Consider the following 106056-nt stretch of genomic DNA (forward strand, 5'->3'; position numbering starts at 1 on the left):
GCCTCCACCCGCCGCCGCGCCGATGCTGGCGAACAAGGCGGTGAGCGACGGGCGCTATATCCAGGTGCCCTCCGTCATCGTGCCCACCGATCCCGGCCGCGAACGCTATGACGGCAAGGACGTCAGCCCCGTCCATCTCACCCGCGCCGAGCCGGTCTCCACTTTCTCCATCGACGTCGATACCGGCGCCTATGCCAATGCGCGGCGGTTCCTCACGCAGGGCCAGTTGCCGCCGAGGGACGCGGTGCGCACCGAAGAGCTCATCAACTACTTCCGCTACGACTATCCGCTGCCCGAAAGGCGCGAGGCGCCGTTCAGCGTCACGACCGACATGGCGGTGACGCCGTGGAACGCCGAGACCCGCCTGCTGCGCGTCGGCCTGCGCGGCTATGACTTGCCGCGCAGTCAGCGACCACCGGCGAACCTCGTGTTCCTCGTCGACGTTTCGGGCTCGATGCAGGATCCCGACAAGCTACCCCTCGTCAAGACCGCACTGATGGGACTGGCTGAGGAGCTCAAGCCGCAGGACCATGTCTCGATCGTGGTCTATGCCGGCGCGGCGGGGCTGGTCCTTCCGCCGACCAACGACAAGGGCCTGATCCGCGCGGCGCTCGATCAGCTGCAGGCGGGCGGCTCGACCGCAGGCGGGGCCGGGCTCCAGCTGGCCTACGAAGTCGCGCGGCAGAGCTTCATCAAGGACGGGGTGAACCGCATCCTGCTGGCCACCGACGGCGATTTCAACGTGGGCGTCTCGGATACCAAGGCGCTGCTCGAAATGGTCGAAAAGCAGCGCGACACCGGCATCACGCTGACCACGCTGGGCTTCGGCGAAGGCAACTACAACGAAGCGATGATGGAGCAGATCGCCGACCACGGGAACGGCAACTACGCCTACATCGATAGCGCCCTCGAAGCGCGCAAGGTGCTGGCCGAGCAGATGTCGTCCACCCTTTTCACCATCGCGGGCGATGTGAAGATCCAGGTCGAGTTCAACCCCGCCGCCGTCTCGCAGTATCGCCTTGTCGGCTACGAGAACCGGGCGCTGCGCGAGGAGGACTTCAACAACGACAAGGTCGATGCGGGCGAGATCGGCGCGGGCCATCAGGTCACCGCGATCTACGAGATCGTGCCCGCCGGCGCCAGGGGCTGGATCGGCCCGCGCCGCTACGAGGAAGCCCCCGCCACGCCCGGGCCCGCAGGCAGCGAACTCGCTTTCGTGAAACTGCGCTACAAGCTCCCGGGCGAAAAGAGCTCGCGCCTGATCGAGCGACCTGTGCCGAAAAGCCTGATCGCCAGCGCCGCTTCGCCAAGGGGCGACATGGCCTTTGCGGTCGCGGTCGCCGCCTATGGGCAGAAGCTGCGCGGCGATCCGATGCTGGCGAACTACGGCTGGCAGCAGGTCAGCGCGCTGGCCGGAGAACCGCGCGATTTCTCCCGCGCGGAATTCGTGAAGCTGGTTTCGCTGGCGGGATCGCTCGCCCGTCCCTGACAACACCCCTCTTGGCATTCCCCGGCGCGCGTGGGAAAGGCGCGTGTCCGGCGGATGCTGAGGGTTGACGATGATGGAATGGATTCAGGCGAACGCGGTGCTGGTCGGCGCGATTGCACTTGTGCTCGTGCTGGCGCTGGTGTTCCTGCTCCGGCGCGGCAAGGCGCTGCCGCAAAAGCGCGAATACCGCGATGTGCTGTCGGAAGGCGCCGCCCCCGCCGCGCGCAACTCGGCGCTGATCGATGCACCGCCCGCCGCCGCGATTGACCCGCCGCCGGTCTTGGCCGAAGCGCCGCCGCCATCATCTGATGAAGGCGATGACCTGACCCGCATCAAGGGCCTCGGCCCCAAGATCAGCACGGCGCTCCGGGCGCTCGGCGTGACCCGCTATGCGCAAATCGCCGCGTGGACCGAGGAGGATGTCGCCCGCATCGACGCGCAGCTCGGCGCCTTCGCGGGCCGGGCGACGCGCGACAACTGGATCGAACAGGCGGGGCTGCTGGCGGGCGGCGATACGGCGGCCTATGAGGCCAGGTTCGGCAAGCTCTAGCTTTCTGCGCAGCGTTTGATCAGCGCGCCGGGGACGTCGCTGGCAGGCACTTCGATATGCCCGCCGCCGGGCAGTGTTCCGGCAAACTTCGCCTTGAACAGCTTCAGCCGCATATCGTCGGCGGCAATGGCGCCGCGCCAGACGTAGCCGCTCTGGCCGGGCAGCGCGGTCGCATCGACCGGCAGGCGCAGGATATAGCCGCTCCCCTGCAAGGCGAAGAGCGCCGATGCCCCCACCGGCGCGGCGACATTGCGCGTCACCACCAGCGCGCCGTTCCGGCACTCGAGGGCGAGCAACGCGGCCTCCCCCGGATAGCCGAATTTCGCGCTGCCATCAGGCGCCGAGACCCACGCGCCCTTGGCATCCTTGGGCCGTATCGGCATCTGTGCGACGCTGTCCGCCGGCATCGCGACACGCACGGCGTTGAGCGGGCCATCCCCGCCAGTTGGAGTTGCGGCGGATTGCGAGCAAGCGGCAAGGGCAAGAAGCAGGCCTAGGGGCGCGGTGCGCGACTTTGACATTGTTATCCTTCAAGCACCCGAATCTTCGTCCATGTCCCCCGCGCCTTGGTGGCAAAACGCAGATCACAGGTCAAAAGCTCGCAGCTCATTTTCATCGCGAGCGCAAGATAGATGCAATCCTTGAGGGGATGCCCGAGATCGAGCGCGAGCCGGGATGCGGCCATCATGTCTGGCATCCTCGTGGCTTCGATACGTACCACGTCGTGGGCGAGCATTTCTCCGAAACTGGCGAGCCCCGCCTCACTCGCACTGCGATTGGACTTGTCCATGTTCGCCTTGCGGACCAACGCCGCAGCCACTTCGATCACGAAGAGATCGGGCGCGAAGAGGGGCTCCGCGCTGCCGAGCAATCGGTCGGCTTCGTCTGAACTGATTGCGCGGATGAACCATTTGACCGCGACGCTGGCATCGAGAATGATCATTCCTCGTCCCGGATTGCGCGGATCAGCGACACGGCGTCCTCCCCCGGGACAAGCCGGAGAGGATTCCGTTCGCGAATCTCGCGTATCTTGGCCATCAATTCCTCCAGCCGCCGCTTCCGCGCCGCCTCGGCAATCAGCGCGCGCAGCTCCTCGGAAATCGAACGCCCGTTCGCCGCCGCCATCTCGGCCAGCGCGGCATAATCCTTGTCATCGACATTGCGGGCGGTTGCGGTGGCCATCTGCTGATCCTTTTGCGGTCAGAGTGCTAGCAGATTTGGGCGAAATCTGCAAGCAGAGCAGAGGCGCGCTGCTGCCAGTTGCCGTCAACCGGCCGCGTAGATTGCCGAACGATAGCGCGGTTCGGGGATCACGAAATTGCGTTCGCGCGCGGTTTCCAGCCAAAGCGCGATGGCCACCTCTGCCTCGGCAAGTGCCTCTGCAGGTGTCGCGCCATGGGCTGAACAAGGACGCAAATCAGGCACGTCGGCGATCCAGCAATCGTCATCGGGATACCAGAACACGTTGAGGTGATAGCGGTGGTTCCCCATTTACTATCCGCCGCGCGGTCAGGCTGCGCGACGCGCAATCCTGTCAAGCTCATCGCCGTGCTGGCGGCGCTCTTCTTCAAGATCGTAGTCGATTTGCAAACCGAGGAAAAAGCCTTCGGACACCCCGAAGTAGCGGGCCAAACGCAGGTCGACTGCGGCGGTGACTGCTGCGCTTGCGGTCAAGATCGCGGCCAGCTGCTCGGCAGGGATGCCGGTTCCCTGCGCCACATCACTGACCGGAATTTCACTGCCGATCAGGAAGTCCTCGCGCAGGATGTCGCCCGGATGGACATTGTCCAATAGGTCGTCAGCCCCGGTGATAATCTTCGATCCGGACATCGTCCGCGCCTCCGTCGGACCAGGTGAACGTGATCCGCCACCGGTCATTGATCCGTAGACTATATCGCGGAGGGGTAAAGCCTTTCAACTGCTCGAAGCGGTTGCCGGGAGGGATGCGCAGATCGGTGAGGTTTGCGGTTCGATTGATCTGGCGAAGCTTTCGCCGAGCAGTCTGCTGGATATCTGGCGGCAGCTTGCGGCTGCGCTGCCCCTGCCAGATGCGTTCGGTCTCGGGTTCGGCGAATGTGCGGATCATGGCTCACCGTTAGCTTTTTACCGGCGCAAACCGGAAGACTTTCCGAGCTGCACCGCGCTGAACCAGCTTGTCCTACCCGCTCTAGAAAAACCCAAGCAGACGCATCCCTACCGCCCCCACTTGCGCTGCGTCTTCCCGAACCGCGTCTTCCTTGTCCCCGGCTTGCCTTCGTTGCTGCGCCCCACCAGCGGCGCTTTCTTCTCGGCGTCCGGCAGGCCAAGCTCGTCCGCTTCCAGCCGCCGGATCTCGTCGCGCAGGCGGCCGGCTTCCTCGAACTCCAGATCCGCCGCCGCCGCGCGCATCTTCTTTTCGAGCTCTTCGATGTAGGCGCGCAGGTTGTGGCCGACGAGGTTGTTGGCCCCGCCTTCCGCTTCGATCTCCACCAGCACGCCGTCACGGCTCGCCGTGTCGGCCACGATATCGTGGATATCGCGCTTGATCGATTCTGGGGTGATGCCATGGAGTTCGTTGTAGGCGCGCTGCTTCTCGCGCCGCCGGTCCGTCTCGGCAATCGCGCGCTCCATGCTGCCGGTCATGCGGTCGGCATAGAGGATCACCCGGCCATCGACATTGCGCGCGGCGCGGCCGATCGTCTGGATCAGCGAAGTTTCGCTGCGCAGGAAGCCTTCCTTGTCCGCGTCCAGAATGCACACCAGCCCGCACTCGGGGATGTCGAGACCCTCGCGCAGCAGGTTGATGCCGACGAGCACGTCATAGACACCCAGCCTGAGGTCGCGGATCAGCTCGATGCGCTCCAGCGTCTCGACGTCCGAGTGCATGTAGCGCACCTTCAGTCCCGCCTCGTGCATGAACTCGGTGAGGTCTTCGGCCATGCGCTTGGTCAGCGTCGTCACCAGCGTGCGGTAGCCGTTCTGCGCGGTCTTGCGGCATTCGTTGATGCAGTCCTGCACCTGGTCCTCGACCGGGCGGATATCGACCGGCGGGTCGATCAGGCCGGTCGGGCGGATCACCTGCTCGGCAAACACGCCGCCCGATTGCTCCATTTCCCACGTGCCTGGGGTTGCCGAGACAGCAATGGTCTGCGGCCGCATCGCGTCCCACTCGTTGAACCGCAAGGGCCGGTTGTCGATGCAGCTCGGCAGTCGGAAGCCGTATTCGGCCAGCGTGATCTTGCGGCGATGGTCGCCTTTGCTCATCGCGCCGATCTGCGGCACGGTCTGGTGGCTCTCGTCGACGAACAGCAGCGCGTTGTCCGGCAGGTATTCGAACAGCGTCGGCGGCGGCTCGCCCGGCAGGCGCCCCGTCAGGAAGCGCGAGTAGTTCTCGATGCCAGCGCAGCTGCCGGTGGCGTGGATCATCTCGAGATCGAAGTTGGTGCGCTGCTCCAGCCGCTGGGCTTCCAGCAGCTTGCCCTCCGCTTCCAGCTCCTTGAGCCGCTCGGTCAGCTCGAAGCGGATCGCATCCGCCGCCTGTTTCATCGTGGGACCGGGCGTCACGTAGTGCGAATTGGCGTAGACGCGCACCTTGGAGAGCTTTGTCCCCGCCTTGCCGGTCAGCGGATCGAACTCGACGATCTCCTCGATCTCGTCCCCGAAGAACGAGACACGCCAGGCCATGTCCTCGTAGTGCGAGGGGTAGATTTCGAGATTGTCCCCCCGCACGCGGAAATTGCCGCGCTGGAAGGCCGCGTCGTTGCGCTTGTATTGCAGCGCCACCAGCTTGCGGATGATCTCGCGGTTGTCGACGCTCTCGCCCACCTTCAGGTCGAACACCATCGCCGAATAGGTCTCGACCGAGCCGATGCCGTAGAGGCACGAGACCGAGGCGACGATGATGACGTCGTCGCGCTCCAGCAGCGCGCGCGTCGCCGAATGGCGCATCCGGTCGATCGCCTCGTTCACCGAGCTTTCCTTCTCGATGTAGGTGTCCGACCGCGGCACATAGGCCTCGGGCTGGTAGTAGTCGTAGTAGGAGACGAAGTACTCGACCGCGTTTTCCGGGAAGAAGCTCTTCATCTCGCCATAGAGCTGCGCGGCGAGGATCTTGTTCGGCGCGAGGATCAGCGCGGGGCGCTGCAGTTCCTCGATCACCTTGGCCATCGTGAAGGTCTTGCCCGAACCGGTGACGCCCAGCAGCACCTGCGTCGCCTCGCCGTCCCGTGCCGAGGCGACGAGATCGGCGATCGCGGTGGGCTGGTCGCCTGCCGGCTGGTAATCCGAGATCACCTTGAAGGGCTTGCCGCCTTCCGACTTCTCCGGCCGCGCGGGCTTGTGCGGCACGAAATTGGCGGAGGTATCGGGCTCTTCCAGCCCTCTGCGGATCACGAGTTCGGCCATCGCCCAGATATGGGGAACAAACCGCGCACAAGCAAGCCGCAGGCGATGGATAGGCACGAAGGTGCGTTTCCTGTATCGCCGCGCTGCGATAGCGTGAACGTCCACCGCCCGCGCGCGGCTTGCGAAGGATCGGGACCCTGAAAGTCTATCAACGCACCGCCGCGACCGCTGTCCTGCTGGGCCTGTTTTCGGCGGCGCCCACCAGAGCGCAAGATACCGCGCCGCTGCCGCCCGCGATGGTGGAGGTGCTGACCGCCGTCGAAGCCTCGCACGATCCGCGCGCGCTTGATTCGCTCGTCCAGTATCTGCAGCAGACGCATCCCGAAGCGCAGGCGGCCATCGCGGAGTGGGTCGCCCGGCGCAATCGGGCGGTGTGGCTGGCCGAACCGGTCCCGCTCGCGCAAGTCGGGGTCAAGCTGGACCCGCTGGTGCAGGACGCCGCGGCGTTCCAGACCGCCGCGTTCGAAATGCCCGTCAAGTGGAGCGGCGAGGGCGAACTGGGCGCCTTCCTCAGCACCGGCAGCGCGCCGGGCTCGGGCTTTGTCGGCCGGCTGACGGTGATCGCCGAACGCGGGCGCTGGCGCGTGGCGACCTCGGGGCGGATCGACTACCAGAAGACGTTCAACGAAGTCACGCGCAACCAGATCCGCGTGACGGTCGAGCCCAACTACAAGTTCGACGAGCATGGCTATGTCTTCGGCCTCGGCCAGTATGAGCGCGACCGGTTCCAGGGCTTCACCGATCGCTACAGCCTCTCCGCCGGGCTCGGCTACAATCTGCTCGACGCAGATGGCCGCAAGCTGAGCATCAAGGCGGGGCCAGCCATGCGCCTGACGCAGCCGGTCGATGGCCCGCAGGAGCAGACGCTGTCCGCCGCCGCGCTCGCCGACCTCAAGCTGCGGCTCACGCCGACGCTGAGCTACAGCCAGGAAGTCAGCACCTATTTCGATGCGGTGCGCCGGACGTACTACACGCTTGCCGCACTGGATTCACGCCTCAGCAGCAAGCTCAAGGCGCGCCTGTCCTATATGCTCCAGCACGAAGCCGGCTCCGGTGTCGCGCGGACGCTGACGGATACGACCAGCCGCCTGACGCTGATCTACGGTTTCTGAGCTTGTGATGCGCGTCATTGGAATGCGCCGCGCGCAGTGTTAGCCTTCCTCCAATACAAGCGAGAGGAACCTGCCCGATGCGCCTGCCGATCCTGCCCCTGATCGCCCTCTCGACTGCACTGGCGCTGGCCGGATGCGGCAGCGAGAAATCGGTGACTGCCAAGAATGAAAGCGTCTCCGATGTCGCGAATAAGGTTTCCGACGCGGGGCTGAAGTTCAATCCCGGGCGGTGGGATTCGACGATGAAGTTCGTCAAGATGGAGATGGAAGGCCTGCCGCCCGAGGCCAAGGCGATGATGTCCAAGATCCTCGGCAAGGACCGTACCTTCGCCAGCTGCCTGACCAAGGAAGAGGCCGAGAAGCCCGACGGCAAGTTCTTCGGCCAGGCCGACAAGCGCTGCAAGTACGACACCTTCAGCATGGGCGGCGGCAAGATCGACGCGAAGATGACCTGCAACGCCGAGCAGGGCACGCAGACGATGACGATGCAGGGCAGCTACACGCCCGATACCTACCAGATGACAATGTCGATCAACGGCGCCGGGCCGGAAGGCAAGGCGATGTCGATGGAAATGCAGCTCAGCGCCAAGCACAATGGCGAATGCACCGGCAAGGAAGACGGCTGACGTTTATTCCGCCGCTTCCAGCACCGCCTTCGCCACCTGCACCTGCACGCCAGACAGCGCAGCGTTGCCGGAAAGCGGATCGAGCGCACCCGATTCCGTCAGCGCATTGGCACTCACCCCTGCGCGGCTTTTCGCCACTTGCATCGCCATGCCGGGCAGATCATGCCCCCAGCCATGCGGAATCGAGACGGTGCCGGGCATCATGTCGTCCGTCACTTCGGCAGGGATGCTGATCTCCCCGGAGGACGAGCGCACGGTGGCCATCTCGCCGTCCGCAAGGCCTGCCGCCGCCGCATCGTCCGGATGGATCATCAAGGTGCAGCGGTTTGGGCCCTTGGTCAGGCGGTGGCTATTGGCGAGCCACGAATTGTTCGTCCGCAAATGGCGGCGGCCGATCAAGGTCAGCTTGCCACTGCCCGCCTCGGGCATTTCGAGCGCGGCAAGGGCCTCCATCAACGCGGGTACCGCGCAGTTGATCATCTGATCATCGCTGCGCAGCCGCTCCGGCAGCACGCCTGTCATGGGCGGCCCGAAATCGCGGCCCGAGGGCGCCGCTTCCACTTCCGCCAAGGATACCTTGTAGGGGCCGCCCCGCAGCATTCCGTCAAGCGCCTCGCGCGGGGTCGGCTCCTGCACTGGCTGGCCGCTGATTGCGCTCGCCAGCCCGCGCAGGATTTCCCAGTCGTGGAGGGCCTCCGGGTCTTCGCGCTCCAGCGTGGGCTGCGAATAGACCGCCACGTTGCGCACTGCCATCGGCAGCAGGAACAGGCCGTAGTGGTCGCGCTCCAGAGGCCCGGTCGGCGGCAGGATGTAGTGCGCGCGGCGGCTGGTGGCGTTGCGATACATGTCGACCGAGACCATCAGCTCGAGGCTCGCCAGCGCCTTGTCGAGCCGGGGTCCATTGGGCGTCGAAAGCACGGGATTGCCGGCGATCACGAACAGCGCCTTGATCTGGCCCGGCCCCTCGGTTTCGATCTCCTCGGCAAGCGCGGCGGCGGGAAACTCGCCGAGCACGGACTTGTGCTGCGAAACGCGCGAGGTGAACTTGCCGAGCGATCCCCGCGGCAGCATCGAGAGCGTATCGAGCGCGGGTATGGGAAACACCGTCCCGCCCTCGCGGTCGAGCTGCCCCGCCGCAATGTTGATCAGCGCGATCAGCCACGCATTGAGCGTGCCGTGCTGCTGCGTCGCGATACCAAGGCGGCCATAGAGCGCCGCAGGCCCGGATGTCAGCCGGTCTGCCAGCCACGCGACATCTTCGGCGGACACGCCCGAAGCCGCACAGCAGGCCGCATCGTCGAACCGCGCAAGCAGCGCCGCCACATCATCGAGCCCTGTCACAAACTCCTGCACCGGCTGATGCGGCCTGCGCGCCATGACCGCCTTGAGCAGCGCCACCAGCAGGAACACGTCGCTCGCCGGCTTCACGAACAGATGCCTGTCGGCGATCTTGGCCGTTTCCGTCCGGCGCGGATCGATCACCACCAGATGGCCCCCGCGCGCTTTCAAGGCGCGCACCCGGTTGCGGAAATCGGGCACGGTCCACACCGACCCGTTGGAGGCCATCGGATTGCCGCCGATGATGATGAGCGTTTCCGTGCGGTCGATATCCGGAATGCCGAACATGCTGGCATGGCCATAAAGCAGCAGGTTCGCCACCTGATGCGGCATCTGGTCCACCGTGCTCGCGGAAAACTGGTTCTTCGTTCCCAGCGCCTTGGTCAGGTGATGCGCGTTCAGCGCATTGCCGTATGAATGCGCATTGGGATTGCCGACATAAGTCGCGGTGCTCGCCGGATCGCGGGCGAGGATGGCGCGGGTCTTCTCGCCGATCTCGGCAAAGGCCTGCTCCCAGCTGATCTCGTGCCACGCCTCGCCCACCCGCTTGATCGGGCGGCGCAGGCGGTCGGGATCGTTCTGCAGGTCTTCCAGCGCGGTCGCCTTGGGGCAGATGTGCCCGCGCGAAAGCGGGTTGTCGGGATCGCCCTTGATCGAGAGGATTTGCCGCCCCTCCACTTCCACCAACACGCCGCAATTGGCCTCGCAGATGTGGCAGGTGCGGTGATGGATCGTGGCCATCGCGGTCTCTCCGGCTGATTTAGTTGTGCAGTTAAAGGTGTCACCATGCCTCGACCATGGCAAGCGGGAAGAGGCGAAACACTTTGGGCCTGCAATTCGGTTACAATTTTGTCTCGCACTTGCAGCATTGCGCTTGGCAAAGGCTTTGCGCTGTGCAAGCTTCCCTCTCACGGGATGATCGCATGAAAGCCGCCTCGCCCTCATCGTATGATGAGATGTTCACCGCCGATGGTGCGGTGCGCCCCGCCTATCGCGGGTACAGCGAGTGGTATCAGGAACAGCCGGCAGACCTGCTCCGCCGCAAGGGGACGGAGGCGGAAGCCTTCTTCCGCCGCACCGGCATCACCTTCAATGTCTATGGCAACGAGGACGCCGAAGAGCGGCTGATCCCGTTCGACATGGTGCCGCGCATAATCACCGCGCATCAGTGGCGGCGGCTCTCGCGCGGGATCGAGCAGCGGGTGCGCGCGCTCAATGCGTTCCTCCATGATCTTTACCATCGGCAGGAAATCGTCCGCTCGGGCCGCCTCCCTGCGCGCCTGCTGGAAAAGAACCCCGCGTTCCTTCCGCAGATGGTCGGCTTCACGCCGCCGGGCGGGGTCTATACCCATATCGTCGGCATCGATCTCGTCCGCACCGGCGAGGACGAGTTCATGGTGCTGGAAGACAACGCGCGCACGCCCAGCGGCGTCTCCTACATGCTGGAGAACCGCGAGACGATGATGGCGATGTTCCCGGAACTGTTCACGCGGGTCCGCGTGCGCGAGGTTTCGGACTATCCCCGCCGCCTTGCCCGCAGCCTCGCCGCCTGCCTGCCGCCCGCCGCAAAAGGCCACCAGCCGGTCGTCGCGGTGCTCACGCCGGGCATCTACAATTCGGCCTATTTCGAGCATGCCTTCCTCGCAGACCAGATGGGGGCGGAGCTCGTCGAAGGCAGCGATCTGCGCGTCGAAAACGGTCGCATCGCCATGCGCACCACGCGCGGATACCAGCCGATCGACGTGCTCTATCGCCGGGTGGACGACGACTACCTCGATCCCCTGACCTTCAAGCCCGAAAGCCAGCTCGGCGTCTCGGGCATCATGGATGTCTACCGTGCCGGCGGGATCACCATCGCCAATGCGCCGGGCACCGGCATCGCCGATGACAAGGCGATCTATTCGTTCATGCCCGAAATCGTGGAATTCTACACCGGCGAAAAGCCCATCCTGCAGAACGTGCCGACCTGGCGCTGCTCCGAGCCGGACGCGCTGAAATACGTGCTCGAACACCTTTCGGAACTGGTGGTGAAGGAAGTCCACGGCTCGGGCGGCTATGGCATGCTGATCGGGCCGACTTCGTCGAAGAAGGAAATCGCCGCTTTCGCCGCCAAGCTCGCTGCGCGTCCGCACAACTACATCGCGCAGCCGACGCTTTCGCTGTCCACCGTGCCGATCCTCAGCCGCGCCGGGCTAACCCCGCGCCACGTGGACCTCAGGCCCTTCGTGCTCGTCTCGCCCGCCGGGATCGATATCACCCCCGGCGGCCTCACCCGCGTCGCGCTCAAGAAGGGTTCGCTGGTGGTGAACTCGTCGCAGGGCGGGGGCACCAAGGACAGCTGGGTGCTGGATGACTGACACCGCGGCTCCCCTCCACCCCGTTCGCCCCGAGCGAAGTCGAGGGGCCGGTTCGAGCGTAGCCGAGAACGTCCAAGCGCATGGCCTCGGCTTAACTCGGGGCGAACAGGGCGAATTGGCTGGGGCAGGCGCATGCTAGGCCGCAGCGCAAACGGCATCTTCTGGCTGTTCCGCAATCTTGAGCGGGCGGAAAACACCGCGCCTCTGATCGAGGCCGGCTTCCGCATGGCGCTCACCCGCGATGCACGCGATGCCAGCGACGAATGGCGCTCGGTCATCGTCACCCTCGGCCTGCGCGGGCTCTATGAGGCCAAGTTCGGCACCGACTATGCCGGGCCGAACGTGATCAACTTCATCCTGCGCGACAAGGACAACCCCGGCAACGTCCTCACCATGTGCGAGCTCGCGCGCACCAACGCGCGCATGGTCCGCGCCGGGATCACGCGCGAGGTGTGGGAATCAGTCAACGACAGCTGGCTCAAGATGCGCGAGCTGCTCGCCCGCCCGGTCACTGAGACGCGCCTCGGCGATGTGCTCGATACCATCCGCCGCCAGTCGACGCAGGTGCGCGGCGCGATGGAAGGCACCATGCTGCGCAACGAGATATACAATTTCGCGCGCATCGGCAGCTTCATCGAGCGGGCGGACAACACTGCACGCATCCTCGATGTGAAATACTACGTGCTGCTGCCCTCGATTTCCTACGTCGGCTCCAGCCTCGACAATGTGCAGTGGGAAAACGTGCTGCGCAGCCTCGCCGGCGAGCGCGCCTACCGCTGGCTCAACGCGGGCCGCATGGAAGCGCGCGGCATTGCTGAATTCCTCATTCTCGACAGCCGCTTCCCGCGCAGCCTCGCCTTCTGCTACGGCAAGCTGCGTTCGAACCTTGCCCATCTCGCCCGCGAATACGGCGGGGAAAGCGAAGCGCACGCGATCCTGCGGGAGGCAGATTGCGACTTGCACCAGACGACGATCGACGCGATTTTCGAGCAGGGGCTGCACGAATACATCGCGCAGTTCATCAGCCGGAACACGCGGCTCGCCAACCAGATCCAGTACGACTATCGTTTTATCGATTAGGGGAATCGGGCGCTTGCGGCTCTGGGTCGATCATACCACGCACTACACGTTCTCTGCCCCTGCAGCGCGCGGGCTGCAGCGCCTGCGCCTGACGCCCAAGACGAGCGCGGGGCAGTCGATCGTCTCGTGGACCATCGGCCTCGAAGGCGCGCGCAAGGAAGTCGAGTACGATGACGAGAACGCCAACCACGTCACCCTGATCGCCTTCGAGCCGGGCGTCACCGAAGTCACCATCCGCTGCGAGGGCGTGGTCGATACCAACGACAATTCGGGCATCGTCGGCCATCACGCCGGGTACCTCCCGCTCTGGCACTTCCGGCAGCCGACCGAACTCACCACCACCGGCCCGCGCCTGCGCGCGCTGCTCTCCGGCCTCGCGGGCAAGCAGGATACGCTGGAGAAGCTCCACGCTCTCTCCACCCTCATTCGCGGGGCGGTCGAATACGCCTCGGGCCACACCGATACCGCGAGCAATGCCGAAGCCGTGCTCGCGGCCGGGCACGGCGTATGCCAGGATCATGCCCACGTGTTCATCGCCGCTGCCCGCGCGCTCGGCGTTCCGGCGCGCTATGTCAGCGGCTACCTGATGATGAACGACCGCGTCGAGCAGGACGCCGGCCACGCCTGGGCGGAGGCCATGGTCGAAGGGCTCGGCTGGGTCGGGTTCGACGTCTCCAACGGCATTTCCCCCGATCCGCACTATGTCCGCGTTGCCACAGGTCGGGATTATCGTGATGCGGCACCGATCACCGGTATCCGATACGGCTCTCACGACGAAACACTGCATGTGAAGCTTGCGGTTGCGCAGCAGCGTGTGGAACAGTGAGCGGCCAGGCGAAAGCGTACGGAGAGGCTGGAGCGATGACGTATTGCGTGGGGATGGTGCTCGACAAGGGCCTGGTGCTGATGAGCGACACCCGCACGAATTCGGGCGTCGACAACATCTCCACCTTCCGCAAGATGTTCACCTGGTCGGTGCCGGGCGAGCGGATCATCACGATCATGACCGCCGGCAATCTCGCCACCACGCAATCGGTGATCAGCCAGCTCGAGGAGCGCACCAAAGCCCCCGGCGAGCGGCGACCGTCGATCCTCGATGCCCCCACCATGTTCCAGATCGCGACGATCGTCGGCCATCTGCTGCGCGACGTGATCGAGGGGCGGCAGGATTCCGGGCTGCAAGGCGCCGGCGGGCAGGACGGCCCGCGCTTCACCGCCTCGCTGATTGTCGCGGGCCAGATCAAGGACATGGAGCCGCGCCTTTTCCTGATCTACCCCGAAGGCAATTTCATCGAAGCCTCGTTCGATACGCCCTTCTTCCAGATCGGTGAGACCAAGTACGGCCGCCCGATCCTCGTTCGCGGCTACGACAAGGGCATGAGCTTCGAGGATGCGGTCAAGCTCCTCATGGTCTCGTTCGACTCGACACTCGCGGCCAATCTCTCGGTCGGCCTGCCGTTCGACCTGATGGTGATCGAGCGCGACAATTTCGAGCCGCTGCACCAGAAGCGCATCACCGCGGAGGATCCCTTCTTCAAGCTGATCTCCTCAAGCTGGGGCGAGGCGCTGCGCTCGGCGTTCCATTCGCTGCCGCACTACAGCTTCGACGAAACGGTGACGTGAGCTCCGCCCAGTATCGTTAACGCGGCTCCCGCTAAGGGAAATTCCTTAACTCTATCGGTTCCTGCTGCGGGCTTGGCCCAAGGAGCGCTACTTAGCGCCATTGCGGGGCTATCGCGTCCATTCCGGAGGGTAATTCCCTTTGGAATTCGCAGAACTAGCAGCCTGCAGGCACTGTTGTGGGTTCAGAACGAAGCTAACCTCGTTGGCGCGAGGGGCGGGGATCATGGTTTGGTTAACCCATGATCGAACGCGTCACCCTCCATGTCCTCGATAGCGACTCAGCCCGCCGGGCCCAGCTCGCTCGTCTCGCATTTGCCGCCGGGCATCATGCGGAAATCTACGCCCACGCGGATGAGCTTTTGAGTCATGCGCCGGCGGGTGGCCTGGTCCTGGCGCAGGATGAGCCGGTGGGGGAGGGGATATCCAGCCTCGTCGCCGCCATGATGCGCGCCGGGCAGTGGCTGCCGATCATCGCGATTGCGGAGGCACCGACGATCGACGCGGTGGTCTCGGCGATCAAGGCCGGCGCGCTGGACTACCTCACGGTGCCCGAACAGATCGCCTCGCTCAACGCAGCCGTGGCTCGCAGCGCGCGTGAGGCCGATGCCCAGCGCCAGCAGCGCGCCCGCGCCGCGGAAGCGCGCCAGCGCATCAGCCGCCTCTCGATGCGCGAACGCGAAGTGCTTGATCGGCTGGCCGAAGGCTGCAGCAACAAGGCCATCGCCCGCGAACTCGAGATCAGCCCGCGCACGGTCGAAATCCACCGCATGAAGATGATGGGCAAACTCGGCGCGCGCCATGCCGCCGAAGCGGTGCGCCTGCGGATCGAAGCCAGCGGGCTGGGGGACCTGGCGGCCTGAGAACAGGCTTCGGGCCGCTCGGGCGTCATGGCTCCGGGCGCAGAATGCCTGCGAGGTCCGCGAACCGCTCCAGCTCCAGCACTTCGTCATAAACAGCGGCGTCGACGGGTTCGGCGCCGCGCAGGAACAGCGCTTTGCGCGCCTCGGCCAGCGCAGGTTCCGCCATCGCGGCAAGCAGCGCCTCCCGTAGCAGCACGGCAATTGCATCCGGTGTCGCCAGCGCGGTCACGAAGGGCAGGGCGGGGACCTTGCGCGAGACCGCGATAACTTTGAGCGACTCCGGCAGGCCGGGATAGCTGGCGTCAGCCGCCGCAAACGTCAACGCGTCGATGGCCGCGAGGTCTGCCTCCCCTGCAGCAACCGCGCGCATGCTGCCAATGTGGCTGCCGGTGCGGACCATGCCCGTGAAGAAAGGGCCGGGCGCGCATTGCTCGGCAATGGTATGGCGCAGCAGGTTGGTGCCGGTGTTGGAGGCGGACTCGTTGATCGCCGCAACCGCGCCGCGAAAGTCCTCCAGCACCCCACGAGCATCGCCGGCGCGTGCGACGATCACGCTGGAATGGCGCGTCCCTTCGCAATGCGGCGCTCCGTAGCGCGGCACCGCGAGCACGCGCAGGTGGTCCTTGTGAAAACGCGCAAAGGGATAGCCGCAGGCCTGTCCGAACAGCAGCTGCGGATCGGGCCACAGTTCGTGCGGCGCCCGGTCCCGCTCAAGTCCTGACGGAACATCGGGCACCCTCGCCGCCCCAAGCCGCGCCGCGATCCAGTCCCACAACGCATCGTTGGCTTCGCGCTGGGCCGGATGATCGTACATGCCCAGCGAGGCCAGCCAGTTGTTCATCTCCGCTATTTGGCCCGGTATTCGGGATGAATCAACGCATCGTGCGGGCGCAGCGCGAAGCGGCGAAACAGGTCGAAATAGGAAGCATAGACCGGCCCCGCCGGCACTTTGCCGCGCCGCTCCGCATGGAAGCGCGGCAGGCGATACCACGCAAGATCAGGCTTCGCGTGGTGCGCGGCATGGAGGTTGTTGTTGAGATAGAGAAGCGCGAAAATCCCGCCGCGCTCGACCGTCGCGGCGCGGCGCGCCGGATCGGGATCGGAGCGGTGCTCGGCGTGGCTGCGCAGCAGCGAAAGCGACGTGCCCGGATAAACGAAGCACAATAGGTAGCTGAAGAGATCAAGTCCGCACCAGTTCAGCCACAGCACGATCGCCGCGACGCCTGCCAGATGGGGCACCCAATCGCGCAGGAACTGCACCGGTTCCTTGGGCAGCCGCGCCAGCTCCTCCACCAGCGTCCGCGCGACCACGATCACCGGGCCGAGCACGAGCCGCCCGAGCAGCGTCTGCTGCACGCGCTCGCTCCACCACAGCACGGTGCCTTCGCTCGCGACGTACTTCGATTCCGGATCGTCGAAGGGATCGGTCGTCTTGCGCGTCGAATGGTGCGCGACATGGCTGCGGAAGTAGACTTCATAGGGCAGCCAGAGATTGATCGGCGGCCAGCCGACCAGCGTATTGACCAGCGGGCTGCGCGTCGGGTGGCCGTGGATCGTCTCGTGCTGCAGCGAATTGTGCCAGGCGCTGATCCAGCCGCCCGCCAGAAACAGCACCACACCGGGGATGGCGGCATGCCAATAGGTGAGCGCAAACCATCCACCGTAGATCGTGGCGGCGAGCAGCATGGTCGGCCATTCGACCCATCCCTGCGGACGGCGCGGCGAATTGCGCATGCGCATCAGGCCGTGCCTCCACGACCGGTCTCAAACGGCAAACAGACAGCAGCACCCGTTCCCGCGAATGCGAACGCACAACGAATCATGGCAGTCCCACCTAGCCCTGCACGCTACTCAACAAATCCGCTTGAGAAGGGCAAGTGAGGATATGTTAAAAGGGTGTGCAGTGCAGCTTTATGCGGCCCTCCGCGGGCCTGCGCATCATTGGCAGAACGGCCGCCCGCCCCCTACCTCGAGATGGAAATGATCGCGGTGCGCGGCGTTGTACTGAGGGCTCAGCACCGTGCTGAAACGCTTGCAGGCGCTGTCGCGGATCGTCGCCAGAAACGCGCGAATCTGCGGGCTTTCGCTGTCCCAATCGCGCAGCACGGTGATGCGCCGTCCGTCCGCCAGCACGAACCCGCTGACATCGACCGCATTGGCGCTGGCATGCGCGGAAAGGCGGCTGGTGCCCGCCACGTTGCGGCAGGAATAGCTCCCCAAGGTCTCGATCCGCACCAAAGGGCTACCGAGGATGGCCTTGGCTGCGCGGTCCACGCCGAAGCGCGCCCAGCCGGACAGGGTGCTCGCCAGCGGGCAGGTGACGGGTCCGAGGTTAGCGATCTGCAGCGTGCCATTGTCGCTGCGCAGCGAGGTCAACCGCACCGCACCCAAAGCCGTGCATCCGGCCCCGTAATACTGATCCGGCAGCGGCGTGAACGTCGCGTATTTCTGGCTCAGATTGGCAAGGCACAGGCGGTTTTCCGGCGCGACCGGCGGGTTCCACGTGGTCGCCGTGCGGACGGGGCGCGGCGCGGGCTCCGATGTCCCGACGCAGCCGGACAGCAGCACCGGCAGGGTGAGCGCGAGTGTCAGGGCAAGCGAGCGGACCACGCTGCCACTGTGCCGCGCCGATGGTTAATTTGCGATTAGGATCAAGCTTAAGGGAGACCCCGGTGCGATGATCGGTTGACACATCCCCCCCGGCCACTATGCACGGCGCCGGGCCACGCGGTCCCAACGCCGCGCGTGCTCTCTGCAAGGAGAGACTACATGACTGCACCAATGCCGGCGCGCAAACCCGCGCGCCCTCACTTCTCGTCCGGCCCCTGCGCCAAGCCGCCCGGATACGATCCCGCCAAACTCGCCACCGAAGTGCTCGGGCGTTCGCATCGCTCGAAGATCGGCAAGACGCGCCTCCAGCTCTGCATCGATCTGATGCGCGAGGTGCTGCAGCTGCCCGATACGCACCGCATCGGCGTCGTCCCGGGCTCGGACACCGGCGCCTTCGAAATGGCGATGTGGACGATGCTGGGCGCCCGCGGCGTGACCACGCTGGCGTGGGAAAGCTTCGGTGAGGGCTGGGTGACGGACGCCGCCAAGCAGCTCAAACTCGATCCCACCGTGATCCGCGCCGATTACGGCCAGCTGCCCGACCTCTCCGCCATCGACTTTTCGACCGACGTGCTGTTCACCTGGAACGGGACCACCTCGGGCGTGCGCGTGCCGAACGGCGACTGGATCCCCGACGACCGCGAAGGCCTGACCTTCGCCGACGCAACCAGCGCCGTCTTCGCCTACGATATTCCGTGGGACAAGATCGATGTCGCCACCTTCTCCTGGCAGAAGGTGCTGGGCGGTGAAGGCGGCCACGGCGTCCTCATTCTCGGCCCCCGCGCCGTCGAGCGCCTTGAAACCTACACCCCGGCCTGGCCGCTGCCGAAGGTGTTCCGCCTCGTCTCCAAGGGCAAGCTCGCCGAGGGCGTGTTCAAGGGCGAGACGATCAACACCCCCTCGATGCTCGCGGTGGAAGACGCGATCTTCGCGCTCGAATGGGCCAAGTCCGTCGGAGGTCTCGAGGGGCTGAAGGCCCGCTGCGCCGCCAATGCCGCCGCGCTCGACAAGCTGGTGCAGGAGCGCGACTGGCTCGGCCACCTCGCCGCCGACCGGGCCTCGCGCTCGATGACCTCGGTGTGCCTCACCGTCGAAGGCGCGGACGAAGCGCTGATCAAGGCGGTCGCCGGCCTCCTCGAAAAGGCAGGCGCAGCCTACGACATCGCCGGATACCGCGACGCGCCTCCGGGCCTGCGCATCTGGTGCGGCGCCACGGTCGATGCGGCCGATATCGCAGCGCTCGGCCCCTGGCTCGATTGGGCCTGGGCAGAAGTTCACGCGAGCGCCTGAACCCATTCCATTCGTCATCCCCGCGAAGGCGGGGATCCAGCTTCACTGCATTTCATCCGAACGCGACGCCGGGACATGGATTCCCGCCTTCGCGGGAATGACGAGGATTTTATGACCAAGCCACGCGTACTCATTTCCGACAAGATGGACCCCAACGCCGCCCGCATTTTCGAAGAAAAGGGCTGCCAGGTCGATGTCATCACCGGCGAAACCCCCGAACAGCTGATCGCCCGCATCGGCGAGTATGATGGCCTCGCCATCCGCTCCTCGACCAAGGTGACCAAGGCGATCCTCGATGCCGCCCCCCGCCTCAAGGTCATCGGCCGCGCCGGCATCGGTGTCGACAACGTCGATATCCCCTATGCCTCCACCAAGGGCGTGGTGGTGATGAACACCCCGTTCGGCAACTCGATCACCACCGCCGAACACGCCATCGCCCTGATGTTCGCGCTCGCCCGCCAGATCCCCGAAGCCAATGCGCAGACGCAGCAAGGCCTCTGGCCGAAGAACGGCTTCATGGGCGTCGAACTCACCGGCAAGACCTTGGGCCTCATCGGCGCGGGCAACATCGGCTCGATCGTCGCCAGCCGCGCGCTTGGCCTCAAGATGAAGGTCGTCGCCTACGACCCCTTCCTCACCCCTGAGCGCGCGATCGAGATGGGCGTCGAAAAGGCGGATCTCGAAACGCTCCTCGCCAAGGCGGATTTCATCACGCTGCACACGCCCCTCACCAGCGAGACGAAGAACATCCTCAGCCGCGAAAATCTCGGCAAGACCAAGAAGGGCGTGCGCATCATCAACTGCGCGCGCGGCGGCCTGATCGATGAAGCCGCATTGAAGGACCTCATGGACGCCGGCCACATTGCCGGTGCCGCGCTCGACGTGTTCGAAACCGAGCCCGCCAAGGAATCGCCGCTGTTCGGCACGCCCAACTTCATCTGCACCCCGCACCTCGGCGCCAGCACGACCGAAGCGCAGGTCAACGTCGCGCTGCAAGTCGCCGAGCAGATGGGCGAGTTCCTCACCACCGGCGGCGTCACCAACGCGCTCAACATGCCCTCGCTCTCGGCCGAGGAAGCGCCCAAGCTCAAGCCCTACATGGCACTCGCCGAGCGTCTGGGCAGCCTCGTCGGCCAGCTCGCGCACGACAACTTGACCAAGATCGCCATCGAGGTCGAAGGCGCCGCCGCGCAGCTCAACCAGAAGCCGATCACCGGCGCGGTCCTGGCGGGCCTGATGAAGCAATATTCGCAGACCGTGAACATGGTCAACGCGCCGTTCCTCGCCAAGGAGCGCGGGCTCGACGTGCGCGAAGTCCGGCACGACCGCGAAGGCATCTACCACACCCTCGTGCGCGTCACCGTCGGCACCGCGCAGGGCGATCGCTCGGTCGCGGGCACGCTGTTCGGCAACGGTGAGCCGCGCCTCGTCGAGATCTTCGGCATCGGCATCGAGGCCGATCTTGCGGGCGATATGCTCTACATCGTCAACACCGACGCGCCGGGCTTCATCGGCTCGATCGGGACGCTGCTCGGCAAGTCGGGCATCAACATCGGCACCTTCCACCTCGGCCGCCGCGAGGCCGGTGGCGAGGCCGTGCTGCTGCTCTCGGTCGACAGCCCGGTCAGCGAGGAAGTGCTCGCCGAAGCCCGCACCGTTCCCGGCGTACGCACTGTCCGCGCACTGAAGTTCAGCTGATCGGATAGGGCGGGGGCCGTCGCGCTCCCGCCCATTTCCCCTCAATTGCGCGGGATCTGCCAGTTGAGCGTGAAGGTCAGCGATTTGCCGCGAATGTCCTCGCCGCGCTTGTCCTGCGGCGCCAGCTCGAACGTCGAGGCGATCTGGTAGGACGCCAGCCGGAACTCGTTGACGATGCCCGCATCGGAAAAGCCTGCCGTGACGATCTCGCCCGGATCGCGGCAGAGCAGCTTGCGCGTTGGCTGCACCAGACAGGTCAGCTTCACTCTCGCCGTGACGTCCGATCGCAAGGCCCGCGTCGGATAGTTCGCGGTCAGCAGCGCGCCGTTGATCGGAGTCGCAAACGTAAAGTCCGCGCTCGTCAGCGCCGGACCGGGCGCATAAGCGGGCATCGCATCCTGCGGGGACACCACCACACGGAACAGGCGCACTTCGAAATGCGGCTTGCGGTCGGCCGGCGGCTTGAGGCGCAGCACGGAGACGCGGGTCTGCGCGATGTCCAACAGCGCAGAGGGTCCGGCGGTCAGAGCACGGTCCGCGGCCTCGGTCAGCGCGCGCCAATCGACCTGCCGTTTGCGCGGATCGAGCAAGGCGGCATCGACGCAGCGCCCCGGCGCACCGAACGGCTGGAAGACGATGCAGGCCAGCCGGAACTCGACTGGCCCCCTCGGCGGCTCACGCAGCGCATCCCACGTGGCGGCCTTCACCGAATCGCTCAGCGGCACCAGCACGTCCTTGTCCGTCACCGGCTTCGCGATCACCGGCACCGCATCGAACTTCGCCAAGGACGCACCGGCGGCCAGAACAAGCAGAGTGGGCGTAAGCATACAGGTGCGATCCTATCGGCGCGGGCGCTCCAGCGTCTCTGGCGGATCGGCAGCGGCGGGGCAAGCCACGCGCTGCACGGCGTTTGACGCGCGGCGCAAAGCCCCATAGCCTTCACCCCGAGGGACCATTTCTTCGGGGGCTTATCCTATGCGCAAACTGCTTCTGGCTGCGGCCATGTTCGGACTTTCGGCGACGCCCGCGTTCGCCAACGACAACGCGATGATCCAGGCGGCGGACGATGCGCTCGCCGCCGCGTTCAACAAGGGCGATACCGCTGCCGTCGGCGCGATGTACGCCGCCGACGCCACGATGCTCCCCAGCGACAACAAGCTCTATAAAGGCGCGGCCATCACCGCATGGTGGGCCGGAGCCGCGACCGCGATCACCAACCTCAAGCTCACCGTCCTCGAAACCGAGCGGCTTTCCCCCACTTACATCCGCGAAATCTCGCGCGTTGAGTACGACACCAAGGGCGCCAACTCGGTCCACGCCAATGTCACCGCCGTCGTCGTCTACAAGCTGGTCGACGGCAAGTGGATGCTCTGGACCGACATTTTCCATTGAACTGCATAAGCCCCCTCCTCCGCTCATCCTGAGCTTGTCGAAGGGCTGAGGTGGGGGTCGGGAGTGGTGCCCCACAAGCGCGAGACAAGGGACTCAGCAGGTAAATGCCCGAAACCAACACCTACGACGCCGTCATCATCGGCGCCGGCGTCATCGGCTGCGCCATCGCGCTCGATCTCACCCGGCGCGGCTTCAAGACGCTCAACGTCGATCGCGGCCCCGCACCTGGCCACGGCTCCACCTCGTGGTCCGCCGCGATCATCCGGCCCTACTACTCGACCATCGACGGCACCGCGCTCGCCTATGAAGCGCACTTCGCCTGGCAGAACTGGCTGGACTACCTCGGCCACCGCCCCGAATCCGCGCTGCACTACCACGAGATCGGCTGCCTCGTCCTCGAAGCGGCCGACAACCGCCAGCTCAGTGGCACCCGCTCGGTCTTGCGCGAAGTCGGCGTTCCCTTCACCGACGTCGCCCCGAACGAACTTCCCGAATGGCTTCCTGGCGCGGACCTGCGCCAGTTCAGCCCCGCCCGCCGCATCGACGATCCGCAATTCGGCGAAACCGCGGGCGAGGCCATCACCGGCGCAATCTTCTGCCCTACCGGCGGCTATGTCAGCGATCCCCAGCTCGCGACGGCCCAGATCGCCCATGCGGTGGAGCAAGCCGGCGGCCACTTCCGCTTCCATGACACGGTCCTCGCCATCCACCAGTCCGCCGGCAAGATCACCGGCCTGACCACCGACAAGAGCGGCCTGATCCACGCACCCGTGGTCATCAACGCCGCTGGCCCCGCCTCACGCTGGGTCAATGGCCTCGTCCCCGAAGCGCACCAGCCAGAGCACATCAGCACCCGCCCGCTGCGGCAGGAAGTCGCCACCATCCCGATGCCGCAGACCCCGCAAGGCCCTGCGCTGCGTTTCGTGATGACCGACGCGGACGCCGGCATCTACATGCGCCCCGAGCAATCCGGCACCCTGCTGATCGGCTCGCTCGAACCGGCCTGCGACGTCCTCGAGTATCTGGACAGCGAGGACTACGAAACCAGCCTCACCGACCAATGGACCAACCAGGTCTGGCGCGCCGCCCTGCGTTTCCCGCACCTCGGCATCCCCAACACCGCCCAAGGCTTCGCCGCGCTCTACGATGTCAGCGAGGACTGGATCCCCATTTACGACCGGAGCGACGTGGACGGCTACTTCACCGCCATCGGCACCAGCGGCAACCAGTTCAAAAACGCGCCCTTGGTGGGCCAGTTGATGGGCCACCTGATCGAAAGCGTGCTGAACGGCGCGGACCATGACGGGGCGCCGCTGCAGTTCCGCTTGCCGGTGTCGGGGCGTGACGTGGGTTTGGCGGCGTTCTCGCGGCGGCGGCCGATCAACCGGGCGAGCAGCTTTTCTGTGCTGGGGTGATACCCCAATCCTCCCCATTTTTGCGGCACGCACAAATGGGGAGGGGGACCGCCGCCGCAGGCGGTGGTGGTGGGGTCATGGCGATGCGCCCGCAAAGAAATCGCCCCCGTTCAGTCTATCGTCGAAGCCCCATCCACCACCAGGCTGCTGCCTACGGCGAATGACGAGCGATCCGAAAGCAACCACATCACGGCCTCGGCCACTTCGCCGGGCTGGCCCAAGCGACCGATCGGATGATTGGCGACCGCCGCATCGTGCACGCCGGGCGTCTTGAACATCTCCGCCGTCAGGTCGGTGTAGATGAAGGCAGGGCACACGGCATTGATGCGGATGCCCTGACCCGCATACTCGAGCGCGGCGGTCTTCGTCAGGCCGACCACGGCGTGCTTGCTGGCGACATAGGCGCTCTGACCGGCCCATCCGATGATTGCGGCAGCAGACGCAATATTGACGATGGCCCCGCGTCCCTGCGCCTTCATCACCTTGAGCTCGGCCTGCATGCAATGCAGCACGCCCATCACATTCACATCGAGCACGCGGCTGAAGACCTCTGCCGGATAGTCCAGCACCTCGGCAGACGCGCCCACGATCCCGGCATTGTTGACTGCGCCATCAAGGCCTTGATGCACTTGCGCCGCCTGCTCGATCGCGGCATGGACATCGGTTGCAGACGTGACGTCGCCGGTGTGGCAGCTCACGCGCAGTCCGTGTGTCAGCAAAGGCGCGGCCACCGCATCGATTGCCGCTGCGTTGAGATCGAACAAGGCAAGGTTTGCGCCGGCAGCGCCCAGTGCCTCGGCGACCGCGCGGCCGATGCCGGCGCCGGCACCGCTAACAAACACGGTTCGGCCCATCAGGCCGCGATCATTCTCCGGTGCAACATCTGTCATGGCGATCCTCTCCAGTTTGGCCGCCAGTGGCTCGGTGCACCTGGAAGACTGCTGCATTCTGCTCGTTCTGGCGGCCTGTTCTCACAGGATGAGCGGAACCGGGCGGATTATCTATGACACCGTCCGCCAGTTTCTTGCCGTTCAGCGCCACCAAAACCTGCCACGGTTCACGAACTTCCCGGTCTCGAATAAATAACAGACGCGTCTGTTATTTATAAAGCGCTGTCCTACAGCGACCGCCCTGCGGCATAATCCCCCTCATGCCCCGCGAATCCAACGCAGTTCCGCCACTTCCTGCGCCTCGCCAGGGCGCTGAGATGGCGCGCGCAGGGGCTGACAGTTTTCTCCATGGACTGTGTCAACCCTGTCAACTTCCCGCCCTCAGCGCCCTTCCACAGGCCGCCGCCACCCGCCACACCCACCCCGCGCAATTAGGGTTCGATTCTCGCGCGCCATGGTCTAGGGCGCGGCTGTCATGAGCGAACCGAACTCCGATCTGCTGCCCGAGGGCCTCGAAGACCGCCTGCCGCGCGAAGCTGCCGCGACCACGCGGGTGATGCGCGCGATCCAGGATGTCATGCACGGCCACGGCTATGACCGCGTGCTGCCGCCGATGATCGAGTTCGAGCGCAGCCTTGCCGCCCGGATGGACGGGATCAACCAGCGGCGGATGTTCCGCTTCGTCGATCCGGCGAGCCTCAGGATGATGGGCCTGCGCAGCGACCACACACCGCAGATCGGCCGCATTGCCGGCACCCGGCTGGCAGCGGCGGCGCGGCCCCTTCGGCTTTGCTATGCCGGGCAGGTGCTCACCATCAAGGGGGACGCGCTCGATCCGGCGCGGGAGCGGCTGCAGTGCGGCGCGGAGCTGATCGGCGCGGACAATGTAGCAGCTGCCTGCGAAGTGGTGGCGGTGGCCATCGAGGCGTTGCAGGCCGCCGGCGCGCAAGGCGTCAGCGTCGATTTCACGCTGCCCGATCTCGTCGATACGCTTGCCGAGAAGGCTTTCCCGCTGGCGCCTGACCAGATCGAGGCGGTGCGGCGCGAGCTTGATACCAAGGATGCCGGCGGGCTCGTCGATGCGGGCGGCGAGGCCTATGTCCCGCTGCTCTACGCGACGGGCGATTTCGAGACGGCGATCGAGAAGCTGGCGGCGATCGATGCTGGCGGTGTCCTGGCAGGCCGCATCGCCGCGCTGCGCGAGATTGCCGCGGCGCTCGGCGGCGCGGCGCGGCTCACGCTTGATCCTTCGGAGCGTCATGGCTTCGAATATCAGTCATGGCTGGGCTTCACGCTCTATGCCGATGGCGTGCGCGGCACGCTGGGGCGCGGCGGCACCTATCGGATCGCAGGCTCCGGAAAGGGCGAAGTCGCCACCGGCTTCTCGCTCTATCCCGATGGCCTGATCGCCCAGGTTGCCGATGCCGAACGCAGCGCGGACAGCGTGTTCCTCCCCCTCGGCCATGACCGCGACGTGGCCGCACGCCTGCGCAGCATCGGCTGGCGCACGGTGGCTGCGCTGAGCGAGGCTGATAGCGCGGAGGCCCTCGGCTGCACCCACCTGCTGGCGGGCAGCGAGCCGAAGAAGCTCTAGAGCTTGACGACCTCGCCGTCTTCCTTGGTGAAGCTTTCGGGCCGGTTGCCAAGCAGATCGAGTACCAGTTCCGATGGACGGCACAGCTTCGTGCCCATGGGGGTTATCACGATGGGCCGGTTCACCAGGATCGGGTGCTCGACCATCGCGGCGAGGATCGCCTCGTCGCTCGCGGCAGGATCGGTGAGGCCGAGTTCCTCCGCCGGGGTGCCCTTGGTGCGCATGATGTCCCGCACCGAGCCGCCCGTCGCCGCGACGATGGTCTCCAGCTGCTGCCGCGTCCACCCGGCCTTGACGTACTCGACAACTTCGGGCGCGTATCCGGCTGCCTCGATCATCGCGAGCGTGTTGCGCGATGTGCCGCACTTGGGATTGTGGTAGATCGTGATCGGGAAGCTTTCGGTCATGGCGCCAGACATGGCAGATGCGGCCCGTAGCAGGCAAGTACGATAAGCGGTTTCTCCCGCCTCGCGCCTTGCCCTTGCCGCCGCACTCCCCTAGGGCGCCAGCCGACTTTGAACTGCAACAGAAGGTGTGCCTAAGCCGTGGCCAACGTGACCGTGATCGGTGCCCAGTGGGGCGATGAAGGCAAGGGCAAGATCGTCGACTGGCTGGCCAGCCGCGCCGATGCCGTGGTGCGCTTCCAGGGCGGGCACAACGCCGGGCACACACTGGTGGTGGACGGGTCGGTCTACAAGCTCTCGCTGCTCCCCTCGGGCATTGTCACGGGCACACTGTCGATCATCGGCAATGGCGTTGTGCTCGATCCGTGGGCGCTCAAGGCCGAAATCGAGAAGCTGACCGGGCAGGGCGTGACCATCCATGCCGACAACTTCGCGATCGCCGACAATTGCCCGCTGATCCTGCCGCTCCACCGCGATCTCGATGGCCTGCGCGAAGCGGCCGCGGGTTCGGGCAAGATCGGCACGACCGGACGCGGCATCGGCCCTGCCTATGAAGACAAGGTCGGCCGCCGCGCCATCCGCGTCTGCGATCTGGCGCACCTCGATGCGATGGACGCGCAGCTTGACCGGCTCTGCGCCCACCACGATGCGCTGCGGGCCGGGTTCGGCCAGCCGCCGGTGGACCGCGCCGCGCTGCTGGAAGAGCTCAAGGACATCGCGCCCTTCGTGCTGCAATATGCCCAGCCGGTGTGGAAGCGCCTGAAGAAGGTGCGCAAGGCGGGCGCGCGGATCCTGTTCGAAGGCGCCCAGGGCGTGCTGCTTGATGTCGATCACGGCACTTATCCGTTCGTCACCTCGTCGAACACGGTCTCGGGCACGGCAGCCTCCGGCTCGGGCCTTGGCCCCAATTCCACCGGCTTCGTCCTCGGCATCGTCAAGGCTTACACCACCCGCGTCGGCTCGGGTCCGTTCCCGACTGAACTGGAAGACGCCGTCGGCCAGCGGCTGGGCGAACGCGGCCATGAGTTCGGCACCGTCACCGGGCGCAAGCGCCGCTGCGGCTGGTTCGATGCGGTGCTGGTGCGCCAGTCCTGCGCGATTTCGGGCGTCACCGGCATTGCCCTCACCAAGCTCGACGTGCTCGACGGGTTCGACAAGGTGAAGATCTGCACCGGCTACCGCTTGCGCGGGAAAGTACTCGATTATTTCCCCAGCCATGCCGCCGATCAGGCCGCGGTCGAGCCGATCTACGAGGAAATGGACGGCTGGCAGGGCACCACCGCCGGCGCGCGTTCATGGGCAGACCTGCCGGCGCAGGCGATCAAGTATATCCAGCGCGTGCAGGAACTGATCGAAACGCCGGTCGCACTTGTCTCGACGAGCCCGGAACGCGAGGACACGATCCTCGTGCGCGATCCCTTCGACGACTGATCCTGGCTTCGTCGACTCGGAGTTCAAGCGTTTCCGGCTGGTCTGGCCAGAATGGAAATGCGGCCATGCGCTGTCGATGAGCACTCTGCCGCAATGCGGAATGCATCCGCGTGGCGCTGAGCAAACTGTTGGATTCGCGGGGATCGAACCTAGCTTTGCAGCGCCGCGCAACACGCGTTCATCCAGTTTGGAGCAATACGATCTTGACCTGATCCCATTTTGTTCCACTGTTGTTCGCATACGGACATTTACGGAGTGCGGTTTCGATGGGACAGGCTGCCAGGCAGTTCGACTATGGCAATGGCGACGGGCAGGCACCGCGCGTGGTGGAACTGCGCGATCGCGGCTTGGGGCGCGTGCAGGATCGCGGCACCTCGGCGCTTGCTGTCTCCATTTTCGCGGATCGCAGCTATCTGCGGGCGGAGATGGAGGAGGATGCGGTCGCGGCCGGCCTGCGCATCGCGCAAACCGCGGATCTCGGCAATCTGCTCGGGGCCGATCCCGGCCCGGCGCTCGGCGATCTCGTGCTCGTCGATTGCCCGGTGATCGACGGCGCGGAGCTGGCTGCGCTGGCCCGCCTCGATCTGCGCGCGGCGAAAAGCGGCTCGCAGCTTGTCGTCTCCACCAGCATCGGCTCGCTCGACGACGTGTTCGGCTGCCTTGACCAGAGCGAGGCGCAGATCCTCGTGACGCCGAGCCGGGCGGACCGTGTCATTGCGCTGGGCCGCACGCTGGCCCGCGCCGGGAACCGCGTGCGCGAACTGTCCGAGGAAGACCGCCTCGCGCTGCTGCGCCTGACCGAGCAGGTCGGCCAGATCGCCCAGAAGCTGGAGGCGCTTTCGTCCGGCTCGGGTGCTCCGGCGGCAGGGCAGGGTTCCGCATTCCGTTTTGACGCCCCGAACGACGATGTGCGGCTTGACGACGGGACGGACCGGCTGGTGCGTGCTGCCCGCCCACCGCTTCCCGACCCGAGGCTCGTGCGCAAGATCATCCGTCAGCGCCAGCTGCGCGCGCGCTTCTTCGAAGGCGATCTCTTCGCCGATCCCGCGTGGGACATGCTGCTCGATCTGACAGCGGCGCGAGCGGAACATGTCCGCGTCTCGGTCACTTCGCTGTGCATCGCCTCGGGCGTGCCCCCGACGACTGCGCTGCGCTGGATCGGGCAGATGACCGATGCCGGCCTGCTCCAGCGCGTGGACGACGAGACCGACCGCCGCCGCGCCTTCATCACGCTGACCGAAAAGGCCGCGGATGCGATGGCGCGGTACTTCGCGGAACTCGGTACGTCGGCCGCGACGCTGGTCTGATTCCGGGAGCGCTGAGCCGGACTTCGGTCGATGCGAGCGGGCAAGGCTGAACTCGGCGCCTTCCGCCGTGACCCTTACTCCTCTCCTGCCTCGCCCAGCCGCTCGGCCTGGCTGCGCAGCGCGCGCGGGCGGAGTTTGGTTTGCAGCATTGCCAGCTCCGGCCCTCCCGCCCGCGTCTCGAGCGCGTCCTGCAAGGTGCGGTAGGTGGTCAGTACGTCCTTTCCGTCCGCCGTCAGCCGGGCGCCACCGCCGCGCGCGCTGCCGGGAGATGTCTCCACCAGAGGTGCGCTCCAGCAACGGTTCATCAGATCGACCAGCTGCCACGCCCGGCGATAGCTCATGCCGAGCTTGCGCCCCGCGCCCGAGATCGATCCTTCTGCGGCAATCGCTTCGAGCAGGTCGGCCTTGCCCGGCCCCATGGCTATCGCATCACCGCACAGAATCTGCAGTTTGAGCTTCAGAGGGGATGTGGAACCGGTCATATCCCATGCTCTAGCGATGCGGCCAAGCGGGCTCAATCCCGCGAGGGCAGGTCCGCTGCGCGCTGCCATACCATCCGCAGGATCGGTGCCCCGCGCGCGGCGGGCATGTCGTCCGGCGCGCGCCCGGCGACGCATCCGCCAAGGCGCTGATAGAAGCGGACGCCTCCCGCATTGGCCTCGAAGACCCATAGGTGGAACGCCTCGTCTGCACCAAGCGGCGCCACGGCTGCCCGCAGGAGCTGCTCGCCAATCGACCGACCCCGCAGCACCGGCCGCACGTGGAGATTGTCGACGAGGCTGCCCCAGCGCGGGTCGTGATCGCGGAACAGGCAGACGAAGCCCGCCGCATCGCCGCTGACAGTTTCGGCCAGCAGGATGGTCTGTGTGGGAGACGGATTCGAGAAGCGATCAGCCCACACCGCACGGCGGTCCGCCTCGACCGGGCCAGCGAGATAGGCCGGATCGAGCAAGCCCGCATAGGCATCGCGCCAGCTCTCGCAGTGGATCGCGGCAATCGTGGCGGCATCGGCGGCGACCGCGGGACGGATGGTGATCTGATGCGATGGCATGCCGGTCGCGATGCAGGAACGCTGTGGCACGAATGCGGCAGCGGCTCAGAACAGTTCGTCGAGCAGCAAGTGGAAGTCGATCCGCGCACGGTCTCTGCTGCCTTCACCAAGTGCCGCCAGCAGACGGGACTGCAGGTGCGGCCCGAACTCGCCAAGGCAGTTCCACAGGATCGCGATATCCTGATAGCGATCGGCAAGGCCTGCGCGGCCCACATCGATGCAGCCGCTCACTCCGCCATCGGCGATCAGAATGTTGTCGAGCGAGAAATCGCCGTGGGACACGACCGGCGGCGCCGAAGGCAATGGCAGGGCGGCCAGCGCATCCCACACCTGTTCGGCATTCCATCCGGTCCGCTCGGGATCGAAGTCGTCCGCATCGACCAGCCCAGCATCGATCCGGGCACGCGCTGCGGCAAGGCGCTGCGTGGCACTGGCGTCGAACGGACAGTCCTGCGGCGCAAGGGCATGCCATTCGTGCAGGCAAGCCGCGATGGCATCAACCACTGCTCCTGCATCTACGTCGCCCGCGTCCAACACCTCCCAGGCCGTCAGGCCCGGTAGTGCTGCGGTCAACAGCCAGGCGGCATCCGCCTCGTCCGCAAAGGCGATCAATTCCGGCACGGCCACACGGCCAGCCAGCCAGCGCAGGCGTGCAGCCTCCTCGCGCACAGCTTCGGCCACATCGCCGGTCCCATGCTTGAGATAGTGGTCAGGCCCGCCACGCGGATCCCTCACGCGCCAGACGGCGGCGCCGGATTGGCCAACGCTGCTCAGCGTCCATGCAAGTGCATCACGCGCAGCCCGCAGCGCCTCCGCGACGCAAGGCGGAACATGGGGCGGACTGCAGGGACTTTCTCGGGAGCCATCCACCGTAGCACCCCGCGTCATCAAAGCTCAGGCTGCTGCGCGCGCTGCGCCGAGTATGCGCTTGCCGAGCTTCTGTCCTGACATCCACGCGCATTCAACGCGCGGGCCGAGGAGCCAGTCGCCACAGGCGCCGATCAGCAGCTTCTCGTTCCACAAGCAGCCAAGCCCGGTACCCGCAGACAGGGCGTAGCGCCAGCGGTGCACCGAGTGCGCGACCGGCGCATGAACATGCGAGCCGGTCGCATCCTGCAGCGCAGCGAGCAGCAGCGGCGCAATCTCCTCCGGCGCGCGCTCCAGATGTGCGGTCGACCACTGCGGCGTGGTCTGGACGACCCAACTTTCCGGCCCATTGCGCCCGGGCTTTGCGCTGTCACGCGCGGCCCACGCGAGAATGCCGTGGTTGCGCAAGATGTCTGCCCGGTGCGGCAGCGGCGCTTCAAAGGCGAACATGCCGGACCAGCACGGCTGCGAACGGGCAAAGAGCGCCGTGCGGGCCAGCTCGAAATCATGCAGCGTGAGAATCGGGGCGGCCTGTTCCGCGGGCAAGGCGAGCACGGCGGCGTCGAACTGCTCGCCGGGCATGCCTTCGCCCAGCAGTCGCCATTGCGTGCCCTCTCGGGCAAGGCCGCTGACATGGTGCGTGAAGCGGACCTCGTGGCGCGCGGCCATCTCGCGCACGACGGCATTCATGGCCGGAGTGCCGATCCAGGCGTCGGAGCCGGCATCGGGCCAGCGGACCGCGAGACCGGCATCGGCCCAGCGGGAGACTTGCCCGGCAAAGCCATCATCGCGGACCGTGAAGTACTGCGCGCCGAAATCGAAGCTTGCCTCGCCAAGTGCCGTTTCAATCCGGCGTGAGGCCATGCGGCCACCGGCCTTGCGGCCCTTGTCGAAGAGCGTGACTTTCCAGCCTTCAGCGGTAAGGACATCGGCGCAGGAGAGCCCGGCAATCCCGGCTCCGATGATGGCGACGCTCCGTTTCATACAGGGCGCCCTACTTGCGACCCATCAGCGACAGGACTTCCTTGCGGCTGCTGTCATCCTCGAGGAAGCAGCCGAGCATGCGGCTCGTCACCATGCCGACGCCCGGTGTGCGCACACCGCGCCCGGTCATGCAGCCATGCTGCGCTTCGATCACCACCGCGACGCCATGCGGCTGGAGGTTTTCCCAGATGCAGTTGGCAACTTCGCTGGTGAGCCGTTCCTGGATCTGCAGACGGCGGGCAAACCCGTGCAGCACGCGGGCGAGCTTCGAGATGCCGACCACGCGGTTGCGCGGAAGATAGGCGATCGAGGCGGTTCCGGTGATCGGCGCGAGATGGTGTTCGCAGTGCGACTGGAAGGGAATATCGCGCAGCAGAACGACTTCGTCATAGCCTGCGACTTCGCTGAACGTGCGGCGGAGGTGGATGCCCGGATCTTCCTCGTATCCCGCGCAATATTCCTTCCACGCGCGGCCGACGCGGGCCGGCGTATCGGTCAGGCCTTCACGCTCCGGATCATCGCCGGCCCAGCGCAGCAGGGTGCGGATGGCTTCCTGAACGGGTTCAGGAACAATGAGTTTGCCGTCTTCGTCGCGCGCCTCGAACTCGTGATTGACATAATTCATGCGCGCGCTCCATTGGCGAGAGGATCGTTGCGCGCCTGCCCCGGCTACGCATCTGCTGCAGAAAAAGGGCGCAAATCCGGGCGGCGCATATTGCAGCGCCGTCGCAAATGAGGTTACCCATGCAGCTAACTTGTCTCTAAGGATCGGGATCAGGCCGGTTTTTGGGAACATGGACCTAAGGGCAATTGCGCAAGGCGCGCCGGAGCCGAAGGGAAGACATATGGCAATTGGCGCAATGATCGAGAACAGCTTGGTGGCCGCGGTGGTTAGCAACCCCCGTCTGCCCGACAATCCCATCGTGGATTGCAACGCCGCGTTCATGGAGCTGACCGGCTATGGGCGCGACGAAATCATCGGCCGCAATTGCCGTTTCCTGCGCGGCCCGGGAACCGAGCCCGAACTGACGGCGCAACTGCGTGACGGTATTGCTGCGCGTGTGCCCGTGATGGTCGAACTGCTCAATTACAAGCGCGACGGAACGCCGTTCCGCAACGCGGTGATGATCGCGCCGATCTTCGATGCAGCGGGCGAGCTTGAATGGTTCCTCGGCAGCCAGGTGGAGATCGCCGGCGCAGCTGATGCGGTTCCCAGCGCGCGGGCCGCCGAGGCGCGCGAGAAGGTCGCCTCGCTGTCGCGCCGCCAACGCGAAATTCTGGAATGCATCGCGGCTGGGCGGCTCAACAAGCAGATCGCCTATGAGCTCGGACTCAGCGAACGGACGGTGAAGCTTCATCGCGCTGCCGTGCTGCGGGCGCTCGGCGTGCGGACAAGCGCCGATGCCATTCGCATGGCGATCGAAGCGGGGCTCTAGAGAACCCCACCAATCCGGTGGCTATTGCCCTCCGGGACAGGTTGAGGGCGCCGGGGCCGAAGCCCACCTCTTGCTTATCGGGTCGATGGGGCAAAGCTCCTCTTCGCGGTCGCAAATGGGTGCGAGCCTCTTGGTCCCCCCGCTTCACCGGGAGGTTCGCACCTTCTTCCCTTCATCATGGAATTACAACTGGTTCACCCCGGATTGCCGCGGGCGATGGTCGTCCGCGCCCGGTGCATGACGTTCCAGATGGGGCGAATCAATGCTGGAATCCTGCAAGCGCTGCGGCGCGTGAGCCGCAAAAAAAAGTCCCCCCGATCGCACAATCGGGGGGACAGGCTGCGTACCTCGTGAATGCGATCAGAACATCACGCCGAATTCCATCCGCCCGCGCACCTGTTCCTTGTTCAGGCCCGCAGGACCAAACGCCGTGCCCGGGGTGATCCCGCTGGCGCGGACATAGGAGAATTCCGGTCGGACGAAGAACCGGTCCCAGGTATAGGTGGGTGTGGCGGTGAAGGTGAAGGCGTTGGAGCCCGGGCCATAGAGGAAGTTCGCTGCCGTGGCGCTCGGGCGGTTGCTGTTGATGTATTCGAAGCGCACTGGCAGGCTCCAGTGATCGTCGATCTTGTACTTGGTGAGCAGGCCGAAAGCGTAATTCTGCGCCTTGGTGGTGCCCGCCTGCGGCAGATCCGGCACCCAGGCATACTGGAAATAGGGCTGCACCAGCCACTTGCTGCCAGAGTAGCTGTAGATCACGTTGAGGATGGTGCTGTTGTTCTGCACCATTGGCGTGTTGAAGGTGGAGCGATAGTTCTTGCTGAGCGCGCCGCCAAGCACCACCGAAAGGGTGTGTGGCCCGTCAACATAGCTGACAACACCCGACAACCAGTTGAACTTGCCCGAGAAGAAGCCATCGGTGTAGGCAAGGCTGAAGCTCAGCTTGCCGGCCGTCAGATTGGCCTGCACACCTCGGGTCAGCACATTTTCCTGACCCCACAGGATGCCGCGTTCGATATTCATGTTCTGGAAGGAGAAGGGCGCTTCCAGCCCGATCAGCGTGGGCAGGATACCGGCCTGCACGTTGAACGTGGACGAGGGCGCGATCTTCACCCAGGCCTGTGGCACCACGCCATAGCTGTCCCTGGTGTATTCGGTGGACTTCACGAAGGCAGCGCCCAGCGTCTCGTGGTTGTAGAGGCCGGCCTGCACGAGGAACTGGAAAGTGCCTTCCGGCTTCTGCACGATGACCTGCGCGTTCGACAGATCGGCAAAGCTATTGGCCACACCCGCCGTGCTGTTCGACTGCGTGCCGACATAACCGCTGCCGATGGCGGTGACATAGACCTTGGAGCCCGCCACATCGAGGCTGACCGGATCGGGGTTGTAGCTGAGCGGGCCGGCGAGGGCCGGGAGAAGCGCCGGGGGAGGTGCGGCTTCTTCGGCGTGCGCGGCCGTGGCGGCGAACGCGGAACCGGCGGACACAAGTGCCATGGTGGCGAGACGGAACTTCATGTGGAACGACCTCCCTGGGGACCAAGCCCGAGATTACGGATACCGTTCCTGCCTGCGGCCACACGCCGCGTGGCCTCTCACCGTCTGGTGCCACGTCCTGTGCAGTGCTGTAATACTTACCGTAAATACTTTTCTGTTTGATTGCTAAATGGTGTCGAAATGTTGCTACGCGTGCTGCAACGCAAAAAAGTCGGGCTGCGGTACTTTTGCAACAGCGAGAAGTTTGACTATGTCGTCGCCACTTTGTCCGGCACGGGCAGGCGGATCACGGCGGCCAGTCCGGTCCCTTCGCCGTCCAGCTGACGCTTGTTGATCAGCGCAAGCGTGCCGCCCTCAAGCCGGACCGCTGCCTGCACGATCGAGAGACCAAGGCCCATCCCCGGCGTATCGCGGCTGCGGGCGGTGTCGAGCCGGAAGAACGGCTGGAACACGTCCTCCATGCGGTCTTCGGGTATTCCCGGTCCATCGTCCTCGACGCGGATGATGACCGAACCGGGTTCGCAGGCAAGCGAGACGCGCACGTTGCCGGCATAGTGCAGCGCGTTGTCGATCAGGTTGGCGAGTGCCCGCCGGATCGATACCGCGCGCGCCATGATCTCGCAGCTTTCGGGCCCATCGTAGTGCGCGTCGAGACCCTGATCGGCGGCGCTGTCGACCAGGGTGGCCGCCATGATCGCTACATCGATCCGCTGCGGCGGGATCTGCGTTCCGCCAGCCTCGACAAATGCCTGGAGCGATTCGAGCAACTGGCGCATCTCGCCGATATCGTGCTCCAGTCCGGCGCGGGTCTCATCCTCCACTTGCGCGCCGTCGAGCCGCAGCTGGAGCCGAGCGAGCGGCGTGCGCAGGTCGTGCCCGATTGCGAGCATGGAGCGGGTGCGCTCGGCCTGCTGGCGCTGGATGCGGCGCTGCATCTGGTTGAACGCGCGGATCAGCCGGCGCACTTCATCCGGGCCTTGCTCGGACAGGCCGCCAGGATTGGGCGTCTCGATATGGCGCAGCGCGCTCACCAGCCGCTGCAGCGAGCGCGTGGTCGCACGGAACATGAACCACGCCAGGGCGCCCAGGATCAGTGTGGGCAGCAGCATCGGCAGGATCTGCCAGCGCGAGAGCTGCAAGCTGACCTCGCCGGCGTAAGTATGGAAGCGCAGCGCGCTGCCATCGCCGAGTACCAGTGTTCCAGCCAGCTCGCGGCTGCTGTGGGTATGGAGCACGATGAGGCGCTGGCCATCCACTTCGAGTTCCGGACCTGCTGCCAGTACTCGCTTGACCATCGCCGGATCGGACGAACGCAGATCCTCCGCCGACGCTTTGGGATGCCAGGCGAGCCGGAACCGCTCCGTCGACAGCGCGCGGGCCGCATCGGGGCGGTCTTGCGGCGGCTCGCGCGAAATTGCGCGCGCCGCCAGCGAGAGATGCTCGCCGATGCGTGCGGCATCGTCACGCTGGACGGCAGTTGTGGTCGCTGAGTCGAAGAGGAAAGTATTGGCGAGGAAATCGACCGCCGCGACCAGCAGGAGGATCGCCAGCAGGCGCTCGGTCAGGCCAAGCCGGCGAAAGCCCATGCGTCGCTGGCCCATCAGCCCCGGCGGACTTCCGCCTTGAACATGTAGCCCACCCCGCGCACAGTCACGATCGGCGGTTCGCTGCCGCTGGCGGAAAGCTTGCGGCGCAGGCGGCTGACCAGCACGTCGATGCTGCGGTCGGAGCTGTCACCCAGCCGCGTGCGCGAAAGCTCGATCAGCCGTTCGCGGCCGAGCACGCGCTGGCGGTGGCTGACGAACGTGGCGAGGAGATCGAACTCCGCACCGGTCAGGTCGACCATCGCGCCGCTGGGCGAGCGCAGTTCGCGGCGCGAGAGCGAGAGCGTCCAGCCTTCGAAATGGACTTCGCTGGTGCGCTCGTCGCCCTTGCTGAGGCCCTCGCCGCCGCCGCGTCGCAGCACGGCACCGATGCGCGCGATCAACTCGCGCGCGCTGTAGGGCTTGGCGATATAATCATCCGCGCCGAGTTCGAGCCCGAGCACGCGGTCCTCCTCGCTCCCGCGCGCGGAGGCGAAGATGATCGGCACGTCGCTCTGGCGGCGCAGCTTGCGGAACAGCTCGATCCCGTTCGCGCCGGGGAGCATGATGTCGAGCACCACAAGCTCGGCCGGCTCGGCCTCGAGCATGACCCACATTTCGGCACCCGTCGCGGCGGTACGCACGGCATAGCCGTTCTCGCGCAGTGCCCGCGCGGTGAGCATGCGCAGCGAAACGTCGTCTTCAACCAGCAGAATGGAAGGTGCAGTCATGGCCTTGATCCAAGCCTAGAGGGGAGGAGGGGAGGCGACAAGCCCCCAACACGGGTGGCAATCAATCCGCTGCGGCAAGCTGGTCCCCGCGTGCTGCAATGCGGCGCGCCTCGGCGCGGGCCTGCTCGGCACCGGCGTGGCAGGCTGTGCTCTTGAGCGGACCGGGGTTGCAGTGGATCGGCGCTGCTGCGACCCGGCGCGGCGAAGGCGTATGGCGCCGCGCGTTGCAAGCGATGCTCTTCAGCGCATCGGGATTGCAGGGCACGGGCGCTGCATGAACCGTCACAGTCGCAGGCTGGGAGGCGAGTAGGGCCAGCGGGGCAAACAGCATGGATTGTTCCATTGCAAAAGAGACGCCCCTGCGATGGTGTCTTTTGATTGCCTTGCCTCGTCCGAATCATGATGAATTGTGTCCAGCAACCAATCGCCATCATTGGGGCACAGTGAGCCGAAGTGCATGCCAGTAATCCGGGGCGCGGCGGCCAGGCGCTATCCCGCTAAGTATTCTCGCTGATACCTTAAAGGTTTGGACACCGCGATCAGCTTGGGAAGCGGCTTTCCAGCGGGAGCCGGGCTGGTTGCCGACAACAAGGCTGGCATTCGGTCATTCCATCAAGTATCTGATATTGCAAAACATAATGCCCGTCAGGCAAGGTTTCCCAGAGCGCTATCGGTCGATTGGTCAATATGTCCAGAGTCAGCCTTTCTTGTGATCAGTCTTAAAGCAAGCAGTTAACTCGTCCACTCTTACAACGTCCCCAACGATAAGGGGCGCTGGCATGGAAGAAGTGCACGAGAGCTACGGAGCAGTCTACCGGGTTATCAGGGAAGCCAATCTGTCCGGCTATGTCACGCCGGGCCTGCGCGGACGTATGTACCAGGCGATCGACGACCTGAAGTCGCTCAGGGCCCCTGCCGATCACATCAGCATCGCGGAGCGGATCTCGGTGAAACTGCATGCGCTGGAATGGGCGGCGCTGCGGCGCGACGACAAACGCCGCATGGCAGACTGGCAGTCGCTGGGGGCGCTCGAGGAGCAGTGGATGTCAGCGCCTGTACCGCGATCAAGTGTGCCGCGATCATGATCATGAAGCTGCTGCGCCGTCTCATCGCGGAAGACCGCAGCGGCGCGACCGCGATCGAGATGGGCTTTCTGGTCGCGCTGATCTCGGTGGCAATGATCGCCTCGCTGCACACGTTCAGCAACCAGCTCAACAATACGTTCCTGATCTCGGCCAAAAATCTGCTTGTGCCATAACTGCAATCAACGAGGTTTTTGATGAGAATCGTCGGAGACATGCTTCAGTACCGCATGAAGCATCACCTTGATCGCTATGAGGGCGTTCTCGCTATGCTGGAGGATGCCTTTGGCGACTACGAGACGGGGAAGGTCTCGATCAACGGCTATCTCGATGCCGTCATCGCGATCGACCAGCGCGTCCGCCGCGAGCGGCCCCTGTGGCTGCACCTGTGCGATTGGTCCTTGGCGCTGCGCGGGCTCAACAGCGGCGAGCGGCGGGCCTTCCGCGAGACGTGCGATGCGCTCGACTGGTGCCGCAACTGGGCGATCCGCCAGCGCGGTGTCGACGTGACATCCTGCCTCGAGCGCGCCGGTACCAGCGCCGACCATGGCCTCGACCAGACCTTGGGCCTCGCGGCATGAACCCGCCGATTGCCATTCGCTGCCCGTGTGAGGATCACGCCCGATGAGCGAACCGCGCAACCGCTCGGACCGCTTCGGCAACCGCCGCCGCTACCGCCGGATCGAGGCGGGCCAGCGCCTGCTCCTGATCTCGGTGGCCAGCCGCATGGACGGCGAACTGCGGGACCTCTCGCAGACGGGCGCACGCGTCAGTCTGCGCATGGCCCCCCCGCGCCGGGGCCGTGATGTCTTGCTGCGCTGGGGCTCGCAGGAGTTTTTCGGCCAGGTGGTCTGGAGCAAGGGCAACGAGGCCGGGGTTGCCTTCCACAAGCCGATCTCGCCGGAAGAACTGGTCGAGACCGTGGGCGGCGAAGTGCCTGCGGCACTGCCCACCGGACGCCGGGTGCTCTAGCGCCGATTGACGAACGCCCCAAAACCCAGCATGAGCGCCGCTTCCGGCATGCCGGGGCGGTTAGCTCAGTTGGTAGAGCATCTCGTTTACACCGAGAGGGTCGGCGGTTCGAGCCCGTCACCGCCCACCATGGCAGGGTCAGCTATCAGTCAGCGCCAAGCGGCCCGCCATCGGGCACTGCAAAGCCTTCCGGAGGCAATCCCCTGCGGCTGCGCTGCACGGCCATCGTGTAGGCCGTTTCGAGATCGCGGGTGAAGCGGCGGGTGTCGAACAGCGGTGCGGTGCCGCGACCGGCCGCCAGCTTTGCGCGCAATGCCGCGAGCCGTGCCGGATCGCGGGCGAGGGCAAGCGCAAGGGCTTCGTAGTCCTGCGGCGTCGCAGTGACGAGTTCGGAAAGCCCGCACGCCTGCAGCAGGCTGGCGGCCACGCGTGCCGGAAATGTTTCGCCCAGCAGTGTCAGCAGCGGCAGACCGGCCCAGAGCGCATCGCTGGCGGTGGTGTGGGCGTTGCAGGGAAAGGTATCGAGAAACAGGTCCGCCATGGCCATGCGCGCAAGGTGGCGCGGATTGGGCTCATGCGCGGCGAAGATGAGCCGGGCGGCATCGAGCCCGGCTGCCTCGGCGGCAGCGCGCAGATTGGCCTCGGCTTCGGCATTGGAGTGCAGCAGCCACAGCACCGAACCCGGCACCTCGCCGAGCAGGCGAAGCCAGATCGCGAAGATATCCGGGGTGATCTTGTACAAGTTGTTGAAACAGCAGAATACGAAGCCGTGCTCCGGCAATCCCAGATCGGCCCGCGTGGGCGACCAGTCGGCGATGGGGCGCCGATCATCGTTGCACTGGTAGCTGAACGGCAGGCGGATCAGCCGTTCGCTGTAATGCGGCTGCGCCTCGGGCGGAGTGAGCACACTGTCGCCCAGCAGGTAGTCGTGAAACTCGGTCCCGCAGGTGCCCGGGAAGCCGAGCCAGTTCACTTGGACCGGAGCAAGACGATAGGCGAACAGTTCGGCGCGGTTGTGACGTGTATAGCCCTTCAGATCGACCGCGATGTCGAGCCCGTCCGCGCGCGCCATCGCCACGACCGCCGCGTTGTCGAGGCCGCGCACATCGACGAACCGCTCCACATCGCCAAGCAGGGCGTGGCGCACGGGGTCGTCCGCATCGGGGCCGAAGCTGTAGGCGGTCACGCTGAACCGCGTGCGGTCGTGTTGCCGCAGAACGCCGGCAAGCAGCAGCATGGTCGCATGCTGGTGATAGTCGGCAGAGAAATAGCCGATCCGAATCCGTCCGTCGGCAGCGGGCGGCACCACGAGCGGGGCAGGCCGGATCGCCGCAAACTTGCGGGCATAGCAGCGCGTACGTTGCAGCTGGCGCGCCGGATCGGTCTCTGCCGTGATCATCGCGAAGGGCGAGACGGCCATCTCTCCGGTACCGAGCGTGGCGATCCGGGATGCATTTCCGGCAAGATCCGTCCAGTCGCAGATCTGCATGCGGGTGCCATAGAGCCGGGCGGCGATGAAATCGTCCTCCGGGTCGAGCATGCTCGCCCGCTCGAGGGCGGCAATCGCATCGCGGCGCCGCCCTGCTTCTTCGAGCACGATGCCGTAATCGGTGAGAAGCGGGGCGTTGTCCGGCGCCAGCGCAACGGCGCGCGCGAGATGGGCCTCCGCTTTCGCCATGTCGCCAAGCCCGTGCCAGGCCTTGCCGATCTCGGCATGGAGATCGGCCTGCATCGGAACGAGGGCAAGTGCCCGCTCGTACGCCGCGATCGCCTCGCCCGGTCTGCCGCCGCGGGCCAGCACATCGCCCAGCTTGGCATGGAGATCGGGATCACTCGGGCGGTGCTGGAGGAAATGCTCCATCAACGCGCGGCTCCGCGCCATCTCGCCTTGGGCGATCCAGACATCGACGAGATTGAGCGCAGCATCGCGGTAGTCCGGGACCAGTCCGAGCGCCTGCTGCAGCGCCTCGGCGGCTTCATCATGGCGGTGCAGCGCCATCAGGCACGCGCCGAGATTGTTGAGCGCCCGGGGATTGGCGGGATCGTGGGTCAGCGCGGTCTCGAATGCGTTGCAGGCCGCCTCGAATCGCCCGAGCCCTTCGAGTGCCAGCCCGAGATAGGTTTCGGCATCGGGATTTCCGGCGAGTCTGGCAAGCAGCGTCGAGGCTTCCGCATGCCGCCCCAGCTCGTAGAGCGTGACACCGAGCATGAACTGCGTGCCGGTGTCGGAGGGATCGAGGGTCAGGGCCGTGCGGAAGGCGCTCTCGGCCAGATCGAACAGGCCAAGGCTGGCATAGAGCGCGCCAAGCGCAGTCTGTGCGCCGAAATCTTGATCATACGTGGCAGCAAAGCGCGCGGCCTGCGCCAGAAAGACCTCGCGCGGGCGCGTTCGGGCGGCATCGGCCAGGGCGGCGATCTCTTGCGGATCGGGTGCGGGTTCAGACGGTGAGCGCAACGCCATGAGGCCTCGGGGCAGGATCGCCGACGGACAGGCCTATGACGGCGGCGTTGCAGAAATGTTGCGCCTAGGGCGGTGGCAAGCGACCGGTCCGGCGATCAGCGCAGCGTATCGGCCAGCATCGCATCGGTACGCGGGCCGGCCCAGTCGTGCGAGCCGATCATGCGCCAGACTTCCTTGCCCTGCGCGTCATAGAGCACGGTCGTGGGCAGCACGCCGTTGCCGTAGTGCTGGCTGAGCGCATTCTCGGGGTCGAGCCAGGGCGCGAGATTGGTGAGCTTGCGCTCCTTGAAGAACGCGTCGACCGCGGCGGCCTGATCCAGATCCTGCGAGACGGTGAGGACCGTCAGCTTGCCAGCCTTGGCAGCGGCGAGGGCATTGAGCGTGGGCATTTCGAGCACGCAAGGTCCACACCAGGTCGCCCAAAGGTTGATCAGCAGCGGCTTGCCCTTGAGATCGAGCGTGCGGATCTTCTTGCCCGAAGGATCGCTGAAGGTGAAATCGGGCAGCGCCGCGCCGCGATTGCTGATGTCCAGCGTGCCGTTGAACGGGCCTTCTCCCTCCGCTGCGGCTGCAGGCGCGGAAGCGGTGGTCTGCGGTTGCGTGTCCGCCGGGGTTTGCTTATCGCACCCGGCAAGAAGGCTCGCAACCATCAGCGGGATCAAGAAGGCAGGCGGACGCAGCGACATGAGCGGCAATTCAGGCTCCAATCAGATGTGGGGCGGGCGCTTCGCGGCGGGCCCTTCGGCCGTGATGCGCGAAATCAACGCCTCGATTCCCTTCGACAAGGCCTTGTGGCGGCAGGACATCGCCGCGTCAAAGGCCCATGTGGCCATGCTGGGCCAGCAGGGCATCGTCACCGAGGAAGACGCCGCGCTGATTGCGGGCGGGCTCGATCAGGTCGCCGCCGAGTATGAGGCGAACGGGGTTCCCGAGAACTGGGACCTCGAGGACATCCACATGACGACCGAAAGCCGGCTGGCCGAGCTGATCGGTCCGGCGGCCGGGCGCCTGCATACCGCCCGCAGCCGCAACGATCAGGTGGCGACCGATTTCCGCCTCTGGGTGCGTGATCAGATCGACCAGACCCTTGCCGCGCTCCACGCGCTGCAGGTGGCGCTGGTGACCCGCGCGGGCGAGCATGCGGCGAGCATCATGCCCGGCTTCACCCACTTGCAGACCGCGCAGCCCGTCACGCTGGGCCATCACCTGATGGCGTATTACGAGATGATCCAGCGCGACGTTTCGCGCTTTGAGGATGGGCGCCGCCGCATGAACCGCTGCCCGCTGGGTTCGGCGGCGCTGGCGGGGACGGGCTTTCCGATCGATCGCCATATGACGGCAGCCGCGCTCGGCTTCGATGGTCCGACCGCGAACAGCCTTGATTCGGTCTCCGACCGCGATTTCGCGCTCGATTTCCTGATGGCGGCGGCGCAGTGCTCGCTGCACCTCTCGCGCCTTGCCGAGGAGTTCGTGATCTGGGCGAGCCAGCCCTTCGGCTTCGTCACCCTGCCGGACAGCCTGTCGACCGGCAGCTCGATCATGCCGCAGAAGAAGAACCCCGATGCGGCGGAGCTGGTGCGGGGCCATTCGGGGCGGATTGTCGGCTGCCTCACCGCGCTGATGATCACGATGAAGGGCCTGCCGCTCGCCTATTCGAAGGACATGCAGGACGACAAGCCGCCGGTGTTCGAGGCCGCTGCGCTGCTGGCGCTTTCCATCGCGGCTATGACCGGCATGGTCGCCGAAGCCGCTTTCCGCACCGAGCGGATGCGCGGCGCGGCGGAACTGGGCTATGCCACTGCGACCGATCTGGCCGACTGGCTGGTGCGGCAGGCGGGCATCCCCTTCCGCGAGGCGCACCATATCACCGGCTCGGCGGTGAAGCTCGCGGAAAGCCGCGGCGTGGCGCTCGATCAGCTGGCCTTGGCGGACCTCAAGGCGATCGACAGCCGGGTGGATGAACGCGTTTTTGCCGCGCTTTCGGTGGAAGCAAGCGTGGCGGCGCGCGCCAGCCATGGCGGAACCGCGCCGGACGAGGTAAGGAAGCGCGTCGCCGAGGCGCGTGAGGCGCTGGGTATGCCAAGGGATATGGACTCCTGATGCGCAAGGTGCTGCCTGTTCTGCTGCTGGCTCTAACGCTCGCCGGATGCGGCGCACGGCGTGAGCTCATGCCGCTGAAAGGCCATGCCCTGCCGCCGGCGCCCTATGGCCGCGAGGACAAACCGGGGCCCGACGTGCTGCTGACCCCGCCGGTCCAGGCGAAACCGCAGCGCAATATCGAGCTGCGCAGCCGCTCGGAGGATCGGCAAGACGATCCCTTCGATCTTCCCCCCGAGGAATAAGCTTTCTCTCCGGCTGAGCTGCCGGAAACCAGTTTCAGGAATTCCCGATGGATCATTTCGAATATCGCGGCGGCGTGCTTCATGCCGAGGACGTGCCGCTGCCCCTGATCGCGGCCGAAGTCGGCACGCCGGTCTATGTCTATTCGCGCGCCACGCTGACCCGGCATGCCCGCGTGTTCCGCGATGCGCTGGCGGTGCTGCCGCGTGTCCACCTGGCCTTCGCGGTGAAGTCCAACCCCAATCTTGCCGTGCTCAAGGTGCTGGCGGCGGAAGGCTACGGCGCGGATGTCGTCTCGGCGGGCGAGATGGACCGTGCGCTCGCGGCGGGCATTCCGGCAGCGGACGTGGTGTTCTCGGGCGTCGGCAAGACGGCGGTGGAAATGCGCCGTGCGCTGCAGGCCGGGTGCGGCCAGTTCAACCTCGAAAGCGAGGAGGAAGGCGAGGAGCTGGCCGAGATCGCGGAGGAACTGGGCCTCGTCGCCACCGCCACGCTGCGTATCAACCCTGATGTCGATGCGGGCACGCATGCCAAGATCTCGACCGGCAAGGCCGAGAACAAGTTCGGCGTTCCCTACGACCGGGCAGCAGGCATCTACGCGCGGCTCTCCGCGCTGCCGGGCCTCAACCTGCGCGGCCTTGCGCTCCATATCGGCAGCCAGCTCTCGAAGCTCGATCCGCTCGAAGCCGCCTTCACCAAGGCCGGCGCGCTGATGCAGGCGATCCGCGCCGACGGCTTTGCGGTGACGCACATGGACCTCGGTGGCGGCGTCGGCGTGCCCTACAAGGCGGGCGAAGTCTTCCCGCAGCCCGCCGATTACGCCGCGATGATCGCGCGCGTGACTGAAGGCTGGGATGCGACCCTGATGTTCGAGCCGGGGCGGCTCATCACCGGCAATACCGGCGTGCTGCTTACCGAGGTCGTCCGCGTGAAGCAGGGCGCGCTGCATCCGTGGGTGGTGGTCGATGCGGCGATGAACGATCTCGCCCGCCCCGCGATGTACGATGCCTGGCACGATTTCAGCGCGGTCGCGCCCAAGGGCGGGACGATGACCGCCAACATCGTCGGCCCGATCTGCGAATCGAGCGATACTTTCGCCATGGCGCGCGAGATCGACGTGGTGGCGCGCGGCGATCTGGCGGTATTCCGCACCGCGGGTGCCTATGGCGCTACGATGGCCAACACCTACAACTCGCGGCCGATGGTGCCCGAGGTCATGGTCGACGGCGCAAAGTGGGCCGTCGTGGCCGACCGCATCGAGCCCGCCACCATCCTCTCCGCCGAGCGCGTGCCGGATTGGTTGGCGTAGCGCTGTGCCAGCATCCTTCGACAAGCTCAGGGTGAGCGGGCCCTTGGTCATTGCACCTTCGTCCGCTCATGCTGAGCTTGTCGAAGCATCTCGCGCGACATAGGCCACAAGCATGACTCTCCCCAGCCTCCCGCTGTTCCACCGCCTGACCGGCCAACCGGTGGTCGTGCTGGGCCATGGCGAGGCAGCGGAGGCCAAGCGGCGGCTGGTGCTCCGCGCGGGCGGCAAGGTGATCGAGGACCTTGCCGAGGGCATCGACACGGGCGCGCGGCTGGCCTTCATCGCGCACGAGGACGAGGCGGCCTGTCAGGCCGATGCCATTCGCGCGCGGGGGGCTGGGCTGCTCGTCAACGTCGTGGACAAGCCCGCGCTGTGCGATTTCACCACGCCGTCGATCATCGACCGCGCGCCAGTGATCGTCGCGGTCGGAACGGGCGGCGCCTCGGCAGGCCTCGCCAAAGCGCTGCGCCTCCGGCTGGAGCGGCTCCTGCCGCAAGGCTTGGGTGCACTGGCCGATGCACTCTACGCGGCGCGGGGCGCGATGCGTTCGCGCTGGCCGACAGGGCCGGAGCGCCGCCGCGCGCTCGATGCGGCGCTGGAGGAAGGCGGTGCGCTCGATCCCTTGCGCGAGGGCGGCGATGTCGCGGCGTGGGTGGCAGGCGCCGCTGATGGCGCCTCAGGCCGCTTCGTGATCCGGTTGCGGTCCAGTGATCCCGATGACCTGACGCTGCGCGAGGCACGACTGCTGGGTCAGGCTGATGCGGTGATCGCTGGCCCTGATGCGCCCGCCGCGGTCCTGGCGCGGGTGCGGGCCGATGCCGCGCGGATCACGCCGGGTGAGGCGGAGCCGGACGGCGGGATCGTGGTGGTGATCGAGGCGACCTAATCCGGCGCTATGATATGCGCGAAGAGGTCGTCGAGATGCGCCTGCAGTTCCTGCACCGCCAGATTGTCGGCATGGCGCGGGAGGCCGAGCGGCAGGCTCATGCTCTGGTGCAGCGCGGAGGCTTCGGTCACGCTGAGCAGCCCGCGCAGGCGCAGGATGTTGGCAAGGCTGGCAATGCCGTTGATCGCCGCGATGTCCGAGACTTCGAGCGCTGCGAAAAGCTGGGGCAGATCGAGACCGGGATTCTTTTTCATTCAGGTTGGCATGGCTGACATGGCGAGGCGTTCGAGCCGCGCCAGTTCGCGGCCTTCCGTCACTTGGCGGAGTTGCTCGGCCATGGCGCGCCACGCCTTTTCCGATCGCAGTGCGCGGTCGCGCACGTTGTCGAGCAAGGCGCCCGCCGCTTCGGAGGCGGCCTGTTCGGCGCGTTCGATGAGGAATTCGTAGGACAGTGCCATCAACATCGACTCCGGGAGGGGACGGGAAAGGGTATCCCCGGCGATCCGCAAAGGGACCCGCCGGGGATGGAGCGGGTCAGTTCGCGCTGGCGAGATTGACGGCCGATTCCTTGCCGTTGCGGCCGGTCTCGACTTCGTAGGAAACGCGCTGATCCTTGTTCAGCGTGGCCATGCCGGCCGCCTGCACGGCGGAGATGTGGACGAAGCTGTCCTTGCCGCCATCATCCGGCTGGATGAAGCCATAGCCCTTGTCTTCGTTGAAGAATTTCACGGTTCCGATAGTCATGTTCGCTTCCTTTCAAGAAACGTTGGTCCGCCGGCGGGGTGCCGACGGGGTCGTGCGTCAGGTCGTCACTTGAAAGGAAATCGAGGGTCGTTCGAGGTGAGGGAAACGCGTTCCCGAACCAGAATTAAGTCGTCGATGCCCGTCTCACTTCAACGAGAGCAGCATGGGTAGACCGGCGCATACCGGTCAAAAAAGCCAGGCATCATGAAATGGAAAAAATGCGGGCCAAAGCCGCGCTCAAATTCCGTCGCAATCGACGAGAGGCATATTTGAAATAGCGCTTCAGGCAAAAATTACAAGGGAATTCCCCGGCTACGCGAACAGGCATAGCCAGGCCGGTTCCGAAATTTGAGAATGCCTCAGGTTTTCGGCGGCGCCAGCAGAAAATTCATCCAGCTGCTGGCGACCAGCCTGCTTCGGTCCCCCTGCCACGCTTCCACCCGAACGTTGGCGACGCGCCGCCCGGCCCGGATCACTTCGCCACGCGCAAAGGTGCGTTCCTGCACGCCGCCGCGCAGGTACTCGATGCTGATGTTGACCGGCTTGATGCGGGAATCGCTCCCCTGCCGCTCCAGTTCGGCGCGCAAGGCGGCGTGGGCGGCCATTTCGAGCAGGCCGCCGATCGCGCCGCCGTGGAGAAAGCCGGGGCGGCCCATCACGCGCGTCGCAAAGTCCATCGCGATGACGGGCGCGCCGTCCTCCACATGGTCGACTTCCATGCCCATGCTGCGGGCGTAGGGGGGCAAATGGTATTCGCTCACGGCTTGGCCCACCCTTCGCTGCTCACCAGCATGAAAATGCCGGCGGTGTGTGCGATCGGATCGGTGACATCGCCTTCATGGGCGATGCCGCGCACGAAGGCCATCGAGCGGCGCACCTGATAGCATTCGGCGCGCGCGATCACCGTCTTGCCCGGCGTCGCGGCGCGCACGTAGTCGATGCGCAGATCGAGCGTGACTTGCGGGTTGAACGTGCCCTGCCGCGTCCAGACCGACATCGATGTCGCGTTGTCGAGCAGGCTGATGATGGGGCCGGATGCCAGCACACCGGTTTCCTCGACGCCGACGAGATCCTCGCGCCAAGGGAGGGCGAGCTCGATCCAGTCCTCGCCGTGGTCATGGTATTCCATGCCGAGGAAGCCGGTGTGGCCATGCCGCGTGAACCAGCGCGCACCGCGTTCGGGATCGAACACGAAGCCTTCGGGCAGGCTGGTGTTGGGCACGCCCGCGACTTTTTCATCCTTGCTCATGACAAGCGCTGTGCCGGGGTGCTGCGACGCTGGCAACCGCCAAAAATCAGAAAGCAGCACCCGCCATCGCGTCTATCGCCCCCTGCAGGATCAGCGCAGCGGCGTGCGAATCGATGCGCTCGGCTCGCTTGGCGCGGCTGAAATCCTGCTCGATCATGGCGCGTTCCGCCGCTTGCGTGGTCCAGCGCTCGTCCCACAGCAGGATGGGCAGGCCAAGGTCCGCAAGGTTGCGCGCCATCGCGCGCGCGGCCTGGCTGCGCGGGCTTTCGCTGCCGTCCATATGCAGCGGCAGGCCGATGACGAGGCCCTTGACGCTGCGCGCGGCGATCAGCGCGGCAAGCTCGGCCTTGTCCTGGGTAAACTTGCGGCGGCGGATCGTCTGTCCTGCCGTGGCGAAGCGCCAGCCCGCATCGCACAGCGCCACGCCGATGGTCTTGGTGCCGGGATCGAGGCCCATCAAGGCGCCACCCTCCGGCAAGGCCCCGCGCAGTTCGGCGGCGCTGGTGGTGATCACTTTTCGGCCTTGTGCTGCGCCACCCACGCCGCCGTCCGGCGCGCGACATCGGCGCGGACATTGGTCCAGAACAGCGGCACGTCATAGACATGGTAGTTGTTGCCCGGCAGCACATAAGGACCAAGGTCGGGCGGATCGCCGATCATCAGCAGGCCGGTCTTCGCATCGCAGCGCGCCGGAATGCCAAGCTTGGTGATCTTGCCGGTCTTGAGGTCCATCGAGGGCACCATCGTGCCCAGATTGGCCGTGCCGGGCGCATCGGGCGCCGCGCCGCCGTTCAGCGGATTGGTGCAGAGCACCGGCCTGGCGTCCTTCTGTTTGCCGTCGAGCCCCGGCTCGGCGCGGTAGGTATCGAGCATCATCTGCGCATCGGGAGGTTCGGCAAAGCTCATCCAGCTAAGCGCGCAGCCGCTCTGGTCAGGGCCGGAGCAGGCGGGCATGCCCGTCTGCGGCAGATCGTGTGCGGGGGAGACAGGCCAGCCGATCATATAGGCAGCCACGATCCGGCTGGCGACGGGCGTGCCTTTCACCTCATCCTTCAGCAGGTGCATGAGGTGAAGAGCGCCTTGGCTGTGGCCAGCCAGCACGATCGGCGCATCCAGCGGGACCTGAGCAACAAACGCGCGGAACGCCTCTCGCACATCGCCATAGGCAACTGCGCGGGCTTTCAGCGTCTCGGGCCGGTTGACGAGGAAGCTGCCGAACGCGGCCTGCCGGTAATAGGGCACGAAAACCGCCGCCTCGCCGTTGAAGGCGCTCGCCATGCCGCGCACGAACAGAGCGGTGCGGTTGCGCGTGTCCTTGTCCTCGATCGGTCCGTTCCAGTGCTCGCGCGCGAGATAGCTGGTCGGGTGGACGAAGAAGACCCAGGCCTTACCCTGCGGCGCGGCCGGGGTGCCCTCGGGACGGTACTGGGCGGGGTCATCGACCGTGCCGGGGCGCGAGACCCACATGGCCGGATCGTCGTATGTGCCCGCGCGCAAAGCCGGTTGCGTCTCGAACGCGCCGCGCGGCACGAAGGCAAAGCGGGTCAGCTCTGCCGACCAGATACGCAGCGCGAAGAGCGCGGCGATGGCCATCACAATCAGCAGCGCGACGAAATAGAGAAACTTCCGAGCCATGGTTATCCTGTGGCTTCGTCGCGGCGGGTGTTGTGTTCAGCCTGCCGCTCGAGCGCGATCTTGAGCATGACCACCAGCGGATCGGCGAGCGCTAGGCCGAGGATGCCGAACAGCACACCGAAGATCAGCTGCGCGCCGAGCACGAGCGCGGGGGCAAGGTCTGCCGTGCGCTTGGCTACCATGGGCACGATGACGTTGCCGTCCACCGTCTGCACCACGACATAGACGATGATGCAGTAGATCCCCATCGCGGTCCCGCCCGAAAAGCCGACAAGGATCATCAGGATGCCCGAAATCGGCGCGCCGATATTGGGCAGGAACACGAGGAGCCCGGTGAGCAGGCCGAGCAGCGCCGCCATCGGCACCCCGTAGACCGCGAGCGCGATCCACGTGCACACGCCTTCGATCACCATGCCGAGCATGCGCCCCGCCAGCAACATGCGCAAAGTGCGGCCCATGCGGTGGGTGGTGCCGTGGAAATACTCGCGGCTCTCCGCCGGGAGCATCCACGCAAGGCCGCGCTGGTACATGTCGGGCTCGAGCACGAAGTAGATGCCGAGGATCACGATGATCAGCAGCGTGGTGACGCCCCCGAACAGCCCGCCGAGCGCTTGCGTGACCTGGCTGACGCTGCCGAGCAGCTCCTTCACGAGTCCGCTGACGTCGGCGCGGCCCATGGTGAGGCCGTGCGCGCTCGCCCAATCGAGCCCGCGCTGAGCCTGTGCCGTCACCAGCGGCGGCATTTCTGCGGCCTGCGTCATGATCTGGCTGCCGGCGAATTCCACCACCCAGACAAGAAATGCCACGGTGGCGAGCAGGACGACCGCGATCCGCCACGTCCGCCGGATGGGCAGCACACGGCCGAGCAGGCGTTGGCCGCCGTCGATCAGCATGGCGAACACGAAGCCGCCGAAAATCACCAGCAGCGGATGCGCGAGATAGACGGCCAGCGCGGCAAGGCCGGCCATGCCGATCCACACGGCGGCGCGCTTGATTTCCTGCCGGACGAGATCGTCGCGGATATCGGTGGGACCGGCGCTGTGCTTCGGGGCGGAATTCGGCTCGTCGCTCATGGTCTTGCGGCGGTTCCCTTCAGGATCATAGGCCGCAGTCTGAGCGAAGCGCGGTTTCCTCGCAAGGCGCCATACCACGTCAGCGGGTTCCACGTTTCGGTGCCGTTGAGCGAGTAGGTGATGAACTCCGCACGCCCGCCGATATCGGCGAGCGGCACCGGCCCGCCAAGGCCCTTTTCGATGATCGGCGCGCGGCTGTCGGCAGAGTGGTCGCGGTTGTCGCCCATCAGGAACGCGTAGCCCTGCGGCACTTTCGTCTCGGGATAGTTGTCGAGCAGTTGCTGCTTGTGGTCGATGATCCGGTAAGTCGCGCCGTTCGGCAGCGTCTCGCGGAAGATCGGCAGCTCGCAGACCTGCTTGCCGTCTGCCGCGCGATATCGGAGGCCCGGAAAGTCATCGGGATCGCAGGGCTGGTTCGGATCGACCGGCAGTTCAAGCGGCGCTTCGGCGACTTGCGGCACGGGCTTGCCATTGAGGATGATCTGGCCGTTGACCACCGCGATGCGGTCACCCGGCAGGGCGACGACGCGCTTGATATAGTCCTCGTCGCGGTCCGGGGGGACGACGATGACGATATCGCCATAGGCCGGAGTCGCGGGCAGGATGCGCGTCTTCGAACGCGGCAGGAAATGCATCGAGGCCGAGACCCACGACCAGCCGTAGGGATACTTCGTGACGACCAGCTGATCGCCCACCAGCAGGTTGGGCATCATCGAGATCGACGGGATGTAGAAGGGCTTGGCCACGAAGCTGTGAAAGCCGATCACCGCGAGCAGCATCAAGAGCAGCCCGCGCAGTTCGGCGAGCCAGTTGGTGCCTTCGCGTTCGCTGGCTTCGCTTTCGGGAGTCTGGGGTTCGGCCGTCGGGATATCCGGTGCGGATGCGGTCTCGGGAACGTCGGTCAAGCAGCACCTGCAGATAGGGGGCGCGCCTCGATCACGACGAAGGCCTGCGCCCATGGGTGGTCGTCGGTGAGCGTCAGGTGAACCACGGCCTCGTGCCCCGCCGGGGTGATTGCGGCCAGACGCGCAGCAGCGCCGCCGGTCAGTGCAAGCGTCGGCGCACCGGACGGCGCGTTGACCACGCCGATGTCCTTCATGAATACGCCCGCCTTGAAGCCGGTGCCTACGGCCTTTGAGAAGGCTTCCTTGGCAGCAAAGCGCTTCGCCAGTGTGCCGGCCTTGGTATAGGGCCGCCGCGCGGCTTTGGCCTGTTCGATGGGCGTGAAAACCCGCTGCACAAAGCGCTCGCCAAAGCGGTCGAGCGAGGCCTGGATGCGCTCGATATTGCAGAGATCGGAGCCCATGCCGATGATCATGGTCTGTCCTTGTGGGGCTTGCGTGGTGTGAGCACGCGGTAGCCGATCCAGCAGCCGATCTGGGCAAATGCTGTGCTACAAATAGCTATGAGTAAAGCAGCCGGGATGCCTGCCTTCCGGCCTGCGGCGAGATCGAGGCCCAGCATTGCCAGGGCAACCACCACCAGCCCGAGCAGCATGAGCTTAAGCGCGAAGGCGAGAAAGCCCAGCCTCTCACCTGGTGTTCCGCGAGTCTGGTTCACGTTCACCGCGCTGCATCCATCAGTTCGCGCATCTTGAGGACCGCAGGCGCCAGCCCGGTAAAGATCGCCTCGCCGATCAGGTAGTGCCCGATATTGAGCTCGGCCAGCTGCGGGATCGCGGCAATGGCGGTCACGTTCTCATAGGTCAGTCCGTGCCCTGCATGCGGCTCGATCCCGTTTTTCGCGGCGAGCGCGGCCATGTCGGCGATTCGCTTCAGTTCCACCGCGCGGGCTTCGCCTTCCGCATGGGCATACTCGCCGGTGTGCAGTTCGACGACGGGCGCGCCGAGCTTCATTGCGGCTTCGATCTGGCGCGGTTCCGGCGCGATGAACAGGCTGACGCGGATGCCTGCATCAGAAAGCCGCGCGACGATGGGGGCGAGGCGGTTGTGCTGGCCCGCGGCGTCGAGCCCGCCCTCGGTCGTGCGCTCCTCGCGCCGTTCGGGCACGATGCAGGCGGCATGCGGCTTATGGCGCAGCGCGATCGCCAGCATTTCCTCGGTCGCCGCCATCTCGAGATTGAGCGGCAGGTTTGTCGCGGCCTGGATGCGCGCCAGATCTTCGTCGCGGATGTGGCGGCGATCTTCGCGCAGGTGCGCGGTGATGCCGTCGCCGCCGACTTCAGCCACGATCTGAGCCGCCCGCACAGGATCGGGATGATCCCCGCCGCGCGCGTTGCGGATCGTTGCGACGTGGTCGATGTTGACGCCGAGACGCAGGCGCTGGACCGAGTGAAGACTCATCAGGCCGCGCGGCTCCCGGGCTTGATCGCCGGAGTCGCGGCGAGTTCGGGCGGCAGCTCGTCTGGCGCGTAGGTCGGGAAGTTGAGGCTGACCAGCGGGTAGAACGGCACGCCGAGGTCCACCGTGCCGGCCGAGCGGTCGACCAGCGCGGCGCCGGCCACCACCACTCCGCCCGCCGCTTCGATCGCGGCAATGGCCTCGCGGCTGGACAGGCCGGTGGTCACGACGTCCTCGACCATCAGCACCTTTTCGCCCGCCTTGAGCGAAAAGCCCCGGCGCAGCTCGAACGTCCCGGTCGGGCGCTCGACGAACATCGCCTCCACACCCAGCGCGCGGCCCATTTCGTGCCCGATGATCACCCCGCCCATTGCAGGGGAGATCACCTTGCCGATCTGCTGGCGAAGATCGCGCGGCAGAGTCGCGGCAAGGGCCGAAGCCAGCCGCGAGGCGCGCATCGGATCCATCAGTACGCGCGCGCACTGCAGGTAATGCGCGCTGTGGCGGCCGGAGGAGAGCAGAAAATGGCCTTCGAGCAAGGCTTCGCTGGCGCGGAATTCGGAAAGGATCTCGTCTTCGAGCATGTTTGTTCCATGATGGGCGGGTCGCGATGTCCCGCAGCCGGTGTATCAGGGCAGGGTCCATAGCGAAGCCGGGAGCGCCGCGCTATGTCGGACTGCAGGCAGACTCGCCTGATTCCCCTTATTCGCATTGCGCCTTAGAGCTTTAGGGCAAGCGCTATTGCCCCAAAAATATACGCCTGGGCGCTTGAGGCTTGCGGCGAGCGCGCGTATAGGCCCCCTTGAATTTAGGGAATTGGGGTGTGGAGTGTCGTGGCAAATGCCCGGCACAGAAGCAAAAAATCGAGAGCGGTTGATCATGAGTCTTACCCATGTTGCCCGCGCCGTGACGGGCGCGTTTCGGACACTGAGCCTTGCGGCCGCGCTTGCATTTGCGCCTCAGGCCATGGCGGCGGCTGCCGCTCCGGCACCTGCTGCAGCCGCGCCGGCACCTGAAGCACCGGTGGCTGCTGCGCCGGCTCCGGCCGCCAGCGCCGCTGCTGCGGACGCGGCTGCTCCTGCCGCCGCCGCCCCGGTCGACAAGGGTTCCTACACCCCGATGAAGCCGACCGAAGGCAAGGGCCAGCCGGTCGCCAAGGGCTGGACCTTCCAGGATCAGTATTCGCCGATCGGTGATGAAGCCCTGCGCATGCACGATTACCTGCTGATGCCAGTGATCACCGTGATCACGCTGTTCGTGCTTCTGCTGCTTCTGCTCGTGATGGTGCGCTTCAACCGCCGCGCCAACCCGGTCGCTTCCAAGACCAGCCACAACACCACGATCGAGATCATCTGGACGGTTGTCCCTGTGCTCATCCTCGTTGTGGTCGCGGTCCCCTCGATCCGCCTCCTAGCGCACCAGTATGCCCCGGCGCCGAAGGGTGCGCTGACGGTCAAGGCGACCGGCTACCAGTGGTACTGGGGCTATACCTATCCGGACAACGGCGGCTTCGAAGTGATTTCGAACATCCTGCCGGACGCCGAAGCCATCAAGCGCGGCGAGCAGCCGCAGCTGGCTGCTGACAACCGCATGGTCGTCCCCGCCGGTGAGCCGATCCGCCTGCAGACCACCGGTTCGGACGTGATCCACGCCTTTGCCGTCCCCTCGCTGTGGTTCAAGCTCGATGCCGTCCCCGGCAAGATCAACGAGAAGGTGCTCTTCATCAAGGAGCCGGGCGTTTACTACGGCCAGTGCTCCGAGCTGTGCGGCGCCCGCCACGGCTACATGCCGATCGTGGTCGAGGCTCTGCCCCGCGCCAAGTTCGAAGAGTGGGTGAAGACGCAGGGCGGTACCGTCGGTGCCCCGGCTGCTGCGACTGCCGCGGCCGCTCCCGCCAAGCCGACGCCCGCGGCGTAAAAGATTTCGAAGGACAAGGTTAGAACCATGGCCAGCATTCCAGCCCATGAAGGCTTCGACGCCCATCACCACGATGCGCACGATCACGACCACAAGCCTGCGTTTTTCCAGCGCTGGTTCATGTCGACCAACCACAAGGACATCGGCACCCTCTACCTGATCTTCGCGATCATCGCGGGCATCATCGGTGGCGGCGTCTCGGGCATCATGCGCGCCGAACTCGCGCATCCGGGCATCCAGTACCTCGGCTGGTGGACGCATTTCCTTGGCGGGAATGATCAGGACTTCAACGCCACGCTCCACATGTGGAACGTGCTGATCACGGCCCACGGCCTGATCATGGTGTTCTTCATGGTCATGCCCGCGCTGATCGGCGGCTTCGGCAACTGGTTCGTGCCGCTGATGATCGGCGCGCCGGACATGGCCTTCCCGCGCATGAACAACATCTCGTTCTGGCTGACCGTCTCGGGCTTCTGCTCGCTGATGATCTCGGCCTTCATGCCCGGTGGTACCGGCATGGGCGCAGGCACCGGCTGGACGGTCTACGCGCCGCTCTCGACCTCCGGATCGGTCGGCCCCGCGGTCGACTTCGCGATCTTCTCGCTGCACCTTGCGGGCGCGGGTTCGATCCTCGGTGCGATCAACTTCATCACCACCATCTTCAACATGCGCGCGCCGGGCATGACCCTGCACAAGATGCCCCTGTTCGTGTGGTCGATGCTCGTCACCGCGTTCCTGCTGCTGCTCTCGCTGCCGGTTCTCGCCGCGGCGATCACCATGCTGCTGACCGACCGCAACTTCGGCACGACGTTCTTCAACCCGGCCGGCGGCGGTGACCCCGTCCTCTACCAGCACCTGTTCTGGTTCTTCGGCCACCCCGAAGTGTACATCATGATCCTGCCGGGCTTCGGCATCATCAGCCAGATCATCTCGACCTTCTCGAAGAAGCCGGTGTTCGGCTACCTCGGCATGGCCTACGCGATGGTCGCGATCGGCGCGGTCGGCTTCATCGTGTGGGCGCACCACATGTACACCACCGGTCTCGACGTGAACACGAAGATGTACTTCACCGCCGCCACGATGGTTATCGCGGTGCCCACCGGCATCAAGATCTTCTCGTGGATCGCGACGATGTGGGGCGGCAGCCTCGAGTTCAAGTCGCCGCTCGTCTGGGCGATCGGGTTCATCTTCCTCTTCACTGTCGGCGGCGTGACCGGCGTCGTGCTTGCCAACGGCGGCATCGACGACAACCTCCAGGACACCTACTACGTCGTGGCGCACTTCCACTACGTGCTGTCGCTGGGCGCGGTCACCTCGCTCTTCGCCGGGTTCTACTACTGGTTCCCGAAGATGAGCGGCCGCATGCACAGCGAGTTTCTCAGCCACCTGCATTTCTGGGTCTTCTTCGTCGGCGTGAACCTGATCTTCTTCCCGATGCATTTCCTCGGGGTCCAGGGCATGCCGCGCCGCTACCCGGACTACGCCCCGGCGTTCGAGTACTGGAACACGATCGCCAGCTACGGCTACACCGTGATGGCCGCCTCGATGGTGATCTTCTTCGTGAACATCATCTACTCGCTGGCTGCCGGCAAGAAGGCGGAAGGCAACTACTGGGGCGAAGGCGCCACCACGCTCGAGTGGACGCTGTCGAGCCCGCCGCCGTTCCACCAGTTCGAGACGCTCCCCGTGATCGAGGAAGCGCACGCGCACTGATCGAACTGCCGTGCAACCAAGCAGAGGGGCTCCGGAGCGATCCGGGGCCCTTTTGTTTGGGCAGCCCAAAGCGCAACGCCCCACCGCATAGCCCCAAAGCCCGGTACCCTTTCGCTTTCCCTTCGCGTCAAGCGCGCCTATAGGCCGCCCATCATGTCCACCGCGAACCCCACGGCCCTGATCATGCCCGCCGACTGGCGCGATTTCTTCGCGCTGACCAAGCCGGGCGTCATGCGGCTCGTCATCTTCACCGCTGTCTGCGGCATGCTTGCAGCGCCCGGCTCCATCCATCCCGTGCTCGCGTTCACCGCGATCCTGTGCATCGCGGTCGGCGCGGGCGGCGCGGCGGCGCTCAACCAGTGGTGGGAAGCCGATATCGACGCGGTGATGAAGCGCACCGCGCAGCGGCCGATCCCCGGCGGCCGGATGGACCGCACCTCGGCGCGCGACTTCGGGTTCGCGCTGTCGGGCATTTCGGTGATGACGATGGGCCTCGCGATCAGCTGGCTGGCGGCGGGCATCCTCGCCTTCTCGATCTTCTACTACGCCTATCTCTACACCGTGTGGCTCAAGCCGCGCACGCCGCAGAACATCGTGATCGGCGGCGGGGCGGGGGCCTTTCCGCCGCTGATCGGGTGGATCGCGGTGACCGGCCACATCACCCTGATGCCGGTCCTCCTCTTCCTCATCATCTTCATGTGGACCCCGCCGCACTTCTGGGCACTCGCCCTGTTCGTGCAGATCGACTACTCCAAGGCGGGCATTCCGATGATGCCGGTCGTGGCGGGCGAACGCTCGACCCGGCGGCAAATTCTGGCTTACGCGCTCGTGCTTCTGCCGCTCTCGATGACGCCCTGGTTCATCGGCGGAACCGGTCTGGTGTACGGCGCTTCCGCGTTCCTGCTCAGCGGGATGTTCCTGTGGCTGTCGATCAAAGTGGGCCTGCGGACGGCCGAACCCGGCGACGGCATGAAACCGGAGAAGCGCCTGTTCGCCTATTCGATCTTCTATCTGTTCATCCTGTTCGCGATGCTGGTCGCCGACCGCTTCGCGACCATCTATGGCCTGCAAGCATGACCCAGCCCTTCGACAACCGCCCGCTCACCGCCGCCGAGACGGACGCACTGCGCGCCCGCCAGCGTGAGCGCAACAAGGTGATGGGACTGATCCTCGGCTTCCTCGTGATCCTGTTCTTCGCGATCTCGATCGTGAAGATCACCGCCAAGCCCGAACACGCTCCGGCTGAAGGCGCCGGGCAGGTGGAGCACTCCTGATGGCCATGGCGCTGGACGCCGCAAGCCGGCGCAACCGCAAGGTCGCCGCGATTGCCGCGATCGGGGCCTTGTCGATGCTCGGCCTCGGCTACGCCTCGGTGCCGCTCTACCGCATGTTCTGCCAGGCCACCGGCTTCAACGGCACGACCCAGCGCGCGACGGCGGCGCAGGCCGCCGGCGTGAAGGCCACCGCGCGCCCGATCACGATCCGCTTCGACGGCAACGTCACCAAGGGCATGCCGTGGGAGTTCCGCCCGGAGCAGGTGACGCAGGACGGGCATATCGGCGAGCGCAAGATGGCGTTCTTCATCGCGAAGAACACCTCCGATCGCCCCATCGTCGGCCGCGCGATCTACAACGTGACGCCCGAGCAGACCGGCGCCTACTTCCACAAGATCCAGTGCTTCTGCTTCAACGAGCAGCGGCTCGAACCGGGCGAGCAGGTGCGCATGCCGGTGATCTACTACGTCGATCCCGATATGCTGAATGATCCCAACGCGAAAGACGTGGGCGAGATCACGTTGTCCTACACCTTCACGGAAGCCGCCGACAGCACCGCTGCCGTGCCTCCTAAAAACAAGTAGGAAAGCCTCTGGACCGCGTCGTGCGGCCTCGATAAAGGCGTTTGCAAACAAGCTGAATCGTGCCCGCAGGGTGCGTTTCGCCAGGTCCCAAGCTGACGGGGGTTAGAAGACGAACATGGCCGGCACCAAGAACCACGATTACCACATCCTGCCGCCTGATATCTGGCCGATCGTCGGCGCGTTTTCCGCGCTCACGATGACGAGCGGTGGCGTCTTCGCGATGCACGGCATGGCCGGGGGCAAGATTGCGCTGTGGCTCGGCGTGTTCGGCGTGGCGCTCACCATGTTCTCCTGGTGGGGCAACGTGATCAAGGAAGCGCATGCGGGCGATCACACGCCGGTCGTGCAGCTGCACCAGCGCTATGGCATGATCCTGTTCATCGCTTCGGAAGTGATGTTCTTCGTCGGCTGGTTCTGGGCCTTCTTCGATTTCTCGCTGTTCCCGAACGAGCTGGCTGAAGTGGTCGGCGGCAAGTGGCCGCCCAAGGGCATCGAAGCGGTGATGAACCCGTTCGACCTGCCGCTGCTCAATACGCTGATCCTGCTCTGCTCGGGCACCACGCTGACCTGGGCGCACCACGAACTGATCCACGGCAACCGCGAAGGCCTCAAGCAGGGCCTCTGGGCAACCATTGCGCTTGGCCTGCTGTTCAGCTCGATCCAGGCTTACGAGTACATGCACGCGCCGTTCGGCTTCGGTGAGAACACCTACGGGTCGGCGTTCTACATGGCGACCGGCTTCCACGGCTTCCACGTCATCGTCGGCACCATCTTCCTCGCCGTCTGCCAGTGGCGCGCCTATGCCGGCCACTTCACCCCGCGCCAGCACTTCGGTTTCGAAGCGGCCGCGTGGTACTGGCACTTCGTCGACGTGGTGTGGCTGTTCCTCTTCGTCGCCATCTACGTGTGGGGCGGCTGGGGCGCGCCGATCGAGTGATCGGTCTCCGGTGACAGACAGCACCGACCAGAACACGAAAGGGCAGGGCGGGCTTACCCGCGCTGCCCTTTTCGGTTTGTGCCCTCGCTGCGGCGCGCGAAGCTTGTGGGACGCGCCCGCGGGCTTCGCGCCAGCCTGCCGAGGCTGCGCGCTGGTGTTTGCCGACTATGAACCGCGCGGGCGGGGTCTCTATTTCGTACTGCTGCCGCTGACCTTCCTGCTGATCGCAGGTGCCCTGAAGTTCGATGATCTGCTGCGGCCGCCCTTGTGGCTGATGTTGGCGGTCATCGTGGTGGTGGTCCCCGGCGTGATCATCGGCGGGATGCGGCTGATGAAAGCGGCCTTGCTGATAGCGCGGCTGCGCGCGGCGGGAGTTCTGGCATGAAGCGTGTTCCGATGGTGCCGACGCTGATCGTGCTCGTGGCAGTGGCCTACATGATCCACCTCGGCTTCTGGCAACTGGAGCGGCTGGGCGAGAAGGAAGCCATGCTCGCGCGCTACGAAGCGGCACAGGCTTCGGGTGACGAGGTGCGCTGGCCGGAGGAGCCCTCTGCCATGCAGCGGGCGCTCTATCATCGCAGCCAGCTCGACTGCCGCAGCGCTCTTGCGTCCACGACGCTATCGGGCCGCAATGCGAAGGGCCAGGCGGGCCTTGCCCATGTCGTGACCTGCATAGATGCCGAGGGCGCCAAGCGACAGCTGGTGCTCGGCTGGTCGACCGATCCTGCGGCGCCCGTCTGGACCGGCGGCGTGGTCACCGGCTGGATCGCGCCGGGGCCGCGCCTTGTTGCCGATCCGCCGCAGGCCGGTCTGGAGGCGAATGCCAAGCCCGACCCCAAGGACATTCCCAACAACCACCTCGCCTATGCAGTGCAGTGGTTCCTGTTCGCCGGGGTGGCGCTGGTGATCTATGTGCTGGCGCTGCGGAAGCGGCTGCACGAGCGGGCACCTCGGCAGGATGGTCTTCAATGAAACTGTCGTCGGCCCGGACTTGATCCGGGCCTTGGCTTTCTTCCGTTGAGCGCCGCGCCGGAAGAACAGCCCAGCCCCATGTCAAGCACGGGGCGACGATCGTTGGGCGAGGGGCGCATCGGGGTTTGAATGCGGACCTCTGCGCGATGCCAAATCCGCATCCGCCTCCCCCACATCCCCCAAATCCTTGCGCCCCGGCCCCCCTGCGGCTAACCGGCAGCGCCATGAAGTACGTCAGCACCCGGGGCCAGGCGCCCTCGCTCGATTTCGAGGGCGTGACCCTCGCCGGCCTCGCCTCGGACGGCGGGCTCTATGTGCCCGAGTATTGGCCGACCTTCACCAAAGCCGAAATCGCCGCGATGGCGGGTCTGCCCTACGCCGAGCTTGCGGCGAAGGTCATGCAGCCCTTCGTGGGCGACTGCATTACGCCCGAGCGCCTTCTGGAGCTGACCCGCGAGGCCTATGGGCGGTTCTCCCACGCCGCTGTCACGCCGCTGGTGCAGCTCGACGAGCGGCAGTGGCTGCTCGAGCTGTTCCACGGCCCCACGCTGGCGTTCAAGGACGTGGCGCTCCAGCTGCTCGGCCTGCTGTTCGAGGAATTCCTCGGCCGCCGCGACGATCACCTGACGATCTTCGGCGCAACCTCCGGCGATACTGGCTCCGCGGCGATCGATGCCGTGGCGGGCCGCGCCAAGGTCGATATCTTCATGCTCCACCCGCATGGCCGCGTGTCCGATGTGCAGCGCCGCCAGATGACCACGGTGCTCGCGCCCAACGTCCACAACATCGCCATCGACGGCAGCTTCGACGATGCGCAGGCGATGGTGAAGCGCATGTTCAACGACCATGCGATGACCAGCCGCTTCGGCATCGCTGCGGTCAATTCGATCAACTGGGCACGGCTCATGGCGCAGGTGGTCTACTACTTCGCCGCCGCGCTGCAGCTCGGCGCGCCCCAGCGCCGCGTGGCCTTCAGCGTGCCGACCGGCAACTTCGGCGATGTCTTCGCGGGCTACGTCGCCGCGCAGATGGGCCTTCCCATCGAGCGCCTGATCGTTGCGACGAACATCAACGACATCCTCCACCGCGCGCTCTCCACCGGCGACTATTCGGCGGGCACGGTGACGCCGACTGCCGCGCCTTCGATGGACATCCAGGTCTCCTCCAACTTCGAGCGGCTGCTCTACGATGCAGGCGGGCGCGATGGCGCAGCGATGGCAGCGCAAATGCGCGAGTTCGAAGCGACCCGGGCGATGCAGCTCACCAATGCGCAGCGTGAGAATACGGCGAAGCTGTTCACCAGCACCCGCGCTGATGCCGCACAAATGGCGCAGGCCATGCGTTGGGCCTACGAGGCCTGCGGCGAAGTGCTCGATCCGCATACCGCGATCGGCCTCCATGCGGCGCGCGTGGCCGAGGGGCTGGGCCCCGATGTGCCGGTGGTGACGCTCGCCACGGCGCACCCTGCCAAGTTCAGTGATGCAGTCGAACGCGCGACCGGCGTGCGCCCCGGCCTGCCCGCACGCGTCGGCGATCTCTTCGTGCGCGAGGAAGCCTATACGCGCCTGCCCGGCGACTACGACACCGTCGCAGCGTGGATCGCCGAGCGCGCGACACCCCGGGCGGGATAAGTGGCCGCGCTCGATCTTCAGGCAAAGCTGATGGTCGGGCCGGGCTGGGACCAGTTCGGCCTCATCGACAGCGGCGACGGGCGCAAGCTCGAGCGCTACGGCCCCTACCGCTTCATCCGCCCCGAGCCACAGGCAATGTGGGCGCCCCGGCAGGCCGTTTGGGACGCGCACGGCGAATTCGTCCCCGGCTCCGACGAGGACGGCGGCGGGCGCTGGACCTATGCCAAACCCGTCCCGCGCGAAGGCTGGCCGCTGTCGTGGCGCGGGATCGGCTTTACCGCGCAGTGCACGCCCTTCCGCCACCTCGGCTTCTTCCCCGATATGGCCCCGGTATGGGACTGGATGGGCGAGCGGCTGGAAGGAAAGGCGGACGCGAGCACCCTCAACATGTTCGGCTATACCGGCGTCGGCACGATGGCGCTTTCGCGCTTCGGCCCGGTGACGCATGTGGACGCCTCGAAGAAGGCGGTAGCGCAGGCGCGCGCCAATGCAGCGGTGGCAAACCTCGAAGACCGCCCCGTGCGCTGGATCGTCGACGATGCCGCCAAGTTTGCCGCGCGCGAAGTGCGGCGCGGGCGGCGCTATGACGGGATCATCCTCGATCCGCCCAAATTCGGGCGCGGGCCGGAAGGTGAAGTCTGGCGGCTGGAGGAAAACCTCCCCGCCCTCATCGCCGATTGCGCGCGGCTACTGGATAGCGATAGCCGCTTCCTGTTCCTGACGGTCTACGCTGTGCGCATGTCCTCGCTCGCCATCGGCGGGCTGCTGGCCGAGGCGCTCGCGGGCCTTCCGGGGACGGTCGAGCATGGCGATCTTGCCATCAAGGAAGATGGCGAGAACGGCCGCATCCTGCCCACCGCCATTTTCGCGCGGTGGTCCAGCCGTGAAACATAAGCAAATCTGGGGCGCCCCCACACTGGACACGGGCGCTGCGGGGTGCCAGAGGCGCGGCCCGTGAACGACAGCCTCATCCTCGAAGTCGCCAATATCGAAACCGATGTCCTCACCGGGATCTATTCGGAGGAGACCGGGCGTCCGCAGCCGCTGCGCATCTCGATCTCGGCGGCGCTTGCCCCGCAGGACCGCTACACCCCCGATTGCCCGCTCACCGCGAGCAAGAACTATATGGACCTCAAGCACGCGGCGACCGAAGGCCTGCCCAAGGGTGTCCATTTCCAGCTGATCGAATCGGTGGCAGACCACATTTGCGAAACGCTCTTCCTGCAGGACAAGCGCGTGCAGCGCGTCACGGTGAAGATCGTCAAGCTGGCGATCAGCGAGCGGGGTGAGGAAATCGGCATGACGCTTACCCGGCACCGGCGCGATTGATGACGGAAACTGCGGCACGCCCGCTTGCCCTTGTCACCGGCGGCTGGCGGCGGATCGGCGCAGCCATCGCAAGCGCGCTGGCCCATGCGGGCTATGATCTCGCGCTCCATGCGCATAGCTTCGCAACGCACGATGCAGCCTTCACTGCCGAATTGACGGCTCTCGGCGCTGCGGTTTTCCCTCTGGCGGCGGATCTTTCAGACGCCGAGGCGGCTAGCCGACTGCCGGGCGAGGCGAAGGCGCTGGCCGGGCGCGCGCCGACACTGCTGGTAAACTGCGCAGCCCTGTTCCGCGAGGATTCCGCCGGGACCGTGACGGCTGCAATGCTCGACGAACACCTTGCAGTGAACCTGACCGCGCCGGTGCTCCTCACCCGCGCGCTCGCCGAAATCGCCGGCGACGACGCTGCGGTCGTCCACATCCTCGACCAGCGCGTGATCAATCCGGTGCCGGATCAGCTGAGCTACACGCTCTCCAAGCAGGCGCTCCATGCCGCCGTGCGCACCCTCGCGCGCAGCCTTGCACCACGCATGCGGGTCAACGCCGTCGCGCCGGGGCTCACCCTGCCGACGCCGGACTACACCGAAGAGCAGTGGCTCCGCCTCACCGCGTTGATGCCGCTGGAGCGACTGGCCAGCCCCGGTGACATTGCCGATGCCGTGGTGTTTCTGGCACAGGCCCGCACCGTAACGGGCCAGACTATTTTTGTTGATGGTGGCGCGCACCTTGAATCTTTCGCGCGAGACTTCGTATACCTTGAGGCATGAGTTGCACGCCGTCGCCCCTGATTGATCGCTTCGCGCGCCGCATCACCTATCTGCGGCTCTCGCTGACCGACCGCTGCGATCTGCGCTGCGCCTATTGCATGCCCGAGCGCATGACCTTCCTGCCGCGCGCCGAAGTGCTCACGCTGGAAGAACTCCACGAAGTCGCGCTTGCCTTCATTGCGCGCGGCGTGCGCAAGATCCGGCTGACGGGGGGCGAGCCCCTGGTGCGCCGCGACATGATGCAGCTCGTCCGCGCATTGGGCCGCAAGATCGATGACGGCAGCCTCGACGAACTGACGTTGACGACCAACGGCACGCGCCTTGCTGAATTTGCCGACGATCTCGCGGCGGCGGGCGTCAAGCGCATCAACGTCTCGCTCGATACGATGGACCGGGCCAAGTTTGCCGAGCTGACCCGGCGCGACAGCCTGCCGCAGGTGCTCGAAGGCATCGCCGCGGCCAAGGCGGCGGGCATCCGGATCAAGCTCAACGCGGTGGCGCTCAAGGGCATCAACGAGCATGAGCTGCCCGACCTGATCGCCTGGGCGCACGGCGAGGGCCATTCGGTCACGCTGATCGAGGTCATGCCGCTCGGCGAAGTCGAGGGCGACCGCTTCGATCACTACCTCCCGCTCGATGCGGTCCGCCGCGATCTCGAGGCGCGCTGGACGCTGACCGCCAGCGAAGCGCGCACCGGCGGCCCCGCGCGCTATGTCGATATTGCCGAGACGGGCGGGCGCCTCGGCTTCATCACACCGCTCACCGGCAATTTCTGCGAGGGCTGCAACCGCGTGCGCGTCACTGCCACCGGCCAGCTCTTCATGTGCCTCGGCGGCGAGGGCAAGGTCGATCTGCGCGCCGCGCTGCGGTCCGAAAATCCCGAAGCGGCCATGGCCGATGCCTTCGCCCGCGCGATGGGCGAGAAGCCCGAACGCCACGCCTTCGTGATTGACAAGCCCGGCGCCGCCCCCGCGCTCGCGCGCCACATGTCGATGACGGGCGGCTGAGCATGCCGGCCAAACTGGTGTTCCTCGGCCGGCTGGAAGACATCGTCGGCACAGGCGAACTTGCGGTGACGCCCGGACCGCTGGAGCAAGTGCTAACCACGCTCGATCCGGCACTGGCCGTCGAACTCCTCGGCGAGCGCGTGCGCATGGCGCTCAACGGCGCATTGCTGGGCGATAGCGATGCGGTCGTGCTGGCGGAAGGGGACGAGCTCGCCTTCCTCCCGCCCGTCAGTGGCGGCTGATATGGCCGACGTGCGCCTTTTGGGTGAGGGCTTCTCACCGCCGGAGGAAATGGCCGCCTTCACCGCCGCGCATCCTGCGGCGGGCGGCATTGTCAGCTTCCTCGGCCAAGTGCGCGCCGAACCCGGGCCCCATGCGGTCGAGGCGCTGGAACTCAAGCACTACGCCGCGATGACGCTGCCCGGCATGGAAGCGCTCGCCGCCGCGACCCGCGCCCGCTGGGCGCTCGATGGCCTGCTGATCATCCACCGCTACGGCGTGATGCATCCCGGCGACCCCATTGTCCTTGTCGCTGCCGCCGCGCGCCACCGCCGCGATGCCTTCGCCGCGGCGGACTTCGCGATGGACCACCTGAAAAGCCAGAGCTGGTTCTGGAAGCGCGAGAAAACCGCCGCCGGCTGGCGCTGGATCGAGCCCCGGCCCGACGACCACCGCGACCTAGCGCGCTGGTAGGTGCCTAGAGCACTTTCCGACCAATCTTGCTCACCGTGACGGAGCCGATTTTGGCCCAGCGCGAGGCGCGAGGAGGGAGCTATGCTGGCATATAGTGACCGACGAACAACGCTGCGATGGGCCAAAATCGGCCCGCCCCTCGGGGTTGCTCTTGGAAGCCCCTCGGACATCGTCGCGCCGTTTGCACGGGCTACCAGCCCGCGCTGCTCGGCGTTCCTTGCCGAGAAGCTTCCAAGAGCAATCCCGGTGAGCCAGATTGGTCGGAAAGTGCTCTAGCTGCCCAGCTTGTCTCTCAGCGCGGCGATCGTCTGGTCCTCTTCGCCCAGCAGCGCGGCGACATCGCGGTGCGCCGGAGCAACGACCTTGAGGTCATTGTCCGGTCCGGTCGCGGCGGTCTCGGTTGCGGCGATCAGCAGCCGGTCAAGATCGGAGAGCGCTATCATGCCTTCGCCGCGCGCGGAGGTGAGCCCGGCCAGTGCGATGGCGGCGCGGCTCCAGGCATCGGTACCGGGCGCGGAACCCTTTGCGGCGGTGATCAAGGCTGTCGCGGAGGCCTGTTGCGCGGTGAACCGGGCATGCGACTTGGCCGCCTGTTCGCGCAGGGTAGCCACGCGGGTCGGAAGATCGGCAGTTGCCGCTGCGCTCGGTGCCGGCGTCGGCGCGGCCTGCTGGCGGGTGCCATAGGCACGCTCCGCCGGGCGAATCGCCAGCGAGGGAAAGCGCGAGCGGTTCGCGTTGCAGGCCGAAAGTGCGAGCAGAACTGCCAGCGACGCGCCGATGCGGATGGACAGGGATGCCATGCCCGGGCCATAGAAGCTTTTGCCGGACCGGGGAAGCGGCGGCAGGCGTCATTTCACCGCCCGGCGGCGTTGACATGGGGCGCCCATTCGATTAACCGCGCCACTCTTTCCGGGCCTCCGCATCCTTTGCGGAGATTCGGCCATGCCGTTTGATGGTGCCCGATTCGCGGGCTCATAGGGCGGCCAGACACTTGAAACGGATAGCAGAGACCATGTTCGCAATCGTGCGCACGGGCGGCAAGCAGTATCGGGTTGCCGCCGGAGACAAGATCGCGGTCGAGAAGCTGGCGGGTGAAGCCGGTGAAACGATCACGCTGACCGACGTCCTCCTCGCGGGGAACGAAGGCGTGCTTGCGGATGCCAAGTCCGTGACCGTTTCGGCCGAGATCATCGCGCAGGCGAAGTCCGAGAAGGTGATCGTGTTCAAGAAGCGCCGCCGGCACAACTATCGTCGCCGCAACGGCCACCGCCAGCAGATGACCCTGCTGCGCATCCTCAGCGTCGCCTGACCGCAAGTTTTCGGAGTAATCTGACATGGCACACAAGAAAGCAGGCGGCTCATCGCGCAACGGTCGCGATTCGGCTGGCCGCCGCCTCGGCGTCAAGAAGTTCGGCGATCAGCACGTGATCGGCGGCAACATCATCATTCGTCAGCGCGGCACCAAGGTCTACCCGGGCGCCAATGTCGGCATGGGCAAGGACCACACGCTGTTCGCGCTCGCCGAAGGCAAAGTGCGTTTCCACTCGGGCAAGCTTGGTCGCAAGTACGTCTCGGTGGATATGCTGGCCGAGGCCGCAGAGTAATCGGATGGTCATCACGGGCCATCCCACGGGATGGCCCCGCCGACCTTCACCGGTCGGCTGAATGAGGGAGAGGGGCCAACCCGTCTCCCTTTTTTATTGTCTCCCTCACCCGAGCCACGTCCTGACGCATTAACCGCGCGAGACCTGGCCAACCGCAATATGCCTGTCATTTCCTTTGGTTAGCAGCCAAGGGAAATCGAGGGGCGGATGAGGAGACGTTTGATGTTCATTCGCAGCGAAAGGCTGTTCCTGCGCCCTGCATGGCCCGAAGACTGGGCTGAACTGCACGCCGCGATCGACGACGCGGCGGTGGTGCGCAATCTCGCCCGCGCGCCGTGGCCCTACCGGGCGGACGATGCGCGCTGGTTCGTCAGCCGCGAGGTTGATCCCAAGCATCCCGACTTTCTGGTGACCCTGCCCGGCGCCGATGGCACGCGCATCATCGGCTGTGCGGGCATGGCTCCCGGCGAGCAGGGCGCGGCCGAACTCGGTTACTGGATCGCCCGCGACCACTGGGGCCGCGGCTTTGCCACCGAGGCCGCGCGTGCGGTGCTCAGCATTGCGCGGGCGCTCGGACATGACCGGATCGAGGCGAGCCATTTCCTCGACAACCCGGCTTCGGGCCGCGTCCTGCGCAAGCTCGGCTTCGCGCCCACCGGCGAGCATCGCCCGCGTCGCAGCGAGGGGCGCGATGCCGTGGTGACAAGCGTGGTCTACCAGATCCACCTCGGCGAGGCCGGCAACGGCGATGACGGCGGCGACGACCAGGAGCCGATGCGCCGCGCGGCCTGAAATGTGCGTCCCTCTTGCCCCCCACGCCGCACGGTTCTAGGCGTTGGAACCATGGCGCGCGGGGGTAAGGGTGCGCCGCAAGGGGGAAATCGGCCCGTACAATGTCCGTTCGCAAGCGTCTCAGTCCCGAAGAAAGCCGTATTGCCGCCCTCGAAGCCGCGCGGGCCCTTCTGATCGAGGCCGGCCCGCAGGCCGTGACCTTGAAGGCCGTGGCAGGCCGGATCGGGCGGACCCATGCCAATCTGCTGCATCACTTCGGCTCGGCCTCCGGCCTGCAGAAGGAACTCGCGCGGCATCTCGCCGAAACGATCTGCGCGGTGATCCGCGAGGCGGTGATCGCCAGCCGCTCGGGCGTGGGCAGCCCGCGTGATGTGGTGGACCTCACCTTCGATGCATTTGACCGCGAGGGGGCGGGCGCCCTCGCTTCATGGATGCTGCTGACGGGCAACGAGGACGCCCTCGATCCCATCGTCGACGTGATCCACGACCTCGTGATCGAAGTCGGCGATTTCCATTCCGACGAAATGCGCGGCACCACGCTGACACTTGTGCTCATGGCCTTGGGCGATGCGCAGATGGGCGGCCCGCTCAGCCAGGCACTCGAACTGCCGCGCAGCGCGGCGCGCGATTATGCCGCGCGGATGCTCGATGCCGCGACCGAAGCGGCGAAGATCACGCAGGCGGGATAGACGTCCCGCTCAACTTCGCTGCCTTGCAACCCCGCTCACCCTGAGCTTGTCGAAGGGTGTCAGCGCGACCGCTGCGCATGATGCTTCGACAAGCTCAGCATGAGCGGGTCAAGTTACGGGGGCGACAATTCCATCCACGCCGGCGCCATGTCTGCGGAAATATCCTCCACTCGCCGGTGATCCACGGCCAATCCGAGCTCGGCATAGGCCGCCCGCTGCCGGGCGGTATCCGAAGCGGCGAGCGGCACCACCACCAGCCGCCGGTTCACCTTCTGCCGCCAGTTCATCCGCGCGGTGTTTTCCTGCCCGACATAGCAGCCCTTGGTGAAGCTGACGCCGTTCAGCTCCACGGCATTGGTTTCCAGCCACAGCGTCTGCTCGCTGCCCAGTTCGGCGAGGCCCTCCGGCACGCCATGCGCCAGCCGGTGCGCGCGCCAGGCATCATCAACCGCCACGTCATCGGCGCTCACCGGCGCGATCCAGCGATGCCCCAGCGCGGGCAGGCGCGGGTCGGTCGGCTCGCCTTCCGCCTGCCAGTAGACCCCCAGCGTGCTGTCTTGCGCAATCGCGATCTTGCGGCGCAGGCGGTAGAGCGAAAGGCGCTTGGCCAGCGCAGCCGCAGCGGCGGCCTCGCAATCGAGCAGCAAGTTCTTTCCATCCGCCCACACGATGAAGTCGAACAGCGCTTTTCCCTGCGGGCTCAGCAATCCGGTCCAGACCGGCAGCGGTCCCTTCACGTCGCTCGTCACAAGGCCCTGCAGGAAGGCGGCCACGTCCTCGCTGTCGTCCAGTGGGGAGAGCCGTACTATGGTGCGATTGGTCAATCGAGGTGCGCTCATGGGTGACAGATAGGCACGGTCCGGCCTAAGGGGAAGGGCATGACCACACCTCTCTCGATCAGCATCCGCCGCCCCGATGATTGGCACGTCCACCTGCGCGATGGCGCGCTGCTCGCGGGCGTCGCCCCGCATACCGCGCGGCAGTTCGCGCGCGCGATCGTCATGCCCAATCTCTCGCCGCCGATGACCGATGTCGCAGGGGTCTCGGCCTATCGTGACCGCATAATGGCCGCGCTCCCCGAGGGCAGCGATTTCACGCCGCTGATGACGCTCTATCTCACCGACCACACCGATCCAGACGAAGTCGAGCGCGGGCATTCGCAGGGCGTGTTCGTCGCAGCCAAGCTTTACCCGGCGCATGCCACCACCGGTTCGGCCCACGGCGTGACCGATGTGGCCAACATCATGCCCGTCCTCGCGCGGATGGAGAAGATCGGCATGCCGCTCCTCATCCACGGCGAAGTCACCGACAACCACGTCGATATCTTCGACCGCGAGGCGGTGTTCATCGAGCGCACGCTGATCCCGCTCGTGAAGGCGCTGCCCGGCCTCCGTGTCGTGTTCGAGCACGTCACGACGAGCGAGGCGGTGCAATTCGTCGAGAGCGCGGGCGCAAACCTCGCCGCGACGATCACCCCGCAGCACCTCCACATCAACCGCAACGCCATGCTTGTCGGCGGCATCCGCCCGCATGCCTATTGCCTGCCGGTGGCCAAGCGCGAGCATCACCGGCTGGCGCTGCGCAAGGCGGCGACGTCTGGTAGCACCCAGTTCTTCCTCGGCACCGACAGCGCGCCGCATGCCAAACACCTCAAGGAAGCGGCCTGCGGCTGCGCGGGTATCTTCAACGCCCCCTTCGCGCTCGAAAGCTACATCAAGGTGTTCGAGGAAGAAGGCGCGCTGGACAAGTTCGAAGGCTTTGCCAGCGAGCACGGCCCGCGCTTCTACCGCCTGCCGCTCAACGAAGGCACGGTAACGCTGGAGCGCGCGCCCGTAACCGTTCCGGACGAGATCGACGTGGGAGAGACGATGGTCGTCCCCTTCCACGCCGGGGAGACGCTAGGCTGGCGCTTTCGTGTGTGATCCCAAAAAGTGGGAACCGGTTTTTGGACTCAGATCACACACCATCAGGAAGACGTGTGTGAATTGAGCCGCGCCTGACGGAACATGTCCCAGCTGAACAGGGCAACTGCGGTCCAGATCAGCACGAAGCACACGGTGCGCGCCTCATCGAGCGGCTCGCCGTAGAGGAAGTGGCCGAGCAGGAAGCCGATGCTCGGCGTGATGAACTGCGCAAAGCCCATGGCCGAAAGCGTCAGCCGCCGCGCCGCATAGCCGAACAGCAGCAATGGGATCGCGGTGAACAGGCCGCCGACCATCAGCAGCCCCGCCATCTCCCAGCTTGCCGCGATGCTCGAACCGCCACCGACGCCGCCGCCGGTCCAAGCATACCAGAGGACGACGGGAAGCGCCGGTATCAGGCTGATTCCGGTCTCGATAGTCACCGCCTCGAGCGCGCCGGCAGGCACCACCTTGCGGACGAAGCCGTAGAGCGCATAGCTCACCCCCAGCGCCATCGCGACGAACAGCATGTCGAGCTCGCCGAACGCGAGGAGGCCGATGCCGATGGCGGCGATCACCACGGCGGCCCACTGCACCCGGCTCAGCTTCTCGTGCAGGAAGACCGTGCCGATCAGCACGTTGATCAGCGGCATGATATAGTAGCCAAGGCTGGTCGCCAGCACATGGCCGGTGACGACGGCGATGAAGAAGATCAGCGAGTTGGTCGCGGTCAGCGCCGCACTGGTGGCGAGCCGCAGCACCACGGTCCGGTTGCGCAGCGAGGCAAGCAGCGCTGGCCCCTGCCGCTGCAGCGCGATGATCGCGAGGCAGATCGGCATGCTGCAAATGATCCGCCACGCCAGCAGTTCAGGCGCGGGGACCTCGCCCAGCAGCTTGAAATAGATCGGCATCACGCCCCAGAAGGCATAGGTCGCGATGGCGGCCATGGCACCGTTCTGGCGGGATGATGCTGTGCTCATGCCGCGCGCCATGGCAGCACCGGCGCGCACGACCAAGCATCAAAATGGCATGGCCTCCAAAAGATCTGGTGACGCAGGGTTAACCATGCCCGGTGCATGAGGGATGACGATGCATGCTCGCCGCGCCTTGCCGCTCATCCTCCTCGCCGCGCTGGCCGCCTGCTCGGCCGAAACGCCGCGCACGCGTGGCGGCGAGGAAGGCCCCGCGCACGATCCGGTTATGCAGGCGGCGATCGAGGGCCAGCTGATGGTCGATCCCGATCTTTCGCAGGCCAACAACCGCAATCTCGCCATCGTCCCGGCCGGCCCCGCCGATCCGGCACTGCCGCTGCCCGATCCGAAGAGCTAGCGCACGGCGCGTTCGGGGAGGCACCCCCTTTCTTCACCCGCGAGCGCAGCGAGTTATGCGCTCGAGGCACGTGCCAAGCTGGCAAAAGCGCCTGACCGGGGCGAGTAAACTCGAACGACCGTGTGCGCCTATTGGCTGACGCAACGCGGTGCTTTAGGCAAGGGGTCATGAGCTACGGCGAAAAGGACACCCCTGGTTATAGAACGTACCAGCGCATGAAGCTGTTTGGCGTATTCATGGTCTTGGCTTGGATCATCTTGGACGGGCTGGGCGTGTTCGGCCGCTAGTCGCCCGATCCCAGTCATCAACCCAACCCGCGCCCCACAGCTCTCACGTATCCCTAAGCCCCACACCGATCGTTGCGCGTGGTTGTTCCATTTCCGCCGACGCCACCGGATAGGCGCACGAATCGGCCATGTAGTAGCCGCCCGGGCGGTTGTTGCCGGAAAGGCCGGTCCCGCCGAACGGCGCGCCCGCTGCTTCGCCGATGGTCGGGCGGTTCCAGTTGACCACCCCGGCGCGGACGTTGGCCCAGAAGCGGTTGTAGTCCTGCGGCGATCCGCCGAGCAGCGAGGCGACGAGGCCGAAGCGGGTATTGTTGGCCTCGGCGATGGCTTCATCGAAATCGTCGACCGCGACGACTTGCAGGAGCGGGCCGAACAGTTCGACATCGGGCCGCTCGTCGATCTTGGTCACGTCGATGATCGCCGGACTGACGAAGGGCAGGTCCTCGCGCAGCCGGGTCATGTGCTTGATCGCGCGGCCGCCGTTGGAAAGCAGGTAGACGAAGCTTTCGGTCAGGCCGTCGGCGGCGACATTGTCGATCACCGGGCCTAGGAACGGCGTCGGCGTATCGAACGGCGCGCCGACGATCAGCCGTTCGGTGAGGCGGCGCACTTCGCTGATGACCGCATCGTACATCGTCGACTTGATGATCAGTCGCCGCGCGGAGGAGCAGCGCTGGCCCGCGCTGGTGAAGGCCGATTGCACGACGATGGTCGCGGCATCGACGATCTTGGGCGTATCCCACACCACGATCGGATTGTTGCCGCCCAGTTCGAGCGCGACGACCTTGCCGGGATTGGACGCAAGCTTGCGATTGATCGAGACTCCAGCGTGGGCCGATCCGGTGAACAGGACGCCGTCCACCCCGTCATGCATGGCGAGCGTCTGGGCCTGCTCTGGGCCGCCCTGCAACACTTGCACCACCGCCGCCGAAATCCCGGCGCGGTGGAAGCAGCGGACAAGGAGCTCGCCGGTCGCGGGCGCCTTTTCCGAGGGTTTGAACACCACAACATTGCCCGCGATCAGCGCCGGAATGATCTGCGCGGCCGGAAGCAGCGCGGGCATGTTGTAAGGGCTGATCACCGCCAGCACGCCGTGCGGCTTGTGGCGGACAGCGGAGGTGCCGTTGAGCGCGCTGTCGAGCTTGCGCTGCGAAGTGCGCTCGGCATAGGCGCGCACCGAAACCTCGACCTTGTCGATCACGCTGTCGACTTCGCCGCGCGCTTCCCACAGCGGCTTGCCCGTCTCGCGCGCGATCAGATCGGCGAGCTTGTCGGATTCCTTGCGCACTTCATTGGCGAAGCGGCGCAGCAATTCGATGCGGGTGGAGAGCGGCTGCGCGGCCCAGAGCGGCCAGGCCCGGCGTGCGCGGGCGATCACGTCCTCGGCGTCGCCGATCCGGCCGCGCCACAGTTCCGAGCCCGTCGCGGGTTCGAACGAGACGATTTCGCCGGTGGACACGGGTGCGCTTGGCCTTCCTCTGCCTTGCCGCTCACGCGGCGCGAGGCCGCTGCGGTGTGCGGCCTATGGCATGACAGTGGTAACCAAACAAGAAACCCTCACCCGCAAAACTATGCCTTTCCGGCATGCCCCGCCGGCTGCGGGCGCGGCCCATGCGCCTCGCCCATGCGGCGCAGCGCGGCGATCTTGGCCTTGAGCAGCGACCAGTCATCGCTCTCGGCAATCGGCGCCCAGATCGCCTCGACCTCGTCGATCAGCATCGATTGCGGCGCCGGATCGGCCCAGTACGGATGCGTGTCGGCCACCGCTTCATACGCCGACATGGCCTCGCCGATCGCGCCGGTTGCATCGCCGCGCCCACCGCGATGGCGGAAGAAGAACGCATCCGGCCCTTCACCGCTCTCCGCCATCGCCGCTTCACACAGCCCGATCAGCACCGTGTCCGCCTCGATCCCGCGCGGTACGAGGCCCAGCCGCCAGCACCAGCGCCGGGCCATCGCGGCACGGTAATGGTCCTCGAACGTGTTGAGCGCCGCGATCAGCGGCGGTGCTTCCTCGAGCGTGCGCAGCGCCACGGCGAGCTGACCGCAGTTCCAATGGATCGCCTGCACCTGCCGCCCGAAGGCATAGAGTCCGCTGCTGTCGAAATAGGCCGCCGTGAACGCCGGGTCCCAGCGCGGCAGCCAGCGCCAAGGGCCATAGTCGAAGCTCTCGCCCGTCACGTTCATGTTGTCGGTATTGAGCACGCCGTGGACGAAGCCCGCGACGACATAGCTCGCCGCCATGTCGGCCATGCGCTCCACCACCTGATGGAGCAGCCGCGCGGCGGGGCTCACGCCTTCCGGCCCCGCCGGTCCGGGGAAGTTGCCGAGGCAATAGCCGACGAGCTGCGCCATGTTGTCCGCCTCGCCCAGCGTCGCGAGCCGCTGGAACGTGCCGATGCGGATATGTCCATGGCTCAGCCGCACCATCACCGCCGAGCGGGTGGGGGAGGGTTCGTCGCCGCGCCACAGCGCCTCGCCGGTCTCGATCACCGAGAACGTCCTGCTGGTGTTCACCCCCAGCGCGCCCAGCATCTCGGTCGCGAGGATCTCGCGCATCGCGCCCTTCAGCGTCAGCCGCCCGTCACCCTGCCGGCTCCACGGCGTCTGGCCCGACCCCTTGGTGCCGAGGTCCATCAGGCGGCCCTCTGCGTCCAGCAGCTGCGCATAGAGGAACCCGCGCCCGTCACCGAGATCGGGGTTGTAGGTCTGGAACTGGTGCCCGTGATAACGCAGCGCCAGCGGCTGGGGGAGATTGCCCTCCAGCGGCGCGAAGCGACCCATATGGCGCACCCATTCCTCGTCGCTCAGCCCCGCCAGCCCCACCTCCGCAGCCGCGCGGTCGTTGCGGAAGCGCAGTTTGGTTTCCGGAAAGTCGGCCGGGGCGACCGGATCGCCGATCCAGCGCGCCAGATCGAGAATGCGCGGGGCGGGGCGGTAGATCGCGTCTTGCGGGCTTGCTTGCATCGCGCGATAGTGGGCACGAAGCGGGCGGCGTGCAAGCGCGCCCCTTTTGTTTATGCGCGGGGCTCAGGCAGTAGAGACGATGGCAGAGGCGCTGAAAGGCGGCGAAAAGCGCTGGGAAGATCGCAGCTGGACCAGCGGCGACGGCCTGAAACTGCATTTCCGCGACTATCCCGGAAGCGCGGAGCGGCCGCCGATCCTGTGCCTGCCGGGCCTCACCCGCAACGCCCGCGATTTCGAGGCGCTGGCCGAGCGGCTGGCGGGCGACTGGCGCGTGATCTGCCCGGACATGCGCGGGCGCGGTGACAGCGATTATGCCCGCGATCCGATGACCTACACCCCCGCGCACTACGTCGCCGATGTCGAACTGCTGCTTGCCGCGGAAGGGATCGAGCGCTTCGTCTCCATCGGCACTTCGCTGGGCGGGCTGATGACGATGATGCTCGCCGCTGTGAACCCGCAACGCATCGCCGGGGCGGTTATCAATGATGTGGGGCCGGAAATCGATCCGGTGGGCCTCGCGCGCATCCGCGAACATGTCGGGCAGGGGCGCAGCTACGAGACATGGGTCCACGCCGCCCGCGCGCTGCAGGAGACCAATCGCCAGATCTATCCCGGCTGGGACTTGCCCGCATGGCTGCGCATGGCCAAGCGCTGCATGGTGATCGGCTCAGGCGGGCGCATCACCTTCGATTATGACATGAACATCGCCGAACCGTTCGAGGCCGAGCAAGGCCCGGCGCCCGCACCAGAAGTGATGTGGGGCATCTACGAATCGATCGCGCGCCGCCCGCTGCTGGTGCTGCGCGGCGCGCATTCGGATATCCTCTCCACTGAAGTCGCCGCGCGGATGAAAGTGCGCGGAGCGGCCACCGAACTGGTCACCGTCCCCGGTGTCGGCCATGCGCCCACGCTCGACGAGGACGAAGCCATCGCCGCCATCGACCGGCTGCTGGCACGCGCGGAGTGATTGCACCGGCATGAGCAAGCCATCTTCGGCCAAGCGGCTCCATCTGCTGCACCTGCATTCCACCTTCGATGCCGGCGGCAAGGAGCGGCGCTCCACCTCGCTGATCAACCGTTTCGGCAAGGCGGTCGATCACAGCATCGTCTCCGCGCAGCCGGGCGCACTCGGCGCGCGGGCGCTGATCGATCCGGGCCTGCCGGTCCATTTCCCGTTCGGTTTTCCCGCGCTGCAGGGCCGCTTCGGCGTGCGCCGCCTGCAGACCCTGGCCCGCGCGATGCAGGGTTTCGACCTCATCCTCACCTACAACTGGGGCGCGATGGACGCCGCGATGGCGCACGCCATGTTCGCGCCGACGATGGGCCTCGCCCCGCTGATCCACCACGAGGACGGCTTCCACGTCGACGAGGCGCAGCGTCTCAAGCCTACTCGCAACTGGTATCGCCGTGTCGCGCTGGCGCGGGCGAGCGCGCTGATCGTCCCCTCGCGGCAGCTCGAGCAGGTGGCGCTGGAAGCCTGGCACCAGCCCGCCGCGCGGGTCCACTGCATCGGCAACGGCATTCCGGTGGAAGACTACGATCCCGCCAAGGCCCGGCGCGTGCGCCCCGATGCCCTGCCGCGCGTGGTGAAACGGCCTGGGGAGAAATGGGTGGGTACGCTTGCCGGGCTGCGCCAGGTCAAGGCGCTGCCCCGGCTGGTGCGGGCTTTTCGCGCGCTGCCCGAGGAATGGCAGCTCGTCATTGTCGGCGAGGGGCCCGAGCGCGAGGCGATCCTGGCCGAGGCGCTGAAGCTCGAGATCGGGCACCGTGTCCACTTGCCCGGTTATGTGGCCGATCCGGCGCAGGCGACCGCGCTGTTCGATCTGTTTGCGCTGTCCTCGGAAAGCGAGCAATTCCCGCTGTCGATCGTCGAAGCCATGGCGTCCGGCCTTGCGGTCGCGAGCACGGCGGTGGGTGACGTGCTCGAGATGGTCGCGCCCGAGAACACGCCATTCATCACCCCTGCGGGCGACGAGGCCGCACTCGGGGCGGCCTTGCTGCAGCTGGCGGGCGATGAAGCGCTGCGCCGCCGGATCGGCGCGGCCAACCGGCTGCGCGCCTGCGCCGAGTTCGATGAAGCGGTCATGGCGCGCCGCCACGCCGCGATTTATGCACAGGCTCTCGGCCTGCAAGTGTTTCCGTAAAGCTGCGGGACAGCATCGGCGTGTCAAAGCGGTTGAATTGGCGGGCCCCCCTCTCTAAACAGCCGCATTCGTTAACCAGCGACCTGAAAGCGCAGTCTTGGCTCTCACTCCGAACAGCCCATCCGGCACCACCCCAGCAAACAGCAAGGATGCGGCCGCACAGGAAACCTTCCTGCGTGAGGTTGATGATGCCCTGCGCGAAGATCAGCTCCGCAAGCTGCTGTTCACCCGTGGCCGGCCCATCCTTGCGCTCGTGATCGGCGGCCTTGTCGGGCTGGGCGGCTGGCTGTGGTACAACGATCATCAGGCCAGCCTGCGCGACCAGCAGAGCGAGACCTTCGTCACCGCGCTCGATGCGCTGCAGGCGGGCCGCAACCAGACCGCGAAGTCGGGCATGGATCCGCTCGCCAAGAGCGGCAACCCCGGCTACCGCGCCGCGGTGCAGATCACCGAGGCGGGCATAGCTGAGCAGGCCGGCAAGCCTGCTGATGCCGCGAAGTTGTTCGCCGCCGTCTCCGCCGACAGCGCGCTGCCCGGCCCCTACCGCGATCTCGCCACGGTGCGCGAGGTTTCGACCAATTTCGACAAGCTGGCGCCGCAGACCGTGATCGACCGGCTCAAGCCGCTCGCGGTGCCGGGCAAGCCATGGTTCGGCAGCGCGGGTGAACTCGTCGCGATGGCCTATCTCAAGCAGAACAAGACCGAGCTGGCAGGCGCGCTGCTGGCTTCGATTGCCAAGGACAAGGCCGTTCCCGATACGCTGCGCCGGCGCACCCGCCAGCTTGCCGGGCAGCTTGGCGTCGATGCCGTGGAAAACCCGGCTGCCGCAGCGAATGGCAGCGAAGCACAATAATGGGATTTGAGGATATGACCGGAGCCAAAATGATCCGGCACGCCGCCGTTTCTGCCATGGTCGTCGTCGCGCTGGCGCTCGGCGGCTGCGGCATCACCAAGAGCAAGCCCAAGTCGACCCCCACCGTGGGCGTGCGCATCCCGATCCTCTCGAAGATCGAGTCGGGCATGAAGGTCGACGAGGGCATGTCGGTGCTCGACGTCGTGCTGCCGCTCGCCGAGGCCAATCCCGATTGGGAGCAGGCGGGCGGCACCGCATCCAAATCCTATGGCCACCTCGTGCTCTCGCAGCAGCCGCGCAAGCTCTGGACTTCCCGCATCGCCGGCTCCAGCCCCAAGCAGCGCCTTGCGGCAGCGCCGGTGGTCGGCGGCGGCCGGCTTTTCGTCATGGATACCGAAGGCCTGGTCCACGCCTTCGACGCGGCCACCGGGCGTCAGGCGTGGGAGGATGCCTTCCGCCTGCCCGTGGCGACAGCATCCGTGTTCGGCGGCGGCGCGGCATACAGCGATGGCAAGGTCTTCATCACCACCGGTCTCGGCGAGGTTGCGGCGGTCGATGCGGCGGACGGCAAGGTGCTGTGGCGCGTCAAGCCCGCAGGTCCGTTGCGCGGCAGCCCGACCATCGCGTTCGGCGGCGTCTATGTGATGACGCAGGACAACCAGATCGTCGCGCTCAACATCTCTGACGGCTCTCAGCTGTGGACCGAATCCGGCTCCGTCGCGCAGACCGGCGTGTTCGGCGTGGCAGCAGCGGCAGCCGGGCAGGGCACCATCGTCGCGGGCTACAGCTCGGGCGAACTCGTCGCCTACCGCTATGAAAACGGCCGCCAGTTGTGGTCGGACGCTCTCGCACGCACCAGCATCGCGACTTCGGTTTCGACGCTGACCGACATCGACGCCGATCCGATCATCGAGCGCGGCCGCGTCTATGCGCTCGGCCAGGGCGGGCGCATGGCCGCCTATGAACTCGTCACCGGCCAGCGCGTGTGGGAACTCAACCTTGCGGGCATCTCCACCCCGGCGGTCGCGGGCGACTGGATCTTCACGCTGACCGACGAGGCGAAGCTGCTGTGCATCGCCAAGGCCACCGGCAAAGTGCGCTGGATCTCGCAGATGAAGCCCTATCGCAGCGTCAAGAAGAAGAAGGGCAAGATTTTCTGGACCGGCCCGGTGCTGGCGGGCGATCAGCTGTGGATGGCGAATTCGGAAGGCGAGCTTTTCGCGGCATCGGTCACCGACGGCACAGCGAAGCGCAAGGCCAAGCTCGGCGCGCCGGTCACGCTGGCGCCGGTCGTCGCGGGCGGCGTGCTCTACGTTCTCGACGACAGCGGGCACATCAACGCGTTCAAATGAGTGCGCTGCCGCCGGTTCTTGCCGGCGCATAAACGATTTTCTCATAGGTCCCCGTTAACCCCGGAGGCCATGAGCGTGCGCCCTGCCAGACCTGCCAGCGATGTTTCCGCCGGAGTCGGCCTGTCCGGCCTCGTCGGCCTTGCGCTGTGGGTGATCCTCTGCCGCAACTGGGCCGGGATCGCCGATGCGCTCGCCTTGCCGGGTCCGCACGAGCCGCTCGCCGGTCCCAACGCGGCGCTGGCGGCCATGGTGTTTTCCGGTCTCCCCATGGTCGCGTGGTCGCTCATGGTCGACAAAGTCCATTTGCGGGCCTCGACCGGGATCGACTGGAGCAACCCGCGCCCGCTGCGCGATGTGGTCGATGTCTCGATCACCAAGATCGCGGGCCTCTGGGCGACATGGTCGCTCGTCGGCTTCGTCTATTGCCTCTGCCGCTGGTACTGGCGCGGGCAGTACCTCTTCGCGATGGACGTGATCTCCGGCCTCGCTCCGCTGCTGTTCCTGGGCGCGATCCCCTATGTGCTCTGGCTCGACCGCGTGCTGGTCAATCCGCGCGATGCCTCGTGGCACTTCGGCGCGATGCTGATCGGGCGCGAGACTTACGACAAGGCCGAAGTCGCCCACCACTTGCGCGCATGGGCGGTGAAGGGCTTCTTCTGCGCCTTCATGTTCTCGATCATCCCCGGCGGCTTCGGCGGGGTAGTCCAGATGAACTATGCCGCCATGCTCGGCGATCCGCTGGCACTCGGCAATGCTCTCATCGAGACGATGTTCCTCGTCGACGTGCAGATCGCCATGGTCGGCTATCTCCTCACGATGAAGCCGCTCGATGCGCAGATCCGCAGCGCCAACCCGTTCCTCGGCGGCTGGGTCGCGGCGCTGATCTGCTATCCGCCGTTTATCCTGATGGGCAGCGGCGGCGTGCTCGACTATCGCACCAACGGCGCCGAATGGACCTTCTGGCTGCAGGGCATGCCGGTGCTCGAATGGATCTGGGTGGTGGCCATGGTGCTACTGACGGGCATCTACGCCTGGGCCACGGTCGCGTTCGGCCTGCGCTTCTCCAACCTCACCTATCGCGGCGTCCTGACCAACGGGCCCTATGCTTTCACCCGGCACCCGGCCTACCTCTCCAAGAACGCGTTCTGGTGGATATCGACCCTGCCCTGGCTCACCACCACGCATTCGATGGTCGACGCCATCCGCAACACGGTTGTGCTCGGCCTCGTCAGCGCGGTCTATTTCTGGCGCGCCAAGACCGAGGAAGCGCACTTGCTGGCGGAAGACGCCAAGTACCGCGAATACCACGCATGGATGGCCGAGCATGGCCTCGTGACCGGCACCCTCAACCGCATCGGCCGCCTGCTCACGCGCGGTCGCCCGCGCGTCGAGCCACCCGCCATCGGCGCGGTGCACCCGGCGGAGTAGAAGATCATCGGCAACAAACCCGTTCGCCCCGAGCGTAGTCGAGGGGGCCGTTCGAGCGAAGCCGAGAACCAACCAAGCGGGAGGCCTCGGCTACGCTCGGCCAAGATCCCTCGACTTCGCTCGGGACGAACGGAATTGGGGTTTGGCGTACCGCGCTAAATCGCCTCGCCCTCGTCCGTCTCATAGAGGCGGATCACCCGATCATGAAACCCGAGCCCGGCGCGCGCAGCCACCCACTCGGCCATATGCGCGGACTTCGCATGCGCCATCAGCGCCGCGCGGTCGGTCCAGCGCTCGGCGACGTGAAACAGCGCCGGATCATCGATATCCTGCGCATAGCCATACTGGATGCAGCCCTCTTCCGCCCGCGTCGCCTCTGCCACCTTGCGGGCCAATGGCAGCAGCGCCTCGATATGCTCCGGCGCGACCCGGAACGTCCCCATCACGACGATCAAAGGTCCTCGCCTTCGTCGGTATCGTAGAGCTTGATGTGGCGCTCCTTCATCGTGAGCCCTGAAAGCACCCCGATCCACTCCGCCACGTGCGGCGTCTTGAGATGCGCGCCCAGCGCCTCGCGGCTCGTCCAGCGCTCGGTGATGTGGAACACTTCCGGATCGCTGATATCGCGGGAATAGTCGTACTGCAGGCAGCCTTCTTCCTGCTGCGTCGCCGCGACAACCTTCCGTGCCGCCGGCAGCGCGGCCTCGATTGCGGCGGCATCGATCCGCAGCTTGCCCATCACGATGATCATGGTCGTTCTCCTCTCCCTCGCTCCGTCAGAAGCTCTTGGCCTCGTAGATCGGATCAACCTTGCCGCCCCATGGCCCGCGATAGAGCTCCAGCAGCCGCTCCGCCGGCGTCTTTCCCGTGCTCACGATCTCGTCGAGCGGATGGAGGTACCCGGTCTCGTTGTCGCCTGCGTCGTTGAGCTTGCCCCGCGCAGCCAGCCCGCCGCGCGCGATGGCGAGAACCTCGGCCGCAATATCCCGCAGCTTGCCGCCACCCCCTCTGAATGAATCGGGCAGCGGCGCATCAAGCCCCAGCTTGGGGACTTCGGCGCGCAAGCGTTCGCGCCCGTCCATGTCCCAGCCCTTCACGAGGTCCCACGCCGCATTGAGCGCAGTCTGGTCATAGAGCAGCCCCACCCAAAGCGCCGGCAACGCGCAGATCCGGCTCCACGGGCCGCCATCCGCGCCGCGCATTTCAAGGAAGCTCTTGAGCCGCACTTCGGGAAACGCGGTCGAAAGGTGGTCGATCCAGTCCGAACGCGTCGGCTTTTCGCCCGGCAGCGCGGGCAGCTTGCCCTCCAGAAAGTCGCGGAACGACTGACCCGCCGCATCGATATAGCGCCCGTTCCGGAACACGAAATACATCGGCACGTCGAGCATGTAGTCGACATAGCGTTCGTAGCCGAAGCCCTCGTCGAACACGAACGAGAGCATGCCCGTGCGCGCCGGATCGGTGTCGGTCCAGATGTGGCTGCGATAGGAAAGGTAGCCGTTGGGCTTGCCTTCGAGGAACGGCGAATTGGCGAACAGCGCGGTGGCGAGCGGCTGCAGCGCCAGCGAAACGCGGAACTTCTGCACCATGTCCGCCTCGCTCGAATAGTCGAGATTGGTCTGGATGGTGCAAGTGCGCAGCATCATGTCTAGGCCCATCGTGCCCACGCGCGGCATGTGCCGCAGCATGATGTCGTACCGGCCCTTGGGCATGATCGGCAGCTCTTCGCGCGTCTTGTCGGGCCACAGCCCCATGCCGAGGTAGGCAAGGCCCAGCTTGTCGCCGATGGTCTTGACCTGCGCGAGGTGGCGGCCGGTTTCGGCGCAAGTCTGGTGCAGGTTCTCCAGCGGCGCGCCCGAAAGCTCGAGCTGGCCCGCCGGCTCGAGGCTCACCGCGCCGTCCGTGCCGCTCATCGCGATCACGTTGGGGCCGGTGTCGCTGTCTTCCTCGATCGTTTCCCAGCCATAGTCCCGCAGCGCCAGCAGCAGGTCGCGGATCCCGCCCGGCTCGCTGTACGAAGGCGCGGCGCGGTCCTTGGTGCGATAGACGAACTTCTCGTGCTCGGTGCCGATCCGCCAAGCTTCGCGCGGCTTTTCGCCCTTGGCCATCGGCTCGATGAGCTGCGCGCGGCTCTCGATGACGGGATCGTTGCGATTCGAAACTTGTCTCGTGCTCATGGAATCGCGTTAGTGTCCCGAGCGGCGGCGCGCCAGCCGAAAACACTCAAGTTGCCGCAGCGTTCCAATCCCCGCGCATGCCCATCCACAGCACAGTTCCGGCAATAGCGGCGGTTTCTGCACGCAGGATACGGGGCCCAAGCGTGATCGCCACCGCCGCCGGATGTGCGCGGATCGCCGCCCGCTCGGCATCGTCGAAGCCGCCCTCCGGCCCGACCAGCAGCGCAGCAGGCCCGTCATGCGCGGCAAAGGCCTCGGATGCCGGCGCACCGCCTTCCTCATCGGCAAAGTAGAGCCGCCGTTCCTCCGGCCAGTCGCGCAGTAACGCGTCCAGCTTAACCGGCTCGGCCAACCCCGGCAGCGCCGTGCGCGCGCATTGTTCCGCCGCTTCGGTGACAATCGCCCGCGCCCGCTCCGGATTGAGCTTGTCCGCCACGCAGCGCCGCGTCAGCACCGGGCGCACCGCCGCGACCCCCAGCTCGGTCGCCTTTTCCAGCACCAGATCAAACCGGTCCTTCTTGATCAGCGCCGCGCAGAGCCAGAAGTCCGGCACCGCCTCGCGCCCGCGCAGCCGCCGGACGACCGAAAGCGTGACATCCCGCTTCGCCGCCGCACTCACTTCCGCCAGCCACTCGCCCGTCTTGTCATCACACAGGATCACCGCGTCGCCCGGCCCCGCGCGCATGACCTTGCCCAGATAATGCGCTTGCCCGCCTTCCAGCGAGACTGACGTCCCCTCAGCCAGCGGACCGGGGACAAACAGGCGGGGCGCGGACTTTGGCGGCCAGGCGGGAGTTGCAACCATGTCTGCGGCTCTAGCCGATTGCCGCCGCCGGGGCTATGCAGCGCAAATGACGACAACGCCGCAGATCGTGCCCGACAGCGAGTACCGCGGCGTGCTCACCGTGCTCCCGCCCACCTTGCGTGATCTCGCGCTCATCGCCCGGTTCGATCGACCCATCGGCTGGTGGCTGCTGTTCTGGCCCTGCGCGTGGGGGCTGTTCCTTGCCGGGGGCACCGGGCGCTGGGGCATGGTGCTGTGGCTGCTGCTCGGCTCCATCGCGATGCGCGGGGCGGGCTGTGTCTACAACGATATCGTCGATGCCGATCTCGATGCCCGCGTCGCGCGGACGGCAGCGCGGCCCATCGCCAGCGGGGCGATCTCGAAGAAGGTGGCGTGGGTCTGGCTGTTGGCGCTCTGTGGCGTTGGCCTCATCGTTCTGCTGCAATTGCGCTGGCAGGCGCAGCTCGTGGCGCTTGGCAGCCTCGGCCTTGTCGCGGCGTATCCCTTCATGAAGCGCATCACCGGCTGGCCGCAGGCGTGGCTCGGCCTTGTCTTCACCTGGGGCGCCCCCGTGGGATGGATCGAGGTCACCGGCTTTGACCGCCTTGCCCCGCTGGCTGCGCTCTATGCCGGGTGCTGGGCCTGGTGCATGGCCTATGACACGATCTACGCGCTGCAGGACCGCGAGGACGACGCCATGGTCGGCATCGGCTCCTCCGCGCTGTCGTTCGGCAAGCATGTCCGCACCGGCGTTATCACGCTCTACACCATGGCGATTGCCTGCTGGGCGGGGGCGGTCTGGCTGGTGCGGCCCGATCCGGTCGCGCTGGTGGCGCTGCTCCCGGCCGCGCTGCACTTCGCCTGGCAAGCCCTTACGCTCGATACCGCAGATGGCCTCAGCGCGCTCGCGCGGTTCCGGTCAAACCGATTCGCGGGCGCGCTGATGGCCGCTGCCTGCTTCGTCATCGGCGCCGCCAGTCAGCTGTAGCTGACAAGTTCCCACTCGATGCCGTCCCAATCGAAGACATAGAACCGGCGGCCCGGCTCGTAGTCCGCGTGGTTGAACGGCACCAGTCCTTCAGCGATCACGACCCGCTCCGCCGCATCCAGATCGTCCACCACAAGGCCGATATGCTGCAGCGGCTGGCCCTTGGCGAACGTGCCAGGGATCGGCTCATCCCCTTGATAAAGCGCGATATAGTCAGTGTTTGCGCCGAGATGGATGGTCCACCCGCCAAGGGCCGACGGCCCGCGCCAGCGCTCATGCCAACCGCATAGTCGGGCAAGAAAAGCAGCAGTGCGGTCGGGGTCGCTGACGCGGATATTGACGTGCTCGAGGCGCGCGGCGGGCATAGCCATTTTTGATTACTCCATTCTGGAATATTTACGCGCTATCCCTTATGCAACCTCAAGCTGACTTGAGGTCAAGGGAATTTTGCGAGGGGTCGCGATGCTTGCCAAACCGGCCAAGGGCCGCAACGATCTGGTGCCGATCGGGGTGCTCGCACAGCGCACCGGGCTCGCTGTCTCCGCCATCCGCTACTACGAGGATCGCGGTCTGATCGCCTCTGTGCGCACCGACGGCAACCAGCGCCGCTTCCTCCGCTCCGATATCCGCCGCCTCAGCTTCATCCTGATCGCCCAGCGCCTCGGGCTGGGTCTCGCCGAGATCGAGCGCGAGATGGCCGCGCTCCCCCATGGCCGGACGCCCACCGTGCTCGACTGGCAGCGCATCAGCCGCTCCCTGCGCAGCGAGATCGACACGCGCATCCAGCTGCTCACCCGCACGCGCAACAAGCTCGACGAATGCATCGGCTGCGGCTGCCTCAGCCTCGACCGCTGCCAGCTCTACAACAAGGAAGACCGCGCCGCCGCTGGGGGGCCGGGGCCGCGGTTCGTGCTGGATTAGATCCCTAGTGCTTTGCGCAGTTCCGCGTTGATCCGCGATTGCCAGCCCTTGCCGGTGGCGCGGAACTTTTCGACCACATCGGGATCGAGCCGCAAGGTTACCTGCTTCTTGGGGTTTTCGGACACGGGGCGGCCGGGACGGGTCCACGTGCCAATAGCCTCGCGGACGACCTTGCCGCCGATTGAAAGCTGCGCGTGGCGGAAGTGTTCATCCGTCCACTCGGGCGCATCGTCCGGATCAGTCCAGCGCTCTTCGATATCGGGCTTGTTCTCGCTCATTGGCTTTTCTCATCGAAATGATGCGGCGCGTTCCGTCGCGAATGGTCCAGGTGACCGCCACAAGACGGCCGTCCAGTGAACCGAACGTGTTGTACCTATCCTCACCGTAGTCGGCCCGATCGTCGAGCCAAGTAAACTCGGTTCCATCGAAAATCTGCCCGGCTTCTGCGAAATCGAGTCCGCGCATTTCGAGGGTCAGAAGCCGCTTGGCTTCGTCGTAAGTGATTTCCATGGTCAACCCATCTGCGACACGTCCTGCCAAGACTGAGCGTCGAAGGGCTGACTAATCATCGACGAGGTTCTAAATAAAGTAACTACAAAAATTGTCAAGCCCCGGCACTCGCCAGAAGGCTCTCCGCCCCGCCGAGATCGACGCTGACCAGCCGGGAGACGCCGCGCTCCACCATCGTCACGCCGAACAGGCGGTGCATGCGGCTCATCGTCACCGCATTGTGCGTCACGATCAGGTAGCGGGTGGTTGTCTCCGCCGCCATCGCGTCGAGCAGGTCGCAGAAGCGCTCGATATTGGCATCGTCGAGCGGCGCATCGACTTCGTCCAGCACGCAGATCGGCGCGGGGTTGGTGAGGAACAGCGCGAAGATCAGCGCGACAGCGGTCAGCGCCTGCTCGCCGCCGGAAAGCAGCGTAAGCGACTGCAGGCGCTTGCCCGGCGGCTGGGCGAAGATCTCGAGCCCGGCCTCCAGCGGATCGTCGCTGTCGACCAGCGCCAGATGCGCTTCGCCGCCGCCGAAAAGCCGCGCGAACAGGCGCCGGAAGTGCGCGTCGACTGCCTCGAACGCCGCCCGCAGCCGCTCGCGCCCCTCTCGGTTCAAGGCGCCGATCGAGCCGCGCAGGCGGTTGATCGCCTCGGTCAGTTCCGCCTGCTCGGTGACGATGGCGGTGTGCTGGGCTTCGGCTTCGGTCAGCTCGGTCGCGGCGACGAGGTTGACCGGCCCCAGCCGCTCGCGGTCGGCGATCAGGCGGTCATGCGCGGCGGATTCCTCGGGCGCGGCAGAAACATCGCTGCCGGGAAAGCCGATGCGTTCGGGCAGCAGCGGCGGCGGACACTGGAACCGCTCGCCGGCGATCCCGGCCATTTCCTGCCTGCGCTGGTCCTCGTTCTCGGCCTTGGCGCCCAGTGCAGCACGAGCCTCGCGCGCGCTGGCGAGCGCTTCGTTGGCCGCAGCCAGCGCGGTCTCGGCATTGCGCGCCTCGGTCTCGGTGCGCGCCAGTGTGGTCTCGGCCTCGGCCAGCGCTGCGGCATAGCGCACCCGCAAGGCCTCGGCTTCCTCCAGATCGCGGGCGAGGGCAGGGGGCTTGGCGGCGACGACATTGCGCTCCTGAGTCAGATCCTCCACCTGCCCCGCCATCGCCGCGAGCCGCCGCGCGGCGTCCCCGGCGCGCGCCTGCCAGCCGCGGATATCGCCGCGCAGCGCCACCAGCCGCTCCTTGCCCACCGCCAGCGCCTGCCCATGCGATGCCACCGCCGCCATCGCGGCCTGATAGGCGGCGCGGGCGCGGTCGTTCTTATGGCGCTCGGCCTCCACGCCGGCGCGGCCCACGGCAGGATCGGGCAGCGCCGCGCGGCGGGCTTCGGCTTCGGCAAGATCGGTTTCGGCGGATTGGCGCTGCGAGGCGAGATCGGCAGCCGAGCGGTCCAGTTCCTCGCGCCGCGCCGCAATCCGGGCGCGCGCCGCCTCGGCCTGATCGAGTGCCCGCAAGGCGCTGCGCTCGGCATCGGACGCTGCGGCGAGTGCACGCTCGTTGGCGGCGAATTCGCTCTGCAAGCGGGCAAGCTCCGCCTGCAAACCCGCCAGCTCGGCTTGCGCCGCAGTGCTCGCGGCTTCGGCGGCTTCGGCAGCGGCGCGGCGTTCGGGCAGCGCGGCTTCCAGTTCGGCAAGACGGTTTTCGGCGGCGAGGATCGCGGCTTCCGCCCCGCCTTCGCCGCGCGCCACAAATCCGTCCCAACGGCGGAGATGCCCCTCGCGCGTTACCAGCCATTCGCCCGGCGCCAGCGCCTCGCCCGCGTCCGCCTCTGCCACGCGCACCAGCGCCAAACGCGCGGCCAGTTCCGGCGGGCACTTCGTCACATGATGGAGCAGCGCATCGGCACGAGCCGGAGGCGCCTCCGCCCCCGTCCAGAACCGGCCATCGCCCGCAGGCGCCGCCCCCAGCGGAGCGCCAGCATCGCGGCCCAGCACCGCCGCCAGCGCCCGCTCATAGCCCGGCGCGGCGCGTGCGGCGCCCAGCGCGCTCGGCCCCTTGCCGGTGCGCGCCGTGGCCGCCTCGCGCGCCGCCTTGTCGCGGGCGAGCGCCGTCAACTCGCGCTCCAGCCCGACCAGATCGGCCCGCGCTGCCGCCAGCTCCGAGGATGCCGCCTCACGCGCGGCGGCAAGGCTTTCGCGTGTCGCTGTCAGCCGCTCGCGCTCGCCCGTCAGCCGCTCCCGCGCTTCGCCGATCTCGGAAAGCTTGGCGGCAGCCTCGGCCCGGCGCGCTTCGGCAGCGGCCATCGCCAGCGCCGGATCCGGCTCCGCCTCGAGCGCGCGCCCGGTCGCCGCCAGCCGCGCATCCTCGCCATCGAGCCTTGCGAGCCGCTGCCGCGCCGCCGTCAGCGCGGCCTCTGCCACACGCCACTCCGCTTCGACCCCGGCTTGCTCGGCCACCATCGCCGCCAGCGCCAGTTCGGCTGCCCGGGCTGCCTGCTCAGCCGCCGCCTCGGCCGCCTTCAGCCCCGGCCCCTCCGCCGTCTGCTCCGCCAGCGCCGCTTCTGCAGCCGCCAGATCGGCCTCGAGCCGCGTCAGCGCCGTCGCGGCATCCGTGGTCAGCCGGTCCGCCTCGCTGCGTTCGGCCTCGATGCGGCGGATTTGGCGATCGATGTCGGCCAGCCGCTGCGCCGCCGCCTCTGCCTGTGCGGTCAGCGCCGCGATCCGCTGGCCCTGGTCCGCCGCGTCCTGCCGCCGATCAAACAGCGCATCGCGCGCCGCGCTTTGCGCAGCAGCCGCGGCGTGCTGGGCCTCCTGCGCGCTGCGAGCCGCGCCCTGCGCCGCGCTCACCGCTTCCTCGGCCTTGCTCGCCGCTGAGCGCGCCGCGTCCGCCGCCGCCGCCGCATCGCGCCACCGCGCAAAGATCAGCCGCGCCTCGGCCACCCGGATGCGTTCCGAAAGCTGCTTGTAGCGCTCCGCCGCCCGCGCCTGCCGCCGCAGCGTGCCGACTTGCGCTTCCAGCGTCACGATCAGATCGTCGAGCCGCGCCAGATTGGTCTCGGTCGCGCGCAGCTTCGCCTCGGCATCCTTGCGCCGCACGTGGAGCCCGGCGATCCCCGCCGCTTCCTCCAGCATCGCGCGCCGCTCCGCCGGGCGCGCCGCGATCACCGCCGCGATCCGCCCCTGGCTGACCAGCGCTGGGCTGTGCGCCCCAGTCGCCGCATCGGCAAACACCAGCGCGACGTCTTTCGCCCGCACGTCGCGACCATTGACGCGGTAGGCGCTGCCCGCACCACGCTCGATCCGGCGCACCACTTCCAGCTCGCCGCCAAACGGCCCGGAGGGGTCCGTCTCGGCAGAAAGCATCACTTCGGCAAAGTCGCGCGCGGGCCGGCTCGCGGTCCCGGCGAAGATCACGTCTTCCATCCCGCCGCCGCGCAAGGACCTAGCCGAGCCTTCGCCCATAACCCAGCGGATGGCCTCGAGCAGGTTGGACTTGCCGCAGCCGTTGGGGCCGACAACCCCCGTCAGCCCGGGTTCGATGCGCAGTTCGGCAGGCTCGACGAAGCTCTTGAATCCGGAGAGCTTCAGCCGCGTGAACTGCATCGGCACCCGCTCTGCCATGCTATCCGCCCCCGCGTTGCATGGCGTGTGTCAGCGCGCCTCGATCAACGTGCGCCGGCCTGTTGCAGGATCGGTTCGAGCGCATCCCAGGTCGCCACTTCCACGTTCTTGCCGTTGACGAGGAAGGTCGGCGTGCCGGTCACGTTGTAGGCATCGGTGGCCTTGGAGGTGGCGTCCGCCAGCTTGGTCGCGGTCGCGCTGTTGGCGAGGCACTGCGCGGCCTGATCCTTGGCAATGCCGCGCGCCGCGAAGAAGTCGATCAGCCCGCCGCGCTCGCCGATGGCGGAAAAGATCTTGTCCTGCGGCAGATTGGCGGCCTGCAGCTGCGCACCGATCGGCTGGAGCTGGTCGAAGATCGTCTTCTGGTTCGAATAGACCTGCTCGGTCAGCGCGAAGAAGCTCTCGGGCGTGCCGCAGTGGGTCAGCATCGCCATGGTCGTGTCATAGGGATCGCGCACGAAGTTGCGGAACTCGAAGCTCACCGTCCCCTTGGCGACATACTCGTCGCGCAAGCGGGGGAAGCCCTTTTCCTCGAACTCGGCGCAGTGCGGGCAGGTCAGCGAGCCGAACTCGATGACCTTGATCGGCGCATTGGGGTTGCCCATCACATAGCCGCCTTCGGGCGTCACCGAAACGACATCGGCCCAGGCCTTGCCCGCCGGCGGCGCCACGGCATTCAGCGGCGCGCCAACCGGACCCGCACCCGCGGCATCGTCCTTCTTGCCGCATGCGGACAGGCCGAGAGCCAGCGGCAGCGCGATCAGCGCAAGGAGCAGGCGGGCGGGGGTGAACAGCTTGGTCTGCATGGAGTCTGGGTTCGCTTCGCTCGTGAAAGACTTGAGGCGGATCATTGCTAGCCGATTGGCCGGCGGGATTGAAGGGCCGCCAGCAGCGGCCCGTGGATTATCGCGCGTTCAGCGCAGCCGCGCCTCGATCTGCGGCTTGAGCGCGTCCCACGAATAGGTCCCGCTCAGCGGCACGCCGTTAAGCAGGAAGCTCGGCGTGCCGCTCACGAAGTCCTTCTCGGTCGCTTCCTTGGTGTGCTGGGCGAGCCGCTCGGCCAGCGCCTTGTCGGCAAGGCAGCGATCGACCTCGGGCCGGCCATAGCCGCGCGCCTCCATCAGCGCATAAAGGCCGAGGTCGCCGGCGATGGCGCGGGTGCGGGTGGCGAAATCGGGGCTCGACCAGCGCGCCTTCTGCCCGTCGGTCAGGCTGGCGATCGGGGCCATCCACGTCGTCTGGTGGCGCAGGAAGGTGCTGTGATTGGCGAAGAACTTGGATGGCGGCCCGCAATGCGTGAGCAGCGCGACGGTGAGGTCGATCCCGTCGCGCACATAGCTGCGCACCTCGATCGAGCCCTTGCCGGTGGCAATGAAGCCGATGCGCAGCTGGGCATCCGATTCCTGTTCGAAATGCGCGCAATGCGGGCAGGTATAGCTGATGTATTCGACCAGCTTCACCGGCGCATTGGGATTGCCGACAATATGGCTGTCGATCGGCGTGCGCGTGACCATTCCGGCCCAGTTGGCCTTCGGCGGCGCCGGTTTCGGCGCGGGTTTGCTCGCCGCGGTCAGCAGCATCGCACCGCACAGCGCGGCAAGCAGCAGGCCAAACGTCTTCATCAGGTTGCGCATCGTCAGTCTTGCTTCCCGTTCACTTCACCCAAGCTACGCGCCAGCGATTCCAGCACTGTCCGCAGTTCCGGGTCGCCGATATCGCGCAGGCTGTCGCCAAGTTCCATCGGAATCGGCTTGAGCGAGGGCGGGGCGGCGCGGAGCGGACGCTGCGCATCACTGGCGGCGGGCGGCTGAACCTCACCTTGCCGCAGCTTCACGCGCGCAACGGCGCGGTAGCCGAAGAACTGGTTCACCCGCTCCATAATCTCCGGGATCACGTGCTGGATCAGCGGGGCGTGGGCCGGGGTGACCACAAGCTGCAGAATGCCGTCCGACTTTTCGCCGGGCGGAAAACGGATCGATTCCGGCGCGCAATGGCGAGCATGCGCAGGGCCAACGATCTCGCCCCAGCGCGAGACGACCGAGCTTTGCACGAAGCCGAAGCGGCGGAATGCGGTGCGCCCGATCGCGGGCATCAGGTCGGCAATCGCGCGCGCCTCCCCGCCGCGCGGTCGCTCATAGGCGCGCGCACCGGCAGGCGCCTTGGCGCTTTTGGGAGGGGAGGTGGGATCGCGTTCCATTGTCCGCGCCGCCATGCCATAGCCGCGCCATGCAGGCCAGTGGCGAGACAGTTCAGATCGGGGATGGTCGGATCGGGGATGAGGGCGCCGTCGCGGCGGCGCTGCCCGAAGCGCTTTTGGCCTGGTACGACCTCAACGCAAGGCGCCTGCCGTGGCGCGCCTTGCCCGGCGAACCCGCGCCCGATCCCTACCGCGTCTGGCTCTCCGAAGTCATGCTTCAGCAGACCACCGTCGCGGCGGTGCGCGCCTACTACGCCAGGTTCCTCGATCTCTGGCCCACGGTGGAGGCGCTTGCCGCTGCCGAGGACGCCGATGTCATGGCCGCATGGGCCGGGCTCGGCTACTACGCCCGCGCCCGCAATCTGCTCGCCTGCGCCCGTGAAGTGGCCCGGCGAGGCGGTTTCCCGCGCACCGAAGCGGGCCTGCGGGAGCTTCCCGGCCTTGGCGCCTACACTGCCGCCGCCGTCGCCGCGATTGCCTTCGGAGAGCGCGCCGTCGTCGTCGACGCCAATGTCGAGCGCGTCGTCTCGCGGCTCTTCGCGATTGCTGAACCGCTCCCCGGCGGGCGCACCGCGATCCGCGCAGCGACGGACACGATCACGCCCGATGCCCGCTCCGGCGATTTCGCGCAGGCGATGATGGACCTCGGCTCCTCGATCTGCACGGTGAAATCCCCGCGCTGCCTGCTCTGTCCGCTGTCACAGCACTGCGCCGCTCGCGCCGCCGGCACGGCGGAGGCCTATCCGGTCAAGGCCGCCAAGAAGGCCAAGCCCACCCGTACCGGCACCGCCTTCTGGATCGAGCGCGAGGGCGCGGTGCTCCTTGTCCAGCGTGAAGGCAAGGGCATGCTCGGCGGGATGCGCGCGCTGCCCGATGATGGCTGGTCCGCCCGCGCGGATGGGCATGGCAACCCGCCCATACCCGGCAATTGGCGCCCGGCAGGCGTGGTCCGCCATGGTTTCACGCATTTCGATCTCGAACTGCAAATGATGCTTTGCGCAGGCGCCGATTGCGCTACTCTGCCGCCGGGAGAGTTCTGGCCGGTCGAGGGGATCGAGGCCGCGGGGCTGCCCACCGTTTTTGCCAAGGCCGCGCGCCTGGCGCTTGCTCACAGGTAGATCATGCCAGATCAGACGCTTCTGCTTTCCCGGCGTTCCCTGCTGCGGTCTGCAGGCTGGCTCGGTGCGGGCCTCGCTGGATCGTCCCTCCTGCCCGGGCGGCTCATGGCCCAGCCCGCCGCCGAGCAGCTTTACCCCACCGTGACCAACCTCGTGTACGAATACGTCGCCTCGGGCAAACTGGCAGGCGCCGTCGCCGCGATCGGCTTTGGGAGCGAAGCCCCGGCGCAGATCGCGCGTGGCACGCTCGCGTTCGATTCCGACGTGCCCGTCGATCTCGACAGCCTCTACCGCATCTATTCGATGACCAAGCCGGTCACCGGCATGGCCGCGATGATGCTGGTGGATGAAGGGAAGATCGGGCTCGACCAGCCGATCAGCGATTTCCTCCCCAAGTTCGCGAAGATGCAGGTGCAGGTGACGCCCGATGGCTCGATCACCGACCTCAAGCCCGCGCAGACCGCGATCACCCTGCGCCACCTCCTCACCCACACCGCGGGCCTCGGCTACACGATCATCCAGAAGGGCCCGATCAAGGAGGCCTACGAGGATGCCGGCCTCGTCCCCGCGCGCGTCAGCCGCTCGGCCATCCCGGTCCTCGGCACGGTCAAAACCGTCCCCAGCCTTGCCGAATTTGCCGACAAGCTCGCCGAAATGCCGCTCGTCTACGAACCCGGCACGACATTCAGCTACTCGGTCAGCCTCGATCTCCTCGGCCGCCTGATCGAAGTCGTCTCGGGCAAGAGCTTTGATGTGTTCCTCGCCGAGCGCCTGTTCGGCCCCTGCGGCATGGCGAGCACCGGCTGGCAAGTCAGCCCGACGCAAGTCTCGCGCCTCACCACCAACTACTACCTCCACGATGGCAAGGCCGATCCGCTCGATCCCGCCGCCACCTCGGCCTATCTCGATCCGCCGGCCTTCGCGTTCGGCGGCGCGGGCCTCGTCAGTTCCCCGCGCGATTACGACCGCTTCCTGATGATGCTCGCGGGCGGCGGCATGATCGGCGGAACCCGCCTGATGAGCGAGGCCGCCGTCCGCCTCGGCACCAGCAATTTGCTCCCCGCCGCCGTGCCCACTGCCGGCACCTGGATCGAAGGCGCCGGCTTCGGCGCTGGCGGCCGCGTCGGCCTCGGCGCCGATGCGGGCACCTATGGCTGGTCGGGCGCCGCGGGCACCGTCGGCTTCGTCAACACGCGGATCGGCCTGCGCGCGGGCCTCTTCGTGCAGTACATGCCCTCCTCGGGCCTGCCCATAAACGAGGAGTTCCCCAAGTCGGTCCTCACCGATATCTCGGCCATGAAGAAGGCGGCCTGAACCCCATGCTCTATCGTCCCGATCCCCCGATTTCCTTCACCGGCGCCGTCCTCGACCGCGCCGACCACATCCGCGCCGACGCGGACAAGCTCGCCGACCTCATGAACTGGCGCGCGCGCCTGCTCCGGCTCGACGGCCTCGATCCGGTGATCGGCGACGATGGCACACTCGTCTGGGGCACCCTCGCCGATGCGGGCGAGCACGACGAACTCGTCTTCCTCGGCCTCGACGAGAGCGGCCGCGCCTGCTTCGCCCCCGTCTCCCCCGCCAACAAGGGCAACCCCGGCCCCGCCACCCCCCGCCTCTGGGGCGCGATGGCCTCGCTCCCCGCCGGCGATCTCGCGACCTACGGCGGCGCCCGCGCGCTCGTCGATTGGCACGCCCGCCACCGCTTCTGCGCGCGCTGCGGCTATGCCACCAAGCTCGGCAAGGGCGGCTGGCAGCGCAAGTGCGTCAACATGGATTGCAAGGCCGAGCATTTCCCCCGCGTCGATCCCGTCACCATCATGTCGGTCGAATGGGAGGGCCAGCTCCTCCTCGGCCGCCAGCCCCGCTTCCCCCCCAAGCGCTACTCCGCACTCGCAGGCTTCGTCGAACCGGGCGAATCGATCGAGGAAGCCGTGGCCCGTGAGGTCTTCGAGGAAGCGGGCGTGCGCGTGCGCGATGTCCAGTATGTCGCCTGCCAGCCCTGGCCGTTCCCCTCCTCGCTGATGATCGGCTGCCACGCCCACGCCGATGATCCCGCCATCACCATCGACAAGACCGAACTCGACGACGCGCGCTGGTTCACCCGCGACGAAGTGGTCTACGCGATGGAAGCCCTGAAAACCGGCGCCGAGGACGGCGCCTTCATCGCCCCGCCGCCTTTCGCGGTGGCCCATCACCTCCTGAAATGGTGGATCGAGCAATGAGCCAGCCTGCACAAGTCACCGTCGATATCTGGTCCGATGTCATGTGCCCATGGTGCGTCATCGGCCACAACCAGCTCGAAAAGGCGCTGGAGGGCATGGCAGGCGAAGTCACCGCCACCATCCGCTTCCACCCCTTCGAACTCAATCGCGACATGCCCGAACAGGGCGAGGAAAGCGCCGCCCACATCCAGCGCAAATATGGCCGCACGCCTGACCAAGCTGCCGAAGCCCGCGGCCGCATGGCGCAGGCCGCCGAAGCCGCCGGCTATTCCTTCGCCTACACCGGGGAAGGCGATCCGCCCCCCGCGATGATGTGGAACACGCGCCTCGCCCACCGCCTCCTCGTCCACACCCTGCGCGAACACGGCGCGGACATGCAGGTCAAACTCAAGCGCGCCCTCTTCGACGCCCACTTCCAGCAGCGCCGCCGCATGAACGACCCCGCCGTGCTGACCGACATCGCCGCCTCCGTCGGCCTCTCCCGCACCGAAGCCGCCGCCGCGCTCACCGACCCCGAGATCGACGCCATCGTCGAAGCCGGCGAGCAGCAAGCCTGGGACTGGAACATCAGCGGCGTCCCCGCGATGATCATTAACGGCAAATACATGATCCCCGGCGCGCAGGACCCGGCGACCTACGCCAACATGCTGCGGCGGGTGGTGGCGAAGGAAGCGGCGCTGGCGGCGGGGTAGGGGTAAGGGGCCTCTCGCTCATCCTGAGCTTGTCGAAGGACGGGCAAGGGCCATCGCCCTTGCATCCCGTTCCTCTCCATTTTTGCGCAGCACAAATGGGGAGGTGGCAGCGCGAAGCGCTGACGGAGGGGTTGGTTTGAGCAAAGTGATTTATGCTGCTGCAACCCTAGTCTCTGCCAAAAAAGATTTCAGTTGGTAGGAGAAACCGCTGTCACGACCAGACCTTTTAACCTGCCGGTAGCACTCTCCAACCTGTGGCAGGTCAGCATAATAGGAATCGCTGAAACACTTATTTCATCTGTCGATGAACGATTTACCGCATTTGATCTAAGGCTGGCTGTAATGAGATTTATAGAATCACGGTTCCTTGCATTAGCTTCCAGCTCAAATGGGATGGGTCGTTTTTCATCGAAAGAATAAATTCTCCCTTTGAAGGTATTGGAGTTATAACTTGATACAACCCCGACCACCTGCGATGGTTTTGGGGATTTCACAGTGTGGGAAATGTATTGATACGATATCTCTGTTAGTTCAGGACCTAATTGAATTGGTTTCTTTTTGTCGGGATAGGCAATCAACTTGGCTGATGTCGCGGTTCGGTTGCCGACAATAGGTCGATGCATATCGGAGATGGCTGCCTCGGTTTTTTCCACCAAGCTGTCCATCTTTTCTTTCGTTATCTTTTTTGAGGCAAGATATTCTTCGTGTTGCTGTCCTAAACTTTTACTAAAATCGACATGAAATCCTAGCGTTTCTTTTACAACAAGATCGTAAGCGGAATATAGTAGGTGGCCAAAAACACTATCTTTTGGTGCTGTGCCGACGGTCCAAATGCCGACAAGAATGGTAGCTGTTACCTTCCAACTTCCCTCCTCAGGTGGCGTTGTGATTATCTTGGCGCCTTGAAGTGACGGCGCTTGTGTAATTATCTCGCCATTCAGCAGCAAATGTGTCGTCAGAGCAAGTGATCTTTGAAAGCCAACTAGGGCTCGCGCTGCATCGTAAAGGTCAATCGTGTTGTTGTCTGTAAGGTTGCCAGTATAGCTCAGCGTGATTTCTGCCATGATCGCCCCAAATCACCATGACGCAAGATGTTGCACGCGCTGTAGCAAGCGATCACACCCCGGTCTTTGACCACAAAACACACGGCCTCATAGTGTAACCGGCGTCGTTATGCCAGAGTTTGGGATCGGGCAATTGTACGGTCACTTCACTAAATCCCCAGTTTATTTACGTTTGATCCCGCATCACACCCCCACCCGATCCCAAACCATCTCCCCCCGCCCCGAAAGCACCGTCTCGGTCGGCCCGAACAGGTCCAGCACCACCACCTCGTTCGCGCCCACCTTCAGCCACGGCGCGGGGACGAACACGCCCCGCTGCGGCCCGGCGGACCAGTACCGCCCCAGATTGCGCCCGTTCACCCAGACGTAGCCTTTGCCCCAGCCGCGCAGGTCGAGAAAGGTGAAGCCCGGCTCGCTCGTGGTGAACGTGCCGCGATAGAACGCCGGCCCCGTCTCCCCGCCGCGCCGCGCGGTGAAGGTCAGCTTGGCCGCATCCTCCAGCAGCACCGGGCGGTGTTCCCACCCCTTCAGCGGCGCGCCGTCCACGGTGATCGGGCCGAGCAGCCCCTTCTGGTCCTTGCCGACGCCCATGCCATAGTTCGCATGGCCCATCGCATCGACCAGCACTTCGATCACCGCCCCCGCCGGTGCGTCGATGGCAAAGCCCTTGTCCCCCCGGCGGCGGTCGAGCGTCGCGGCGGGCTTGCCGTCCACGCTCACCAGCGCCAGATCGCGCACTTCGGTGAGGGTCAGCTGGCCCTTGGCAGCCTGCGCCAGCCGGTGCCGATAGAGCAGCATCCCCGCCGCGCGCCCGCAGCCTTCGAGCGTCTGGGGATCATGCGCCACTTGCGCCGGGCCCAGCAATTGCGCCAGCGGTGCGACTTCGCCCAGCGCAAAGGGCGCAACGGTCAGCGCCTTCTCCGGCGCAGGCAGTTCGCGGAAGCTGTCTGCGGGCAGATAATCCGCCAGCAACTTGCGCACCGCCGCATACTTCGCGGTCGGCCGTCCCGCCTCATCCAGCAGCGCGTCGTAGTCGTAGCTCGAGATATCAGGCTCGTAGACATTCTTCTCCACATCGAGATTGGCGCCCGCCCAGGTCCCGAACGAGGTGCCGCCGTGGAACATGTAGAAGCTCACCGACATCTTGCGGTCCAGCATCCACTTGAGGTTGGCGATCACGTTCTCGGTGGTCGTCGTCGCCTGCGTCTCGTGCCAGTGATTGAACCAGCCCGCCCAGAACTCCGAGCAGAACGCTGGTCCGCCAAAGCCCTTGTCCGCACGCTCCTTGAACGCCTTCTCGGCCTCGCCGGGCGTGAACGTGCCGAAGTTGATCCCTGATGGAATGCCGGGGATCGATCCCTTCTCCATCACCGATGCGCCATCGACGGTATAGAGCTGGCCCGTAAACCCGGCCGAGCGCGTCGCGTCCACCAGCGCCTTCAGATAACGCTGGTCGCTGCCGAACGCGCCATATTCGTTCTCGGTCTGCGTCATGATGATCGGCCCGCCGCGGTCGATCTGCAGCGGCGCCAGTTCCTCGCCCAGCCGCTTCAGCCAGCGCGCGGTGGGCTTCATGAAGCTTGGATCGGCAGACCGCACCGGCGCAGATGCATCGGGCAGCAGCCACGCGGGCAGCCCGCCGCCATCCCATTCCGCGCAGACATAGGGGCCGGGCCGCAGAAGCACGTGCAGCCCTTCCTCCTGCGCCATTCGCACCCACGCCGCGACATCGAGATTGTCCGCAAAATCGAACGTGCCCGGCACCTGTTCGTGGATGTTCCAGAACATGTACGCGCTCAGCGTATTGAGCCCCAGCGCCCGCATCTTGCGCAGCCGGTCCCGCCACAGTGCGCGGGGGATGCGCGGATAGTGCATCTCGCCCGCAAGGATTTGCAGCGGCTTGCCGTCGAGCAGGAAGTCGTTGCCCTTGACCTGAAAGCGCGAGCCTGCGGGCGCAGCGAAAGCGGGCAGGGCGAACGAGGCAAGACCGGCGGCTCCGATCCCCATGGCAGTGCGGCGGTCGAAGGTCATCCGGCTGGTCCTCTCCAAGCGATGGTCTCGAAGGCTGATTTATCAGACTTATTGTTGAACGCCAAACCGGGCGGCCCAGCTTTCCATTCCTCTAGACGTTCGCCCCATTCGTCCACGCCTTCGTCCCATCCTCCATACCTTCGTCATCCCCGCGAAGGCGGGGATCCAGAGCGGCCACAACGCCACGCTCGCCACCCAATAAATAACAGACGCGTCTGTTATTTATTATCCGCTGTCCTACAGCAACCGACCTGCGCTATGTTCATTAAATGTTCTCATCAACCCACGCAAATCTGCCGCTTCTGATCCTGCTGCATGTCGCGTGGCTGGGGCTGACAGTTTTTGCTCTGGACTGTGTCAACCGTGTCAACCTTGCCCCGCATCCCCGGGATGCGAATCCGTCTTCAACCGGGTTCAGGCCAGCCCCAGCTTGGCCAATTCCCCCGCCAGACTCGGCGGCAGCACTTCGGCGCTTTCGCCATCCGCGAGGTCGGCGGGCGCGTCGGCCTCTTCCAGATAGCGCCAGCCCTGATGCGCGCGCTTGGGCTTGGGGTGGACGTCGATCAGTTTCGTGGAAATCACGATGTTGGTCCGTCCACCTTCGGCTTCCTCGAAGCCAAGGATCTCGCTGCGCGCCACCAGCTGGTGCTTGAAGATCCAGTAGAGCGAGCCGCCGATCATCTCCTCGTGCCGCTTGGGCAGGTAACGCGTGGTCAGCCGCGCCTTGTCGCCGCGTGTCCGGAACCAGCCGTGGAGGTCTTCGAACGATGTTGCCCCATAGGCGACCTTGGTCATGTGGAGTGGCATGTGTCTGTCAGGCTAGCCCGCTCAGCACGGCGAGGCCGAGGAAGGAGAAGAAGCCCATCACGTCGGTCGCCATCGTCACGAATACGGCGGAGGAGACGGCTGGATCGACTTTCAGCCGGTCCAGCGTGACGGGCACCATGATTCCGGCCAGCCCCGCGACAAGGTTGTTGATCACCATCGCCGAGCCGATCACCGCGCCCAGCAGCGGGTTCTGGAACAGCACCCAGGTGCCCGTCCCGATCAGCGCGCCGAGTGAAATGCCGTTGGCGAGCGCGATGCGCAATTCGCGCAGGATCATGCGGATGGTGTTGGAACTGGTCAGCTGGTTGGTGGCGATGGCGCGGACCACCACCGCCAGCGTCTGCGTCCCCGCATTGCCGCCCATGCCCGAGACGATCGGCATCAGCACGGCGAGCAACGCCAGCTTGGCAATCGCGCCCTGGAACATGCCGACCACCGACGAGGCGATGATCGCGGTGCCGAGATTGACCACCAGCCACGACAGGCGGGTCCGCACGGTGAGGTGGATCGGCTCGTTGATGTCGCCGTCGCCCGCACCGGACAGGCGCAGGATGTCCTCGCTCGCTTCTTCCTGGATGATGTGGACCACGTCGTCCACGGTGATCTGGCCGACCAGCCGCCCGCTTTCATCGACGACGGCGGCGGAAATCAGCGCGTATTTCTGGAAGCGCAGCGCGACTTCTTCCTGGTCCATCGCCACCGGGATCAGCGTCTGGTCGCGCTTCATCACGTCGGTCAGCGCGATGGAGCGCGGGGTGCGCAGGATCCACGAGAGCGCGCAGGTGCCGATTGGCCGGTGCTTGGGATCGACGATGAAGACTTCCCAGAACTCGGTCGCGAGGTCCTGCTCCTCGCGCATGTAGTCGATGAGATCGCCGACGGTCATGTGCTCGGGCACCGCGATCACGTCGCGGCTCATGATGCGGCCGGCGGAGTCCTCCGGATAGGCGAGCGCGCTTTCGATGGCGGCGCGGTCTTCCGGCTCCATCTCGGCGAGGACGGCCTGCTGGTCTTCCTCGTCGAGGTCCTGGATCAGCGCGACGGCGTCGTCGGTCTCCATCTCGCCGGCAAGCTCGGCGACTTCATCGGGATCGAGCTCCTCGACGAGGTCGTCGCGGACGTAATCGTTGAGCTCGGCGATGACTTCGGAGCCGAGCAGGTCGTTGATGGCGCGGGCGAGGGGGGCGCGGTAGTCGGGCCCGATCAGCTCGAACAGGTCGGCGACGTCGGCGGGGTGGAGCGGTTCGACGAGGTTGTAGACGGTCTCCTGATCGTCTTCATCGAGCGCCTCGGTCACCCGGCGGATGAACGAGGGGCGCAGCGTGTTGTCCTCGTCGTCGAGGCTGTCGGCGTTGCGCGCGGGTTCCTGCTCCGTGATCACGGAGACGGCATCCGTCAGGACGGAGTCGTGCAGGTCTTCATCGCGCGCCATGGCGTGAGGCGATACGCATGGGCCGCGCAAAAGCAACCTCTAGAGGTATACATTAGCGGGCAAGAGCTTATATGCGGGGCCGATCAATCAGAGGATTTGCAGACGATGTCGGATGAAAAACTGGTTCTCACGCTCGATGGCGGCGATGTGGTGATCAAGCTGCGGCCCGATCTGGCGCCCGGCCATGTCGAGCGCATCAAGGAACTGGTCGGCGAAGGCTTCTACGACGGTATCAAGTTCCACCGCGTGATCCCCGGCTTCATGGCGCAGGGCGGCTGCCCGCAGGGCACCGGCATGGGCGGCTCGTCGAAGCCCGACCTCAAGGCCGAATTCAATGCCGAGCCGCACGTGCGCGGCGTCTGCTCGATGGCCCGCACCAGCTATCCGCACTCCGCCAACAGCCAGTTCTTCATCTGCTTCGACGATGCGCGCTTCCTCGACAAGCAGTACACCGTGTGGGGCGTGGTCGAGAGCGGCATGGAACATGTCGACGCGCTGCCGAAGGGCGAGCCGCCGGCAAAGCCGGGCGTGATCCACAAGGCGGCGATTGTCGCGGCCTGAGGGCGTCCGCGCGTGGTGGACTTCGTGCTCAGGCCTCCCACCGGCGCGGACCGCGCCGCGTGGGACCGCCTGTGGCAAGGCTACCAGCGCTTCTACAAGGTCGAGATCCTCGCGGGCGTAAGCGATCTCACATGGGCGCGGTTGCATGATCCTGCCGAGCCGATGTGGGCTTGCCTCGCATGGCAGGGCGCGCGGGCGATCGGCATGGTTCACTGGATCTACCATCGCTCGACCTGGACCGACGGCCCCTACTGCTACCTGCAGGACCTCTATGTTGACGAGGACGTGCGCGGCACCGGCGCCGGCCGCGCCCTGATCGCGCATGTCCGTACCGAAGCCGAGGCCGCCCGTGCCTCACGGCTCTACTGGCTGACCCACGAAACCAACACCGACGCGATGAAGCTCTACGACAAGGTCGCGACGCGCTCCGGCTTCGTGCAGTACCGCGTGGTGCTGTAACGGGGGCCTAGAGCCCAGCCTTGATCATCCAGTCGTGGAACAGCCGCACCGGCCGTGATTGCAGCGCGCGGGGGCGGCAGACGAACCAGTAGGAATAGGGGCTGTCGACTTCGATGTCGTAGAGCCGGGCCACGCGCGGATCATGGCTGCGCTTGTAATGGTCGTCGTGCATGATCGCGATGCCGAGGCCCTGTGCGGCGGCCTCGAGGATCAGCTGGCCGGAATCGAAGTGGTCGATCGCGGCGGGCTGCAAGGCTTCGAGATGGAGCGTGCGCTTCCACGCCTCGAAGCTCATCGGCAGGTCGTTGTGGACAAGGAAGGTCTGCTTGTTGAGCTTGGCAAGATCAGGCCGTGAGCCCAGTTCAGCCACGATCTCCGGCGTCGCGATGGCATAGACCCGGTTGTGATCGAGCCGCACCGAATGGAGCGAACCGTCCGGCCCTTCGGACAGGATGATCGCCGCGTCGATGCTGTCGCCCAGCTTGGTTTCGGCGGCAGTCGAGCTGTCGATATCGATGTGCAGCTGCGGGTGGAGCTTGCGCAGCTCACCGAGACGCGGGAACAGGCGCTGGCTCCCGAACAGCGGCAGCACGCCGAGCCGCAGGCGCAGGACTTGCCCGGTATCGATCAGGCGGTCGATCCGGTCGGCCATCTCGTCGATCAGCGGGGCAACGGCATCGTAGAGCTGCTGACCTTCCTCGGTCAGCTTGAGGAGCTGATGCTTGCGCTCGAACACCGGCTTGCCGATGAATTCTTCCAGCGCGCCCAGCCGGCGTGACAGCGCCGACGGGCTGAGGGCCAGTTCCGCCGCCGCCGTCTTGGCCGAGCCGGCGCGCACGACGCGGATGAACGCTTCCAGCGAGCGGAGCGGGGGCAGGCGGCGGATCATTGAAACTCAGTCTTCCTCGGTACTCTCGGGCACGGGCGCGTGGAGCCGCAGCCGGGTGAGCCTGCGCTCGTCCCCTGCCGTCACCTCGATCCGCCACCCGCTGTCATGTTCCAGCACACGGCCTACGGGCGGGACTCCCCCCGCCAGCACCACTGCGAGCCCGCCGAGAGTATCCACGTCCTCGTCTACCAGCGCAAGCCGGGGATCGATACGCTCGCCGACATCGTCGAGCTCGGCGCGGGCATCCGCTTCCCAGGTCAGTTCATCAACCTGGTGCAGCAGGTCCTGCGGTGCGTCGTCGTGCTCATCCTCGATCTCGCCGACGATCTCCTCGACGAGGTCCTCGATGGTGATGATCCCGTCTGTGCCGGAATATTCGTCGATGACGATGGCGAGGTGCGTGCGGCTGGAGCGCATGTCGGCCAGCACATCGAGCGCGCCGCGCGCCTGGGGCACGAACAGCGGCTGGCGCATCAGGCCGGTCCAGTCCTTGGGCGCGGGCTTGCCTGAGAGCGCCATGCCCGCGACGATCGGGAACAAGTCCTTCACGTGGAGCATGCCGACGACTTCATCGAGCGAGTCGCCATAGACCGGCAAGCGGCTGTGGCCATGCTCGGCGAAAGCATCGACGACTTCTTCGAAGGTGGCTGATGACGGAATGGCGATGATTTCGCCGCGCGGGATGGCGACGTCGTCCGCGTCATTCTCGCTGAAATGGAGCAGGTTCTTGAGCATCTGGCGTTCGAGCGGCAGAAGATCGCCGTCCGCGCCATTGCTGCCGCCCGCATCGCATTCGTGCTCCTCGATCGCTTCCTCGATCTGCGCACGCAGCGACTGGTCGTGATCCGACCCCCGGAAGAACCCCTTGAGCGCGCGCCACAGCGCGCCGCTACTGTCCCCTTCGCCCGACCGGCTTTCGCCGCCGGACCCGTTGCCCTCAGGCACTGCCCAACACTCCTTGGTGGCTAATTGGCCGCATATGGGTCCGCAAGGCCCATCAGCGCAAGCGCCTTTGTCTCCAAAGCCTCCATTTCCGCCGCGTCATCCTCGCCGGTTTCGTGGTCGTAGCCGGCGAGGTGGAGCAGGCCGTGGACGATGAGGTGCGCGGCATGCGCCTCGACCGCGATGCCTTTCTCCGCCGCTTCGCGCATGCAGACACCGTGCGCGAGGATGAGATCGCCGAGCATGCCCGGGGCATTGGGTGCGGCGGCGGCGGCCAGCACTTCCTCGCGGCTGAGCATCGGGAACGAGAGCACGTTGGTCGGCTTGTCCTTTGCGCGCCATTGCTTGTTGAGTGCGTGGACTTCCTCGTCGTCAGCCATGACGAGGCTGACGAGCAGGTGTTCATGCGCCAGTTCCGGCGCGACAGCTCCGGCTGCCTCCGCCGCGCGGGCGGCGAGGTCCTCCCAGTCGGTGGAAGCGGGCCAGACGGGATCGATATCGAGCTCGAGCGTGGGGGCGGTCACGAGGCAGTGCAGTGCTTCGACAGGCTCAGCACGAGCGGCTTCTTGTGGAATGGGTACAAATCAAACCTCGCTCATCCTGAGCTTGTCGAAGGATGCCTGAACGCTCTCTCACCCGTCCTTGCCCTCGTAGGCCTCGACAATGCGCCCGACAATCGGATGGCGCACCACGTCCGCGACGTTGAAGCGCACCATCCCGATGCCCTCGACACCCTCCAGGCGCTTCACCGCGTCGTTCAGCCCGCTCGCCGCCGTGCCGCCGGGCAGGTCGGTCTGCTTGGGGTCGCCGCAGATCACCATGCGGCT

The 106056-nt window shown here is 66.2% G+C and carries 122 protein-coding genes and 1 tRNA gene (2 of these 123 only partly in view); 61 read left to right on the forward strand and 62 right to left on the reverse strand.

Features of this window, described 5'->3' with window-relative positions:
- Positions 1 to 1489 carry the 3' portion of a vWA domain-containing protein gene (locus NDB2M1_RS08050; protein ID WP_072381196.1) on the forward strand. It extends 164 nt beyond the left edge of the window, so 1489 of the gene's 1653 nt are visible here — the last part of the coding sequence; the start codon falls outside the window, past its left edge; the stop codon is at positions 1487 to 1489.
- 70 nt (positions 1490 to 1559) lie between these two features.
- Positions 1560 to 2039: a hypothetical protein gene (locus NDB2M1_RS08055; protein ID WP_072381198.1), complete on the forward strand. Its 480-nt coding sequence runs from the start codon at positions 1560 to 1562 to the stop codon at positions 2037 to 2039.
- Here the strand turns inward: NDB2M1_RS08055 and NDB2M1_RS08060 are convergent.
- From NDB2M1_RS08060 to uvrB, 7 genes are all read right to left on the reverse strand, one after another.
- On the reverse strand, positions 2036 to 2560 hold the full coding sequence (locus tag NDB2M1_RS08060) for a hypothetical protein (protein WP_072381200.1): 525 nt from the start codon (positions 2558 to 2560) through the stop codon (positions 2036 to 2038). The genes NDB2M1_RS08055 and NDB2M1_RS08060 overlap by 4 nt on opposite strands.
- A 2-nt stretch (positions 2561 to 2562) precedes the next feature.
- Entirely contained in the window at positions 2563 to 2982 is a 420-nt protein-coding gene (locus NDB2M1_RS08065; RefSeq protein ID WP_072381202.1) for a type II toxin-antitoxin system VapC family toxin, read from the reverse strand.
- Positions 2979 to 3221, reverse strand: coding sequence for a FitA-like ribbon-helix-helix domain-containing protein (locus tag NDB2M1_RS08070; protein ID WP_072381204.1), 243 nt, complete (start codon positions 3219 to 3221; stop codon positions 2979 to 2981). The genes NDB2M1_RS08065 and NDB2M1_RS08070 overlap by 4 nt, the downstream gene beginning before the upstream one ends.
- 84 nt (positions 3222 to 3305) lie before the next feature.
- Positions 3306 to 3530 carry a type II toxin-antitoxin system HicB family antitoxin gene (locus tag NDB2M1_RS08075; protein ID WP_072381206.1) on the reverse strand — a complete coding sequence of 75 codons (225 nt, stop codon included), beginning with the start codon at positions 3528 to 3530 and terminating at the stop codon, positions 3306 to 3308.
- 18 nt (positions 3531 to 3548) lie between these two features.
- Positions 3549 to 3869: a HigA family addiction module antitoxin gene (locus tag NDB2M1_RS08080; RefSeq protein WP_072381208.1), complete on the reverse strand. Its 321-nt coding sequence runs from the start codon at positions 3867 to 3869 to the stop codon at positions 3549 to 3551.
- Positions 3838 to 4125, reverse strand: a complete 288-nt coding sequence (locus tag NDB2M1_RS08085; protein ID WP_072381209.1) for a type II toxin-antitoxin system RelE/ParE family toxin — start codon at positions 4123 to 4125, stop codon at positions 3838 to 3840. Before NDB2M1_RS08085 ends, NDB2M1_RS08080 begins: the two co-directional genes overlap by 32 nt.
- A 107-nt stretch (positions 4126 to 4232) precedes the next feature.
- Entirely contained in the window at positions 4233 to 6422 is a 2190-nt protein-coding gene (gene uvrB / locus NDB2M1_RS08090; RefSeq protein ID WP_072381211.1) for an excinuclease ABC subunit UvrB, read from the reverse strand.
- A 119-nt stretch (positions 6423 to 6541) separates the two neighbouring features.
- Here uvrB and NDB2M1_RS08095 point away from each other — a divergent pair, with 119 nt between their 5' ends.
- A complete protein-coding gene (locus NDB2M1_RS08095) occupies positions 6542 to 7534 on the forward strand; it encodes a DUF481 domain-containing protein (protein ID WP_253185816.1) in 993 nt (330 codons plus the stop codon).
- Positions 7535 to 7611: 77 nt separating this feature from the next.
- Positions 7612 to 8160, forward strand: coding sequence for a DUF3617 domain-containing protein (locus tag NDB2M1_RS08100; protein ID WP_072381213.1), 549 nt, complete (start codon positions 7612 to 7614; stop codon positions 8158 to 8160).
- Between the two features lie 3 nt (positions 8161 to 8163).
- Here the strand turns inward: NDB2M1_RS08100 and NDB2M1_RS08105 are convergent, their stop codons facing one another.
- Positions 8164 to 10239, reverse strand: a complete 2076-nt coding sequence (locus NDB2M1_RS08105; RefSeq protein WP_072381215.1) for a molybdopterin-dependent oxidoreductase — start codon at positions 10237 to 10239, stop codon at positions 8164 to 8166.
- 182 nt (positions 10240 to 10421) lie between these two features.
- On the opposite strand from NDB2M1_RS08105, the gene NDB2M1_RS08110 reads away from it, so the two are divergent.
- The 5 genes from NDB2M1_RS08110 (at position 10422) to NDB2M1_RS08130 (ending at position 15418) form a co-directional block, all read left to right on the forward strand.
- Positions 10422 to 11855, forward strand: coding sequence for a circularly permuted type 2 ATP-grasp protein (locus tag NDB2M1_RS08110; RefSeq protein WP_054120320.1), 1434 nt, complete (start codon positions 10422 to 10424; stop codon positions 11853 to 11855).
- A 132-nt stretch (positions 11856 to 11987) separates the two neighbouring features.
- Positions 11988 to 12935, forward strand: coding sequence for an alpha-E domain-containing protein (locus tag NDB2M1_RS08115; protein WP_072381217.1), 948 nt, complete (start codon positions 11988 to 11990; stop codon positions 12933 to 12935).
- A gap of 13 nt (positions 12936 to 12948) precedes the next feature.
- The gene (locus tag NDB2M1_RS08120) at positions 12949 to 13761 is read left to right on the forward strand and encodes a transglutaminase family protein (protein ID WP_054120318.1); all 813 of its coding nucleotides are present in this window, start codon (positions 12949 to 12951) and stop codon (positions 13759 to 13761) included.
- A gap of 35 nt (positions 13762 to 13796) precedes the next feature.
- Positions 13797 to 14558, forward strand: coding sequence for a proteasome-type protease (locus NDB2M1_RS08125; RefSeq protein WP_054120317.1), 762 nt, complete (start codon positions 13797 to 13799; stop codon positions 14556 to 14558).
- Between the two features lie 239 nt (positions 14559 to 14797).
- A complete protein-coding gene (locus NDB2M1_RS08130) occupies positions 14798 to 15418 on the forward strand; it encodes a response regulator transcription factor (RefSeq protein WP_072381219.1) in 621 nt (206 codons plus the stop codon).
- A 25-nt stretch (positions 15419 to 15443) separates the two neighbouring features.
- Here the strand turns inward: NDB2M1_RS08130 and NDB2M1_RS08135 are convergent, their stop codons facing one another.
- The 3 genes from NDB2M1_RS08135 to NDB2M1_RS08145 form a co-directional block, all read right to left on the reverse strand.
- On the reverse strand, positions 15444 to 16259 hold the full coding sequence (locus NDB2M1_RS08135; protein ID WP_072381221.1) for a phosphate/phosphite/phosphonate ABC transporter substrate-binding protein: 816 nt from the start codon (positions 16257 to 16259) through the stop codon (positions 15444 to 15446).
- A 5-nt stretch (positions 16260 to 16264) separates the two neighbouring features.
- Positions 16265 to 17158: a fatty acid desaturase gene (locus NDB2M1_RS08140; RefSeq protein ID WP_072381223.1), complete on the reverse strand. Its 894-nt coding sequence runs from the start codon at positions 17156 to 17158 to the stop codon at positions 16265 to 16267.
- Between the two features lie 198 nt (positions 17159 to 17356).
- Positions 17357 to 18028, reverse strand: coding sequence for an extensin family protein (locus NDB2M1_RS08145; protein ID WP_072381225.1), 672 nt, complete (start codon positions 18026 to 18028; stop codon positions 17357 to 17359).
- 159 nt (positions 18029 to 18187) lie between these two features.
- Here NDB2M1_RS08145 and NDB2M1_RS08150 point away from each other — a divergent pair, with 159 nt between their 5' ends.
- On the forward strand, positions 18188 to 19318 hold the full coding sequence (locus NDB2M1_RS08150) for a phosphoserine transaminase (RefSeq protein ID WP_072381227.1): 1131 nt from the start codon (positions 18188 to 18190) through the stop codon (positions 19316 to 19318).
- Between the two features lie 111 nt (positions 19319 to 19429).
- Positions 19430 to 21016 (forward strand): phosphoglycerate dehydrogenase, encoded by a 1587-nt coding sequence (serA, locus tag NDB2M1_RS08155; protein WP_072381712.1) that lies wholly within the window; start codon positions 19430 to 19432, stop codon positions 21014 to 21016.
- Between the two features lie 41 nt (positions 21017 to 21057).
- Here serA and NDB2M1_RS08160 read toward each other — a convergent pair whose 3' ends face one another.
- Positions 21058 to 21843 (reverse strand): hypothetical protein, encoded by a 786-nt coding sequence (locus NDB2M1_RS08160; RefSeq protein WP_143146678.1) that lies wholly within the window; start codon positions 21841 to 21843, stop codon positions 21058 to 21060.
- Positions 21844 to 21991: 148 nt separating this feature from the next.
- Between NDB2M1_RS08160 and NDB2M1_RS08165 the strand changes: the two genes are divergently transcribed.
- Positions 21992 to 22408, forward strand: coding sequence for a nuclear transport factor 2 family protein (locus NDB2M1_RS08165; protein WP_072381231.1), 417 nt, complete (start codon positions 21992 to 21994; stop codon positions 22406 to 22408).
- Between the two features lie 104 nt (positions 22409 to 22512).
- Positions 22513 to 23823 carry an NAD(P)/FAD-dependent oxidoreductase gene (locus tag NDB2M1_RS08170; protein WP_072381233.1) on the forward strand — a complete coding sequence of 437 codons (1311 nt, stop codon included), beginning with the start codon at positions 22513 to 22515 and terminating at the stop codon, positions 23821 to 23823.
- Positions 23824 to 23933: 110 nt separating this feature from the next.
- Here the strand turns inward: NDB2M1_RS08170 and NDB2M1_RS08175 are convergent, their stop codons facing one another.
- The gene (locus tag NDB2M1_RS08175; protein WP_072381235.1) at positions 23934 to 24713 is read right to left on the reverse strand and encodes an SDR family NAD(P)-dependent oxidoreductase; all 780 of its coding nucleotides are present in this window, start codon (positions 24711 to 24713) and stop codon (positions 23934 to 23936) included.
- Between NDB2M1_RS08175 and NDB2M1_RS22600 the strand changes: the two genes are divergently transcribed.
- Both NDB2M1_RS22600 and NDB2M1_RS08185 read left to right on the forward strand, forming a co-directional pair.
- Entirely contained in the window at positions 24712 to 24909 is a 198-nt protein-coding gene (locus tag NDB2M1_RS22600) for a hypothetical protein (RefSeq protein WP_072381237.1), read from the forward strand. The genes NDB2M1_RS08175 and NDB2M1_RS22600 overlap by 2 nt on opposite strands.
- 279 nt (positions 24910 to 25188) lie before the next feature.
- Positions 25189 to 26307, forward strand: a complete 1119-nt coding sequence (locus tag NDB2M1_RS08185; protein WP_072381239.1) for an ATP phosphoribosyltransferase regulatory subunit — start codon at positions 25189 to 25191, stop codon at positions 26305 to 26307.
- On the opposite strand, the gene arsC is transcribed toward NDB2M1_RS08185, so the two are convergent.
- On the reverse strand, positions 26304 to 26714 hold the full coding sequence (gene arsC, locus NDB2M1_RS08190; protein WP_072381241.1) for an arsenate reductase (glutaredoxin): 411 nt from the start codon (positions 26712 to 26714) through the stop codon (positions 26304 to 26306). The two genes, NDB2M1_RS08185 and arsC, sit on opposite strands and share 4 nt — an antisense overlap.
- Positions 26715 to 26852: 138 nt before the next feature.
- Between arsC and NDB2M1_RS08195 the strand changes: the two genes are divergently transcribed.
- Both NDB2M1_RS08195 and NDB2M1_RS08200 read left to right on the forward strand, forming a co-directional pair.
- Positions 26853 to 28142: an adenylosuccinate synthase gene (locus tag NDB2M1_RS08195; protein ID WP_054120303.1), complete on the forward strand. Its 1290-nt coding sequence runs from the start codon at positions 26853 to 26855 to the stop codon at positions 28140 to 28142.
- A 266-nt stretch (positions 28143 to 28408) separates the two neighbouring features.
- Positions 28409 to 29449 (forward strand): winged helix DNA-binding protein, encoded by a 1041-nt coding sequence (locus tag NDB2M1_RS08200; protein ID WP_083554735.1) that lies wholly within the window; start codon positions 28409 to 28411, stop codon positions 29447 to 29449.
- 74 nt (positions 29450 to 29523) lie between these two features.
- On the opposite strand, the gene NDB2M1_RS08205 is transcribed toward NDB2M1_RS08200, so the two are convergent.
- From NDB2M1_RS08205 to folE, 5 genes are read right to left on the reverse strand one after another with little or no spacing between them, the layout of a single operon-like run.
- Complete coding sequence (locus NDB2M1_RS08205) at positions 29524 to 29931, reverse strand: winged helix-turn-helix domain-containing protein (protein ID WP_072381243.1); 408 nt, start codon at positions 29929 to 29931, stop codon at positions 29524 to 29526.
- A 32-nt stretch (positions 29932 to 29963) separates the two neighbouring features.
- Entirely contained in the window at positions 29964 to 30500 is a 537-nt protein-coding gene (locus NDB2M1_RS08210) for a GNAT family N-acetyltransferase (RefSeq protein ID WP_072381245.1), read from the reverse strand.
- 45 nt (positions 30501 to 30545) lie between these two features.
- Positions 30546 to 31388 (reverse strand): APH(3') family aminoglycoside O-phosphotransferase, encoded by an 843-nt coding sequence (locus NDB2M1_RS08215; protein WP_072381247.1) that lies wholly within the window; start codon positions 31386 to 31388, stop codon positions 30546 to 30548.
- A gap of 6 nt (positions 31389 to 31394) precedes the next feature.
- Positions 31395 to 32351: an NAD(P)/FAD-dependent oxidoreductase gene (locus tag NDB2M1_RS08220; RefSeq protein ID WP_072381249.1), complete on the reverse strand. Its 957-nt coding sequence runs from the start codon at positions 32349 to 32351 to the stop codon at positions 31395 to 31397.
- A gap of 10 nt (positions 32352 to 32361) precedes the next feature.
- Positions 32362 to 32976, reverse strand: a complete 615-nt coding sequence (gene folE / locus NDB2M1_RS08225) for a GTP cyclohydrolase I FolE (RefSeq protein ID WP_054120299.1) — start codon at positions 32974 to 32976, stop codon at positions 32362 to 32364.
- Between the two features lie 220 nt (positions 32977 to 33196).
- On the opposite strand from folE, the gene NDB2M1_RS08230 reads away from it, so the two are divergent.
- Entirely contained in the window at positions 33197 to 33787 is a 591-nt protein-coding gene (locus NDB2M1_RS08230; RefSeq protein WP_054120298.1) for a LuxR C-terminal-related transcriptional regulator, read from the forward strand.
- Between the two features lie 360 nt (positions 33788 to 34147).
- Here the strand turns inward: NDB2M1_RS08230 and NDB2M1_RS08235 are convergent, their stop codons facing one another.
- The 4 genes from NDB2M1_RS08235 to NDB2M1_RS08250 all read right to left on the reverse strand — a co-directional run bounded on the left by NDB2M1_RS08235 (position 34148) and on the right by NDB2M1_RS08250 (position 37926).
- A complete protein-coding gene (locus NDB2M1_RS08235) occupies positions 34148 to 35302 on the reverse strand; it encodes an outer membrane beta-barrel protein (protein ID WP_083554736.1) in 1155 nt (384 codons plus the stop codon).
- A 227-nt stretch (positions 35303 to 35529) separates the two neighbouring features.
- The gene (locus tag NDB2M1_RS08240; RefSeq protein WP_072381715.1) at positions 35530 to 36867 is read right to left on the reverse strand and encodes an ATP-binding protein; all 1338 of its coding nucleotides are present in this window, start codon (positions 36865 to 36867) and stop codon (positions 35530 to 35532) included.
- A gap of 14 nt (positions 36868 to 36881) precedes the next feature.
- The gene (locus NDB2M1_RS08245; protein WP_054120296.1) at positions 36882 to 37595 is read right to left on the reverse strand and encodes a response regulator transcription factor; all 714 of its coding nucleotides are present in this window, start codon (positions 37593 to 37595) and stop codon (positions 36882 to 36884) included.
- A 61-nt stretch (positions 37596 to 37656) separates the two neighbouring features.
- Positions 37657 to 37926, reverse strand: coding sequence for a hypothetical protein (locus tag NDB2M1_RS08250; protein WP_143146679.1), 270 nt, complete (start codon positions 37924 to 37926; stop codon positions 37657 to 37659).
- 448 nt (positions 37927 to 38374) lie between these two features.
- Between NDB2M1_RS08250 and NDB2M1_RS21980 the strand changes: the two genes are divergently transcribed.
- The 5 genes from NDB2M1_RS21980 to NDB2M1_RS08275 all read left to right on the forward strand — a co-directional run bounded on the left by NDB2M1_RS21980 (position 38375) and on the right by NDB2M1_RS08275 (position 39779).
- Positions 38375 to 38680 (forward strand): hypothetical protein, encoded by a 306-nt coding sequence (locus NDB2M1_RS21980; protein WP_072381252.1) that lies wholly within the window; start codon positions 38375 to 38377, stop codon positions 38678 to 38680.
- A complete protein-coding gene (locus NDB2M1_RS21985; protein WP_231624853.1) occupies positions 38677 to 38853 on the forward strand; it encodes a Flp family type IVb pilin in 177 nt (58 codons plus the stop codon). The genes NDB2M1_RS21980 and NDB2M1_RS21985 overlap by 4 nt, the downstream gene beginning before the upstream one ends.
- Before the next feature lie 21 nt (positions 38854 to 38874).
- Positions 38875 to 39258 carry a hypothetical protein gene (locus NDB2M1_RS08265; protein ID WP_171955345.1) on the forward strand — a complete coding sequence of 128 codons (384 nt, stop codon included), beginning with the start codon at positions 38875 to 38877 and terminating at the stop codon, positions 39256 to 39258.
- Between the two features lie 43 nt (positions 39259 to 39301).
- Positions 39302 to 39649: a PilZ domain-containing protein gene (locus NDB2M1_RS08270; RefSeq protein ID WP_054120292.1), complete on the forward strand. Its 348-nt coding sequence runs from the start codon at positions 39302 to 39304 to the stop codon at positions 39647 to 39649.
- A 54-nt stretch (positions 39650 to 39703) separates the two neighbouring features.
- A tRNA-Val gene (locus tag NDB2M1_RS08275) sits at positions 39704 to 39779 on the forward strand.
- Positions 39780 to 39794: 15 nt separating this feature from the next.
- On the opposite strand, the gene NDB2M1_RS08280 is transcribed toward NDB2M1_RS08275, so the two are convergent.
- Positions 39795 to 42110: an O-linked N-acetylglucosamine transferase, SPINDLY family protein gene (locus NDB2M1_RS08280; protein ID WP_072381256.1), complete on the reverse strand. Its 2316-nt coding sequence runs from the start codon at positions 42108 to 42110 to the stop codon at positions 39795 to 39797.
- A 95-nt stretch (positions 42111 to 42205) separates the two neighbouring features.
- Positions 42206 to 42760: a TlpA family protein disulfide reductase gene (locus NDB2M1_RS08285; RefSeq protein WP_171955346.1), complete on the reverse strand. Its 555-nt coding sequence runs from the start codon at positions 42758 to 42760 to the stop codon at positions 42206 to 42208.
- A 61-nt stretch (positions 42761 to 42821) separates the two neighbouring features.
- Here NDB2M1_RS08285 and argH point away from each other — a divergent pair, with 61 nt between their 5' ends.
- The 4 genes from argH (at position 42822) to NDB2M1_RS08305 (ending at position 46645) form a co-directional block, all read left to right on the forward strand.
- On the forward strand, positions 42822 to 44210 hold the full coding sequence (gene argH, locus NDB2M1_RS08290) for an argininosuccinate lyase (protein ID WP_072381717.1): 1389 nt from the start codon (positions 42822 to 42824) through the stop codon (positions 44208 to 44210).
- Positions 44210 to 44452, forward strand: a complete 243-nt coding sequence (locus NDB2M1_RS08295; RefSeq protein ID WP_054120289.1) for a hypothetical protein — start codon at positions 44210 to 44212, stop codon at positions 44450 to 44452. Before argH ends, NDB2M1_RS08295 begins: the two co-directional genes overlap by 1 nt.
- Positions 44453 to 44499: 47 nt before the next feature.
- The gene (gene lysA, locus NDB2M1_RS08300; RefSeq protein WP_072381257.1) at positions 44500 to 45759 is read left to right on the forward strand and encodes a diaminopimelate decarboxylase; all 1260 of its coding nucleotides are present in this window, start codon (positions 44500 to 44502) and stop codon (positions 45757 to 45759) included.
- A 112-nt stretch (positions 45760 to 45871) separates the two neighbouring features.
- Positions 45872 to 46645: a precorrin-2 dehydrogenase/sirohydrochlorin ferrochelatase family protein gene (locus NDB2M1_RS08305; RefSeq protein WP_072381259.1), complete on the forward strand. Its 774-nt coding sequence runs from the start codon at positions 45872 to 45874 to the stop codon at positions 46643 to 46645.
- On the opposite strand, the gene NDB2M1_RS08310 is transcribed toward NDB2M1_RS08305, so the two are convergent.
- The 13 genes from NDB2M1_RS08310 to pyrE all read right to left on the reverse strand — a co-directional run bounded on the left by NDB2M1_RS08310 (position 46642) and on the right by pyrE (position 54230).
- A complete protein-coding gene (locus NDB2M1_RS08310) occupies positions 46642 to 46899 on the reverse strand; it encodes a hypothetical protein (protein WP_054120286.1) in 258 nt (85 codons plus the stop codon). The two genes, NDB2M1_RS08305 and NDB2M1_RS08310, sit on opposite strands and share 4 nt — an antisense overlap.
- Positions 46900 to 47103: a hypothetical protein gene (locus NDB2M1_RS08315; RefSeq protein WP_072381728.1), complete on the reverse strand. Its 204-nt coding sequence runs from the start codon at positions 47101 to 47103 to the stop codon at positions 46900 to 46902.
- 76 nt (positions 47104 to 47179) lie between these two features.
- Positions 47180 to 47389: a cold-shock protein gene (locus tag NDB2M1_RS08320; protein WP_054120285.1), complete on the reverse strand. Its 210-nt coding sequence runs from the start codon at positions 47387 to 47389 to the stop codon at positions 47180 to 47182.
- A 359-nt stretch (positions 47390 to 47748) separates the two neighbouring features.
- On the reverse strand, positions 47749 to 48150 hold the full coding sequence (locus NDB2M1_RS08325; RefSeq protein ID WP_231624852.1) for a PaaI family thioesterase: 402 nt from the start codon (positions 48148 to 48150) through the stop codon (positions 47749 to 47751).
- The gene (locus NDB2M1_RS08330) at positions 48147 to 48638 is read right to left on the reverse strand and encodes a PaaI family thioesterase (protein ID WP_054120283.1); all 492 of its coding nucleotides are present in this window, start codon (positions 48636 to 48638) and stop codon (positions 48147 to 48149) included. Before NDB2M1_RS08330 ends, NDB2M1_RS08325 begins: the two co-directional genes overlap by 4 nt.
- Before the next feature lie 46 nt (positions 48639 to 48684).
- Complete coding sequence (gene ruvX / locus NDB2M1_RS08335; protein ID WP_072381261.1) at positions 48685 to 49152, reverse strand: Holliday junction resolvase RuvX; 468 nt, start codon at positions 49150 to 49152, stop codon at positions 48685 to 48687.
- Positions 49149 to 50273, reverse strand: coding sequence for a DUF3089 domain-containing protein (locus NDB2M1_RS08340; protein ID WP_072381263.1), 1125 nt, complete (start codon positions 50271 to 50273; stop codon positions 49149 to 49151). The genes ruvX and NDB2M1_RS08340 overlap by 4 nt, the downstream gene beginning before the upstream one ends.
- A gap of 2 nt (positions 50274 to 50275) precedes the next feature.
- Complete coding sequence (locus NDB2M1_RS08345) at positions 50276 to 51346, reverse strand: AI-2E family transporter (RefSeq protein ID WP_072381265.1); 1071 nt, start codon at positions 51344 to 51346, stop codon at positions 50276 to 50278.
- On the reverse strand, positions 51343 to 52251 hold the full coding sequence (lepB, locus tag NDB2M1_RS08350; RefSeq protein ID WP_072381267.1) for a signal peptidase I: 909 nt from the start codon (positions 52249 to 52251) through the stop codon (positions 51343 to 51345). The genes NDB2M1_RS08345 and lepB overlap by 4 nt, the downstream gene beginning before the upstream one ends.
- Positions 52248 to 52664, reverse strand: a complete 417-nt coding sequence (gene acpS, locus NDB2M1_RS08355; protein ID WP_054120279.1) for a holo-ACP synthase — start codon at positions 52662 to 52664, stop codon at positions 52248 to 52250. Before acpS ends, lepB begins: the two co-directional genes overlap by 4 nt.
- Positions 52661 to 52912 carry a hypothetical protein gene (locus NDB2M1_RS08360; protein WP_072381269.1) on the reverse strand — a complete coding sequence of 84 codons (252 nt, stop codon included), beginning with the start codon at positions 52910 to 52912 and terminating at the stop codon, positions 52661 to 52663. The genes acpS and NDB2M1_RS08360 overlap by 4 nt, the downstream gene beginning before the upstream one ends.
- On the reverse strand, positions 52909 to 53649 hold the full coding sequence (locus NDB2M1_RS08365) for a pyridoxine 5'-phosphate synthase (RefSeq protein ID WP_072381271.1): 741 nt from the start codon (positions 53647 to 53649) through the stop codon (positions 52909 to 52911). Before NDB2M1_RS08365 ends, NDB2M1_RS08360 begins: the two co-directional genes overlap by 4 nt.
- Positions 53649 to 54230: an orotate phosphoribosyltransferase gene (pyrE, locus tag NDB2M1_RS08370; protein WP_054120276.1), complete on the reverse strand. Its 582-nt coding sequence runs from the start codon at positions 54228 to 54230 to the stop codon at positions 53649 to 53651. Before pyrE ends, NDB2M1_RS08365 begins: the two co-directional genes overlap by 1 nt.
- 295 nt (positions 54231 to 54525) lie before the next feature.
- On the opposite strand from pyrE, the gene coxB reads away from it, so the two are divergent.
- The 15 genes from coxB (at position 54526) to NDB2M1_RS08445 (ending at position 66470) form a co-directional block, all read left to right on the forward strand.
- A complete protein-coding gene (gene coxB, locus NDB2M1_RS08375; protein WP_072381273.1) occupies positions 54526 to 55563 on the forward strand; it encodes a cytochrome c oxidase subunit II in 1038 nt (345 codons plus the stop codon).
- A 27-nt stretch (positions 55564 to 55590) separates the two neighbouring features.
- Entirely contained in the window at positions 55591 to 57276 is a 1686-nt protein-coding gene (ctaD, locus tag NDB2M1_RS08380; protein ID WP_072381275.1) for a cytochrome c oxidase subunit I, read from the forward strand.
- A gap of 153 nt (positions 57277 to 57429) precedes the next feature.
- The gene (locus NDB2M1_RS08385) at positions 57430 to 58353 is read left to right on the forward strand and encodes a heme o synthase (protein WP_054120273.1); all 924 of its coding nucleotides are present in this window, start codon (positions 57430 to 57432) and stop codon (positions 58351 to 58353) included.
- Positions 58350 to 58550 (forward strand): hypothetical protein, encoded by a 201-nt coding sequence (locus NDB2M1_RS08390; protein WP_072381277.1) that lies wholly within the window; start codon positions 58350 to 58352, stop codon positions 58548 to 58550. The genes NDB2M1_RS08385 and NDB2M1_RS08390 overlap by 4 nt, the downstream gene beginning before the upstream one ends.
- Positions 58550 to 59134 carry a cytochrome c oxidase assembly protein gene (locus NDB2M1_RS08395; protein WP_072381279.1) on the forward strand — a complete coding sequence of 195 codons (585 nt, stop codon included), beginning with the start codon at positions 58550 to 58552 and terminating at the stop codon, positions 59132 to 59134. The genes NDB2M1_RS08390 and NDB2M1_RS08395 overlap by 1 nt, the downstream gene beginning before the upstream one ends.
- 115 nt (positions 59135 to 59249) lie before the next feature.
- Positions 59250 to 60071, forward strand: a complete 822-nt coding sequence (locus NDB2M1_RS08400; protein WP_072381282.1) for a cytochrome c oxidase subunit 3 — start codon at positions 59250 to 59252, stop codon at positions 60069 to 60071.
- Between the two features lie 103 nt (positions 60072 to 60174).
- Positions 60175 to 60456 carry a DUF983 domain-containing protein gene (locus NDB2M1_RS08405; RefSeq protein ID WP_253185817.1) on the forward strand — a complete coding sequence of 94 codons (282 nt, stop codon included), beginning with the start codon at positions 60175 to 60177 and terminating at the stop codon, positions 60454 to 60456.
- Complete coding sequence (locus tag NDB2M1_RS08410; RefSeq protein ID WP_072381286.1) at positions 60453 to 61043, forward strand: SURF1 family cytochrome oxidase biogenesis protein; 591 nt, start codon at positions 60453 to 60455, stop codon at positions 61041 to 61043. Before NDB2M1_RS08405 ends, NDB2M1_RS08410 begins: the two co-directional genes overlap by 4 nt.
- 224 nt (positions 61044 to 61267) lie before the next feature.
- On the forward strand, positions 61268 to 62674 hold the full coding sequence (gene thrC / locus NDB2M1_RS08415) for a threonine synthase (RefSeq protein ID WP_072381288.1): 1407 nt from the start codon (positions 61268 to 61270) through the stop codon (positions 62672 to 62674).
- A 30-nt stretch (positions 62675 to 62704) separates the two neighbouring features.
- Positions 62705 to 63568, forward strand: coding sequence for an RsmD family RNA methyltransferase (locus tag NDB2M1_RS08420; RefSeq protein WP_143146700.1), 864 nt, complete (start codon positions 62705 to 62707; stop codon positions 63566 to 63568).
- Positions 63569 to 63628: 60 nt separating this feature from the next.
- On the forward strand, positions 63629 to 64003 hold the full coding sequence (locus NDB2M1_RS08425; protein ID WP_072381729.1) for a dihydroneopterin aldolase: 375 nt from the start codon (positions 63629 to 63631) through the stop codon (positions 64001 to 64003).
- On the forward strand, positions 64003 to 64770 hold the full coding sequence (locus tag NDB2M1_RS08430) for an SDR family oxidoreductase (protein ID WP_072381292.1): 768 nt from the start codon (positions 64003 to 64005) through the stop codon (positions 64768 to 64770). The genes NDB2M1_RS08425 and NDB2M1_RS08430 overlap by 1 nt, the downstream gene beginning before the upstream one ends.
- Positions 64767 to 65777 carry a GTP 3',8-cyclase MoaA gene (gene moaA / locus NDB2M1_RS08435; RefSeq protein ID WP_072381298.1) on the forward strand — a complete coding sequence of 337 codons (1011 nt, stop codon included), beginning with the start codon at positions 64767 to 64769 and terminating at the stop codon, positions 65775 to 65777. Before NDB2M1_RS08430 ends, moaA begins: the two co-directional genes overlap by 4 nt.
- A gap of 2 nt (positions 65778 to 65779) precedes the next feature.
- Entirely contained in the window at positions 65780 to 66019 is a 240-nt protein-coding gene (locus NDB2M1_RS08440; protein ID WP_072381300.1) for a MoaD/ThiS family protein, read from the forward strand.
- 1 nt (position 66020) lies between these two features.
- Positions 66021 to 66470 carry a molybdenum cofactor biosynthesis protein MoaE gene (locus NDB2M1_RS08445; RefSeq protein WP_072381302.1) on the forward strand — a complete coding sequence of 150 codons (450 nt, stop codon included), beginning with the start codon at positions 66021 to 66023 and terminating at the stop codon, positions 66468 to 66470.
- Positions 66471 to 66742: 272 nt separating this feature from the next.
- Here the strand turns inward: NDB2M1_RS08445 and NDB2M1_RS08450 are convergent, their stop codons facing one another.
- Positions 66743 to 67270 carry a hypothetical protein gene (locus NDB2M1_RS08450; protein WP_072381304.1) on the reverse strand — a complete coding sequence of 176 codons (528 nt, stop codon included), beginning with the start codon at positions 67268 to 67270 and terminating at the stop codon, positions 66743 to 66745.
- Positions 67271 to 67482: 212 nt separating this feature from the next.
- On the opposite strand from NDB2M1_RS08450, the gene rplU reads away from it, so the two are divergent.
- The 4 genes from rplU (at position 67483) to NDB2M1_RS08470 (ending at position 69555) form a co-directional block, all read left to right on the forward strand.
- Positions 67483 to 67779 (forward strand): 50S ribosomal protein L21, encoded by a 297-nt coding sequence (rplU, locus tag NDB2M1_RS08455; protein WP_054122206.1) that lies wholly within the window; start codon positions 67483 to 67485, stop codon positions 67777 to 67779.
- 25 nt (positions 67780 to 67804) lie between these two features.
- Positions 67805 to 68074 carry a 50S ribosomal protein L27 gene (gene rpmA, locus NDB2M1_RS08460; RefSeq protein ID WP_054122207.1) on the forward strand — a complete coding sequence of 90 codons (270 nt, stop codon included), beginning with the start codon at positions 67805 to 67807 and terminating at the stop codon, positions 68072 to 68074.
- Positions 68075 to 68296: 222 nt separating this feature from the next.
- The gene (locus NDB2M1_RS08465; protein WP_072381306.1) at positions 68297 to 68866 is read left to right on the forward strand and encodes a GNAT family N-acetyltransferase; all 570 of its coding nucleotides are present in this window, start codon (positions 68297 to 68299) and stop codon (positions 68864 to 68866) included.
- 101 nt (positions 68867 to 68967) lie between these two features.
- Positions 68968 to 69555, forward strand: coding sequence for a TetR family transcriptional regulator (locus tag NDB2M1_RS08470; protein WP_054122209.1), 588 nt, complete (start codon positions 68968 to 68970; stop codon positions 69553 to 69555).
- A 113-nt stretch (positions 69556 to 69668) separates the two neighbouring features.
- On the opposite strand, the gene NDB2M1_RS08475 is transcribed toward NDB2M1_RS08470, so the two are convergent.
- A complete protein-coding gene (locus NDB2M1_RS08475; protein ID WP_072381309.1) occupies positions 69669 to 70394 on the reverse strand; it encodes a CAF17-like 4Fe-4S cluster assembly/insertion protein YgfZ in 726 nt (241 codons plus the stop codon).
- Between the two features lie 39 nt (positions 70395 to 70433).
- On the opposite strand from NDB2M1_RS08475, the gene pyrC reads away from it, so the two are divergent.
- Entirely contained in the window at positions 70434 to 71477 is a 1044-nt protein-coding gene (pyrC, locus tag NDB2M1_RS08480) for a dihydroorotase (RefSeq protein WP_072381311.1), read from the forward strand.
- Positions 71478 to 71521: 44 nt separating this feature from the next.
- Here the strand turns inward: pyrC and rarD are convergent, their stop codons facing one another.
- The gene (gene rarD / locus NDB2M1_RS08485; protein ID WP_083554767.1) at positions 71522 to 72436 is read right to left on the reverse strand and encodes an EamA family transporter RarD; all 915 of its coding nucleotides are present in this window, start codon (positions 72434 to 72436) and stop codon (positions 71522 to 71524) included.
- Between the two features lie 103 nt (positions 72437 to 72539).
- Here rarD and NDB2M1_RS08490 point away from each other — a divergent pair, with 103 nt between their 5' ends.
- Positions 72540 to 72785 (forward strand): hypothetical protein, encoded by a 246-nt coding sequence (locus tag NDB2M1_RS08490; protein WP_072381315.1) that lies wholly within the window; start codon positions 72540 to 72542, stop codon positions 72783 to 72785.
- Positions 72786 to 73115: 330 nt separating this feature from the next.
- On the opposite strand, the gene NDB2M1_RS08495 is transcribed toward NDB2M1_RS08490, so the two are convergent.
- Both NDB2M1_RS08495 and NDB2M1_RS08500 read right to left on the reverse strand, forming a co-directional pair.
- Positions 73116 to 74531: a succinylglutamate-semialdehyde dehydrogenase gene (locus NDB2M1_RS08495; RefSeq protein WP_072381317.1), complete on the reverse strand. Its 1416-nt coding sequence runs from the start codon at positions 74529 to 74531 to the stop codon at positions 73116 to 73118.
- 110 nt (positions 74532 to 74641) lie between these two features.
- Positions 74642 to 76039, reverse strand: a complete 1398-nt coding sequence (locus NDB2M1_RS08500; protein WP_072381319.1) for a protein adenylyltransferase SelO family protein — start codon at positions 76037 to 76039, stop codon at positions 74642 to 74644.
- 79 nt (positions 76040 to 76118) lie between these two features.
- Between NDB2M1_RS08500 and NDB2M1_RS08505 the strand changes: the two genes are divergently transcribed.
- From NDB2M1_RS08505 to NDB2M1_RS08525, 5 genes are all read left to right on the forward strand, one after another.
- Positions 76119 to 77006 (forward strand): alpha/beta fold hydrolase, encoded by an 888-nt coding sequence (locus tag NDB2M1_RS08505; protein WP_072381321.1) that lies wholly within the window; start codon positions 76119 to 76121, stop codon positions 77004 to 77006.
- Positions 77007 to 77016: 10 nt separating this feature from the next.
- Positions 77017 to 78183, forward strand: coding sequence for a glycosyltransferase family 4 protein (locus NDB2M1_RS08510; RefSeq protein ID WP_072381323.1), 1167 nt, complete (start codon positions 77017 to 77019; stop codon positions 78181 to 78183).
- 97 nt (positions 78184 to 78280) lie between these two features.
- Positions 78281 to 79036 carry a tetratricopeptide repeat protein gene (locus NDB2M1_RS08515; RefSeq protein WP_072381326.1) on the forward strand — a complete coding sequence of 252 codons (756 nt, stop codon included), beginning with the start codon at positions 78281 to 78283 and terminating at the stop codon, positions 79034 to 79036.
- A gap of 14 nt (positions 79037 to 79050) precedes the next feature.
- Positions 79051 to 80388, forward strand: coding sequence for an outer membrane protein assembly factor BamB family protein (locus NDB2M1_RS08520; RefSeq protein WP_072381730.1), 1338 nt, complete (start codon positions 79051 to 79053; stop codon positions 80386 to 80388).
- A 69-nt stretch (positions 80389 to 80457) separates the two neighbouring features.
- Positions 80458 to 81816 carry a methyltransferase family protein gene (locus NDB2M1_RS08525; RefSeq protein ID WP_072381328.1) on the forward strand — a complete coding sequence of 453 codons (1359 nt, stop codon included), beginning with the start codon at positions 80458 to 80460 and terminating at the stop codon, positions 81814 to 81816.
- A gap of 155 nt (positions 81817 to 81971) precedes the next feature.
- On the opposite strand, the gene NDB2M1_RS08530 is transcribed toward NDB2M1_RS08525, so the two are convergent.
- From NDB2M1_RS08530 to NDB2M1_RS08545, 4 genes are read right to left on the reverse strand one after another with little or no spacing between them, the layout of a single operon-like run.
- Positions 81972 to 82262, reverse strand: a complete 291-nt coding sequence (locus NDB2M1_RS08530) for a putative quinol monooxygenase (protein WP_231625009.1) — start codon at positions 82260 to 82262, stop codon at positions 81972 to 81974.
- A 5-nt stretch (positions 82263 to 82267) separates the two neighbouring features.
- Entirely contained in the window at positions 82268 to 82567 is a 300-nt protein-coding gene (locus NDB2M1_RS08535) for a putative quinol monooxygenase (RefSeq protein WP_072381330.1), read from the reverse strand.
- 25 nt (positions 82568 to 82592) lie between these two features.
- Positions 82593 to 83993, reverse strand: a complete 1401-nt coding sequence (locus tag NDB2M1_RS08540; RefSeq protein ID WP_072381332.1) for a glutamate--cysteine ligase — start codon at positions 83991 to 83993, stop codon at positions 82593 to 82595.
- A gap of 46 nt (positions 83994 to 84039) precedes the next feature.
- Complete coding sequence (locus tag NDB2M1_RS08545; protein ID WP_072381334.1) at positions 84040 to 84798, reverse strand: 16S rRNA (uracil(1498)-N(3))-methyltransferase; 759 nt, start codon at positions 84796 to 84798, stop codon at positions 84040 to 84042.
- Between NDB2M1_RS08545 and ubiA the strand changes: the two genes are divergently transcribed.
- Entirely contained in the window at positions 84797 to 85765 is a 969-nt protein-coding gene (ubiA, locus tag NDB2M1_RS08550) for a 4-hydroxybenzoate octaprenyltransferase (RefSeq protein WP_072381336.1), read from the forward strand. The genes NDB2M1_RS08545 and ubiA overlap by 2 nt on opposite strands.
- On the opposite strand, the gene NDB2M1_RS08555 is transcribed toward ubiA, so the two are convergent.
- The gene (locus NDB2M1_RS08555; protein ID WP_072381338.1) at positions 85756 to 86130 is read right to left on the reverse strand and encodes a VOC family protein; all 375 of its coding nucleotides are present in this window, start codon (positions 86128 to 86130) and stop codon (positions 85756 to 85758) included. The genes ubiA and NDB2M1_RS08555 overlap by 10 nt on opposite strands.
- Positions 86131 to 86227: 97 nt before the next feature.
- On the opposite strand from NDB2M1_RS08555, the gene soxR reads away from it, so the two are divergent.
- Positions 86228 to 86686 carry a redox-sensitive transcriptional activator SoxR gene (gene soxR / locus NDB2M1_RS08560; protein WP_072381341.1) on the forward strand — a complete coding sequence of 153 codons (459 nt, stop codon included), beginning with the start codon at positions 86228 to 86230 and terminating at the stop codon, positions 86684 to 86686.
- On the opposite strand, the gene NDB2M1_RS08565 is transcribed toward soxR, so the two are convergent.
- The 6 genes from NDB2M1_RS08565 to NDB2M1_RS08590 all read right to left on the reverse strand — a co-directional run bounded on the left by NDB2M1_RS08565 (position 86683) and on the right by NDB2M1_RS08590 (position 92988).
- Positions 86683 to 86964: a BrnA antitoxin family protein gene (locus tag NDB2M1_RS08565; RefSeq protein ID WP_072381343.1), complete on the reverse strand. Its 282-nt coding sequence runs from the start codon at positions 86962 to 86964 to the stop codon at positions 86683 to 86685. The genes soxR and NDB2M1_RS08565 overlap by 4 nt on opposite strands.
- A complete protein-coding gene (locus tag NDB2M1_RS08570) occupies positions 86924 to 87196 on the reverse strand; it encodes a BrnT family toxin (protein ID WP_072381345.1) in 273 nt (90 codons plus the stop codon). The genes NDB2M1_RS08565 and NDB2M1_RS08570 overlap by 41 nt, the downstream gene beginning before the upstream one ends.
- A gap of 94 nt (positions 87197 to 87290) precedes the next feature.
- Positions 87291 to 90773 (reverse strand): chromosome segregation SMC family protein, encoded by a 3483-nt coding sequence (locus tag NDB2M1_RS08575; RefSeq protein WP_072381732.1) that lies wholly within the window; start codon positions 90771 to 90773, stop codon positions 87291 to 87293.
- A 62-nt stretch (positions 90774 to 90835) separates the two neighbouring features.
- A complete protein-coding gene (locus tag NDB2M1_RS08580) occupies positions 90836 to 91597 on the reverse strand; it encodes a thioredoxin domain-containing protein (protein WP_072381734.1) in 762 nt (253 codons plus the stop codon).
- A gap of 108 nt (positions 91598 to 91705) precedes the next feature.
- Complete coding sequence (locus NDB2M1_RS08585) at positions 91706 to 92413, reverse strand: thioredoxin domain-containing protein (RefSeq protein ID WP_253185818.1); 708 nt, start codon at positions 92411 to 92413, stop codon at positions 91706 to 91708.
- Between the two features lie 14 nt (positions 92414 to 92427).
- Positions 92428 to 92988, reverse strand: a complete 561-nt coding sequence (locus NDB2M1_RS08590; RefSeq protein WP_072381350.1) for a DUF721 domain-containing protein — start codon at positions 92986 to 92988, stop codon at positions 92428 to 92430.
- Between the two features lie 29 nt (positions 92989 to 93017).
- Here NDB2M1_RS08590 and NDB2M1_RS08595 point away from each other — a divergent pair, with 29 nt between their 5' ends.
- Genes NDB2M1_RS08595 through NDB2M1_RS08610 form a run of 4 tightly spaced genes read left to right on the forward strand, consistent with a single transcriptional unit; the run spans position 93018 to position 97023 of the window.
- Positions 93018 to 94106 carry an A/G-specific adenine glycosylase gene (locus tag NDB2M1_RS08595; RefSeq protein ID WP_083554739.1) on the forward strand — a complete coding sequence of 363 codons (1089 nt, stop codon included), beginning with the start codon at positions 93018 to 93020 and terminating at the stop codon, positions 94104 to 94106.
- Between the two features lie 3 nt (positions 94107 to 94109).
- On the forward strand, positions 94110 to 95420 hold the full coding sequence (locus NDB2M1_RS08600) for a serine hydrolase domain-containing protein (protein WP_072381352.1): 1311 nt from the start codon (positions 94110 to 94112) through the stop codon (positions 95418 to 95420).
- Positions 95421 to 95425: 5 nt separating this feature from the next.
- Positions 95426 to 96331 carry an NAD(+) diphosphatase gene (nudC, locus tag NDB2M1_RS08605; protein ID WP_072381354.1) on the forward strand — a complete coding sequence of 302 codons (906 nt, stop codon included), beginning with the start codon at positions 95426 to 95428 and terminating at the stop codon, positions 96329 to 96331.
- A complete protein-coding gene (locus tag NDB2M1_RS08610; RefSeq protein WP_072381356.1) occupies positions 96328 to 97023 on the forward strand; it encodes a DsbA family oxidoreductase in 696 nt (231 codons plus the stop codon). The genes nudC and NDB2M1_RS08610 overlap by 4 nt, the downstream gene beginning before the upstream one ends.
- A gap of 188 nt (positions 97024 to 97211) precedes the next feature.
- Here NDB2M1_RS08610 and NDB2M1_RS08615 read toward each other — a convergent pair whose 3' ends face one another.
- The 4 genes from NDB2M1_RS08615 to mgtE form a co-directional block, all read right to left on the reverse strand.
- Positions 97212 to 98087 (reverse strand): DUF7946 domain-containing protein, encoded by an 876-nt coding sequence (locus tag NDB2M1_RS08615; protein ID WP_072381358.1) that lies wholly within the window; start codon positions 98085 to 98087, stop codon positions 97212 to 97214.
- 183 nt (positions 98088 to 98270) lie between these two features.
- Positions 98271 to 100118, reverse strand: coding sequence for a glycoside hydrolase family 35 protein (locus NDB2M1_RS08620; RefSeq protein WP_072381360.1), 1848 nt, complete (start codon positions 100116 to 100118; stop codon positions 98271 to 98273).
- Positions 100119 to 100532: 414 nt separating this feature from the next.
- The gene (locus tag NDB2M1_RS08625; protein ID WP_072381362.1) at positions 100533 to 100925 is read right to left on the reverse strand and encodes a DUF1489 family protein; all 393 of its coding nucleotides are present in this window, start codon (positions 100923 to 100925) and stop codon (positions 100533 to 100535) included.
- A gap of 7 nt (positions 100926 to 100932) precedes the next feature.
- Positions 100933 to 102378, reverse strand: coding sequence for a magnesium transporter (gene mgtE, locus NDB2M1_RS08630; protein ID WP_083554740.1), 1446 nt, complete (start codon positions 102376 to 102378; stop codon positions 100933 to 100935).
- 105 nt (positions 102379 to 102483) lie between these two features.
- On the opposite strand from mgtE, the gene NDB2M1_RS08635 reads away from it, so the two are divergent.
- Together NDB2M1_RS08635 and NDB2M1_RS08640 are read left to right on the forward strand one after the other, a co-directional pair.
- Entirely contained in the window at positions 102484 to 102939 is a 456-nt protein-coding gene (locus NDB2M1_RS08635; RefSeq protein WP_072381364.1) for a peptidylprolyl isomerase, read from the forward strand.
- Positions 102940 to 102963: 24 nt separating this feature from the next.
- The gene (locus NDB2M1_RS08640) at positions 102964 to 103398 is read left to right on the forward strand and encodes a GNAT family N-acetyltransferase (RefSeq protein WP_253185819.1); all 435 of its coding nucleotides are present in this window, start codon (positions 102964 to 102966) and stop codon (positions 103396 to 103398) included.
- A 7-nt stretch (positions 103399 to 103405) separates the two neighbouring features.
- Here the strand turns inward: NDB2M1_RS08640 and NDB2M1_RS08645 are convergent, their stop codons facing one another.
- From NDB2M1_RS08645 to NDB2M1_RS08660, 4 genes are all read right to left on the reverse strand, one after another.
- Positions 103406 to 104287 (reverse strand): LysR substrate-binding domain-containing protein, encoded by an 882-nt coding sequence (locus NDB2M1_RS08645; protein ID WP_072381368.1) that lies wholly within the window; start codon positions 104285 to 104287, stop codon positions 103406 to 103408.
- A 6-nt stretch (positions 104288 to 104293) separates the two neighbouring features.
- Positions 104294 to 105232 carry a hemolysin family protein gene (locus NDB2M1_RS08650; RefSeq protein ID WP_072381370.1) on the reverse strand — a complete coding sequence of 313 codons (939 nt, stop codon included), beginning with the start codon at positions 105230 to 105232 and terminating at the stop codon, positions 104294 to 104296.
- Positions 105233 to 105252: 20 nt separating this feature from the next.
- Positions 105253 to 105753: an rRNA maturation RNase YbeY gene (gene ybeY, locus NDB2M1_RS08655; RefSeq protein WP_072381372.1), complete on the reverse strand. Its 501-nt coding sequence runs from the start codon at positions 105751 to 105753 to the stop codon at positions 105253 to 105255.
- 108 nt (positions 105754 to 105861) lie between these two features.
- A protein-coding gene (locus tag NDB2M1_RS08660; RefSeq protein ID WP_054122242.1) for a PhoH family protein crosses the window boundary here: on the reverse strand, positions 105862 to 106056 show its 3' end. It continues 879 nt past the right edge of the window; only the last 195 of its 1074 coding nucleotides appear in the window; the start codon falls outside the window, past its right edge; the stop codon is at positions 105862 to 105864.

Origin of the sequence: Novosphingobium sp. NDB2Meth1 (assembly GCF_900117425.1) — a bacterium.
Classification (GTDB): domain Bacteria; phylum Pseudomonadota; class Alphaproteobacteria; order Sphingomonadales; family Sphingomonadaceae; genus Novosphingobium.

Excerpts from the sequence above, each read along its gene's own strand:
- NDB2M1_RS08055 (WP_072381198.1), top strand. The coding sequence starts at position 1,560 with ATGATGGAATGGATTCAGGCGAACGCGGTGCTGGTCGGCGCGATTGCA.
- NDB2M1_RS08060 (WP_072381200.1), bottom strand. The coding sequence starts at position 2,560 with ATGTCAAAGTCGCGCACCGCGCCCCTAGGCCTGCTTCTTGCCCTTGCC.
- NDB2M1_RS08065 (WP_072381202.1), bottom strand. The coding sequence starts at position 2,982 with ATGATCATTCTCGATGCCAGCGTCGCGGTCAAATGGTTCATCCGCGCA.
- NDB2M1_RS08070 (WP_072381204.1), bottom strand. The coding sequence starts at position 3,221 with ATGGCCACCGCAACCGCCCGCAATGTCGATGACAAGGATTATGCCGCG.
- NDB2M1_RS08075 (WP_072381206.1), bottom strand. The coding sequence starts at position 3,530 with ATGGGGAACCACCGCTATCACCTCAACGTGTTCTGGTATCCCGATGAC.
- NDB2M1_RS08080 (WP_072381208.1), bottom strand. The coding sequence starts at position 3,869 with ATGTCCGGATCGAAGATTATCACCGGGGCTGACGACCTATTGGACAAT.
- NDB2M1_RS08085 (WP_072381209.1), bottom strand. The coding sequence starts at position 4,125 with ATGATCCGCACATTCGCCGAACCCGAGACCGAACGCATCTGGCAGGGG.
- uvrB (WP_072381211.1), bottom strand. The coding sequence starts at position 6,422 with ATGGCCGAACTCGTGATCCGCAGAGGGCTGGAAGAGCCCGATACCTCC.
- NDB2M1_RS08100 (WP_072381213.1), top strand. The coding sequence starts at position 7,612 with ATGCGCCTGCCGATCCTGCCCCTGATCGCCCTCTCGACTGCACTGGCG.
- NDB2M1_RS08105 (WP_072381215.1), bottom strand. The coding sequence starts at position 10,239 with ATGGCCACGATCCATCACCGCACCTGCCACATCTGCGAGGCCAATTGC.
- NDB2M1_RS08110 (WP_054120320.1), top strand. The coding sequence starts at position 10,422 with ATGAAAGCCGCCTCGCCCTCATCGTATGATGAGATGTTCACCGCCGAT.
- NDB2M1_RS08115 (WP_072381217.1), top strand. The coding sequence starts at position 11,988 with ATGCTAGGCCGCAGCGCAAACGGCATCTTCTGGCTGTTCCGCAATCTT.
- NDB2M1_RS08125 (WP_054120317.1), top strand. The coding sequence starts at position 13,797 with ATGACGTATTGCGTGGGGATGGTGCTCGACAAGGGCCTGGTGCTGATG.
- NDB2M1_RS08130 (WP_072381219.1), top strand. The coding sequence starts at position 14,798 with ATGATCGAACGCGTCACCCTCCATGTCCTCGATAGCGACTCAGCCCGC.
- NDB2M1_RS08135 (WP_072381221.1), bottom strand. The coding sequence starts at position 16,259 with ATGAACAACTGGCTGGCCTCGCTGGGCATGTACGATCATCCGGCCCAG.
- NDB2M1_RS08140 (WP_072381223.1), bottom strand. The coding sequence starts at position 17,158 with ATGCGCATGCGCAATTCGCCGCGCCGTCCGCAGGGATGGGTCGAATGG.
- NDB2M1_RS08150 (WP_072381227.1), top strand. The coding sequence starts at position 18,188 with ATGACTGCACCAATGCCGGCGCGCAAACCCGCGCGCCCTCACTTCTCG.
- serA (WP_072381712.1), top strand. The coding sequence starts at position 19,430 with ATGACCAAGCCACGCGTACTCATTTCCGACAAGATGGACCCCAACGCC.
- NDB2M1_RS08160 (WP_143146678.1), bottom strand. The coding sequence starts at position 21,843 with ATGCTTACGCCCACTCTGCTTGTTCTGGCCGCCGGTGCGTCCTTGGCG.
- NDB2M1_RS08165 (WP_072381231.1), top strand. The coding sequence starts at position 21,992 with ATGCGCAAACTGCTTCTGGCTGCGGCCATGTTCGGACTTTCGGCGACG.
- NDB2M1_RS08170 (WP_072381233.1), top strand. The coding sequence starts at position 22,513 with ATGCCCGAAACCAACACCTACGACGCCGTCATCATCGGCGCCGGCGTC.
- NDB2M1_RS22600 (WP_072381237.1), top strand. The coding sequence starts at position 24,712 with ATGGCGATCCTCTCCAGTTTGGCCGCCAGTGGCTCGGTGCACCTGGAA.
- NDB2M1_RS08175 (WP_072381235.1), bottom strand. The coding sequence starts at position 24,713 with ATGACAGATGTTGCACCGGAGAATGATCGCGGCCTGATGGGCCGAACC.
- NDB2M1_RS08185 (WP_072381239.1), top strand. The coding sequence starts at position 25,189 with ATGAGCGAACCGAACTCCGATCTGCTGCCCGAGGGCCTCGAAGACCGC.
- arsC (WP_072381241.1), bottom strand. The coding sequence starts at position 26,714 with ATGACCGAAAGCTTCCCGATCACGATCTACCACAATCCCAAGTGCGGC.
- NDB2M1_RS08200 (WP_083554735.1), top strand. The coding sequence starts at position 28,409 with ATGGGACAGGCTGCCAGGCAGTTCGACTATGGCAATGGCGACGGGCAG.
- NDB2M1_RS08205 (WP_072381243.1), bottom strand. The coding sequence starts at position 29,931 with ATGACCGGTTCCACATCCCCTCTGAAGCTCAAACTGCAGATTCTGTGC.
- NDB2M1_RS08210 (WP_072381245.1), bottom strand. The coding sequence starts at position 30,500 with ATGCCATCGCATCAGATCACCATCCGTCCCGCGGTCGCCGCCGATGCC.
- NDB2M1_RS08215 (WP_072381247.1), bottom strand. The coding sequence starts at position 31,388 with ATGACGCGGGGTGCTACGGTGGATGGCTCCCGAGAAAGTCCCTGCAGT.
- NDB2M1_RS08220 (WP_072381249.1), bottom strand. The coding sequence starts at position 32,351 with ATGAAACGGAGCGTCGCCATCATCGGAGCCGGGATTGCCGGGCTCTCC.
- folE (WP_054120299.1), bottom strand. The coding sequence starts at position 32,976 with ATGAATTATGTCAATCACGAGTTCGAGGCGCGCGACGAAGACGGCAAA.
- NDB2M1_RS08230 (WP_054120298.1), top strand. The coding sequence starts at position 33,197 with ATGGCAATTGGCGCAATGATCGAGAACAGCTTGGTGGCCGCGGTGGTT.
- NDB2M1_RS08235 (WP_083554736.1), bottom strand. The coding sequence starts at position 35,302 with ATGAAGTTCCGTCTCGCCACCATGGCACTTGTGTCCGCCGGTTCCGCG.
- NDB2M1_RS08240 (WP_072381715.1), bottom strand. The coding sequence starts at position 36,867 with ATGGGCTTTCGCCGGCTTGGCCTGACCGAGCGCCTGCTGGCGATCCTC.
- NDB2M1_RS08245 (WP_054120296.1), bottom strand. The coding sequence starts at position 37,595 with ATGACTGCACCTTCCATTCTGCTGGTTGAAGACGACGTTTCGCTGCGC.
- NDB2M1_RS08250 (WP_143146679.1), bottom strand. The coding sequence starts at position 37,926 with ATGCTGTTTGCCCCGCTGGCCCTACTCGCCTCCCAGCCTGCGACTGTG.
- NDB2M1_RS21980 (WP_072381252.1), top strand. The coding sequence starts at position 38,375 with ATGGAAGAAGTGCACGAGAGCTACGGAGCAGTCTACCGGGTTATCAGG.
- NDB2M1_RS21985 (WP_231624853.1), top strand. The coding sequence starts at position 38,677 with ATGATCATGAAGCTGCTGCGCCGTCTCATCGCGGAAGACCGCAGCGGC.
- NDB2M1_RS08265 (WP_171955345.1), top strand. The coding sequence starts at position 38,875 with ATGAGAATCGTCGGAGACATGCTTCAGTACCGCATGAAGCATCACCTT.
- NDB2M1_RS08270 (WP_054120292.1), top strand. The coding sequence starts at position 39,302 with ATGAGCGAACCGCGCAACCGCTCGGACCGCTTCGGCAACCGCCGCCGC.
- NDB2M1_RS08280 (WP_072381256.1), bottom strand. The coding sequence starts at position 42,110 with ATGGCGTTGCGCTCACCGTCTGAACCCGCACCCGATCCGCAAGAGATC.
- NDB2M1_RS08285 (WP_171955346.1), bottom strand. The coding sequence starts at position 42,760 with ATGGTTGCGAGCCTTCTTGCCGGGTGCGATAAGCAAACCCCGGCGGAC.
- argH (WP_072381717.1), top strand. The coding sequence starts at position 42,822 with ATGTGGGGCGGGCGCTTCGCGGCGGGCCCTTCGGCCGTGATGCGCGAA.
- NDB2M1_RS08295 (WP_054120289.1), top strand. The coding sequence starts at position 44,210 with ATGCGCAAGGTGCTGCCTGTTCTGCTGCTGGCTCTAACGCTCGCCGGA.
- lysA (WP_072381257.1), top strand. The coding sequence starts at position 44,500 with ATGGATCATTTCGAATATCGCGGCGGCGTGCTTCATGCCGAGGACGTG.
- NDB2M1_RS08305 (WP_072381259.1), top strand. The coding sequence starts at position 45,872 with ATGACTCTCCCCAGCCTCCCGCTGTTCCACCGCCTGACCGGCCAACCG.
- NDB2M1_RS08310 (WP_054120286.1), bottom strand. The coding sequence starts at position 46,899 with ATGAAAAAGAATCCCGGTCTCGATCTGCCCCAGCTTTTCGCAGCGCTC.
- NDB2M1_RS08315 (WP_072381728.1), bottom strand. The coding sequence starts at position 47,103 with ATGGCACTGTCCTACGAATTCCTCATCGAACGCGCCGAACAGGCCGCC.
- NDB2M1_RS08320 (WP_054120285.1), bottom strand. The coding sequence starts at position 47,389 with ATGACTATCGGAACCGTGAAATTCTTCAACGAAGACAAGGGCTATGGC.
- NDB2M1_RS08330 (WP_054120283.1), bottom strand. The coding sequence starts at position 48,638 with ATGAGCAAGGATGAAAAAGTCGCGGGCGTGCCCAACACCAGCCTGCCC.
- NDB2M1_RS08340 (WP_072381263.1), bottom strand. The coding sequence starts at position 50,273 with ATGGCTCGGAAGTTTCTCTATTTCGTCGCGCTGCTGATTGTGATGGCC.
- NDB2M1_RS08345 (WP_072381265.1), bottom strand. The coding sequence starts at position 51,346 with ATGAGCGACGAGCCGAATTCCGCCCCGAAGCACAGCGCCGGTCCCACC.
- acpS (WP_054120279.1), bottom strand. The coding sequence starts at position 52,664 with ATGATCATCGGCATGGGCTCCGATCTCTGCAATATCGAGCGCATCCAG.
- NDB2M1_RS08365 (WP_072381271.1), bottom strand. The coding sequence starts at position 53,649 with ATGAGTCTTCACTCGGTCCAGCGCCTGCGTCTCGGCGTCAACATCGAC.
- pyrE (WP_054120276.1), bottom strand. The coding sequence starts at position 54,230 with ATGCTCGAAGACGAGATCCTTTCCGAATTCCGCGCCAGCGAAGCCTTG.
- coxB (WP_072381273.1), top strand. The coding sequence starts at position 54,526 with ATGAGTCTTACCCATGTTGCCCGCGCCGTGACGGGCGCGTTTCGGACA.
- ctaD (WP_072381275.1), top strand. The coding sequence starts at position 55,591 with ATGGCCAGCATTCCAGCCCATGAAGGCTTCGACGCCCATCACCACGAT.
- NDB2M1_RS08385 (WP_054120273.1), top strand. The coding sequence starts at position 57,430 with ATGTCCACCGCGAACCCCACGGCCCTGATCATGCCCGCCGACTGGCGC.
- NDB2M1_RS08390 (WP_072381277.1), top strand. The coding sequence starts at position 58,350 with ATGACCCAGCCCTTCGACAACCGCCCGCTCACCGCCGCCGAGACGGAC.
- NDB2M1_RS08395 (WP_072381279.1), top strand. The coding sequence starts at position 58,550 with ATGGCCATGGCGCTGGACGCCGCAAGCCGGCGCAACCGCAAGGTCGCC.
- NDB2M1_RS08400 (WP_072381282.1), top strand. The coding sequence starts at position 59,250 with ATGGCCGGCACCAAGAACCACGATTACCACATCCTGCCGCCTGATATC.
- NDB2M1_RS08410 (WP_072381286.1), top strand. The coding sequence starts at position 60,453 with ATGAAGCGTGTTCCGATGGTGCCGACGCTGATCGTGCTCGTGGCAGTG.
- thrC (WP_072381288.1), top strand. The coding sequence starts at position 61,268 with ATGAAGTACGTCAGCACCCGGGGCCAGGCGCCCTCGCTCGATTTCGAG.
- NDB2M1_RS08420 (WP_143146700.1), top strand. The coding sequence starts at position 62,705 with ATGGTCGGGCCGGGCTGGGACCAGTTCGGCCTCATCGACAGCGGCGAC.
- NDB2M1_RS08430 (WP_072381292.1), top strand. The coding sequence starts at position 64,003 with ATGACGGAAACTGCGGCACGCCCGCTTGCCCTTGTCACCGGCGGCTGG.
- moaA (WP_072381298.1), top strand. The coding sequence starts at position 64,767 with ATGAGTTGCACGCCGTCGCCCCTGATTGATCGCTTCGCGCGCCGCATC.
- NDB2M1_RS08440 (WP_072381300.1), top strand. The coding sequence starts at position 65,780 with ATGCCGGCCAAACTGGTGTTCCTCGGCCGGCTGGAAGACATCGTCGGC.
- NDB2M1_RS08445 (WP_072381302.1), top strand. The coding sequence starts at position 66,021 with ATGGCCGACGTGCGCCTTTTGGGTGAGGGCTTCTCACCGCCGGAGGAA.
- NDB2M1_RS08450 (WP_072381304.1), bottom strand. The coding sequence starts at position 67,270 with ATGGCATCCCTGTCCATCCGCATCGGCGCGTCGCTGGCAGTTCTGCTC.
- rplU (WP_054122206.1), top strand. The coding sequence starts at position 67,483 with ATGTTCGCAATCGTGCGCACGGGCGGCAAGCAGTATCGGGTTGCCGCC.
- rpmA (WP_054122207.1), top strand. The coding sequence starts at position 67,805 with ATGGCACACAAGAAAGCAGGCGGCTCATCGCGCAACGGTCGCGATTCG.
- NDB2M1_RS08465 (WP_072381306.1), top strand. The coding sequence starts at position 68,297 with ATGTTCATTCGCAGCGAAAGGCTGTTCCTGCGCCCTGCATGGCCCGAA.
- NDB2M1_RS08470 (WP_054122209.1), top strand. The coding sequence starts at position 68,968 with ATGTCCGTTCGCAAGCGTCTCAGTCCCGAAGAAAGCCGTATTGCCGCC.
- NDB2M1_RS08475 (WP_072381309.1), bottom strand. The coding sequence starts at position 70,394 with ATGAGCGCACCTCGATTGACCAATCGCACCATAGTACGGCTCTCCCCA.
- pyrC (WP_072381311.1), top strand. The coding sequence starts at position 70,434 with ATGACCACACCTCTCTCGATCAGCATCCGCCGCCCCGATGATTGGCAC.
- rarD (WP_083554767.1), bottom strand. The coding sequence starts at position 72,436 with ATGAGCACAGCATCATCCCGCCAGAACGGTGCCATGGCCGCCATCGCG.
- NDB2M1_RS08490 (WP_072381315.1), top strand. The coding sequence starts at position 72,540 with ATGACGATGCATGCTCGCCGCGCCTTGCCGCTCATCCTCCTCGCCGCG.
- NDB2M1_RS08500 (WP_072381319.1), bottom strand. The coding sequence starts at position 76,039 with ATGCAAGCAAGCCCGCAAGACGCGATCTACCGCCCCGCCCCGCGCATT.
- NDB2M1_RS08505 (WP_072381321.1), top strand. The coding sequence starts at position 76,119 with ATGGCAGAGGCGCTGAAAGGCGGCGAAAAGCGCTGGGAAGATCGCAGC.
- NDB2M1_RS08510 (WP_072381323.1), top strand. The coding sequence starts at position 77,017 with ATGAGCAAGCCATCTTCGGCCAAGCGGCTCCATCTGCTGCACCTGCAT.
- NDB2M1_RS08520 (WP_072381730.1), top strand. The coding sequence starts at position 79,051 with ATGACCGGAGCCAAAATGATCCGGCACGCCGCCGTTTCTGCCATGGTC.
- NDB2M1_RS08525 (WP_072381328.1), top strand. The coding sequence starts at position 80,458 with ATGAGCGTGCGCCCTGCCAGACCTGCCAGCGATGTTTCCGCCGGAGTC.
- NDB2M1_RS08535 (WP_072381330.1), bottom strand. The coding sequence starts at position 82,567 with ATGATCATCGTGATGGGCAAGCTGCGGATCGATGCCGCCGCAATCGAG.
- NDB2M1_RS08540 (WP_072381332.1), bottom strand. The coding sequence starts at position 83,993 with ATGAGCACGAGACAAGTTTCGAATCGCAACGATCCCGTCATCGAGAGC.
- ubiA (WP_072381336.1), top strand. The coding sequence starts at position 84,797 with ATGTCTGCGGCTCTAGCCGATTGCCGCCGCCGGGGCTATGCAGCGCAA.
- NDB2M1_RS08545 (WP_072381334.1), bottom strand. The coding sequence starts at position 84,798 with ATGGTTGCAACTCCCGCCTGGCCGCCAAAGTCCGCGCCCCGCCTGTTT.
- NDB2M1_RS08555 (WP_072381338.1), bottom strand. The coding sequence starts at position 86,130 with ATGCCCGCCGCGCGCCTCGAGCACGTCAATATCCGCGTCAGCGACCCC.
- soxR (WP_072381341.1), top strand. The coding sequence starts at position 86,228 with ATGCTTGCCAAACCGGCCAAGGGCCGCAACGATCTGGTGCCGATCGGG.
- NDB2M1_RS08565 (WP_072381343.1), bottom strand. The coding sequence starts at position 86,964 with ATGAGCGAGAACAAGCCCGATATCGAAGAGCGCTGGACTGATCCGGAC.
- NDB2M1_RS08570 (WP_072381345.1), bottom strand. The coding sequence starts at position 87,196 with ATGGAAATCACTTACGACGAAGCCAAGCGGCTTCTGACCCTCGAAATG.
- NDB2M1_RS08575 (WP_072381732.1), bottom strand. The coding sequence starts at position 90,773 with ATGCAGTTCACGCGGCTGAAGCTCTCCGGATTCAAGAGCTTCGTCGAG.
- NDB2M1_RS08580 (WP_072381734.1), bottom strand. The coding sequence starts at position 91,597 with ATGCAGACCAAGCTGTTCACCCCCGCCCGCCTGCTCCTTGCGCTGATC.
- NDB2M1_RS08585 (WP_253185818.1), bottom strand. The coding sequence starts at position 92,413 with ATGAAGACGTTTGGCCTGCTGCTTGCCGCGCTGTGCGGTGCGATGCTG.
- NDB2M1_RS08590 (WP_072381350.1), bottom strand. The coding sequence starts at position 92,988 with ATGGAACGCGATCCCACCTCCCCTCCCAAAAGCGCCAAGGCGCCTGCC.
- NDB2M1_RS08595 (WP_083554739.1), top strand. The coding sequence starts at position 93,018 with ATGCAGGCCAGTGGCGAGACAGTTCAGATCGGGGATGGTCGGATCGGG.
- NDB2M1_RS08600 (WP_072381352.1), top strand. The coding sequence starts at position 94,110 with ATGCCAGATCAGACGCTTCTGCTTTCCCGGCGTTCCCTGCTGCGGTCT.
- nudC (WP_072381354.1), top strand. The coding sequence starts at position 95,426 with ATGCTCTATCGTCCCGATCCCCCGATTTCCTTCACCGGCGCCGTCCTC.
- NDB2M1_RS08610 (WP_072381356.1), top strand. The coding sequence starts at position 96,328 with ATGAGCCAGCCTGCACAAGTCACCGTCGATATCTGGTCCGATGTCATG.
- NDB2M1_RS08615 (WP_072381358.1), bottom strand. The coding sequence starts at position 98,087 with ATGGCAGAAATCACGCTGAGCTATACTGGCAACCTTACAGACAACAAC.
- NDB2M1_RS08620 (WP_072381360.1), bottom strand. The coding sequence starts at position 100,118 with ATGACCTTCGACCGCCGCACTGCCATGGGGATCGGAGCCGCCGGTCTT.
- NDB2M1_RS08625 (WP_072381362.1), bottom strand. The coding sequence starts at position 100,925 with ATGCCACTCCACATGACCAAGGTCGCCTATGGGGCAACATCGTTCGAA.
- mgtE (WP_083554740.1), bottom strand. The coding sequence starts at position 102,378 with ATGGCGCGCGATGAAGACCTGCACGACTCCGTCCTGACGGATGCCGTC.
- NDB2M1_RS08635 (WP_072381364.1), top strand. The coding sequence starts at position 102,484 with ATGTCGGATGAAAAACTGGTTCTCACGCTCGATGGCGGCGATGTGGTG.
- NDB2M1_RS08645 (WP_072381368.1), bottom strand. The coding sequence starts at position 104,287 with ATGATCCGCCGCCTGCCCCCGCTCCGCTCGCTGGAAGCGTTCATCCGC.